Annotated in this window: 124 protein-coding genes, 1 tRNA gene and 20 pseudogenes (1 of these 145 running past the window's edge); 63 read left to right on the top strand and 82 right to left on the bottom strand. The window is 67.3% G+C overall.

All coding sequences use genetic code 11. The features are described from left to right. Window positions 1-255: the 3' portion of a glycerophosphodiester phosphodiesterase family protein gene (locus GNX96_RS15365; RefSeq protein WP_279580431.1), read on the top strand. It extends 765 nt beyond the left edge of the window; 255 of the gene's 1,020 nt are visible here — the last part of the coding sequence; its start codon lies off the left edge, out of view; the stop codon is at window positions 253-255. 2 nt (window positions 256-257) lie between these two features. Here the strand turns inward: GNX96_RS15365 and GNX96_RS15360 are convergent, their stop codons facing one another. The 5 genes and pseudogenes from GNX96_RS15360 to GNX96_RS15340 all read right to left on the bottom strand — a co-directional run bounded on the left by GNX96_RS15360 (window position 258) and on the right by GNX96_RS15340 (window position 4,143). Continuing rightward, the gene (locus GNX96_RS15360; protein ID WP_163568604.1) at window positions 258-1,055 is read right to left on the bottom strand and encodes an FAD-dependent oxidoreductase; all 798 of its coding nucleotides are present in this window, start codon (window positions 1,053-1,055) and stop codon (window positions 258-260) included. Then, the gene (locus GNX96_RS15355) at window positions 1,027-1,197 is read right to left on the bottom strand and encodes an NAD(P)-dependent oxidoreductase (RefSeq protein WP_163568603.1); all 171 of its coding nucleotides are present in this window, start codon (window positions 1,195-1,197) and stop codon (window positions 1,027-1,029) included. Before GNX96_RS15355 ends, GNX96_RS15360 begins: the two co-directional genes overlap by 29 nt. Window positions 1,198-1,916: 719 nt before the next feature. Then, window positions 1,917-2,549, bottom strand: coding sequence for a lipase family alpha/beta hydrolase (locus GNX96_RS15350; protein WP_163568602.1), 633 nt, complete (start codon window positions 2,547-2,549; stop codon window positions 1,917-1,919). Beyond that, window positions 2,482-2,730 (bottom strand): hypothetical protein, encoded by a 249-nt coding sequence (locus GNX96_RS15345; protein WP_163568601.1) that lies wholly within the window; start codon window positions 2,728-2,730, stop codon window positions 2,482-2,484. Before GNX96_RS15345 ends, GNX96_RS15350 begins: the two co-directional genes overlap by 68 nt. A gap of 122 nt (window positions 2,731-2,852) precedes the next feature. Next, window positions 2,853-4,143 (bottom strand): annotated as a pseudogene (locus GNX96_RS15340) (adenylosuccinate synthase). A gap of 101 nt (window positions 4,144-4,244) precedes the next feature. Here GNX96_RS15340 and GNX96_RS63605 point away from each other — a divergent pair. Then, window positions 4,245-4,481: pseudogene (locus tag GNX96_RS63605) on the top strand (diacylglycerol kinase family protein); the annotation flags it as partial. A 121-nt stretch (window positions 4,482-4,602) separates the two neighbouring features. Further along, window positions 4,603-5,118, top strand: a complete 516-nt coding sequence (locus GNX96_RS52055; protein ID WP_279580429.1) for a hypothetical protein — start codon at window positions 4,603-4,605, stop codon at window positions 5,116-5,118. Window positions 5,119-5,258: 140 nt separating this feature from the next. Here GNX96_RS52055 and GNX96_RS15330 read toward each other — a convergent pair whose 3' ends face one another. The 4 genes from GNX96_RS15330 to GNX96_RS52050 form a co-directional block, all read right to left on the bottom strand. After that, the gene (locus GNX96_RS15330; protein WP_163568599.1) at window positions 5,259-5,579 is read right to left on the bottom strand and encodes a hypothetical protein; all 321 of its coding nucleotides are present in this window, start codon (window positions 5,577-5,579) and stop codon (window positions 5,259-5,261) included. A 98-nt stretch (window positions 5,580-5,677) separates the two neighbouring features. After that, the gene (locus GNX96_RS15325; RefSeq protein WP_163568598.1) at window positions 5,678-5,917 is read right to left on the bottom strand and encodes a hypothetical protein; all 240 of its coding nucleotides are present in this window, start codon (window positions 5,915-5,917) and stop codon (window positions 5,678-5,680) included. Window positions 5,918-6,018: 101 nt separating this feature from the next. Then, window positions 6,019-6,555, bottom strand: coding sequence for a hypothetical protein (locus GNX96_RS15320; protein ID WP_163568597.1), 537 nt, complete (start codon window positions 6,553-6,555; stop codon window positions 6,019-6,021). A gap of 16 nt (window positions 6,556-6,571) precedes the next feature. Further along, entirely contained in the window at window positions 6,572-6,763 is a 192-nt protein-coding gene (locus GNX96_RS52050) for a hypothetical protein (RefSeq protein ID WP_279580428.1), read from the bottom strand. On the opposite strand from GNX96_RS52050, the gene GNX96_RS15315 reads away from it, so the two are divergent. Beyond that, window positions 6,762-7,535, top strand: coding sequence for a MinD/ParA family ATP-binding protein (locus GNX96_RS15315; RefSeq protein WP_279580427.1), 774 nt, complete (start codon window positions 6,762-6,764; stop codon window positions 7,533-7,535). The two genes, GNX96_RS52050 and GNX96_RS15315, sit on opposite strands and share 2 nt — an antisense overlap. 407 nt (window positions 7,536-7,942) lie before the next feature. Here GNX96_RS15315 and GNX96_RS15310 read toward each other — a convergent pair whose 3' ends face one another. The 4 genes from GNX96_RS15310 to GNX96_RS52040 are packed head-to-tail and all read right to left on the bottom strand — an operon-like array spanning window position 7,943 to window position 10,334. Then, window positions 7,943-8,260 carry a thiamine-binding protein gene (locus GNX96_RS15310; RefSeq protein ID WP_163568596.1) on the bottom strand — a complete coding sequence of 106 codons (318 nt, stop codon included), beginning with the start codon at window positions 8,258-8,260 and terminating at the stop codon, window positions 7,943-7,945. A 39-nt stretch (window positions 8,261-8,299) separates the two neighbouring features. Next, the gene (locus GNX96_RS15305; RefSeq protein WP_313885676.1) at window positions 8,300-9,820 is read right to left on the bottom strand and encodes a glycerol-3-phosphate dehydrogenase/oxidase; all 1,521 of its coding nucleotides are present in this window, start codon (window positions 9,818-9,820) and stop codon (window positions 8,300-8,302) included. After that, the gene (locus GNX96_RS52045) at window positions 9,817-10,041 is read right to left on the bottom strand and encodes a hypothetical protein (RefSeq protein ID WP_279580426.1); all 225 of its coding nucleotides are present in this window, start codon (window positions 10,039-10,041) and stop codon (window positions 9,817-9,819) included. Before GNX96_RS52045 ends, GNX96_RS15305 begins: the two co-directional genes overlap by 4 nt. 20 nt (window positions 10,042-10,061) lie before the next feature. Continuing rightward, a complete protein-coding gene (locus GNX96_RS52040; RefSeq protein ID WP_279580425.1) occupies window positions 10,062-10,334 on the bottom strand; it encodes a TetR/AcrR family transcriptional regulator in 273 nt (90 codons plus the stop codon). A 71-nt stretch (window positions 10,335-10,405) separates the two neighbouring features. Between GNX96_RS52040 and GNX96_RS15295 the strand changes: the two genes are divergently transcribed. Continuing rightward, the gene (locus tag GNX96_RS15295; RefSeq protein WP_279580424.1) at window positions 10,406-11,959 is read left to right on the top strand and encodes an FAD-binding oxidoreductase; all 1,554 of its coding nucleotides are present in this window, start codon (window positions 10,406-10,408) and stop codon (window positions 11,957-11,959) included. Window positions 11,960-12,126: 167 nt separating this feature from the next. Beyond that, entirely contained in the window at window positions 12,127-12,867 is a 741-nt protein-coding gene (locus tag GNX96_RS15290) for a diacylglycerol/lipid kinase family protein (protein WP_390624015.1), read from the top strand. Here the strand turns inward: GNX96_RS15290 and GNX96_RS52035 are convergent. Both GNX96_RS52035 and GNX96_RS52030 read right to left on the bottom strand, forming a co-directional pair. Beyond that, on the bottom strand, window positions 12,864-13,151 hold the full coding sequence (locus GNX96_RS52035) for a tetratricopeptide repeat protein (protein ID WP_279580423.1): 288 nt from the start codon (window positions 13,149-13,151) through the stop codon (window positions 12,864-12,866). The genes GNX96_RS15290 and GNX96_RS52035 overlap by 4 nt on opposite strands. Beyond that, the gene (locus GNX96_RS52030; protein WP_279580422.1) at window positions 13,148-13,528 is read right to left on the bottom strand and encodes a hypothetical protein; all 381 of its coding nucleotides are present in this window, start codon (window positions 13,526-13,528) and stop codon (window positions 13,148-13,150) included. Before GNX96_RS52030 ends, GNX96_RS52035 begins: the two co-directional genes overlap by 4 nt. 67 nt (window positions 13,529-13,595) lie before the next feature. Between GNX96_RS52030 and GNX96_RS15280 the strand changes: the two genes are divergently transcribed. Beyond that, entirely contained in the window at window positions 13,596-14,096 is a 501-nt protein-coding gene (locus GNX96_RS15280; RefSeq protein WP_163568595.1) for a MarR family winged helix-turn-helix transcriptional regulator, read from the top strand. 38 nt (window positions 14,097-14,134) lie between these two features. On the opposite strand, the gene GNX96_RS15275 is transcribed toward GNX96_RS15280, so the two are convergent. Next, window positions 14,135-14,344, bottom strand: coding sequence for a hypothetical protein (locus GNX96_RS15275; RefSeq protein ID WP_279580421.1), 210 nt, complete (start codon window positions 14,342-14,344; stop codon window positions 14,135-14,137). A 96-nt stretch (window positions 14,345-14,440) separates the two neighbouring features. Continuing rightward, complete coding sequence (locus tag GNX96_RS15270) at window positions 14,441-14,842, bottom strand: nitroreductase/quinone reductase family protein (RefSeq protein ID WP_163568593.1); 402 nt, start codon at window positions 14,840-14,842, stop codon at window positions 14,441-14,443. Between the two features lie 76 nt (window positions 14,843-14,918). Between GNX96_RS15270 and GNX96_RS15265 the strand changes: the two genes are divergently transcribed. Further along, entirely contained in the window at window positions 14,919-15,530 is a 612-nt protein-coding gene (locus GNX96_RS15265) for a TetR/AcrR family transcriptional regulator (RefSeq protein WP_163568592.1), read from the top strand. 29 nt (window positions 15,531-15,559) lie between these two features. Here the strand turns inward: GNX96_RS15265 and GNX96_RS15260 are convergent, their stop codons facing one another. The 4 genes from GNX96_RS15260 to GNX96_RS15250 all read right to left on the bottom strand — a co-directional run bounded on the left by GNX96_RS15260 (window position 15,560) and on the right by GNX96_RS15250 (window position 17,667). Next, window positions 15,560-16,111, bottom strand: coding sequence for a DinB family protein (locus GNX96_RS15260; RefSeq protein WP_279580420.1), 552 nt, complete (start codon window positions 16,109-16,111; stop codon window positions 15,560-15,562). Between the two features lie 110 nt (window positions 16,112-16,221). After that, window positions 16,222-17,067 (bottom strand): NAD-dependent epimerase/dehydratase family protein, encoded by an 846-nt coding sequence (locus GNX96_RS15255; protein WP_163568638.1) that lies wholly within the window; start codon window positions 17,065-17,067, stop codon window positions 16,222-16,224. Window positions 17,068-17,092: 25 nt separating this feature from the next. Continuing rightward, entirely contained in the window at window positions 17,093-17,218 is a 126-nt protein-coding gene (locus tag GNX96_RS52025; protein WP_279580419.1) for a hypothetical protein, read from the bottom strand. A gap of 221 nt (window positions 17,219-17,439) precedes the next feature. Next, window positions 17,440-17,667 (bottom strand): hypothetical protein, encoded by a 228-nt coding sequence (locus GNX96_RS15250; RefSeq protein WP_163568591.1) that lies wholly within the window; start codon window positions 17,665-17,667, stop codon window positions 17,440-17,442. Window positions 17,668-18,071: 404 nt separating this feature from the next. On the opposite strand from GNX96_RS15250, the gene GNX96_RS15245 reads away from it, so the two are divergent. The 4 genes from GNX96_RS15245 to GNX96_RS15230 all read left to right on the top strand — a co-directional run bounded on the left by GNX96_RS15245 (window position 18,072) and on the right by GNX96_RS15230 (window position 20,168). Next, window positions 18,072-18,293, top strand: coding sequence for a hypothetical protein (locus GNX96_RS15245; protein ID WP_163568590.1), 222 nt, complete (start codon window positions 18,072-18,074; stop codon window positions 18,291-18,293). Window positions 18,294-18,540: 247 nt separating this feature from the next. Next, window positions 18,541-19,185, top strand: coding sequence for a hypothetical protein (locus GNX96_RS15240; protein WP_163568589.1), 645 nt, complete (start codon window positions 18,541-18,543; stop codon window positions 19,183-19,185). Beyond that, the gene (locus GNX96_RS15235) at window positions 19,182-19,538 is read left to right on the top strand and encodes a hypothetical protein (protein ID WP_279580418.1); all 357 of its coding nucleotides are present in this window, start codon (window positions 19,182-19,184) and stop codon (window positions 19,536-19,538) included. The genes GNX96_RS15240 and GNX96_RS15235 overlap by 4 nt, the downstream gene beginning before the upstream one ends. 99 nt (window positions 19,539-19,637) lie before the next feature. Then, window positions 19,638-20,168, top strand: a complete 531-nt coding sequence (locus GNX96_RS15230) for an NUDIX hydrolase (RefSeq protein ID WP_163568587.1) — start codon at window positions 19,638-19,640, stop codon at window positions 20,166-20,168. 239 nt (window positions 20,169-20,407) lie between these two features. Here GNX96_RS15230 and GNX96_RS15225 read toward each other — a convergent pair. Together GNX96_RS15225 and GNX96_RS15220 are read right to left on the bottom strand one after the other, a co-directional pair. Continuing rightward, a tRNA-Ser gene (locus GNX96_RS15225) sits at window positions 20,408-20,496 on the bottom strand. 123 nt (window positions 20,497-20,619) lie between these two features. Then, window positions 20,620-21,033 carry a MarR family winged helix-turn-helix transcriptional regulator gene (locus GNX96_RS15220; protein ID WP_279580417.1) on the bottom strand — a complete coding sequence of 138 codons (414 nt, stop codon included), beginning with the start codon at window positions 21,031-21,033 and terminating at the stop codon, window positions 20,620-20,622. Between the two features lie 61 nt (window positions 21,034-21,094). Here GNX96_RS15220 and GNX96_RS15215 point away from each other — a divergent pair, with 61 nt between their 5' ends. Next, complete coding sequence (locus tag GNX96_RS15215; RefSeq protein WP_163568585.1) at window positions 21,095-21,541, top strand: MarR family winged helix-turn-helix transcriptional regulator; 447 nt, start codon at window positions 21,095-21,097, stop codon at window positions 21,539-21,541. A 187-nt stretch (window positions 21,542-21,728) separates the two neighbouring features. Beyond that, a complete protein-coding gene (locus GNX96_RS15210; RefSeq protein ID WP_279580416.1) occupies window positions 21,729-22,040 on the top strand; it encodes a GNAT family N-acetyltransferase in 312 nt (103 codons plus the stop codon). Between the two features lie 371 nt (window positions 22,041-22,411). Here GNX96_RS15210 and GNX96_RS52020 read toward each other — a convergent pair whose 3' ends face one another. After that, complete coding sequence (locus GNX96_RS52020) at window positions 22,412-22,618, bottom strand: hypothetical protein (protein WP_279580415.1); 207 nt, start codon at window positions 22,616-22,618, stop codon at window positions 22,412-22,414. Here GNX96_RS52020 and GNX96_RS52015 point away from each other — a divergent pair. The 9 genes and pseudogenes from GNX96_RS52015 to mgrA all read left to right on the top strand — a co-directional run bounded on the left by GNX96_RS52015 (window position 22,617) and on the right by mgrA (window position 29,307). Further along, window positions 22,617-22,943 (top strand): CoA-transferase, encoded by a 327-nt coding sequence (locus GNX96_RS52015; RefSeq protein ID WP_279580454.1) that lies wholly within the window; start codon window positions 22,617-22,619, stop codon window positions 22,941-22,943. The two genes, GNX96_RS52020 and GNX96_RS52015, sit on opposite strands and share 2 nt — an antisense overlap. Next, window positions 22,940-23,677, top strand: a complete 738-nt coding sequence (locus GNX96_RS15200) for a CoA-transferase subunit beta (RefSeq protein WP_279580414.1) — start codon at window positions 22,940-22,942, stop codon at window positions 23,675-23,677. Before GNX96_RS52015 ends, GNX96_RS15200 begins: the two co-directional genes overlap by 4 nt. A 22-nt stretch (window positions 23,678-23,699) precedes the next feature. Beyond that, complete coding sequence (gene pcaH, locus GNX96_RS15195) at window positions 23,700-24,425, top strand: protocatechuate 3,4-dioxygenase subunit beta (RefSeq protein ID WP_279580413.1); 726 nt, start codon at window positions 23,700-23,702, stop codon at window positions 24,423-24,425. Continuing rightward, entirely contained in the window at window positions 24,418-24,981 is a 564-nt protein-coding gene (gene pcaG, locus GNX96_RS15190; protein WP_163568637.1) for a protocatechuate 3,4-dioxygenase subunit alpha, read from the top strand. Before pcaH ends, pcaG begins: the two co-directional genes overlap by 8 nt. A gap of 38 nt (window positions 24,982-25,019) precedes the next feature. Then, window positions 25,020-26,069: a lyase family protein gene (locus GNX96_RS15185; RefSeq protein WP_279580412.1), complete on the top strand. Its 1,050-nt coding sequence runs from the start codon at window positions 25,020-25,022 to the stop codon at window positions 26,067-26,069. After that, window positions 26,069-26,317, top strand: a complete 249-nt coding sequence (locus tag GNX96_RS52010; RefSeq protein ID WP_279580411.1) for a hypothetical protein — start codon at window positions 26,069-26,071, stop codon at window positions 26,315-26,317. The genes GNX96_RS15185 and GNX96_RS52010 overlap by 1 nt, the downstream gene beginning before the upstream one ends. Beyond that, window positions 26,310-27,443 carry a bifunctional 3-oxoadipate enol-lactonase/4-carboxymuconolactone decarboxylase PcaDC gene (gene pcaDC, locus GNX96_RS15180; RefSeq protein ID WP_163568583.1) on the top strand — a complete coding sequence of 378 codons (1,134 nt, stop codon included), beginning with the start codon at window positions 26,310-26,312 and terminating at the stop codon, window positions 27,441-27,443. The genes GNX96_RS52010 and pcaDC overlap by 8 nt, the downstream gene beginning before the upstream one ends. Next, a complete protein-coding gene (locus GNX96_RS15175) occupies window positions 27,436-28,215 on the top strand; it encodes an IclR family transcriptional regulator domain-containing protein (RefSeq protein ID WP_163568582.1) in 780 nt (259 codons plus the stop codon). Before pcaDC ends, GNX96_RS15175 begins: the two co-directional genes overlap by 8 nt. Window positions 28,216-28,268: 53 nt before the next feature. Further along, window positions 28,269-29,307 (top strand): annotated as a pseudogene (mgrA, locus tag GNX96_RS15170) (L-glyceraldehyde 3-phosphate reductase). A gap of 45 nt (window positions 29,308-29,352) precedes the next feature. Here the strand turns inward: mgrA and GNX96_RS63600 are convergent. The 5 genes and pseudogenes from GNX96_RS63600 to GNX96_RS15145 all read right to left on the bottom strand — a co-directional run bounded on the left by GNX96_RS63600 (window position 29,353) and on the right by GNX96_RS15145 (window position 33,179). After that, window positions 29,353-29,535 carry an amidohydrolase family protein gene (locus GNX96_RS63600; RefSeq protein WP_163568581.1) on the bottom strand — a complete coding sequence of 61 codons (183 nt, stop codon included), beginning with the start codon at window positions 29,533-29,535 and terminating at the stop codon, window positions 29,353-29,355. Between the two features lie 65 nt (window positions 29,536-29,600). Continuing rightward, a pseudogene (locus tag GNX96_RS63595) lies at window positions 29,601-30,848 on the bottom strand (amidohydrolase); the annotation flags it as partial. A 668-nt stretch (window positions 30,849-31,516) separates the two neighbouring features. Then, window positions 31,517-32,389, bottom strand: coding sequence for a sodium:solute symporter family protein (locus GNX96_RS52005; protein WP_279580409.1), 873 nt, complete (start codon window positions 32,387-32,389; stop codon window positions 31,517-31,519). Then, window positions 32,386-32,550 (bottom strand): DUF3311 domain-containing protein, encoded by a 165-nt coding sequence (locus GNX96_RS52000; protein WP_390624017.1) that lies wholly within the window; start codon window positions 32,548-32,550, stop codon window positions 32,386-32,388. The genes GNX96_RS52005 and GNX96_RS52000 overlap by 4 nt, the downstream gene beginning before the upstream one ends. 143 nt (window positions 32,551-32,693) lie before the next feature. Beyond that, window positions 32,694-33,179, bottom strand: a complete 486-nt coding sequence (locus GNX96_RS15145; RefSeq protein WP_163568579.1) for a MarR family winged helix-turn-helix transcriptional regulator — start codon at window positions 33,177-33,179, stop codon at window positions 32,694-32,696. Between the two features lie 199 nt (window positions 33,180-33,378). Here GNX96_RS15145 and GNX96_RS15140 point away from each other — a divergent pair, with 199 nt between their 5' ends. Continuing rightward, window positions 33,379-34,026, top strand: coding sequence for an MBL fold metallo-hydrolase (locus GNX96_RS15140; RefSeq protein ID WP_279580407.1), 648 nt, complete (start codon window positions 33,379-33,381; stop codon window positions 34,024-34,026). A 39-nt stretch (window positions 34,027-34,065) separates the two neighbouring features. On the opposite strand, the gene GNX96_RS15135 is transcribed toward GNX96_RS15140, so the two are convergent. The 5 genes from GNX96_RS15135 to GNX96_RS15115 form a co-directional block, all read right to left on the bottom strand. Then, on the bottom strand, window positions 34,066-35,040 hold the full coding sequence (locus GNX96_RS15135) for an aldo/keto reductase (RefSeq protein ID WP_163568578.1): 975 nt from the start codon (window positions 35,038-35,040) through the stop codon (window positions 34,066-34,068). Window positions 35,041-35,112: 72 nt separating this feature from the next. Continuing rightward, complete coding sequence (locus GNX96_RS15130; RefSeq protein ID WP_163568577.1) at window positions 35,113-35,940, bottom strand: SGNH/GDSL hydrolase family protein; 828 nt, start codon at window positions 35,938-35,940, stop codon at window positions 35,113-35,115. A 71-nt stretch (window positions 35,941-36,011) separates the two neighbouring features. Beyond that, window positions 36,012-36,818 carry a CPBP family intramembrane glutamic endopeptidase gene (locus GNX96_RS15125; RefSeq protein ID WP_163568576.1) on the bottom strand — a complete coding sequence of 269 codons (807 nt, stop codon included), beginning with the start codon at window positions 36,816-36,818 and terminating at the stop codon, window positions 36,012-36,014. Between the two features lie 17 nt (window positions 36,819-36,835). Then, on the bottom strand, window positions 36,836-38,077 hold the full coding sequence (locus GNX96_RS15120) for a putative bifunctional diguanylate cyclase/phosphodiesterase (RefSeq protein WP_163568575.1): 1,242 nt from the start codon (window positions 38,075-38,077) through the stop codon (window positions 36,836-36,838). Next, the gene (locus tag GNX96_RS15115; RefSeq protein ID WP_163568574.1) at window positions 38,037-38,819 is read right to left on the bottom strand and encodes a diguanylate cyclase domain-containing protein; all 783 of its coding nucleotides are present in this window, start codon (window positions 38,817-38,819) and stop codon (window positions 38,037-38,039) included. Before GNX96_RS15115 ends, GNX96_RS15120 begins: the two co-directional genes overlap by 41 nt. Window positions 38,820-40,180: 1,361 nt before the next feature. On the opposite strand from GNX96_RS15115, the pseudogene GNX96_RS63590 reads away from it, so the two are divergent. After that, window positions 40,181-41,160 (top strand): annotated as a pseudogene (locus GNX96_RS63590) (NAD(P)H-quinone oxidoreductase). A gap of 268 nt (window positions 41,161-41,428) precedes the next feature. Further along, the gene (locus GNX96_RS15105; protein ID WP_279580406.1) at window positions 41,429-42,823 is read left to right on the top strand and encodes an MFS transporter; all 1,395 of its coding nucleotides are present in this window, start codon (window positions 41,429-41,431) and stop codon (window positions 42,821-42,823) included. A 59-nt stretch (window positions 42,824-42,882) separates the two neighbouring features. On the opposite strand, the gene GNX96_RS15100 is transcribed toward GNX96_RS15105, so the two are convergent. From GNX96_RS15100 to nadA, 5 genes and pseudogenes are all read right to left on the bottom strand, one after another. Next, window positions 42,883-43,842, bottom strand: coding sequence for a hypothetical protein (locus GNX96_RS15100; RefSeq protein WP_279580405.1), 960 nt, complete (start codon window positions 43,840-43,842; stop codon window positions 42,883-42,885). Further along, window positions 43,823-46,123, bottom strand: coding sequence for an AfsR/SARP family transcriptional regulator (locus GNX96_RS15095; protein ID WP_279580404.1), 2,301 nt, complete (start codon window positions 46,121-46,123; stop codon window positions 43,823-43,825). The genes GNX96_RS15100 and GNX96_RS15095 overlap by 20 nt, the downstream gene beginning before the upstream one ends. 217 nt (window positions 46,124-46,340) lie before the next feature. Then, window positions 46,341-47,207, bottom strand: coding sequence for a carboxylating nicotinate-nucleotide diphosphorylase (gene nadC, locus GNX96_RS15090; protein WP_163568570.1), 867 nt, complete (start codon window positions 47,205-47,207; stop codon window positions 46,341-46,343). After that, entirely contained in the window at window positions 47,204-48,778 is a 1,575-nt protein-coding gene (locus GNX96_RS15085; protein WP_163568569.1) for an L-aspartate oxidase, read from the bottom strand. The genes nadC and GNX96_RS15085 overlap by 4 nt, the downstream gene beginning before the upstream one ends. After that, window positions 48,775-49,804: pseudogene (gene nadA, locus GNX96_RS15080) on the bottom strand (quinolinate synthase NadA). The gene GNX96_RS15085 and the pseudogene nadA overlap by 4 nt, the downstream one beginning before the upstream one ends. 57 nt (window positions 49,805-49,861) lie before the next feature. On the opposite strand from nadA, the gene GNX96_RS15075 reads away from it, so the two are divergent. Beyond that, the gene (locus GNX96_RS15075) at window positions 49,862-50,563 is read left to right on the top strand and encodes an NUDIX hydrolase (RefSeq protein WP_163568635.1); all 702 of its coding nucleotides are present in this window, start codon (window positions 49,862-49,864) and stop codon (window positions 50,561-50,563) included. Here the strand turns inward: GNX96_RS15075 and GNX96_RS51985 are convergent. Beyond that, a complete protein-coding gene (locus GNX96_RS51985; RefSeq protein ID WP_279580402.1) occupies window positions 50,560-50,913 on the bottom strand; it encodes a hypothetical protein in 354 nt (117 codons plus the stop codon). The two genes, GNX96_RS15075 and GNX96_RS51985, sit on opposite strands and share 4 nt — an antisense overlap. Window positions 50,914-50,932: 19 nt before the next feature. Here GNX96_RS51985 and GNX96_RS63585 point away from each other — a divergent pair. From GNX96_RS63585 to GNX96_RS63575, 3 genes and pseudogenes are all read left to right on the top strand, one after another. Next, window positions 50,933-51,633 (top strand): annotated as a pseudogene (locus GNX96_RS63585) (hypothetical protein); the annotation flags it as partial. Between the two features lie 6 nt (window positions 51,634-51,639). Next, a complete protein-coding gene (locus GNX96_RS63580) occupies window positions 51,640-52,059 on the top strand; it encodes a glycoside hydrolase domain-containing protein (RefSeq protein WP_163568567.1) in 420 nt (139 codons plus the stop codon). After that, the gene (locus tag GNX96_RS63575) at window positions 51,959-52,978 is read left to right on the top strand and encodes a glycoside hydrolase domain-containing protein (RefSeq protein WP_163568566.1); all 1,020 of its coding nucleotides are present in this window, start codon (window positions 51,959-51,961) and stop codon (window positions 52,976-52,978) included. The genes GNX96_RS63580 and GNX96_RS63575 overlap by 101 nt, the downstream gene beginning before the upstream one ends. Before the next feature lie 94 nt (window positions 52,979-53,072). On the opposite strand, the gene GNX96_RS51970 is transcribed toward GNX96_RS63575, so the two are convergent. After that, window positions 53,073-53,234, bottom strand: a complete 162-nt coding sequence (locus GNX96_RS51970; RefSeq protein ID WP_279580401.1) for a hypothetical protein — start codon at window positions 53,232-53,234, stop codon at window positions 53,073-53,075. On the opposite strand from GNX96_RS51970, the gene GNX96_RS15050 reads away from it, so the two are divergent. Next, window positions 53,224-54,045, top strand: coding sequence for a hypothetical protein (locus GNX96_RS15050; protein ID WP_279580400.1), 822 nt, complete (start codon window positions 53,224-53,226; stop codon window positions 54,043-54,045). The two genes, GNX96_RS51970 and GNX96_RS15050, sit on opposite strands and share 11 nt — an antisense overlap. 57 nt (window positions 54,046-54,102) lie before the next feature. Here GNX96_RS15050 and GNX96_RS15045 read toward each other — a convergent pair whose 3' ends face one another. Then, complete coding sequence (locus GNX96_RS15045; protein ID WP_163568563.1) at window positions 54,103-54,558, bottom strand: hypothetical protein; 456 nt, start codon at window positions 54,556-54,558, stop codon at window positions 54,103-54,105. 127 nt (window positions 54,559-54,685) lie between these two features. Beyond that, window positions 54,686-54,760, bottom strand: a pseudogene (locus GNX96_RS63570) (hypothetical protein); the annotation flags it as partial. 31 nt (window positions 54,761-54,791) lie between these two features. Here GNX96_RS63570 and GNX96_RS15040 point away from each other — a divergent pair. Continuing rightward, the gene (locus GNX96_RS15040) at window positions 54,792-55,124 is read left to right on the top strand and encodes a hypothetical protein (protein ID WP_163568562.1); all 333 of its coding nucleotides are present in this window, start codon (window positions 54,792-54,794) and stop codon (window positions 55,122-55,124) included. Beyond that, complete coding sequence (locus GNX96_RS15035) at window positions 55,105-55,692, top strand: bacterial proteasome activator family protein (protein WP_163568561.1); 588 nt, start codon at window positions 55,105-55,107, stop codon at window positions 55,690-55,692. Before GNX96_RS15040 ends, GNX96_RS15035 begins: the two co-directional genes overlap by 20 nt. Here the strand turns inward: GNX96_RS15035 and GNX96_RS15030 are convergent. Next, the gene (locus tag GNX96_RS15030) at window positions 55,689-56,288 is read right to left on the bottom strand and encodes an HAD hydrolase family protein (RefSeq protein ID WP_279580398.1); all 600 of its coding nucleotides are present in this window, start codon (window positions 56,286-56,288) and stop codon (window positions 55,689-55,691) included. The genes GNX96_RS15035 and GNX96_RS15030 overlap by 4 nt on opposite strands. Here GNX96_RS15030 and GNX96_RS51960 point away from each other — a divergent pair. The 4 genes and pseudogenes from GNX96_RS51960 (at window position 56,275) to GNX96_RS15015 (ending at window position 58,334) form a co-directional block, all read left to right on the top strand. Next, complete coding sequence (locus GNX96_RS51960) at window positions 56,275-56,538, top strand: hypothetical protein (RefSeq protein ID WP_279580397.1); 264 nt, start codon at window positions 56,275-56,277, stop codon at window positions 56,536-56,538. The two genes, GNX96_RS15030 and GNX96_RS51960, sit on opposite strands and share 14 nt — an antisense overlap. Continuing rightward, window positions 56,535-57,437: an LLM class flavin-dependent oxidoreductase gene (locus tag GNX96_RS15025; protein ID WP_163568560.1), complete on the top strand. Its 903-nt coding sequence runs from the start codon at window positions 56,535-56,537 to the stop codon at window positions 57,435-57,437. The genes GNX96_RS51960 and GNX96_RS15025 overlap by 4 nt, the downstream gene beginning before the upstream one ends. After that, a pseudogene (locus GNX96_RS63565) lies at window positions 57,422-57,865 on the top strand (LLM class flavin-dependent oxidoreductase); the annotation flags it as partial. The gene GNX96_RS15025 and the pseudogene GNX96_RS63565, both read left to right, overlap by 16 nt. Before the next feature lie 25 nt (window positions 57,866-57,890). After that, complete coding sequence (locus GNX96_RS15015) at window positions 57,891-58,334, top strand: LLM class flavin-dependent oxidoreductase (RefSeq protein ID WP_163568559.1); 444 nt, start codon at window positions 57,891-57,893, stop codon at window positions 58,332-58,334. An 88-nt stretch (window positions 58,335-58,422) separates the two neighbouring features. Here GNX96_RS15015 and GNX96_RS15010 read toward each other — a convergent pair. The 9 genes and pseudogenes from GNX96_RS15010 to GNX96_RS14970 all read right to left on the bottom strand — a co-directional run bounded on the left by GNX96_RS15010 (window position 58,423) and on the right by GNX96_RS14970 (window position 67,076). Next, a pseudogene (locus GNX96_RS15010) lies at window positions 58,423-59,918 on the bottom strand (potassium/proton antiporter). Between the two features lie 198 nt (window positions 59,919-60,116). Beyond that, a pseudogene (locus GNX96_RS15005) lies at window positions 60,117-60,943 on the bottom strand (LLM class flavin-dependent oxidoreductase). Between the two features lie 71 nt (window positions 60,944-61,014). Then, complete coding sequence (locus GNX96_RS15000) at window positions 61,015-61,836, bottom strand: LLM class flavin-dependent oxidoreductase (protein ID WP_163568558.1); 822 nt, start codon at window positions 61,834-61,836, stop codon at window positions 61,015-61,017. Between the two features lies 1 nt (window position 61,837). Further along, a complete protein-coding gene (locus tag GNX96_RS14995) occupies window positions 61,838-62,662 on the bottom strand; it encodes an LLM class flavin-dependent oxidoreductase (protein WP_163568557.1) in 825 nt (274 codons plus the stop codon). A gap of 51 nt (window positions 62,663-62,713) precedes the next feature. Next, window positions 62,714-63,055, bottom strand: a complete 342-nt coding sequence (locus tag GNX96_RS14990; protein WP_163568556.1) for an HAD family hydrolase — start codon at window positions 63,053-63,055, stop codon at window positions 62,714-62,716. Window positions 63,056-63,177: 122 nt separating this feature from the next. Then, the gene (locus tag GNX96_RS14985) at window positions 63,178-63,576 is read right to left on the bottom strand and encodes an HAD family hydrolase (RefSeq protein WP_163568555.1); all 399 of its coding nucleotides are present in this window, start codon (window positions 63,574-63,576) and stop codon (window positions 63,178-63,180) included. Further along, a complete protein-coding gene (serS, locus tag GNX96_RS14980; RefSeq protein WP_163568554.1) occupies window positions 63,573-64,841 on the bottom strand; it encodes a serine--tRNA ligase in 1,269 nt (422 codons plus the stop codon). Before serS ends, GNX96_RS14985 begins: the two co-directional genes overlap by 4 nt. A gap of 2 nt (window positions 64,842-64,843) precedes the next feature. Next, complete coding sequence (locus GNX96_RS14975; protein ID WP_279580396.1) at window positions 64,844-65,293, bottom strand: hypothetical protein; 450 nt, start codon at window positions 65,291-65,293, stop codon at window positions 64,844-64,846. Continuing rightward, complete coding sequence (locus tag GNX96_RS14970; protein WP_163568552.1) at window positions 65,241-67,076, bottom strand: FAD-dependent monooxygenase; 1,836 nt, start codon at window positions 67,074-67,076, stop codon at window positions 65,241-65,243. Before GNX96_RS14970 ends, GNX96_RS14975 begins: the two co-directional genes overlap by 53 nt. A gap of 82 nt (window positions 67,077-67,158) precedes the next feature. Between GNX96_RS14970 and GNX96_RS14965 the strand changes: the two genes are divergently transcribed. Next, on the top strand, window positions 67,159-67,875 hold the full coding sequence (locus GNX96_RS14965) for a TetR/AcrR family transcriptional regulator (protein WP_163568551.1): 717 nt from the start codon (window positions 67,159-67,161) through the stop codon (window positions 67,873-67,875). A gap of 294 nt (window positions 67,876-68,169) precedes the next feature. Here the strand turns inward: GNX96_RS14965 and GNX96_RS14960 are convergent. From GNX96_RS14960 to GNX96_RS14935, 7 genes and pseudogenes are all read right to left on the bottom strand, one after another. Next, a pseudogene (locus GNX96_RS14960) lies at window positions 68,170-68,841 on the bottom strand (alpha/beta hydrolase); the annotation flags it as partial. Between the two features lie 47 nt (window positions 68,842-68,888). Then, on the bottom strand, window positions 68,889-69,887 hold the full coding sequence (locus GNX96_RS14955; RefSeq protein WP_163568549.1) for an LLM class F420-dependent oxidoreductase: 999 nt from the start codon (window positions 69,885-69,887) through the stop codon (window positions 68,889-68,891). Next, the gene (locus GNX96_RS14950) at window positions 69,884-70,030 is read right to left on the bottom strand and encodes a cyclohexanecarboxylate-CoA ligase (RefSeq protein WP_163568548.1); all 147 of its coding nucleotides are present in this window, start codon (window positions 70,028-70,030) and stop codon (window positions 69,884-69,886) included. The genes GNX96_RS14955 and GNX96_RS14950 overlap by 4 nt, the downstream gene beginning before the upstream one ends. Further along, entirely contained in the window at window positions 69,984-70,157 is a 174-nt protein-coding gene (locus GNX96_RS63560; protein ID WP_390624016.1) for an AMP-binding enzyme, read from the bottom strand. The genes GNX96_RS14950 and GNX96_RS63560 overlap by 47 nt, the downstream gene beginning before the upstream one ends. Before the next feature lie 225 nt (window positions 70,158-70,382). Continuing rightward, a pseudogene (locus tag GNX96_RS63555) lies at window positions 70,383-70,988 on the bottom strand (AMP-binding protein); the annotation flags it as partial. Next, entirely contained in the window at window positions 70,871-71,563 is a 693-nt protein-coding gene (locus tag GNX96_RS14940) for an AMP-binding protein (protein WP_163568634.1), read from the bottom strand. The pseudogene GNX96_RS63555 and the gene GNX96_RS14940, both read right to left, overlap by 118 nt. Further along, window positions 71,563-73,221, bottom strand: a complete 1,659-nt coding sequence (locus tag GNX96_RS14935) for a TerD family protein (RefSeq protein ID WP_163568546.1) — start codon at window positions 73,219-73,221, stop codon at window positions 71,563-71,565. The genes GNX96_RS14940 and GNX96_RS14935 overlap by 1 nt, the downstream gene beginning before the upstream one ends. Before the next feature lie 284 nt (window positions 73,222-73,505). On the opposite strand from GNX96_RS14935, the gene GNX96_RS14930 reads away from it, so the two are divergent. From GNX96_RS14930 to GNX96_RS14900, 7 genes and pseudogenes are all read left to right on the top strand, one after another. Further along, window positions 73,506-74,942, top strand: a complete 1,437-nt coding sequence (locus GNX96_RS14930) for a GuaB1 family IMP dehydrogenase-related protein (protein ID WP_163568545.1) — start codon at window positions 73,506-73,508, stop codon at window positions 74,940-74,942. Window positions 74,943-75,042: 100 nt separating this feature from the next. Further along, window positions 75,043-75,636, top strand: a complete 594-nt coding sequence (locus tag GNX96_RS14925; protein WP_279580395.1) for a DNA alkylation repair protein — start codon at window positions 75,043-75,045, stop codon at window positions 75,634-75,636. 3 nt (window positions 75,637-75,639) lie between these two features. Beyond that, on the top strand, window positions 75,640-75,990 hold the full coding sequence (locus GNX96_RS14920; protein ID WP_163568544.1) for a metallopeptidase family protein: 351 nt from the start codon (window positions 75,640-75,642) through the stop codon (window positions 75,988-75,990). A 61-nt stretch (window positions 75,991-76,051) separates the two neighbouring features. Continuing rightward, window positions 76,052-76,780 (top strand): AIM24 family protein, encoded by a 729-nt coding sequence (locus GNX96_RS14915; protein WP_163568543.1) that lies wholly within the window; start codon window positions 76,052-76,054, stop codon window positions 76,778-76,780. Between the two features lie 184 nt (window positions 76,781-76,964). After that, window positions 76,965-77,624, top strand: a pseudogene (locus GNX96_RS63550) (serine/threonine-protein kinase); the annotation flags it as partial. Window positions 77,625-78,021: 397 nt separating this feature from the next. Further along, window positions 78,022-79,050, top strand: coding sequence for an outer membrane protein assembly factor BamB family protein (locus GNX96_RS14905; protein ID WP_163568542.1), 1,029 nt, complete (start codon window positions 78,022-78,024; stop codon window positions 79,048-79,050). Beyond that, window positions 79,047-79,445 carry a hypothetical protein gene (locus tag GNX96_RS14900; protein ID WP_279580392.1) on the top strand — a complete coding sequence of 133 codons (399 nt, stop codon included), beginning with the start codon at window positions 79,047-79,049 and terminating at the stop codon, window positions 79,443-79,445. Before GNX96_RS14905 ends, GNX96_RS14900 begins: the two co-directional genes overlap by 4 nt. Here GNX96_RS14900 and GNX96_RS14895 read toward each other — a convergent pair. The 7 genes and pseudogenes from GNX96_RS14895 to GNX96_RS14875 form a co-directional block, all read right to left on the bottom strand. Beyond that, window positions 79,442-80,023, bottom strand: a pseudogene (locus GNX96_RS14895) (histidine phosphatase family protein); the annotation flags it as partial. The gene GNX96_RS14900 and the pseudogene GNX96_RS14895 overlap by 4 nt on opposite strands. 33 nt (window positions 80,024-80,056) lie before the next feature. Further along, entirely contained in the window at window positions 80,057-80,359 is a 303-nt protein-coding gene (locus GNX96_RS51945) for a hypothetical protein (RefSeq protein ID WP_279580391.1), read from the bottom strand. Continuing rightward, complete coding sequence (locus GNX96_RS51940; protein WP_279580390.1) at window positions 80,353-80,475, bottom strand: hypothetical protein; 123 nt, start codon at window positions 80,473-80,475, stop codon at window positions 80,353-80,355. Before GNX96_RS51940 ends, GNX96_RS51945 begins: the two co-directional genes overlap by 7 nt. Continuing rightward, the gene (locus GNX96_RS51935) at window positions 80,472-81,008 is read right to left on the bottom strand and encodes a prephenate dehydratase domain-containing protein (RefSeq protein WP_279580389.1); all 537 of its coding nucleotides are present in this window, start codon (window positions 81,006-81,008) and stop codon (window positions 80,472-80,474) included. Before GNX96_RS51935 ends, GNX96_RS51940 begins: the two co-directional genes overlap by 4 nt. A gap of 134 nt (window positions 81,009-81,142) precedes the next feature. Beyond that, window positions 81,143-81,784 carry a sortase domain-containing protein gene (locus GNX96_RS14885; RefSeq protein ID WP_279580388.1) on the bottom strand — a complete coding sequence of 214 codons (642 nt, stop codon included), beginning with the start codon at window positions 81,782-81,784 and terminating at the stop codon, window positions 81,143-81,145. A 49-nt stretch (window positions 81,785-81,833) separates the two neighbouring features. Next, window positions 81,834-83,168 (bottom strand): hypothetical protein, encoded by a 1,335-nt coding sequence (locus tag GNX96_RS14880; protein WP_163568538.1) that lies wholly within the window; start codon window positions 83,166-83,168, stop codon window positions 81,834-81,836. 824 nt (window positions 83,169-83,992) lie between these two features. After that, window positions 83,993-85,045: a hypothetical protein gene (locus GNX96_RS14875; protein WP_163568537.1), complete on the bottom strand. Its 1,053-nt coding sequence runs from the start codon at window positions 85,043-85,045 to the stop codon at window positions 83,993-83,995. A 363-nt stretch (window positions 85,046-85,408) separates the two neighbouring features. Between GNX96_RS14875 and GNX96_RS14870 the strand changes: the two genes are divergently transcribed. Further along, window positions 85,409-86,638, top strand: coding sequence for an arginine deiminase (locus GNX96_RS14870; RefSeq protein WP_163568536.1), 1,230 nt, complete (start codon window positions 85,409-85,411; stop codon window positions 86,636-86,638). A 27-nt stretch (window positions 86,639-86,665) separates the two neighbouring features. After that, window positions 86,666-87,370, top strand: coding sequence for a histidine phosphatase family protein (locus tag GNX96_RS14865; protein ID WP_163568535.1), 705 nt, complete (start codon window positions 86,666-86,668; stop codon window positions 87,368-87,370). Window positions 87,371-87,515: 145 nt separating this feature from the next. Here GNX96_RS14865 and GNX96_RS14860 read toward each other — a convergent pair whose 3' ends face one another. The 4 genes from GNX96_RS14860 to GNX96_RS14845 all read right to left on the bottom strand — a co-directional run bounded on the left by GNX96_RS14860 (window position 87,516) and on the right by GNX96_RS14845 (window position 91,023). After that, complete coding sequence (locus tag GNX96_RS14860) at window positions 87,516-88,934, bottom strand: PAT1 family protein (RefSeq protein WP_163568520.1); 1,419 nt, start codon at window positions 88,932-88,934, stop codon at window positions 87,516-87,518. Beyond that, window positions 88,885-89,535 (bottom strand): hypothetical protein, encoded by a 651-nt coding sequence (locus GNX96_RS14855; protein WP_163568534.1) that lies wholly within the window; start codon window positions 89,533-89,535, stop codon window positions 88,885-88,887. Before GNX96_RS14855 ends, GNX96_RS14860 begins: the two co-directional genes overlap by 50 nt. An 83-nt stretch (window positions 89,536-89,618) precedes the next feature. Then, window positions 89,619-90,410: a DUF5926 family protein gene (locus tag GNX96_RS14850; RefSeq protein WP_279580449.1), complete on the bottom strand. Its 792-nt coding sequence runs from the start codon at window positions 90,408-90,410 to the stop codon at window positions 89,619-89,621. A gap of 199 nt (window positions 90,411-90,609) precedes the next feature. Further along, window positions 90,610-91,023, bottom strand: coding sequence for an ATP-binding protein (locus tag GNX96_RS14845; RefSeq protein ID WP_163568533.1), 414 nt, complete (start codon window positions 91,021-91,023; stop codon window positions 90,610-90,612). Window positions 91,024-91,089: 66 nt separating this feature from the next. Here GNX96_RS14845 and GNX96_RS14840 point away from each other — a divergent pair, with 66 nt between their 5' ends. The 6 genes from GNX96_RS14840 to GNX96_RS14825 all read left to right on the top strand — a co-directional run bounded on the left by GNX96_RS14840 (window position 91,090) and on the right by GNX96_RS14825 (window position 94,701). Continuing rightward, on the top strand, window positions 91,090-92,103 hold the full coding sequence (locus tag GNX96_RS14840) for an NAD(P)/FAD-dependent oxidoreductase (protein WP_313885675.1): 1,014 nt from the start codon (window positions 91,090-91,092) through the stop codon (window positions 92,101-92,103). A 128-nt stretch (window positions 92,104-92,231) separates the two neighbouring features. Continuing rightward, window positions 92,232-92,897, top strand: coding sequence for a TetR/AcrR family transcriptional regulator (locus GNX96_RS14835; RefSeq protein ID WP_163568531.1), 666 nt, complete (start codon window positions 92,232-92,234; stop codon window positions 92,895-92,897). Continuing rightward, on the top strand, window positions 92,890-93,474 hold the full coding sequence (locus tag GNX96_RS51930) for an ABC transporter ATP-binding protein (protein ID WP_279580387.1): 585 nt from the start codon (window positions 92,890-92,892) through the stop codon (window positions 93,472-93,474). The genes GNX96_RS14835 and GNX96_RS51930 overlap by 8 nt, the downstream gene beginning before the upstream one ends. Then, entirely contained in the window at window positions 93,447-93,569 is a 123-nt protein-coding gene (locus GNX96_RS51925; protein WP_279580386.1) for a hypothetical protein, read from the top strand. The genes GNX96_RS51930 and GNX96_RS51925 overlap by 28 nt, the downstream gene beginning before the upstream one ends. Beyond that, window positions 93,539-93,844, top strand: coding sequence for a hypothetical protein (locus GNX96_RS51920; RefSeq protein WP_279580385.1), 306 nt, complete (start codon window positions 93,539-93,541; stop codon window positions 93,842-93,844). The genes GNX96_RS51925 and GNX96_RS51920 overlap by 31 nt, the downstream gene beginning before the upstream one ends. Window positions 93,845-93,861: 17 nt before the next feature. Continuing rightward, complete coding sequence (locus tag GNX96_RS14825; RefSeq protein WP_163568530.1) at window positions 93,862-94,701, top strand: ABC transporter permease; 840 nt, start codon at window positions 93,862-93,864, stop codon at window positions 94,699-94,701. A 66-nt stretch (window positions 94,702-94,767) separates the two neighbouring features. On the opposite strand, the gene GNX96_RS14820 is transcribed toward GNX96_RS14825, so the two are convergent. Next, a complete protein-coding gene (locus GNX96_RS14820) occupies window positions 94,768-95,109 on the bottom strand; it encodes a rhodanese-like domain-containing protein (protein WP_279580384.1) in 342 nt (113 codons plus the stop codon). A 322-nt stretch (window positions 95,110-95,431) separates the two neighbouring features. Here GNX96_RS14820 and GNX96_RS63545 point away from each other — a divergent pair. Beyond that, window positions 95,432-96,426, top strand: a pseudogene (locus GNX96_RS63545) (ADP-ribosylglycohydrolase family protein). Window positions 96,427-96,462: 36 nt separating this feature from the next. Here the strand turns inward: GNX96_RS63545 and GNX96_RS14810 are convergent. From GNX96_RS14810 to GNX96_RS14780, 7 genes and pseudogenes are all read right to left on the bottom strand, one after another. Next, window positions 96,463-96,858: an HD domain-containing protein gene (locus GNX96_RS14810; protein WP_279580382.1), complete on the bottom strand. Its 396-nt coding sequence runs from the start codon at window positions 96,856-96,858 to the stop codon at window positions 96,463-96,465. 4 nt (window positions 96,859-96,862) lie between these two features. After that, window positions 96,863-97,117, bottom strand: coding sequence for a hypothetical protein (locus GNX96_RS14805; RefSeq protein WP_163568528.1), 255 nt, complete (start codon window positions 97,115-97,117; stop codon window positions 96,863-96,865). A 9-nt stretch (window positions 97,118-97,126) separates the two neighbouring features. Beyond that, window positions 97,127-97,510: a hypothetical protein gene (locus GNX96_RS14800; protein ID WP_163568527.1), complete on the bottom strand. Its 384-nt coding sequence runs from the start codon at window positions 97,508-97,510 to the stop codon at window positions 97,127-97,129. After that, on the bottom strand, window positions 97,507-99,351 hold the full coding sequence (locus tag GNX96_RS14795; protein WP_163568526.1) for a hypothetical protein: 1,845 nt from the start codon (window positions 99,349-99,351) through the stop codon (window positions 97,507-97,509). The genes GNX96_RS14800 and GNX96_RS14795 overlap by 4 nt, the downstream gene beginning before the upstream one ends. An 18-nt stretch (window positions 99,352-99,369) precedes the next feature. Beyond that, entirely contained in the window at window positions 99,370-99,702 is a 333-nt protein-coding gene (locus GNX96_RS14790) for a DUF6507 family protein (RefSeq protein ID WP_163568525.1), read from the bottom strand. 32 nt (window positions 99,703-99,734) lie between these two features. Beyond that, a pseudogene (locus GNX96_RS14785) lies at window positions 99,735-99,935 on the bottom strand (hypothetical protein); the annotation flags it as partial. A gap of 125 nt (window positions 99,936-100,060) precedes the next feature. After that, window positions 100,061-100,399, bottom strand: coding sequence for a WXG100 family type VII secretion target (locus tag GNX96_RS14780; RefSeq protein ID WP_163568524.1), 339 nt, complete (start codon window positions 100,397-100,399; stop codon window positions 100,061-100,063). Between the two features lie 192 nt (window positions 100,400-100,591). Here GNX96_RS14780 and GNX96_RS14775 point away from each other — a divergent pair, with 192 nt between their 5' ends. From GNX96_RS14775 to GNX96_RS14745, 9 genes and pseudogenes are all read left to right on the top strand, one after another. After that, window positions 100,592-100,873: a hypothetical protein gene (locus tag GNX96_RS14775; protein ID WP_163568523.1), complete on the top strand. Its 282-nt coding sequence runs from the start codon at window positions 100,592-100,594 to the stop codon at window positions 100,871-100,873. Window positions 100,874-100,876: 3 nt separating this feature from the next. Then, a pseudogene (locus tag GNX96_RS63540) lies at window positions 100,877-100,972 on the top strand (hypothetical protein); the annotation flags it as partial. Window positions 100,973-101,363: 391 nt separating this feature from the next. Next, entirely contained in the window at window positions 101,364-103,130 is a 1,767-nt protein-coding gene (locus GNX96_RS67230) for a hypothetical protein (protein ID WP_163568521.1), read from the top strand. After that, window positions 103,124-103,909, top strand: a complete 786-nt coding sequence (locus GNX96_RS14760; protein WP_279580381.1) for an AAA family ATPase — start codon at window positions 103,124-103,126, stop codon at window positions 103,907-103,909. Before GNX96_RS67230 ends, GNX96_RS14760 begins: the two co-directional genes overlap by 7 nt. Window positions 103,910-103,934: 25 nt before the next feature. After that, on the top strand, window positions 103,935-105,347 hold the full coding sequence (locus GNX96_RS51905) for a hypothetical protein (protein WP_279580380.1): 1,413 nt from the start codon (window positions 103,935-103,937) through the stop codon (window positions 105,345-105,347). Further along, window positions 105,310-106,665, top strand: coding sequence for an FtsK/SpoIIIE domain-containing protein (locus GNX96_RS51900; protein WP_279580379.1), 1,356 nt, complete (start codon window positions 105,310-105,312; stop codon window positions 106,663-106,665). The genes GNX96_RS51905 and GNX96_RS51900 overlap by 38 nt, the downstream gene beginning before the upstream one ends. Then, window positions 106,548-107,933 carry a type VII secretion protein EccCb gene (eccCb, locus tag GNX96_RS51895; RefSeq protein WP_279580447.1) on the top strand — a complete coding sequence of 462 codons (1,386 nt, stop codon included), beginning with the start codon at window positions 106,548-106,550 and terminating at the stop codon, window positions 107,931-107,933. The genes GNX96_RS51900 and eccCb overlap by 118 nt, the downstream gene beginning before the upstream one ends. Window positions 107,934-108,142: 209 nt before the next feature. Beyond that, window positions 108,143-108,292 carry a hypothetical protein gene (locus tag GNX96_RS14750; protein ID WP_163568519.1) on the top strand — a complete coding sequence of 50 codons (150 nt, stop codon included), beginning with the start codon at window positions 108,143-108,145 and terminating at the stop codon, window positions 108,290-108,292. Further along, on the top strand, window positions 108,289-109,311 hold the full coding sequence (locus GNX96_RS14745) for a DUF6177 family protein (RefSeq protein WP_163568518.1): 1,023 nt from the start codon (window positions 108,289-108,291) through the stop codon (window positions 109,309-109,311). The genes GNX96_RS14750 and GNX96_RS14745 overlap by 4 nt, the downstream gene beginning before the upstream one ends. 11 nt (window positions 109,312-109,322) lie before the next feature. Here the strand turns inward: GNX96_RS14745 and GNX96_RS14740 are convergent, their stop codons facing one another. The 3 genes and pseudogenes from GNX96_RS14740 to GNX96_RS14730 all read right to left on the bottom strand — a co-directional run. Further along, a complete protein-coding gene (locus tag GNX96_RS14740; protein WP_163568517.1) occupies window positions 109,323-109,559 on the bottom strand; it encodes a hypothetical protein in 237 nt (78 codons plus the stop codon). Window positions 109,560-109,683: 124 nt separating this feature from the next. Next, window positions 109,684-109,865 (bottom strand): annotated as a pseudogene (locus GNX96_RS14735) (LCP family glycopolymer transferase); the annotation flags it as partial. A gap of 4 nt (window positions 109,866-109,869) precedes the next feature. Then, window positions 109,870-110,111: pseudogene (locus tag GNX96_RS14730) on the bottom strand (response regulator); the annotation flags it as partial.

Below are 110,111 nucleotides of genomic sequence, written 5' to 3'. Positions count from 1 at the left end.
GGCCTGACCGGCCTGGTGCCGGCCGCCCACGAAGCCGGGCTTTTCGTTCACCCGTACACCTTCCGCGACGAGAACAAATACCTCGCCGAGCCGTATCGACGTGGCACCGACCCATCCGCCCGCGGCGACGGCGCGGCCGAATGCGAGGCATTCCTGCGGGCCGGGGTGGATGGCTTGTTCACCGACTTCGTCGACTCGGCGATGGCGGCCCGAGCGGCCTGGCTGCGGCCCGAGCGGGTGCTCACCTCGGTTTAGTACTACAGGGCCAGCGCGAGTTCGGCGGTTTCCTGGGCACATCCCCACGACTGCAGAACTCCGCTGCCGCCATGCCCGTAATTGTGGACAATCCGGTTCCGGCCGACCGTTTCGGCTTCCAGCCGTACTTTCGGCCGCCCAGGTCGCAGCCCCGCGCGGTGCCCGAGCACCCGGGCGTTGGCGAATTTCGGCTCCAGTTTGACGCAGCGCTCCAGAATGCGGTTGCCGACCTCCATGGACGGCGCCGGATCCCAGCTGCCTTCCAGCGTGACACCGCCAAGCAGGACATGCCGGCCGAAGGTGTGATAGCTGGCATATTCGTGTTCTAACGTGACTGCCATGAAAAACCCGTCCAGGCCGGGATTTTCCACCACCACCTGCTGACCTTTTATCGGCCGTACGGACGGATCGGCGGCCAGCCGACGAGCGCCGACCCCGGCGCAGTTCACCACAATCGGCGCATCCAACGCGAGCGACTCAACGCGACGCTGCTCGATCACGCCGCCATTCGCGGTAAATCGGCCAACCAGATATTCGAGATAGACCGGAATGTCGACCAGCGGAACTCTCATCCACAACCCACTGGTGAACCCGGTCGGCACTTCATCCCCAGTCGCCGGCCGTACCAACGCACTCGCGTCCGCGAACGGCGGCGCCGCCCCCATCGCCGCCGTCGACGCCCCGAGACCGGTCGCCATCCGTACACCCGCGGTTTCGTCGAGAGTTTTCAGCTCCCGCGTGGTGGCGAGCTCCCAACCCACGGTCCGCGGATCAGGCCCGTGGAAAACCGGCCCAGCCATCCCAGTCGCGGCCGCCGAGGTAGTGTCGGCGGTTCAGCTCGGCCGCGAGAATGCGTACATCGGCCCCAGCCTCCAGCAGCCGGATGCCCGTGGTCAGGCCAATCACACCCGCACCGACCACAATAACTTCTGCGTTCTTCATGCTGATGGACGTTAGGCGCGCGCGGCCGTGCGCTCTTGTATTTTTCTGCCTTCTCGAGGGGGTGCGGCGCGAAATTGTCGTACGTGTCTGTTTTTCTTTCCCCCTCCCTTTGAACGGGCGGGGGGTGGGTTGTGAGGTGGACTCTAATTTTTAGTTGAACATTGGTCCTCAAACCCGCCCCCCACCCGTCACTGGGTGGGGGCAAATCTGCCGGAGGGGTACGACAGTTTCGCGCCGCACCCTGTGTAGAGCTGCACAATCGGAATCCGATTGTGCAGCGGGTGTGTGGGTTGGTTGCCCTTCGGGCGAAGCCTCAAGGAAGAACGGGCTTGGCGGGTGGGGTGTGTTTTTGGGTACGGGGAGAACGAACCCGCGTCACGTTTGTGGGGTGGTGACCTGGTACTGGGTGGGGGTATGTCCGATTGTAAGGCTGTTGGCCATTCTGGGGTTCTGGATGGCCAACAACGTTACAAACGGACATGGTGGGTGGCGGTGTTCGCGAGAATTGGTCACTGGCGGTGAAAGTTGATCCCACCAGTCCCAATGAGAACAGCGGAATGTGCCTGACCGGACTAATTCCCATATTTTGAGATTGGCGTCCCGTATGCCGGACCGACGGTTACCCCTGCGACTCAAGTGACTCCTGAACACTCGAGCACCCCGCGAATGTGACGAAACGGTTCGCAAAACGGACTTCGGCGAACCCTTGCCCGGTGGAATCAGCTGTCGAAGGCGGCGGCTTCGCGGAGGTGGTTGCAGTCTGGGGCAGTGGGTTTGATGGGTGGATCGAGGGCGATCGAGCCGAGCACGATGCCGATGACGAGTGGGTCGTTCGGGAGTTGGGTGTGCCGGACGGTGTCGTCGGCGCAGACGGACTGGAGTTCGGTGTTCACAGCACCCCTGAGCTGCCCGGATGAGGCTGGTACGACGGTGTCGTCGACCTTTGTCCACATGGTTGTCCACAACGGTCCGGGCGGGGTTTCGGTGGGGCTGTTGAGAGCGGTGATGAGCCTGGAGTGGTCGGCGAGCTGTTGGCAGGCGGTCGGGCAACTGTCGGCGGCGACCGCGAAGGCGAGGCCGGCGAGTTGGGTGCCGTGGTTGGGCGAACCGATGGTGACGACCCGGCGAGTGACCGCGGCGCCGCCGTAGTCCTTCAGCCACAGACGGGCCGCCACGCCACCGGCGGAGTAGCCAATGACGTCGATGCTGGGCGCCTTGCCGCGCAGCTTGCTGGCGGCAGCGGCCACTAGCTGGGCTTGTACGCGCAGGTCGCCGCGGCCGTTGTCAGGAAGTGAGAGCACCTGGACCGTACGGCCGGTGTCCCGGATCCGGTCCGCGAGCCGGGTCAGCACCGAGACGTCTCCGCCGAAACCGGGCACGATTCAGCACCGGGCCGAGCTGGTCCTGTGGTGCGGCGATGAATTTTGTCTTCATTTCCGGCTGGTCTGGAACCGGCCAGTAAAGATAGCCGGCGACCGCCATCACGACCACGGCGAGCACCGAAACGGGCAGCCACCATCGCAGACGTGCCAACGAAAATCCCCCCTTGGGTCAATGCCGCTGGTGAAAATCAGCCAACCACAAGCGACATTGCTCCTCGGCTCGCTACAGCCTAGGTCGGGACCGTCTAACAGGTGAGCGGAAACGCCAAAGAATCAGTCGAGCAGATCTCGTACGACGACGTTCTCCTCGCGGCCGGGACCGACGCCGATAACGCTGATCGGCGCGCCGGACAACTCCTCCAGCCGCTCCACGTAGACCCGCGCGTTGGTCGGCAGGTCGGCCATCGTACGAGCGCCGGAGATGTCCTCCCACCAGCCATCCAAGTACTCGTACACCGGCTTGGCGTGGTGGAAACCGGTCTGCGTGGTCGGCACCGTGTGACCCGCTCACCGTCCACGTCGTACGCGACGCAGACGGGCACTTTGTCCAAGCCGGACAGAATGTCCAACTTGGTTAGAAAGATGTCTGTGAGCCCATTCACCATCGTCGCGTAGCGGGCGATGACCGCGTCGAACCAGCCACAGCGGCGGTCCCGTCCGGTGTTGACACCGACCTCGCCGCCGACCTTGCGGAGCATCTCGCCGTACTCGTCGAACAGCTCGGTCGGGAAGGGCCCGGAGCCGACCCTGGTCGTGTACGCCTTCAGGATGCCGATGACCCGGGTGATCCGGGTCGGCCCAATGCCGCTGCCCACCGCGGCGCCGCCGCCGGTGGGGTTCGACGAGGTCACGAACGGGTACGTGCCGTGGTCGACGTCGAGCAGGGTGCCCTGCGAGCCCTCCAGCAGCACGTTGTCGCCGCGGTCCAGCGCGTCCCGCAGCAGCACCCGAGTGTCGGTGATCATCGGCTTGATCCGCTCACCGTGCACGAGCAGCTCGTCGACCACCGCGTGCGGGTCCAGCGCCTTGCGGTTGTAGATCTTGGTGAGGATCTGGTTCTTCAGATCCAGCGCCGACTCGACCTTCTGGCGCAGGATGCTCTCGTCGAACAGGTCCTGCGTACGAACCCCCAGCCGGGCGACTTTGTCCTGGTAGGCGGGGCCGATGCCGCGACCGGTGGTACCGATCTTGGCCTTGCCCAGGTAGCGCTCGGCGACCTTATCGATGGCCACGTGGTAGGGCATGATCAGGTGCGCGTCGGCGGAGATCACGATCCGCGACACGTCCACGCCACGGGCGGACAGCCCGTCCATTTCCTCGAGCAGGACACCCGGGTCGATCACCACGCCGTTGCCGATCACGCAGGTGGCGTCCGGGGCAAGGACGCCCGACGGAATCAGTCGCAGCGCGCGTACTTCTCGCCGTCCGGTGTGACCACGGTGTGGCCGGCATTGTTACCACCCTGGTAACGGACCACATACTGAACGCGACCACCGAGCAGGTCGGTCGCCTTGCCCTTTCCCTCATCGCCCCATTGGGCGCCAATCAGGACAACAGCGGGCATAAGAGCTCCTCAACAGGCAACAAGGCCGTGATTGAGGCTAACTGCCACGCGCATCCTTCGTTTAGCTAGGGTCAACGCCCGTGACCAGCGAAACTCCGGTGATGATCGTGGCTCCGGGCGCCGGCAACGGGACCCGGGTGCCGGTGCTGCGCTGCGCCGACGCGCTGCGTCCCGCCGAGGTGACGGTCCGCGAGGTCGACTCCCCGGCGGAGGCCAACCAGGCGCTGGCCGAGGCGGCCGACGGCGGCCATCGGCTGGTGGTGGCCGGTGGCGACGACGAGATCCGGGCGATCCTGCGGCAGCTGGTACGGCGGGTGCTGCCCAAGGGTGGCGACCGGACCGGCCTGCGGGACGACCGAACCATTCCCGACCTGCCGGCGCTGGGCCTGCTCCCACTGGACGCGAGCGCCGACGACGACCTGTGCGCGGTGCTCGGGGCTGCCCCGCCAGCCCGAGGCGGTGGCCGCGGCCGTACGAGCCGGCACCAGCCGGCGGTTGGACCTGCTCCGGCACGACGGCGGCTCGGTGACCATGCACGCGGCGCTGCTGGGCGGCCGCTCCGAGAACGGCTTGCCGGCGCCCTGGACAGCCTCGGTGACGGTCGACGACACGGTGCTGTGCGCGCCGGACGAGCTGCTGCTCGCGGTTGGCGTGACCAACGCGGGCCGGCTGGACGCGCTGCCCGGGCTCGCGCTGACCACCCAGGCGGACCCCACCGACGGAGCTCTCGACGTGGCGGTGGCGGTGCCCGTACGACACGGTCGCTGGCCACGCAAGCCGCGGACCGAGGTGGAAGTACGCCGGTTGCGCGGCCGGGCGGTGGCCATCACGCCGGTACGCCTACCCGGCGCTGAGGCCGAACAAAACGGCTCCGACCTGCGGATTCCGACCATCGACGACGGCGCCGCCAGCACCGTGAACCGCAAACGCACCTGGTGGGTCGAGCCTGGCGCGTGGGCGGTATACACAGGCTGAACCCGCTCTTGATGCACGGGCGTGCGTCGATGGCGCAGAATCAACGTCAGACCGCCACCACGGTAAGCAAGGAACGACTGGGGGACCTCGCTCGTGCAGGACAACACTGACCGCGATCCACACGCACCTGAGCGCGACGGTCAGCTGCCCGAAGCGGCCGACCCGGGAGCGGCGAACACGTCCTCGCCCTGGGCGCCGCGCGGCGGCGCCTGGTCCGACCAGCACTTCGCCGGCTCCCCCAGCACTGAACCGCCGAACACCGAGCCACTGAGCCCCCAACTACCGGGCACCCCACCACCGGGCACCGAGGCAGTGAACGCCGAACCAGCGAGCGGCGAGCCGCCCACCAACGTGGACCCGGCCGGATGGCCCGCGCAGCCCTCGTACGAAGGGCAGCACTCATCGCCGCCGGCCGTCGGCGCTTCGGCGTACGGGACACAGGGCCCGTCACCGTACGCCACATCCGGCCGGGCCGGATCCGCAGCAGCCCAACGGCTGGCCGTCCTGGCCGCAGGCCGGCTGGCCGGAGCAGCCGCAGCAGATCAACCCGGCCGGCGGCTCACCGGCCGATCCCGCCGCTGGTCACGAGGCCATCGACCAGGGCGACTTCCACCCGACCACGCAGTTCCCGATCCTGCCGGAGCCGACTCCCGAGCAACCAGCGGCCGAAGCGACATCGGATGGTTCGAACGACAGCCCGGACGACGGCACCCAGCAGCCGGACCAGCCAGCCGCTGAGCAACCAGCTGCTGACCAGCCGGCCAGCGGGCAGCCAGCCGCGGCGCCGGTGGCGGACCACGGTGGCTGGCCAACGCCCGAGTGGCAGCCAGCCCAGGCCGACTCCCAGCCCGCGTCCCCGGCCGGGCCACCGCCGCAGTGGCAGCCGACCTGGCCACCGGCTCAGCCGGCGCAGGACGAGCTGACGGCCCTGGGAGGCCAGCAGGTCCAGCCCGAAGCCAGCCGGGCATCGACCCGCATCCGGAGATGCCGCCGACGTACGTCCCGACCGAGTTCGCCAGCGGCCACTTCCAGGACGGCCAGTTCTATCCGGGGCACTTCCAGCCTGGCCAGCAGCAGCCGTCTTATGGACAGCCCGCCCAACCCGAGCAAGCCGGGTATGGGCAAGCCGCCCAACAGCAGCCGCCAGCGCAGCCTCAGCAGCCCGCGGAGCAGGTCGGCTGGGGCCAACCGGCCGGACCGCAGAACTGGGGGCAGCCCGGCACCACGTACGGGCAGCCCGCCGAGCCGGTGCAGCCGCCGTACGACCAGCGGGGCCTGGAGCAGTACGGCCAGCAGCCTGCACAACCGCCAGCCCAGGCGGCTCAGTACGACCAATATGGTCAGCCGCAGCAGCCCGACTTCGGCCAGCAGGCGTACGGCCAGCCGGGCTTCCAGCAGCCCACGCCGGAGCAGACGGCCGCGCAGCAACAACAACACACCAGTACCAACTCGGTCAGGCGCAGCAGCCCAACGCGGGTCCGGCCGGCACCCCGACGGCCGCCGACTTCGCGGCCCGCCGCGCGCACCGGCCGGAGGCGCCCAAAGCCAGCCTCGGCCTGCAGGGCCTGGTCCGGCGGGCGTCCTTCGGGCTGGTCAAGCCGCCGCCGGGCCGCCGTGAGGTGGAAAGCCGGAACTCGATCGCCATGGTGCGGCGGAATTTCGGCGGCCTGCGCCAGGTGACGGTCGTCAACCCCAAGGGTGGCGCCGGAAAGACCGTGGCCGTCCTGATGGTCGCGATGACTTTCGGCCAGCAGCGCGGCGGATATGTGCTGTCGTGGGACAACAACGAAACCCAGGGCACCCTCGGCATGCGCGCGCAGCAGGATTTCCACGCACGTACGGTCCGGGACCTGCTCGGCGAGCTCGGCTCCTTTATCGGACCGACCGGTCGGGTCGGGGACCTTTCCAAGTTCGTCCGGTCGCAGGGCGAGGCGATGTTCGACGTGCTGGCCTCCGATGAGTCGGCGACCGCAGGTGAAATGCTGACCGCGCAGGCGTTCGGGCAGATCCGAAATGTGGTCAGCCGCTTTTACAAACTCATCATTGTGGATACCGGGAACAACGTGCGCGCGGCGAACTGGCAGGCCTCGATCGAGGCGACCGACCAGTTGGTCGTACCGATGTCGGCGCGTGGCGACTCAGCCGAGACGGCGTCCCGAATGCTGGATCACCTCGACCAGAACGGCCGGCACGATCTGGTTCGCCGCGCGGTGTCGGTGATCTCCATGCCGGCCAGCACCAAGGGTGTTGATTTGCCTGCGATTCGTGCGCATTTCGCGGCTCGCACCCGTGCGGTGCTGACCGCGCCGTACGAACCGCTGCTGGACTCCGGCGAGCCGATCCGCTACGGCGAGCTCAGCCAGCGCAGCCGGCTGGCGTGGCTGCGGATCGCGGCCGCGATTGCCGAAGGTCTGTAGGCGCCACCGCTCTATGACAGCGCTTGCAGACGTTGTAGATCACCGACAAGGTTGCCTCCCCAACCTTAAACTTTGCTGAATTTGAAAAAAGGTGCCCGAAGGCCCTGCCAAACCGGGGATGGACGTGGCACTCTCATTGCAAGGTCCTCACCGACTTCCCCCGTGGTCGGTGAGGGCCTCCTTGTTTTCCGGGGTATGGCAGCGATCGTCCTACCTCTCGCCACCCCCGCGCCGCTTTCCGGTATGGACCCATTGGCGGGGCCAGACCATTAACAGCGCCGCGCGCTCTCAGCGTTTTTTTGCAGCTGGCTGGCAATAACACCGAGAGCGACCGCGTGCTTTCTACTGTGGACAGTCTGTGGAAATGACCATTCGACTGGACGAGCAGGGCCCAAAGGCCCTATAACCTATGCCTCTTTGTCGGCCAGTCGCGCCAGCTGTTCTTCCACTCGCTGGACTTTCGCCGCGAGCTGCCCGGTGAAGCCCGGCCGAATATCGGCCTTCAGCACCAGACCGACCCGCGGCGACCGGGCCGCGACCACGTCGACAGCGGCCTTGATGACCGGCATGATCTCGTCCCACTCCCCTTCGATGTTGGTGAACATGGCGTTGGTCTCGTTAGGCAGCCCCGAAGCGCGGACGACTTCGATGGCCTCGGCGACGGCTGCGCTGACACTGCCTTCGTCATCACTGGCGGCCGGGCTGATGCTGAATGCGACAATCATGGCTCCAGCCTGCCAATATCCCGGCCAGTTAGCGAGCGCTCAGACAGTGGCCTTCAGCGCCCTTTCGGCGGCCTCCTCGGCGGCGGCCCGGTCGGCCGGGACCAGGCCGATACGAGTACGCCGGTCGAGCAGGTCGCCGGCCGTCATGGCGCCCGTAGCGTAGCGAACGGCGAAAACGAATTCCGCCAGCGTGGTGGACATCCCGTCAGCGACCGGCTCAGCGGCGTCGAGCGCCACCACGGCGGCCGCCTCGGTGCCATAGCGGTCAACCAGCCGGCGGGGCGCCGGCAACGCCTCCAGCCGCCGCCGGGGCGCGGCACCAACCAGCGGCAGCCGGTGCGTACGACACGGCCCGGCCGCCAACGCGGTGGCCCGTAGGACCGCGTCGACGGTGTCCTGCGCCATCCGTCGGTAGGTGGTCAACTTGCCGCCCACGACGGTGATCACCCCGCTGGCGCCGACGATGACCGCGTGCCGCCGCGACAGGTCGGCCGTGCGACCAGTGCCGCTGTCCAGCAACGGCCGGAGCCCCGCGTACGCGCCGAGCACCTGCTCCGGTCGTACGTCCCGGTCCAGCGCCCGGTTGACGGTGGCCAGCAGGAACGCCCGCTCGGCGTCGGTCGGCTCGGGCACGTCCGGGATCGGCCCGTCCACCTGCTCGTCCGTCAGCCCGACGAAGACCCGCCCATCCACCTGCGGCAACGCCAGCACATAGCGGTTGCGCTCGGTCGGCACCGGGACGGTCAGCGCGGCTCGCAGGCCGCCGAAAGCGGTGTCGGGCAGCACCAGGTGGGTGCCCCGACTCGGCCGCAGCCGCACGTCCGGCGCGTTCTGCGCGGCCCAGACGCCGGTGGCGTTGACCACCGCGCGAGCCCGCAACGCGAGGGTGTCGCCGGTGCGGGTGTCCCGCAGCGTCGCGCCGCCGCCAGTGAGGTCCTCGGCGGCGCACCGAGTGAGCACGCGTACGCCCTGGCCAGCGGCCGTACGAGCGATGGCCACCACCAGCCGCGCATCGTCGGTCAGCTGCCCATCCCAGGACAGGATCGCGCTCCGCAGGCCGTCCCGGCGCAGCGCCGGCACCAGCCGGACCGCCTCGGCCGGCGGGATCCGGCGCGACCGGGGCAGCTCGTGGGCCGGCGTACCAGCCGCCATCCGCAACACATCTCCCAGCGCCACTCCGGTCCGTACGATCGCGTGCGCACTCGCCGGAGTGTCGTGAAAAATGGGCACTACCTGCGGCAACGCGTGGGCCAGGTGAGGGGCGAGGCGGCGTAGCAGCAGATCCCGTTCGGCGGCACTCTCGTACGCGACGCCAACCTGGCCACTGGCCAGGTAGCGCAGGCCGCCGTGCACCAGCTTCGAGCTCCACCGACTCGTACCGAACGCCAGGTCGTGCCGCTCGACGAGCGCCACCGACAGGCCGCGCGGCTGGCCGCGTCCAGGGCGACCCCGGCGCCGGTCACCCCGCCCGCCCACCACCAGCACGTCGACCTGCGGATCCGCGGCGAGCGCGGCCCAGTCGGCGGCCCGGCGAGTGGCGTTGAGTGCGGTGCCGGTCATGGTTTGAGGTATCCGTCCAGGAGCAGGCTGAGCTCGTCGACCAGTTGGTCATAGTCGAGCCGGTCGGTGACCAGCCGGTGCGAGAGCACCGCGGACTGGCCGGTCAGCAGCAACATCCGGGCCAGCGCGTCCGGCTTGCCCGACCGGATCGAGCCGTCCGCCTGGCCGTCCGTGACCGCCGTTTCCAGCACCGCGAGGACGGCCAGCTGGCTGGTCCCCATCCGGTAGAAGAGATACGGGATCAGCAGCTCCGGTCGGAGTCCAGGATCTTGACCATCAGCGGGTCGACGATCACCGCGGCGGCCGACTGGACGGCCCGATTGACCAGGCGTTCCCGGCCGTGCCGGCCGTCGACGGCGGCGGTTTCGGCGGCGATCCCGGCCAGCTCGGTGGTGATCAGGTCCGCGAGCAGGGCGCGTACGTCCGGCCAGTGGCTGTAAACGGTCGGACGACTCACGCCGGCCTTGCGAGCCACCTCGGTGAGGGTGGTGCGCTGGGCCCCGTACGCCAGCACACAATCACGGGCCGCGGCCAAAATATCCTCAGGGCTTTTACGTTTTTGCGGCATGTGTAAAACTGTAACTCATGCGCACCGATCCCGACATGCTCTGGTACGGCTGGGGCGACCCGGCCGCCCGCACCGAACTGCCGGAGTCCGCTCAACAGCTGCTCGCCTCGGCGCTGCGGTTGCCCGAGCGGATCCTGCCGCCACCAGCGGAGGAGGACGTCAAGCTGCCGGCCACCGAACTGCCGGTCGACTTCGCCGCGGTGGTCGGCGAGGCGTACGTGCTGACCGACCCGCACTCGCGGCTGCTGCACAGCGCCGGCAAGAGCACGATCGACCTGCTCCGGCTGCGGTCCGGCGAAGTCCGCGAAGCCCCGGACGCGGTGCTGCTGCCGGCCGACCACGACGAGATCCTCACGTTGTTGCGGATCTGCACCGAAAACAACATCACGGTGGTGCCGTTCGGCGGCGGGACCAGTGTGGTTGGTGGCGTACAACCGTCCGGCCAGCGGCCGGTAGTGGCGCTGGACCTGCGGCGCCTCGACAAACTCGTGTCGGTGGACGAGATTTCGCAGACCGCGGTGCTGCAGGCGGGCCTGCGCGCGCCGGCGGCCGAGCGGCTGCTCGGCGAACACGGTTTCACCCTCGGACACCTGCCGCAGAGCTTCGAATACGCGACCATTGGCGGGTTCGCCGCGACCCGGTCGTCCGGCCAGGCGTCGAACCGCTACGGCTCGTTCGCCGACCTGGTGACCGGCCTGCGAGTGGCCACCCCATCCGGTCCGCTGGAACTGGGACGAGCGCCCGGGTCGGCCGCCGGCCCGGATCTTTTGCAGCTGTTGCTGGGATCTGAGGGCGTCTTCGGGGTCATCACCGAGGTGACCGTACGCATCCGCCCGATACCGCCAAAACTGCTCGACGAGACCTGGACTTTCGCTGACTTCGCCAGCGGAGTCGCGGCCGTACGAGCACTCGCCCAAGCGGACGCGGCGCCCGCGGTGGCCCGACTCTCCGACGAGGCCGAGACCGGAATCAACCGCGCGCTCGGCGGCCAGGACCAGACCGGCGGCTGTGTGCTGGTCACCGGTTACGAGGGAACGGCCGCCGAAGTGGCCGCGGATCGTACGCGTGCGGCCGAAATCCTGGCCGCCCATGGCGGTTCCGACCTGGCCGGCGCGAGCGACTGGCGAGCCCACCGGTTCCGCGCGCCCTACCTGCGCGATGCCCTGCTCGGCGTCGGCGCTTTGGCCGAGACACTGGAAACCGCGGCCACCTACTCAGCGCTGCCGGGGCTATACGAGGGCGTACGCACCGCGGTGGCGGCCGCACTCGGCGGACCAGCAGTGGTGATGTGCCATGTGTCGCACCTCTACCCGACCGGTGCCTCGCTCTATTTCACTGTCGTGTGTGGACAGTCCGACGACCCGGTTTCGCAGTGGCAGCGGGCCAAAACCGCGGCCGGGGACGCGATCGTGGCGGCCGGCGGCACCATCACTCACCACCACGCGGTCGGCGCCGACCACCGGCCGTGGATGGCCGCCGAGGTCGGCGACCTTGGCGTCGCCATCCTGCGAGCGGTCAAGGACCGGCTGGACCCGGCCGGGATTCTCAACCCTGGCAAGCTCATCCCGTGACCTTCACCGGCTTGGTCCCTGGCAGGCTGACCTCATGACCTTCGTCAGTGTGGTGGTGAATCCGGCCGCGGCCGCCGGCACCGGCGCCGCCGCGCCGCCGACGCGGCGATCGCCGACTTCGGTCCGGTGGCGGGAAAGTCACCGTCCGGCAGACCGACGGGCCGGACGTGACTGCCGTACTGGCCGCCGCCATCGCCGACCAGCCGGACGTGCTCGTCGTCTGCGGCGGCGATGGGATGGTGCACGCGGCTCTGCAGGTAGTCGCCGAAAAATCGGTGCCGCTGGGTGTCGTACCAGCCGGCACCGGCAACGATTTCGCCCGCTCACTGGGAATTCCGCTGCATGACCCGGCCGCCGCCAGCCGGCTGATCCGGACCGGCACGGCCCGGCCGCTGGACCTCGCCCGGGTCGGCCAGACCTGGTTCGGATCGGTGCTGGCCTGCGGCTTCGACTCGCGAGTCAACGCCCGTACGAACCGCATGCGGTGGCCGCGCGGACGCTCCCGCTACACCCTCGCGACCTTCGCCGAACTGGCCGGTTTCCGCCCGTTGGATTTCGTCGTCGAGGTCGACGGCGTTTCGCACGACCTGACCGGAATGTTCGTCGCCGTCGGCAACACCGCCAGCTACGGCGGCGGAATGCGGATCTGCCCGGACGCGGTCCCAGACGACGGCCACCTCGACCTGACGCTGGTCTCGGCCGTCCCCCGGCTGGAGATGCTGCGGATGTTTTCGGCTGTCTACAAGGGAACCCATGTCCATCATCCGGCGGTCCGCACGCTGCGCGGCCAGACGATCCGGATCAGCTCCACCACCGACATCGTCGCCTACGCCGACGGTGAACCGCTCAACGCACTCCCCTTGACGATCACCCTGCACCCAGCCGCAGCCCAGGTTTTCACTCCTTAGGCCATTTCCTGCTCGGATTCCAGAATCCATCGAAGGATCCCATGAGCGCCGCATTCCTCGGCGACCGAACGTGCTTCTTCGATGTATTTCCTGGCTTCCTCGGGTCGCTCGGCGGCCTGGAAAGCGCAGTCCGCGAGCGCCAACAAACCGGCCGCGACTCCAGGCCGTAGGCCGATCTCGCGGCGCAGTCGTACGGACTCCTCGAAATGCTGACGAGCGTCATCCAGCTGGCCGGCGGCCATTTCGGCGAAACCGAAATGCCGGACCACGTACGACTGCGTCAACCGATCGCCAGCCTCGATGGCCAACCCATGCGCGCGCTCGTAGAACGGCATCGAGGCCAGGTTGTCGCGCGTACGACCTGATGGACGATGCCGACCCAGAACAGCGCCTCGCCTTCGGCTCGCCCATCGCCCAGCTGGTGATAGAGATCCGCGGCCCGCTCGAACAGCTCCAGCTCGCGCGGATCCTCGTTGGTGCGATCCGCCAGGAAGCGTACGTGGATCACCCGGCCACGAGCCAACGCGAGATCGGCTTCCACCCGGTCGAGCTCGATGTCCGAGATCGCCAGCGCTTCGGTGTCATTGTTGAAAATGGCCCGTTCGTACAGCTCCTGGGCCCAGCTCAACCGGTCCGTGTTTTTCCCGATCACGTTCGTCATGCCGGCCACCGTACTTCACTGGAGAATATTTCACCAGCGAAATATCTACTACAGTATCCTTCGCTAGGTGAAAGACAGCGTCGATCGGCATATCGAGTACTGGCGGCACGAGCTGGCCGGCTACGACGCACTCGCGGAGGCGATCGCCGGCCGGATCCAACTGCTGGCCCGACATATGGAGAAGCCGAAGAAGGACTCACTGGCCGAGCACGGAGTCCAGCTGTGGGAATTCCAGACGCTCAAGAACCTGCGTCGGCGCGGGCAGCCGTACGAGGCGACCCCGGGTGAGCTCGCCACCGCACTGGGCATGTCGCCGGCGGCGATGACCAAGCGGCTGGACGCGCTGGAGAGGTCCGGTTATGTGGTACGCGAACACGACACCCAGGACCGCCGCAAGGTGACCGTGCGGCTGACCGTTGCCGGCATGCGTACGTGGGCGCGGACCGTGGACGATCAGGGCCTGGTGGAGCGCCGACTGGTCGGGGCGTTGACGCTGACCGAACAGGACCAGTTGGCGGATCTGCTTCGGAAGATGATGCTGGTCGCCGAGCAAAACGACCGAACCTGAGGCGGACGCCGAGTCGGCGCCCGCCCCCAAGCAGGTGACTACTCTTCGGCGTCCGCGAGGGCGACCAGGGCGGCGGCGCTCTTGGCGTACTTCCAGTTGCCCAGGTCGCGGATGGTCTTGATCTTGAAGCCGGCGAGGATCTCGTCGTGCTTCGGGGTGAGGCCTTCCAGCGCGGACGGCGGGGCGTCCAGGATCTCGGCGAGGCTCTTGGTCTCGAACTCCTTGTCGAGCAGTTTGTTGAGGTTCATGCCCATTTGTTGACCCCCTACAGAAAAGTGGTAAGGCTCTGTACGGGGGAAGCGTGCCCTGGATCACCCCGCTCGGCAAATCCGAACGCCGATCGTTCAGTCGAGATCCACCCGTACAGTCAACAAGTCCGTGCCCAGCATCCGGACCATGGCGCTGTTGTACGCCGGCAGTTTGCGCAGCCGCCGCTTCGGGTCGTCGTGGGGCAGCAAATGTGCCGTACCAGCCCGCCAGCGGCCGCGGATCTGCACGCGTACGCGCGGATTGGCGACGATATTGCGGACGTACTGAGAATGCTCGCCATGGTTGCTGACCAGCCAAAAGCTGCCGTCCGCCAGCCGCCCGCCGACCGGGGTGCGGCGGCGGGGCTGGCCACTGACCCTGCCAACGGTCTCCACCACCGCCTGGCCCGGCATCCAACCGGCCATTGCGCGCGACATCGGGTTCGCGAGGTGCCGGTGAAACCAGGTCACCCGGCGTCGTTTTGCTTCATCTGCCATGTTCGCTCCTTGCCGAGACTAAGCGTCTCGTCAAGACTTGCCGAGACTCATAGTTTCGTCAAGTACGCTGGTGGGCATGGCCCCAGACCCTCGCCGGCCGCACACCGGCCGTCGCCGCAACGAAGCCGCCCGGCAGGCGATCCTGGACGCCACGTCCGAGCTGCTCGGCCAACCGAATGGGGCGGCGCTGACGATCGACATGATCGCCGCGGCGGCCGGGGTCGGGAAGCAGACGATCTATCGCTGGTGGCCGTCCAAGGGGGCCGTCCTGTTGGAGGCGATGACCGACCTCGCGCGTACCAGCGCGCCCACCCCGGACACCGGCGCACTGGCCTCTGACCTGCACACATTCCTCGCGTCAACGTTCCACGCGGCGGGCAGCGAGCCGGCCGCGTCCCGGCTGCGGACGGTGATGGCCGAGGCGCAACGCGACCCACACGCTGGCGAGTTGATGCGCATTTTCGCCGACCGGCGGCGCCAGGAACTACGACAAATCCTCATCCGCGCACAGGATCGCGGTGAGCTGCTGGCGCCCGTCGACCTGGATTTGGTCACGGACCAGGTTTACGGCGTGCTCTGGTATCGGCTGCTCATCGGACATTCGCCGCTGAGTCCAGCGGCCGCGGCTGAGCTGTCGGCGGCTCTGTTGAAACAACTGCTTTGCGTCGAGACGCCGGAAGCGCGGTGACCGTGACCATGGCGATGGCATGGGAACTATTAGTGGCCGACCGCTCCGTCGATGCGCTCCCGCAGCAGGTCGGCGTGGCCGTTATGCCGGGCGTATTCCGCGATCATCTTCACCAGAATCACCCTTAGCGACACCGGCTTGCCCGTCCGAATCTCGGTGCCGGTCTGGTCGAGGTCGGCCTCGGCGACAATGTCCCGGGACAGCTGACATTCCTGTTTCCACCGAGCCAATGCCTCCTCGACATCGCCGGCCAGGTCATCGAAATCCTGCTCGGGATCCTCGTCGGAGTAGTAGATCATCGGCACGTCCTGCCCGGCGAACTGCAGCCGGAACCACCACCGCTCGGCGCCGGTGAGGTGCCGGATCAAGCCGTGCAGACTCATCGTCGAAGGCGGGACGCCGAGGTCCGAGAGCCGCTCCGGCGCGATGCCGGAGCACTTCATTTCAAGCGTTTTCCGCTGCCAGTCCAGGAAAGATGTCAGGACTTCACGCTCGTCACCGACCTTGGGCAGCTCCGGCCGGTCGCCGGCGAACACAGCGGAGTAGTTCTCTTCCGGGATCTTCGTCATGGGCCGGAGCATGCCACCCACCACCGACAGTTTCAGAGGGCACGTACCAGCATTTTTCCGACGTTGTCCCCACGCAACCTGCCCAGAAATGCCTCGACGAAAGTCCTTGGCCGTACCGGAACTTATCCGCGAGCTTTCCAGGCGTCGCTGACTATGCGTTCCAGCGCCGAGAATTCCGGCCGCCACCCGAGCGCCGAACGGGCTTTGGTGATGTCCGCGATCAGACTGTGCGGCTCGGGCTTAGGCGGATTGTGTTGCACCTCGACCGTACGCCCAGTGATCCTTTCGACCGCTTGAATGAGGTCTATAACGCTGACACCCTCGCCCGTACCGATGTTGTAGATGCCTTTCGGGCCTTCCAAGGACCTCACCACCGCCACGGCCACGTCTCGTACGTGCACAAAGTCCCGTACCGCGATGCCGTCACCGTTGACCGCGATCGGCTGTCCATCGGCCGCCGCCGTCAGAATGCGCGGCAGGATCCGGGTCGGATCTGTGTCGTACGGGCCGGCGATGTTGAATATTCTGAGTGTGACCGCGTCATAGCCGTCCACGATCTGCTCAGCAGCCAACTTTGCCGCTGCGTAAGGACTTTCCGGGTGCGTGGACCGATCCTCACTAAGCCGTCCGTCGTGGGCCGAACCGTACACCGCGTTCGTCGAGGCAAAGACGATTCTCGGCTGGCCGCCCGCCGCTGCCAGCAGATTTCGAGTGCCACCAACGATAACGTCGAAGAACGTGAGGGGATCCACGAACGACTCCCGCGCACTCGGCGGCGCCGCCAAATGCGCGATCGCGTCGTACTTTCCCGCTATCGGTCCCATCGCCTCACGCAGGTCCGCCCGTACCGTCCCGGCGCCCTCGACCCCCCCGTCACTTCCCCGAGTCAGAACGTCAACGTCGTACCCACGCGCCAGCAGCTCCCGAGTCACCACCCTGCCCAAAAAGCCACACCCACCGGTGACCAGGGACCCTCACGCCACTCCTTGCCCGTCAACGGCGAGCCTTCCCGAGGTAGAAGACCAGCATCACCAGCGACACTACGGACATCGCAGCTCCGACGCCGAACAGCACAACATGGTGTTGACTCCAAGTGCCCAGGTCGAGGTTCGCGAACATGATGCAAATGCCTGACAGCAGACCACAGACAGAACCAATTATTTGGCGCTTTCCCAACGATGTCATGCCAACGACGATATGGCGACCTCGCCAGGAAAGCGGCGAATCTGCCCTCGCCACCCGGCGACCCGGCCCAGAGAGGCAGCTATTCGACTGCCGGAATCCGGGCGATAGGCGACAGCTCTGACTCGGTCCGGGAACCGATTGCAAACTCGGCCACCTCACTGGACCACATCAGGCCCGGCTAGCCGGAGTCGTCTTTTGTCCAGCTCAAATTCGATATCGATCATGTCGATGATCGATTGGAACGCCAACGTCATGCCCGAGTAGTGGTCGATTCGTCGTCGCTTGTCTCCGTACGTACGAGCGGATTGCAGCATCTGGGCGGCATCTACCGTGGCTTGCGCGACCTGCCGCCGCAGTGACAAGACCTGCTGGAGCCTGCTCACCGTGTGGCCCGATGCGGAGCAGGACGCCTGCGAGGCATCGGCGGGGAATCGTCGTACGCCCGCGGATTCATCCCGGCTGCTACCAGCACTGATTCCGCGACCGCTCGCACGTCACACGGCCACAGGTCGTCACACGCCCGACACGACACACGATCGCGTCGTACTCGCGGCTGATGTGCACTCGACAGGTCTCGCGCCGTCAGTGCCAGTATCGAATCAGCGCGTACCAGAACCACGATGCCTCGATGCCTCCTGGAGCGAAGGAAGGGCTCCAGCTCGGCGGCCGTGAGGGCGATGGGGTCGCAGATCCCACGGATGCCGAGCTGGAGTCCATTGAACGGCCAAACGGGTCCGACCTCCGACTCGGTACGATCCATGATGTTGATCGCAACGAGGGTGGAGCAATGAGCCGCGAGGCACTGGACCTTGTGATCCGGCACAACGGCTGGAAGTTTCAGGAGCGCACTGTCTCGGCTGATCCGAACGATTCTGACGACTTGCGGCAAGTACTGCTGGACGCAATCAAGCGGGACGGTTGGGACGAGCGCCGGATCGACGAGTTCGAGATGGACGTACGGTATGCGAACGACCGCCGACTCGTCACAACCTTCGCCGTGACCAGCTGACTTCTCGTCAACAGCTCAGCAAACCAGTCTGGACATCCGCCCCACGATCGAGCAACTTAGTCTCGACGACAGGCTGCGATGCCACATACCTGCCCGCTGGCCCGGGTAACCTCAGTGATGTGGACACCGACGGGTCCGAAATGCCTGCCCTCGACGAGCGAGAGGCTTGCTTTAACTACGGCTACTACATGCGCTGCGAATGCGGCCGAAACTCGTATATCTCGGCGGACGACTATCAGGCTAACTCGTGCTGGTCTCCGGCAGGCTCTCGCGCTCGATGTCGTCCGTTGACGCCCATATGCCGTGCAACCACTGCGATAAATCTATCCATTTCGGTCCCGGAGCTACAACATTACGAGACCAGAATGATCGCGCGCTCGACAGCGCCCAGATTAGTCAGCTGGCCTGGTATCACACATGCACAGATTCCAACTGGCCGTCGACGACCTATGCAGATAATCGTATGGCCAAGCTACTCGCGGACCCGATCTGGTCCTCTCAAGCGGATAACACTAACGTCGATATCAAGCGCTTGCCTGATAAAGCACTACACGTCGGCACGTACGAGGCCGCGATCGAGAACATGCTGCGACGGATGTCCGACCAGGACGATGGGGCAGCGCAGTTCTACTTACACAGAGTCGCACTTAGCATTGATCCAGACCGAGTTAATGCCCGATATCGCGACGAGAACCACGAGGCAGCCGCACAACTTACGGCCGCGGACCTTCACGATGCCGGCTTTGTCGCCATCCGATACATCAATGTTCGTGAGTCGCTGGCTCGCTCTCGCTCGCTCTCCTTCCCGAAGCGATCAGCTGCGTACAGACGATTCCTCTTCCAGCAGCTGCTGCTGCAGTTACACTCAAAGACCCACTTCTCGCTCTCTTGAAACAAACCCAAGGCCAGCTAGATGACCTTGCCGCAGCTGCACCTGACACCTCACCATTCTCGTCAAATCAACTCGGAATGATGCAGCTCACAGGCGACGAACATGACGGACTGTGGTCCGGAATCATGACAGCGCTGATACAGCATCATCTTGTCAACATTTCGCCTGTCATCCAGGAACAATTCGAAGATGCGATGAACGCTTGGCTTCACGCAAAGGAAGCACCAACCGTTCGGCAGTTTGCTGACTTCTTCGAAGCAAACGCGGCTGCATTGACGCATTCCACTGCGGTGAAAGGCTTGTTCGCAACGCGGAAGCCACGTGTGATCACGAATGGCATGTCGACGCAATAGCGGGTGTTCGGCTGAACACATCCCTCCTCCTGGCCAACATCCAGGTAAGGTCCGAACGTGGCGACTGATGAGCAGACGACGGACGGCAGTCAGTGGATCGTGCACGGCGAGCGGCCGGTATACGAGAGCGAGTGGGTACGGGTCAACCTGACCGATGTGGAGCTGCCGGACGGCGATCGGTTCGAGCATCACGCCCTCTGGTTGCCGCCCGCCGCCATGATCGCGCTGCTCAACGACGCAGGCACGCACGTCCTCCTGATGTGGCGGCACCGCTTCGTGTCCAACGTTTGGAACTGGGAACTGCCGGGCGGTCTCATTGACGACGGCGAAGATCCGGCGACAACAGCAGAGCGGGAAATCCTGGAGGAGACCGGCTACAAGCCGCGGGAGCTGCGTCACCTCGTCACGTTCGAGCCGATGATCGGCATGGTCAAGAATCCTCACCACGTCTACCTCGGACTTGGAGCCGTGCAGGTAGCGGAGCCGACCGAGGTCACCGAGATGCAGCGCTTGGAGTGGGTGCCGCTTACCGAGATTCCGCAGCTCATCGCGGACGGCAAGATCAAAAATTCCGGCACCCTGGTCGCGCTTCTGCATGTACTGGCGATAAGCGGCCCGGCGGCGTGCTGATCAAGATCTGGCTACTCGCCGCCCATTAGCTTCGCGATCCACTTCCACTGCCGAATCGAGGCTGCGCTTCTCGCGACCGACGAAGACAGCGACGACCAAGCGGCGTAGCCGACAACGTCACCGCGCATTCACCGCAAGCACCCGTAGAGAGCCGTATCTAGCCGGACACCATCGGACAACGCATGACAGCCCCTGGTCGGTCATCGTGGCTGGTCAGGGGCTGTTTTGTGTGGTGGGAGCGGAGGGCGTGGGATTCGAACCCACGATGCCGGTCACCCGACATAGCGGTTTTCAAGACCGCCGCACTAGGCCACTATGCGAGCCCTCCTGACAGGGTCAGCCTACCCGTACGGCCTCGGCGCTCGTACGGGCTGTGGCCAAAGTCCGTAGATGATGCGGGCAGTTCGCGCCGAACAAGCCCAAACGGCGCACCGCGGCGAAGGCTGGGGTGTCAGCTGGCAATAGGCTCCAGGTTGTGGGCCATCTGCGCGAGGATGTCGACCGTACGGCCGTAGTCCTCGTCGGAAATGCCGGCGACGATGGTGCGTCGAACTTGGCGCGTACGCTCGCTGACGCTGGCGAATCCAGCGCGGCCGGCGGCGGTCAGGGTGAGTGGCCGCGCGTCTTCGATCCAGCCGCGTACGACCAGGTCATCGACCGCGTGTTGACCGGCCAGCGGTTCGTCGGCGAGGAAAGGGGCGAGCAGCGTGTCGAGCTGCGTACGGCTGACCGAGCCGTTGGCAACGCTGTTCAGCACCTGCCAATGGCGACGGGTCAGGTCGTCGGCCTCCAGGGCTCGGTCAAAGGTGGACTCGATCAGCAGGTGGAGCTGCTTGAGCCAGTAGCCAATCGGACGACGTTCCATCATAATCTCCAAGTAGTTGTCAATAGACATGTAGATGTCAATAAGTATGTAGGCTGAGAGCATGGAGAGCAAGAGTCCGACTGTGGCCGTCGAGCTGGCAATGGTGGCGATTCGACGCCGGCAGAACAGGCGGTCGATCGCCAAGGCGGCCGGGAGCACGGCGGAGAACACCGCGCTTAGCGACGTGATCGATGTGATCGACAGCGCGCAGGGGCGGTGTTCGGTGGCGACCATTGCCGAGCGGCTGTCCGTCGACCAGCCTCGGGCCAGCAAGTTGGTGGCGCGGGCGGTCGCCGACGGTCTCGTACGCCGTGAGTCCGACCAGGCCGACGGCCGGCGGTCGCTGCTGGCGTTGACCGAAGCCGGGCAAGAGGCCGTCGAGGCGATGCATAAGTTCCGCCGTTCCCTTTTTGGGCAGGCGATGGCCGACTGGAGCGCCGGCGAGCGTATGGAGTTCGCGCGGTTACTGAGCGATTTCGTCGCGAGGATGCAAGAGTTGTCCCCGTGAAGATCCGACCCGGCGGGCCCGGATCTCGCCGAAGTGCTCGCCATCGTCGACGACGCGGTCGACTGGCTCGTACTGCGCGGCTCCGGCGCGCAGTGGGGCACCGAACCGTGGTCGGAGCGGCAGAACAACATCGACCGGATCGAGAAGATGGCGGCCGACGGTGGCATGTGGATCGCCGAGATCGACGGTGTCCCCGACCGGGATGTTGCATGTCAGCGAGGCGCCGCCGCAATACGCCCCGCCCGTCCAGGAACGCGAGCTTTACGTGCACTTCCTGGTCGCCTCCCGCGACTACGCCGGCCGTGGCATCGGTCGCCAGCTCCTGGACTTCGCCCGCGAGCAGGCCCGTCAGCGCGGCATCCAACTGGTACGCGTCGACTGCTGGGCCGGCGGCGACGGCGCCTTGGTGCGCTACTACATGAGCGCCGGGTTCGCGCGTACGACCGAATTCACCCTCGGCGAGTGGCAGGGCCAGGTCTTCGAACAACGTCTCCCCTGAGCGGAAGACCACATTGACGCAACGACTGGCATCCTCGTATCGTTCGCATTGAGAACGGTTGTTCGCAGTGCGAACGCAAGGAGGGGACGTGGCGCAGATCCTCAGCTTGTCGGAGGCCGTCTCCGCGGTGGTCCACGACGGCGACACGGTGGCGATGGAGGGCTTCACGCACCTGATTCCAGTGGCGGCCGGCCACGAGGTCATCCGGCAGCGCAAGCGCGACATGACGCTGGTGCGGATGACCCCCGACATCATCTACGACCAGCTGATCGGCGCCGGCTGCGGGCGAAAACTCATCATTTTCCTGGGGTGGCAACCCGGGAGTCGGCTCGTTGCACCGATTCCGGGACGCGGTCCAACACGGCTGGCCGCTACCGCTGGAAATCGAGGAACATTCCCACGCGGGCATGGCGAACCGCTATGTGGCCGGCGCCGCCGGGCTTCCTTTCGGAGTGCTGCGCGGCTATTCCGGCACCGGTCTGGTCGACCAGACCGACACCATCGAGATGATCACTTGTCCTTTTCAGGAGAAAAAAACTCACCGCCGTACGAGCACTCAATCCCGACTCGGCGGTCATTCACGCGCAGCGCGCGGACCGAGCCGGGAACGTCCAGTTGTGGGGCCTGTCAGGAGTCCAGAAAGAGGCCGTGCTGGCCGCGAAACGCTCGCTGGTGACGGTCGAGGAGATCGTTGACGAACTTACTCCGAAGGCTGACCAGGTCATGCTGCCAACGTGGGCGATCACGGCTGTCGCGGAGGTGCCGCACGGCGCGCATCCGTCGTACGCGCTGGGATATTACGACCGCGACAACCGCGCGTACGCGGACTGGGACGCGATCAGCCGGGATCGAGACACGTTCACGAAATGGCTCGACGAAACAGTTTTCGGGGGCCGGAAATGAGCAACTGGACGACCGACGAAATGATGACCATCGCGGCATCCCGGGCGCTCACCGGCGTCACCGCGTGTTTCGTGGGTATTGGACTGCCCAGCCAGGCCGCGAACCTCGCTCGGCGTACGTCCTCGCCTGATCTCGTACTGATTTACGAGTCCGGCGCGATCGGCGCCAAACCCACCCGGCTGCCACTGTCCATCGGCGATGGCATTCTGGCCGAGACCGCGGACGCGGTGGTCAGCGTACCGGAGATTTTCAACTACTGGCTGCAACCCAGGCGGATCGATGTCGGTTTCCTCGGAGCTGCCCAGCTGGACAAATACGCGAACATCAACACCACGGTGATCGGCACCGACTACCACCACGCGAAAGTGCGGTTGCCGGGCGCTGGCGGAGCTCCGGAAATCGCGGCGTCCTGCGGAGAAGTTATTGTGATCGTACGACAAAGCCGGCGGACTTTTGTGGAGAAGGTTGACTTCATTACGTCCGTCGGGCACGGCGAGGGTGGGGATTCTCGGGAAAAGCTGGGATTGCGCGGCAAAGGACCAACCAGGGTCATCACCGACCTGGCTGTGTTGGAACCCGATCCCACCACCCGCGAGCTGACGGTGACCCAGTTGCACCCGGTGTCACACCGGAGCAAGTGCGTGAAGCGACCGGTTGGGAGATCGCCTTCGCCGCCGACGTCAGCCGTACGCCCGAACCGACCACTGACGAAATCAGTACGCTTCGCGCGCTGATCGCCGCGTGATGGAGGCGAAAATGACCCACTTGATCCTGCCGCGGTACGTACGCGATGACGGGGTCCATCCACCGCTGAACAGCCCCGACTATCGAAGTTCAGCCTTGCGTTACCCGAAAAAGCCGCTGCAACTGCTCCCCCATGGGCTCACTGAAATCACCGGTCCGGCGCTCGGTCACCAACAAGTCGGTGAGCTGGACAACGACCTCACTCGCCAACACGAAGCCGAGCCGATTGGCCAGCGGATCATCGTGCAGGGGCGGGTGTTGGACAGCGACGGCCGATCCGTGCCGGACACGCTTATCGAGCTGTGGCAAGCAAACGCGGGCGGCCGCTATCGACACGTACGGGACACGTGGCCAGCACCGCTGGATCCGAACTTCACCGGCGTCGGCCGTACGGTGACGGACTCCGAGGGCCGTTTTCGTTTCGTCACCATCAAACCTGGTGCGTATCCGTGGAAGAACCACCACAACGCCTGGCGACCCGCGCACATTCATTTCTCGCTTTTCGGACGGGCATTCACCCAGCGGCTGGTCACTCAGATGTATTTCCCGGAAGACCCGCTGTTTGGCCAGGACCCGATCTTCAAATCCGTACCGGATCCCAAAGGGCGGCAACGGATGATCTGCCAGTTCGACCTGGACTCCACCGAACCGGAGTGGGCACTGACCTACACCTGGGACATTGTCTTGCGTGGCACCCAAGCCACCCCGTTCGAGGGTGATGACAATAATGATGACTGATCCCGGCACCACGCCGTCGCAGACGGTCGGCCCGTTCCTGTCGATCGGGATGGAATGGCTCCATGATCCTTATGTCGTGCCAAAAGGCACGCCAGGCGCGTTCTGGATCCGTGGACTGCTGGTCGACGGCGCCGGGACTCCCGTACCAGATGGAATAGTCGAGACCTGGCAGGCCGATCCGCAGGGCCGGTTCGACCATCCGGACGATCCGCGCGGTGCGGTGGCTCGTACGGACGGGTTCCGCGGGTTCGCGCGCAGCATGACCAACGCGGCTGGCGAGTGGGGGGTTTTCACCGTACGACCGGGATCTCTGCCGGCTCTGGACGGCGGCACCGAGGCGCCGCATCTCGACGTGACCGTGATGGCCCGCGGCATGCTGCAACGAGTAGTCACCCGGATCTACTTCGCCGGCGACGACCGCAACGCGGCCGACCCGGCACTGTCTACTGTGGACCCCAGCCGCCGAGCCACCTTGATCGCGCAACCGGCCGACGACGGCTACCGATTCGACATCTACCTGCAGGGCGACAGTGAAACCGCATTCTTCGCAGTCTGAAACCGGTCTTTTCGACGGGGTGCTGGCCGCCGGCGGCGTTGCGGCTGCGGTCAGCGACGCCAGCTGGCTGCAGGCGCGATGCTCGACGCCGAGGCGGCGCTGGCCGGCGCGCTGGCCGACGTGGGCCTGATCAGTGCGGCCGGCGCGGCGGCGATTTTTCGGCTTGTTGCAAGGCAGATCTCTTTGACATCGGGGAGCTTGGCCGAGCGGCCACCGGCAGCGGGAATCCGGTCGTACCGCTGGTCAAGGCGCTGACCAACGCCGTGCCGGAGCCGGCGAACCGGCACGTTCACCGAGGCGCCACCAGCCAGGACATCCTGGACACCGCCTCCATGTTGGTCGCCTCGCGGGCCCTCCTTCCGTTGCTTGACGATCTGTCCGCCGCCGCCAGCATGTGCGCGGATCTTGCCCAAAAGCACCAGCACACCACGATGGCGGGTCGTACGCTTCTGCAGCAAGCGCTGCCGACCACCTTTGGCCTGCTGGCGGCCACCTGGCTGCACGGCCTGGACACCGCTGTCGACGGGTTGGTACGACTGCGAAAAACCCGGCTTGCCATCCAGTTCGGTGGGGCGGCGGGCACCTTGGCGTCACTCGGAGAGGACGGCGTACGGGTGGCAGCGGCGATGGCTCGGCGGCTGGAGCTGGCCGAGCCGGTGCTGCCGTGGCACACCGAGCGGACCCGGATCGCCGACCTCGCGAGCGCGACCGCCACCGCGGCAGGTGCAGGTGCCGTGGGCACCATCGCGAAAGACATCACGTTGCTGGCCCAGACCGAGGTTGGTGAGGTGTCGGAAGCGGCCGGCGGCGGTTCTTCGACCTTGCCGCACAAGCAAAATCCGATCGCCGCAATCGCCGCGTTGGCTGGCGCCGCGCAGGCACCTGGACTGGCGAGCACACTGTTGGCGACGATGCCCCAGGAATACGAGCGAGCCGCCGGCAACTGGCATGCCCAGTGGCGCCCGCTCACCGACCTGCTCCGGGTGACCGGCTCGGCCGCATTCTGGCTGCGTACCAGCCTCTCCGGCCTCAACGTCCACTCGGAACGAATGAGGTCCAATGTGGACATCACCGGCGGGCTCTGCTGATGGCCGAGCGGGTCACGTCGGCGTTGACCGAGGAACTTGGCCGACAGGTTGCACATCAGCTCGTCACAGCCGCCTGCCAGCGGACTCTCCATAGTGGACAGTCGCTGGCCGCGGAGCTGACTGCCGACGACAAGATTCCCTTAACGGGGGAACAAGTCGACAAATTGCTGCGCCCAGAGGATTACCTCGGCTCCACTCAGACCTTTATAGATCGATCCCTCGCCGCCCATCGGAGAGCTGATGACTGACCAACTGACCACTGTGGACGGTCCAGCCGACGCGCCGGTGCTGGTGCTGTCGAATTCCCTGGGCACCACCAGACATCTGTGGCACCGGCAACTCCCGGAGCTGAGCAGGCATTTCCGGGTGATCCGCTATGACCTGCCTGGGCACGACGGATCCGCCGCGGCGGCCGGACCGTACACAGTGGACGATCTGGGCCGGAACCTGTTGGCGTTGTTGGACAAGCTCGGCATCGAACGTGCGCACCTGGCTGGTGTCTCGCTCGGCGGCATGCTGTCGATGTGGGTCGCGAGCCACGCGCCCGAACGGGTCGACCGGCTCGCCCTGATCTGTACGTCCGCATATTTGCCGCCAGCGCAGGGCTGGCACGACCGAGCCGCCGCCGTACGAGCGAACGGCACCGGCCCGCTGGTCGAGGCCAGCCTGGGCCGCTGGTTCACGCCCGCATTCCACCAGCGCGATCCTGAACTGATGAAGCGCATCGGCATCGAACTGTCCAATGTGGACAGTGCCGGCTACGCGGGCTGCTGCGAGGCGATCGCGGCAATGGACCAGCGAGACTCGCTCCCGCTGATCACCGCGCCCACGTTGGTGATCGCCGGCGCCGACGATCCGGCGGCACCACCCGAACACGGGCAGGACATCGCCGCCCGGATTCCCGGCGCGAACCTCTGGGTGCTGGACCAAGCCTCCCATCTCGCCGTGCTGGAGCAGGCCGAGACGATCACCCGGCTGCTGATCGAGCACCTAGCGGGCCCGACCCATCCGCACCTTCGAGGCATGATCACCCGGCGCGCTGTCCTGGGCGACGCGCACGTCGACCGTACGGTGGCCGCCACCACCGACTTTACCGCTGATTTCCAGGATTTCCTGACCCGATACGCGTGGGGCGAGGTGTGGAACAGGCCCGGGCTCGACCGGAAAACCCGTAGCTGTGTCACGCTCGCGGTCCTCACCGCACTGCACTGCGACAACGAGATCGCGATGCACGTCCGCGGTGCGATCCACAATGGACTGACAAAGGCCGAGATCGCCGAAGTCCTGCACCACACCGCGATTTATGCGGGGCTGCCGGCCGCGAACGCCGCCTTCGCGATTGCGAAGAAGACCTTGGAAGAAATGGATGACTGACACCCGCGGCGCACATTTCGTCCAGTCGCTGGAACGCGGGCTGGCGGTGATCCGCGCCTTCGACGCCGACCACGTCCAACTGACGTTGTCCGATGTGGCCAGGGCCACCGAGCTGACCCGAGCCGCGGCCCGGCGTTTCCTGCTGACGCTGGTCGACCTCGGATACGTACGGTTCGATGGCCGGCTTTTTTCTTTGACACCAAGGGTGTTGGAACTCGGCTATTCGTACCTGTCCGCGCTCACCCTGCCCGAAGTGGCGGCCCCACACCTGGAAAGGCTGGCCGCCGAGGTCCGCGAGTCGTCGTCGGTTTCGGTCCTGGACGGTGACGAAGTCGTTTACGTGGCACGCATTCCGACCTCGCGGATCATGACGGTCGCGATCAGCGTCGGCACCCGCTTCCCGGCGTACGCGACCTCCATGGGCCGCGTTTTGTTGGCCGGCAAACCAGATACCGACGATTGGGCCGACCGACTGCGACCGTTGACTGGCCGTACGATCACCAGCCCGGCAGCCTTACAGGCCGAACTCATTCGGGTCCGAACGCAGGGCTGGGCGTTGGTCGACCAGGAGCTGGAAGAGGGCCTGCGGTCGATCGCCGCACCCATCCACGATCGGGCCGGCAAGGTCATCGCCGCGGTCAACGTCTCCGCGCATGCCAGCCGCGTCCCACTGGACGACATGCTCACGCGGCTGCTGCCCGCCCTGCTGGCCACCGCCGCCCGCATCGAGTCGGACCTGCGGGCCGGCCAGCCCACCGCCCAGGCCCGCTGACGAAGTCCGGCCGCAGAAGAGCAGATCGACGGTCGGTGTACGAAGATGGGCTCATGACAAATGGCTATCTCGCTGACGACGGCCGGTACGACGGCCGGATGCCCTATCGCCCGAGCGGTGCCAGCGGGCTGGTGCTGCCGGCTGTTTCGCTGGGTTTCTGGTACAACTTCGGCGGAGTCGACCCATTCGAGCGGCAGCGCGCGGTCACCCGGCGCGCCTTCGATCTGGGCGTCACGCATTTCGACCTGGCCAACAACTATGGGCCACCGCCGGGTTCCGCTGAACAGAACATGGGCCGCCTGCTCGCCACCGATTTCAAGCCGTACCGGGACGAGCTGGTGATTTCGTCCAAGGCCGGCTACGAGATGTGGCCCGGCCCGTACGGTGACGGCGGCTCGCGGAAATACCTGCTGGCCAGCCTGGACCAGTCGCTGAAACGGCTCGGGCTGGATTACGTGGACATTTTCTATTCACACCGAATGAGTCCTGAAACGCCGCTGGAGGAGACCGTCGGCGCGCTGGTTTCCGCTGTTCAGCAGGGAAAGGCGCTCTACGTCGGCATCTCGTCCTATACCGGCCAGCGGTCCCGGGAGGCGGCCCAGCTGTTGCGGGAGGCGGGCGTGCCACTGCTGATCCACCAGCCGTCGTACTCGATTCTCAACCGCTGGGTGGAAACCGACCTGCTCGACTCGTTGGATGAGCTCGGGGTCGGCTGCATCGCGTTCTCGCCGCTGTCGCAGGGCCTGCTCACGTCGAAATACCTGGACGGCGTGCCGGCCGGCACCCGGGCCTCGGACGCGGAAAAGGACGCGCTGTCAGCGGCCGCGCTGACCGAGCCGGGTGGCGGGCCTGCGCGGGCTGAACGACCTGGCGGCCGAACGTGACCAGACGCTCGCGCAAATGGCGTTGGCGTGGATTCTGCGCGACCCGCGTGTCACGTCCGCTCTCATCGGCGCACGTACGGTCGAGCAGCTCGAAGACAGCGTCGCCGCGGTGCGGAAACTCACCTTCACCGACTCGGAGCTGGCCACCATCGACGACTGCACCAAAGCCACCGGCCTCGACCTCTTCGCGCACACACCGCAAGGCTGACCCTCCATCGGGCCTGACGTTTTCGCTGTCTGGAGCGAAAAAACGTCAGGCTTCGAATACCGGTGAGCCGCCGACGTAGGTGGCCAGAACCGCAATGGCCGCTATCTCGTCCGCCGCGGTGGCCAGTGGATCCGAGGCGAGGACCACGAAATCGGCCAACGAGCCAGGAGTGAGGCGGCCAGTCGGATCGGTGTCGCCGACCGTGGCGGCCGCGTTCGTGGTGTACACATCGCGAGCGCCTCGGTGGCCGCCGAAATTCGTTGCGACGGGCCGATTTCGACGCCGTCGTAGCCGCGCCGGGTCACCATCGACTGAATGCCGAGCAGCGGCTCGTACGGGCCGCAGGGATAGTCGGACGACCCGGCGACCGTCACCCCCGCATCCAGGAAAGAGCGGTGGGCGAACATCGACGAGACCCGCTCAGGGCCGTACCATTCGAGCAGTTTTCCACCGTGGTAGTGGACGTAACTGCCGAAGGGCAGTGCCATCGCTCCGAGCGCCCGCATCCGGGCCAAAATATCGGCGTCGACGACGCTGCAATGCTCGATCCGATGCCGTAGCCCCGGTTTCGGGTCCGCTGCCTGCGCTTGTTCGTACGCGTCGAGCACGATGCGAATAGCCTTGTCACCATTGGCGTGGACGCCGATCCGATTGCCGTCACCGTGCACCGTACGAACGATTTCGGTCAGATCCTTGGTGGAAGTCGCCTGGATGCCGTGGATGTGCTCGCCCGGATCGTCGAGCAGCAGGCAGGTACGACCGCCTATCGCGCCATCCAGGAACGCTTTGATGCCAACGAAACGCAACCGTTCGTCTCCGAAGCCGGTCCTCAAGCCGAGGCGGTGGACCAGGTCGTAGTGCTCGGCTCCCAGCATGAAGCCTGTACGCATGGTGAGCAGCCCGCTTTCGCGGGCAGCGCCGAAAAGCGCGACCTCGTCCGGCCCGCACAGGGCGTCACAGATCGACGTGAGACCGGCCGCGTGCCAGCGGTCCAACGCCCGGCGCAGGCCCAGCAGCTTGTCCGCCTGGGTGCTCGCCGGCACCACCGTGGTTCCGGTCCGGCTCGAGGCCGCGTACGCCACATCGAAAAGCGCTCGCTCGTAAAGGATCCCGTTAACCCGCCCGGTGCCATCCCGGCCGAAATCCCCGCCGGCCGGCGGTTCGCTGTCGTCGACAATGCCCGCCAAGGCAAGCCCGACCGAATTCAGCACTCCCCAGTGGCCGGCCACTTGCACCACCAACACCGGATGATCCGGTGCCACCTCATCCAGGTCCCACCGGTCCAACACCCGACCTTCCGGCATTTTCGCGTCGTCATAGCGACTTCCGCGCACCCAGTCGCCCGGCGGTGTTTTCGCCGCCTCGGTGCCAATCGTGGCCACCAACGCACTCAGACTCGGGGTGGCATCCGGCGAAAGGTCCAGATGCAGCATGTCGTCGGCCGCCATCCCGAGGTGGATGTGGGCGTCATGAAAGCCGGGAACGACGACCGCGCCGGGAAAATCCAGCACCTGGGCGGCCGGATAGCGACTTCGCAACATGTCCAGCTGGCCAGTCCCGACGACCCGGCCGTCGGCGATCGCCAGCGCCTGCACGTACGCACCAGGCTCGGTCATCACCGTCGAAGCGGTGACCAGCGTCGGCGTCAGCTCGTTCACGCCTTCGCTCCCGTCAGCGCCGGCCGCCGGTCCGCCAGCGACACGGCCACATTGACGGCCAGGTTGATCACCAGCCCGACAATCCCCGCGTTGATCCCCGAAAACCGGGTCGTTGCCGGTGCCGACCAGGGCCACCACAACCACCGTCCCGCTGAACAAACCGGCGACCGCACCGAGGGCGGTCATGTCCCGCCACCACAGGCCCAGGATCACCAGCGGCGCGAGCTGGGCCATTCCTTCGTACGACAGCACCGAAAGCCGTACCAACGCCTCAGGCACCAGCAGACTGCCGGCCAGCGCGATTACCCCGGCGATCAGGGTGACGAGCTGCGAACGCCGTTTCTTGGTGGCGTCAGGGGTTTCCGTACGCGTCAGCACGCTCTTTCCCCACATCGAACCAATAGTCAGCATATAGACGCTCATCGGCACGATCGCCGACAGAGCGCCGGCCACCCCGACAATGCCCAGCAGCCAACCAGGCATCGCCCTGGATGCCAGCGTGAACAGCGCGAGGTCACCGTTCTTCAAGCCAGGCACGGCGAAAAGCGCTGTCAGACCGATCGCCATCGGGACGAACAGCAGGATCGAATACCACGCAGCAGCATCGCCGACCGGCGCAGGTTGTTCGCACTCTTCGCACCGAGATAGCCGGAGACGGCGTTCGGGAAAATGGCGAAGGTGACACCGTTGAGCACAACCGTACTGACGAACCAGCCGACACCCAGGCCTGGCGACTGGTGACCGGGCAGCGTGAGCCACTCCGGTTTCTCAGTCACCAGCCGGCTCAGCAGTTCTCCATAGCCACCCAGGAAGTGCACTGGAAGGTAGATCGCCATGAAGACCACAACGGCGATCACCAGGGCGTCCTTCAGGACACTTACCCAGGCCGAGCCGCGAAGACCGGACACGAGCACGAAACCCTCGGCGACCAGGAACGCGACCACATAAGCGATCTGCAGACTGACATCGCCACCAGAGATGGTGGACACCACCACGCCCAAACCCTGGATTTGCAGCTGGATATAAGGCAACAGGAAGACAGTCGCCGCCACGGCGACGATGACTCCGACCGTACGACTGGAAAACCGGTGCTCAGCGATGTCCGCGATCGAGATCAGACCGTGTTTTCGTCCGTACGTCCACAACAATGGTCCGACAAGATAGGCGACGGTATAGCCGACACCGAGATAGGCGACGAGGTAGAAGATCGGTGCGCCGTACTTGTACGACCAGCCCGCCGCGCCCAGAAAGGAATAGCTGGTGTACGACTCGCCAGCGAGCAGCAACCAGACGAAAACGGTGCCGAGGCCGCGACTGGACACCGACCACTCGTCGAGGCCCTTTCCTCGGCCGCGGGCGCTATAGAGCCCGAGCGCGATGGTGGCGATCATCGCCACCGCGAAAATAGCGACGGCGGCGTTCACTTCTGCGCCTCGTCAGCCTTGCGGCGACCGAAAAGCAACGCCGGTTCCTCGGAGTCTTCCCGGTAGCGATGGTCGCCGCGGGCGGCCAACCAGATCGCCACTGGCGTCACGATGACCGACAACAGCGTCCAGAACAACAGGAACGGCAGCCCGGCGACCAGCGGCGTGATCCCGGTTGGCGAACGGAATCGCGACCGCGAACATCACCACGGGCACCAGCAACCACAACAGCGAGCGTCGGCGCATCAGGCCTCCCAGTCCAGCGACGGCCCGCGGCCGCCGGCAGCGGGCCCGCGGGCGGGCGTCAGGGTCTGCGGGACCGGTCGGGATCATCCTCGATCAACAACTCCAGAATCGGCAACGCGGCGCCGAGACTGAGGACCTGGTCCGAGGTGAGGCGGCGCAGCCGCGCGGCCAGCATCGCGGTGTGTGCGGACCGTACGGCCGCGAGCGCCTGGGTGCCCTGCACGGTCAGCGCCACCAACACCGACCGGGCGTCGCCCGGATCGTGCCGTCGGATCACCAGCTTGCGCTCCTCCAACGCCGCCAACACCCGACTGATGGTGGGCGCCGTCACACCCTCACGCTGCGCCAACTCGCCCAGCCGGAGGGGACCATAGAGCTCGATCGTGGCCAGCGCGGCGTGCTGCAACGGCGGCAGCCCCGGCTCGGTATCCAGCCGGATCCGACGGGCCAGCCGGCCAATCGCGAGCCGCAGCCGGGCGGCCACCTCGGCATCCAGCTCGGCGCTGTGGTCGGGCACAGCGGGAGCGGGCAGACGCGTGTCCATCGGCACATGGTGACCGATATTGGCCGGCCACGACACCAGAACGGAGTTTGTGGCGCGAAGAACTCGCGCAATAGACACTGTGACATTCCTCCTTATGCATGTGAGATGGTGCGCTCCCCGCCGGCCGGACTCGGGCGTGAAGACTAGGGTTGAGCGCACTCCGGAAGGCCTGTACGGTTTTTTCGGAATCGGTCAAGGTATGGAGGTTCCGGTGCGCGTACGCAAGTTCGGCCACTCTTGTCTGTTGGTGGAAGAGGCCGACGCGAAGATTCTCGTGGACCCGGGAGTGTTCTCGCCAGGCTGGGAGGAACTCGAGGGCCTCGACGGCGTACTGGTCACCCATCAGCATCCTGACCACCTCGATTTGGAGCGGCTGCCGGCGGCGCTGCTGAAGGCGAACCCGGACGCGGCGCTCTATCTGGACGCGGGTAGCGCGCCGCAGGTCAGCGGGCATGGCTTCAACGTGGTGGTGGTCACCGATGGCGATAAATTCGACATCAATGGGCTGTCGGTCGAGGTGATCGGGCGCAACCACGCGGTGATTCACCCGGATATTGCGCAGGTGCCCAACGTCGGCTACCTGATCGGCGAACGGCTTTTCCACCCGGGCGACGCATTGACGGTGCCGGACCGGGAAATCGAGGTTCTTGCCTGCCCTTGCACGGCGCCGTGGGGAAAGATCGCCGATTTCGTCGACTACCTGCGAAAGGTCGCGCCGCGGGTGGCCATCCCGATCCACGAGGCGGTCTACGCCCGACCGCAGATGGCTTACCAGATGTTGGAAAAACTCAAGCCCGAGACGACCACCCTGAAAATCATCGACGACGGCACGCCGTACCAGTTCTAGAGCGAAAAGGCCTCCGCGAACGGAGGCCTTTTCGTTGCTCTAGCGAGAGAACGGGATATTCACTCCGGGCGGCGCGATCTTGTCCAGCTCGGCGAGGTCTTCCAGCGTCGGCTCCCAGTCCGCGGCGGCCGCGTTCTGCCGGACCTGCTCCGGGCTGGTGGCGCCGGCGATCACCGAGCCCACCGCCGGCTGTGCCGCGAGCCCGCCAACAGCCACCTCCAGCAACGAAAGATCACGCGCTTTCGCGTACGCGCCGAGGCCGTCGACCAGGTCGAACGCCTCGTCGGTGAGCCAACCGGCGAAATTGCCCTCCAGCCTGGATCCCTTCGGCGCCTTGCGGTCTCGCCCGACCTTGCCCGTCAGCACCCCGCTGGCGAGCGGGAAATACGGCAGGATGTCGACGCCGAAACGCTCCGCCGCCGGCACCACTTCGCGCTCGATTTCGCGGCGGGCCAGCGAATACTCCGACTGCTCGGAAATGAACGAGGTGAGACCGGAGGTTTCCGCCGTCCAAGCCGCGTCGGCGACCTGCCAGCCGCTGAAGTTCGACGAGCCGATGTAACGAATTTTGCCTTCCTGCACCAATTCATGCAGTGCGGCCAGGGTTTCCGCGATCGGCGTGATGTTGTCCGGTCGGTGATACTGGTAAAGGTCGATGTAGTCGGTTTGCAGCCGCTGCAGCGATCCTTCGACCGCCCGTCGAATATATCGGCGAGAGCCGCGGGCGCCGAAGTCGTTGCCGTTGAGGCCGCTCATGTTGCTGCCGAATTTGGTCGCCAGCACGAAATCGTCGCGGCGGCCCTTCAGCACCTCGCCGACAATGCGCTCGGACGCACCCGGACCAGCGCTGAAGCCGTAGCTGTCAGCGGTGTCCAGCAGCGTGATGCCCACCTCGGCAGCGGTGTCCAACACCGCCCTGGTCTGCTCGCGATCGATGCGGTAGCCGACATTGTTGAGGCCAAGCCCGACAGCCGAAACCATCAGCCCGGAATCCCCAAGGGTTTGATAGCGCATACGGTCAACCCTATGCCGATCCGGCTCGTACGCGTCAGCCCGAGGCCGGCTCCGGCAGCGGTTCCGGCTCGGTCAACAAAAAATCGGTTCTGTGAGCAGCATCGGCAGGGACGGCCACGTCGGCGCCGCCGGCATCGGCACGGGCGCGAGCTCAGGACGTTTGGCCGTCACGTCGTCACCGGACGACCGCCCAGCCAGCCGCCGGCCCATCCAGGGCGCGAGGTGCCGGCGCGCCCAGGCGAGGTCGGAGCGACGGGCCGCCAGCCAGCCGGGCCAGTCGGCGGCTGGCAGCGGCTTGAGCCATTGCGGGTCGTACGACAGGCCCAACGCGGCCAGCGCCTGACCGGCCACCCGCTGGTGCCCAGCCGCCGACAAGTGCAGCCGGTCGACGCTGAAATAGTGCTGGTTGCCCTGCTCTTCGCCATCCCACGGATCGACCAGAATGCAGCCGTACTCGTGTGCCACCGCCCGGATGACCTCATTCATGCCATCCGACCGGCTGGCCACCAGCTTGGCCAGCGGAAGCCGCTGCGCGAACGTCGTTCCAGTGCAGACCAGCACGGTCGCGCCGGCGTCGATCAGGGTTTTGACGCCACCAGCCAGCTTCGCGTGCAGCTCGGAAAAGGTCACCCGCGCCCGCAGTACGTCGTTGCCGCCGCCGACGAAGGCCACCAGGTCAGGTTTCATGGTGGCCGCCACCGGGACCTGCTCGGTGACGATGTCGTCCAGCCGCTTGCCGCGAATGGCGAGATTGGCGTAGCGGAAATCGGTCGTCAGGATCGCGAGCTGTTCGGCCAGTCGATCAGCCCACCCTGCGTAACCGCCGTCGCGCGGATCGTCGAGCCCCTCGGTGAAACTGTCCCCCAGCGCAACGAAACTGCGCCACTGCCGGGTCTGCACGCACGTACCTCCACCGCTCTTACTGGATCGGGCCTGTTTTACCAGCCCGCCTGAAGGCCAGAAACAGCACCTCACGGAGTTGTCTGCAGGTCCCGGGCTGACCACTGTGCGTCAGGATAACACGACAGATACGGCTTAAGCGCCGCATAGCCGACAAATGCCACCGTGTCGAGGATCGTGTGTGCGACCACCAGCGGCGCGACTCGGCGAATACGCAGGAAAACAAGGGCAAACACCAGTCCCATCACCAGGTTCCCGGCGAATCCGCCGAAGCCCTGATAAAGGTGATACGTGCCGCGCAATATCGCGCTCGCGGCGAGCATCAGCGGCAACGAAACCCGCATTCGCTCCAGCCGTACGAGCAAATAGCCCACCACCACTACCTCTTCGAGCACCGCATTCTGCCCTGCTGAGAGAAGCAGGACCGGGACCGTCCACCAGTGCTGCCCCAGCGCCGCCGGCACCACCGTCGTATTGACGCCGATCGCCCGTGCGACCAGGTAGAGACCGAGACCGGGAATGCCGATAAGCGCGGCCAACCCGGCGCCCTGGCCCAGATCCCAGCCCGCCCGACCGCGGGTAAGACCGATCGTCTTTAGTGCCGGCGCGTCCGTACGGTCCAACAGGTAGATCGCCAGCAGCGCCGGCACCACGCCGAGGCCGATAGAGACCAGCTGATACGCGAGATCCAGCCAGGGGCGGTCCGGCGTGATCGACTGGTTCAGGGTCGCCTGCTGCTGCGACAGGGCCTTGACCGCGGTCAGCCGGGAAATGATGTCCAGGATCGAGTTGATCGCCGAGGCGCCCAACGAAACACCCAACACCAACAGGACTTCGGTGCCCAACAGCCGCCGGCTGAGCGGCTGGTCATCGATCATGGGATCCGAGCGTAGGCCTACCGTCTGCGACGGACCGAAGCCAGGCGTACGACATCGGCGGCCTGCCGGCGCTGGGCAGCCTTGTTGGCCTCGGCGAGCAGCACGCCGGCCGCGTCCGCGTCCACCGGGCCGGAGTAGAAGTGACCCTGCACCGCGTCACAGCCGAGCTCCCGGAGCGAGCGGTCCAGGGTCGCGTTGCCGACCCCTACGCCGACCGTACGCAGCCGCAACGAATGCGCCAGGTCGACGGTCGCTCGTACGATCGCCTCCGAGGTGGCGCTGCGGTTCATCTCGGTGATGAAGGACCGGTCGATCTTGACCTCGTCCACCGGCAGCCGGGCCAGCATCGTCAGCGGCGCACCGCCGGTGCCGAAGTCGTCGAGCGAGATCTGTACGCCCAGGTTGTGCAATGCCGTAAGGACCGTCGCGACCGCGTCGAGGTCGGTGGTCGCGACGGTCTCCGGCAGCTCCAGCACCAGCCGGTCCGCGGTGGTTCGGTGATGGCGCAGGTGGCGGGCGATCTGGTCGGGCAACGTACGGTCCAGGACACTGCGCGGCGCCAGGTTGACCGCCACTCGTACGTCCACGCCGTACTTGTCGAGCCAGTGGTTTCGGGCCTGCAGCGCGCGCTCCAGGACAGTCATCGTCAGACGTGTGTCGAGGCCGGCGCGGGCCACCGCGGGGATGACGACGTCCGCATTGAGGACGCCGTAAACCGGGTGACGCCAGCGTACGAGCGCTTCCGCCCCAGTCGGGGCGCCGGTGGTCGCGTCCAGCTGGGGCTGGAACTCGACCACGATCTGCTCGGGATCTTCGAGGGCGGTGCGCAGCTCCGGCTCCAGCAGCAACCGCTGCAGGCTCGTCGGGTCGCTGTTCGGGTCGTAGTGGTCAATGCCGCCGCCGGCGCCCTTGGCCCTGTACATGGCCACGTCCGCGCGCCGCAGCAGCTCGGTCGCGTCGACCTTCTCGCCAGGCCCGGTGAGCATGGAGGCGGCCGGCGCGGCCACCGCCTTGGCGACGCCGATGCTGCCGAAAACCGTGACTGCCACGGGCGACGCCATGCCGATGTCGAGGCGTACGGGCACGGCCAGCCGCTGAACCATCCGGTCCGCGATGCTCACCAGCTGGCGAGGCGTCACACCTGGTACGAGGATGGCGAACTCGTCACCGCCCAGTCGGTAGACCTGCCCGTCGGCTGCCACCGCCAACGTCAGGCGCTCACTGACCTCCTGCAGGAGGGTCGCCGGCCGCGTGGCCAAGGGTGTCGTTGACGTCCTTGAACCGGTCGAGGTCGACCAGCAGGAGGGAGACCGTGTCGGGGTGCTCGGCGAGGGCCAGATTGATGGCGACCATGAGGGCACGTCGGTTCGGCAGATTGGTCAGCGGATCGAGGATCGCGTCTTGGCGCGTCTGCTCGTGCTGGCGCGCGTTCGCTATCGATACCCCCGCGATCGCGGCCAATGTCGAGAAGGTGCGCTGTTCAGCGTCCGTCAGCGTGACCTGCGACGCGAACCTCAGCCTGATCTCGCCGAGATGCTCTCCCGCTGCCTGCAACGGCCGATGGACGATTACGGGCAGCGCATCCGCTGCGGCTAGTTGCTCGTTGCCGCGACCAGTTCCAGAGACCACGGTGCCGTTCCCCAGCACCACTTCGACCGCCTCGGCACGAAACAGTCGAGCGGAGCCAGCGACTAACTCCTCCAGAACGGCAGCTTCGTCAAGCTGGTTCAGCGCATTGGTCACTTCTTCCAGCCGCTTAAAAGCATCTTCGTGTTGTTGAAGCCGAACACTCGACGAATAGACGTATCTCAAGGCCCCGATGGCCAGGGGAACCAGAAACGCTGTCCACACTGCCCAAGAGGTCAGGGACGCCATGAAGACACCGACCGCCAGGTTGGCCACGAGCACCACTTGGTCACGACCGCGCGACCCGGCGAGCACTTGCCAGACGGTCTGGCCCTGGGCGAACACCAACGCTGCGGTAGTCAGTGCCTCGTTCACTACCTGAAGGGCTAGGCCGGCGAGGAGAAGACCCAGTAGGTCCGGAATGGACCCCACCTGCAGCGGGCCTCCGACCAACGTATGGAAGACAATCCATCCGACAAAGCCTGAGATCGCCGCTTGCCCAGCTTGAAAGACAATTTTGATCGGCTCTCGACTCACGACTCACGGTCGCCCGAGCCAGAAGTGCACCTAGAGTGATCGCAGTCACAAGTAGTGGGCCAGAGTCGACGGCAATCGCCGTCATGATGGCGACGTCGCTCCAGAGGTACACAAGCTCGTGGCTACGGATCCGCACCGGAACCCACCAACGCCAGACGCAGAAGGCCACTAAGACGACAAGGCCAAATCGCCACAGTGCGCCGAACTCCATCGACGGTCGAGCAAGTGCGATCACCGCGACGTTGACCGCAAGCCCGAGTACGACGGTAAGCCCCACCACAAGGTGGAGTCCTGTCAGTTGGGAGCCCGCGGTCCTGTTAGACCGATTCACGATCACCCAATGCCACTTCACCCATGCCCCTAGCGTAGCTGCTCCACTGCCCTAAGTGAGCCGGAGTTAGCAGGACCATTCCGCTAGCGGGAAGAGCAACGTCGCTGACGTTGCGAATCTGTTCAGTTCCAGGTCGTCGTGAACGACATTGCACGCCTCCTTCGTCAACCCCGCTCGAAGACACCAAGCAAGCCGCTTCAGTTCCAGGTCGTCGTGAATGACATCCCGCACCCCCCCTATCCCGGCCGCTTGATCCAAACCGACCATTCAGAAAACCTCAAAGCTCCACGCATCCGAAATTGAATGGCGGCACATCATCTAGAATAGACGAGACAGAATTGAACGATCCTGCTTCAATCTCCCAGGATCGCAATTCGCCATCGACAACCGATCGCGACAATGGGAACCCTACGTTCTCATAAGTCAGTGACACCAATCGCCGGACAATCGAGGCGGCCGTCGGCCGGATATCGGCCTAATAGAACGACTTTCGGCCGTAGCGGCCGGATCGTCACGCTCTCGCGCTGGCGCGATGAAGACTCATCGAGCGCTGAGATTTCGGGCCGCTATTCACATCGTTGTGGTCCAGAATGGCACCGATGGTCAACAGCATCACCGAAAGCTCCCGCCATTGTCGCGCGTTTTGGCTCGTCAGGTAATGCGCGGAGAGTATTCTTTAGGCGACTGTGATCGCCACTTGTCACACTGCGATTGGCGCCCAGTCACCCAGAGTCCACAATGGATAGTCCCCCAAGCGCCCCAGGGGTCCTCGTCCAATCGGCCAGCTGACCGCCTACCCGACCGGACGGGGTGCGAGCGTTTCGGCGGCAGATCGGGGCGCGTACAACGGATCCCGTAGGCTCGGCATATGTATGCGATCGAGATTCGCGAACCCGGCGGTCCGGAGACGTTGCGATGGTCTGAAGTGGACGACCCGCAGCCCGGCGCCGGCGAGGTCATCGTCGATGTGGTCGCGTCCGCTGTTAACCGTGCCGATATCCAGCAGCGGCTCGGCTTCTATCCCCCGCCGGCCGGCGCGCCGCGCCGTACCCAGGGCTGGAGTGCTCCGGGCGGATCGCCGCGCTTGGCGACGGAGTCACCGACTGGAAGGTCGGCGACGAGGTCTGCGCGCTGCTGGCCGGCGGCGGGTACGCCGAGAAGGTACGGTGCCAGCCGGCCAACTGTTGCCGATCCCGGCCGGCGTGAGCCTCGAAGAAGCTGCCGCATTGCCCGAAGTTGCCTGCACCGTATGGGCAAACCTGTTCATGACCGCACATCTGAGCCCCGGCGAGATTTTGCTCGTACACGGCGGCGGATCGGGCATCGGCACTTTCGCGCTGCAGCTGGCGAGCGCGTACGGCGTCCGCGTCTTCTGCACGGCGAGCGCGAAGAAAAACGAGAAGTGCCTGCTTTACGGTGCGGAGCGCGCGATTGATTACAACGATGAAGACTTCGTACAAGTCGTCAAACAAGACACCGAAGGTCACGGCGCCGACGTCGTACTCGACACCATCGGCGCGAAGTACCTTGCCGGCAATGTCGACGTGCTGGCCACCGGCGGCCGGATCGTCACCATCGGACTGCTCGGCGGCGCCAAGGCCGAGCTCAATCTCGGCCTGCTTTTGGTCAAGCGAGCAAGTATTACCGGTACGACGTTGCGCGCTCGGCCGATCGACGAGAAGGCGATCATCGTCGAGGACGTACGCGAACACGTCTGGCCGCTGATCGAGGCTGGCTGGCCGGGTTCGGCCAGTGATCGACCGGGCGATCGCGATGCAGGACGCCGCCGAAGCACACCGAGTTGTCGAGGCCAGCGACCATATTGGCAAGGTGCTGCTCGTCCGCTAGTGGCCATACCGTCGCGCCCACTATGTGGGCAATAGTTACCGCGAGATGTCAGCCGGGTTGCCAATAATTGCCAGCCGTCTAATGTCAGCGTCCGGGCATCGGTAACCACCAGACTGGCGCACACTGAGTGTGACCAGTGCAACTCGCGGCGCAACAGGTGCAGGGGAGGCCGGATATGGCTGAATTTGTACAAGGCGGGAAGATCACTACCAATCGAACACTCGTTCCCGTTCGCTTGGACAACATGCCCTGGGCGAAATTCCACTGGATGGTGCTGATAACACTCGGCGTCAGCTGGATCCTCGACGGACTCGAGATTCAGTTCGCCGGTGCCATCGCCACCACCCTCGAACTTCCCACCACGCTGCATCTGCATCCCGGCCAATTCGGCATCACCACGTCGATCTACCTGGCCGGCGAGGTCGTCGGCGCCCTCGTCTTCGGCCGGCTCGCCGACAGCCTGGGCCGCCGAAGACTGTTCCTCATCACCCTCGGCCTCTACCTGGTGTTCAACGGTCTCGCCGGGTTCTCGTTCGACTTCTGGTCCCTGGCCGTTCTCCGGTTCATCGCCGGCATGGGCATCGGCGGTGAATACGCGGCGATCAACTCGGCCATCGACGAGCTGATACCCGCCAGATTCCGCGGCAGAGTGGACATCGCCGTCAACGGCACCTACTGGGCCGGCGCCGCCATCGCCTCGGCGGCCAGCCTCGCGCTGCTGGACGAGAAGATCATCCCAGTCAACGTCGGTTGGCGGATCGGGCTGTTCATCGGACCGCTCATCGGTGTCGTCGTCTGGATGCTGCGGCGGCGGATCCCGGAGAGCCCGCGCTGGCTGATCTCGCACGGACGCGCTGAGGAAGCGGCCAAGATCGTCGACGACATCGAGCAGGGCGTACGGGCAGCTGGCAAGGAAATCCCGAAAGTCGACGAGAGCAAGGCCATCGAAGTCCGCAACTACCCACCGGTGACCTATCTCGAGATCACCAAGATCATGCTGGGAAAATACCGAAAGCGATCTGTACTGGGTTTCACTCTCATGACGACCCAGTCGTTTCTCTACAACGCGATCTTCTTCACCCAGGGCCAGGTCCTCGGTAAATTCTTCGGTGTTGCTCCTGACGCACTCGGTTTCTTCTTCTTTCCCTTCGCAGTAGGCAATTTACTTGGCCCCCTCCTGCTCGGGCCGTTCTTCGACACCATAGGCCGTCGAAAACTCATCAGCAGCACGTACATAGTCTCCGGCGTGCTGCTCGTCGCCAGCGGTTACCTGTTCTGGATTGGCGCGCTGAACGCCACCACGCAGGCCATCTTCTGGTCGGTGATCTTCTTCATCGCCTCGGCCGGCGCCTCTAGCGGCTACCTGACCGTCAGCGAAATCTTCCCGCTCGAGCTGCGGGGCCAGGCGATCTCGTACTTCTTCGCAATCTCACAGCTCTGCGGCGGTGTTGTCGCGCCCGTTCTCTTCGGCTACCTCATCGAGCTGGGGACTAAGGACGTTCACCATCTCGACCGAACACCGTTATTCTGGGGCTTCATGATCGGAGCCATTCTGATGATCATCGGCGGAGTCGTCGAGGCCTTCATCGGAGTGGATGCCGAGGGCAAGTCCCTGGAGGAACTCGCCACCCCGCTGTCCGCGGTCACAGCTGCTAGCACTTAAGCGCGGCTATTGCTCGACCGTACGGCCGGTTCCGACACTTTCGGGACCGGCCGTACGAGTTACGGCATTCGTGAGTCAAGCAGGCGATCTATGCCAGATTCTCCACTAGTCGGCGCGGGCAGCCAGTCAATCTCCTTCAGCAGAATGGCTGCCTGTCGATCGCAGTTGGCCGCCGTGGACTCCCTACCAGCGCGCCGATGGAGCTCGGCAAGCGTGGACAGGACGGACACCTGGCCAGGTCGATGGTCCGTCGGCGCGTACAAGGTCTCGGCCGTCTCGGCCGCCGCGACTGCTTCAGCGAACTGGCCATCACCCAGGTAGAGCGCCGCAAGAAGTCCGTACGCCTTTCCTTCAATGACCCGGTAGCCACGGCCCGCAAGAAGCTCAAGGACCTCACTCACCACCGCTGGCTCTCGCAGAACGGCTGCCACCCCAAGCATCGCCGATGTATAGACCGAGAAATCGACGACATCGTCGCCGTGCTGCAGGATGGTCTGATAGGCATCCATCGCCTTACTTTCGTCCCCTAGCAGATGGTGCGCTCGTCCTAATGCGAGTGACACGTAGTCTTCCAGCCCCCGGTCCTTGATCTCCCGAGCCAGCTGACGCGCCGCCTGTGCAGTAGCTCGTGCCGACTCGGCACGACCGCTGTCGGAGTAGACGAGTGAGAGGGTGGCAAGGCTGCGCGTTTCATGATAGCGACTCGCCACCGACCTACTCGCCTCGATACTGGCAACCAGGTCCTCGAGCGCGCGATCAAAGAATCCAAGGTTGCGGTAGGCGTCACCCCTGGTCTCCAGAAGAAGCTCGAGCGGACTAATTGCTGACCCGTGACATTGATCAATAGTCCGCGTCAATTGGCTGACCGCCTGCCGCAGTCGGCCCTGGTCGATATATGCGAATGCCAAATTGTTCCGAGCGATGACCTCTGTCGTCCATCGCGGCCCTGTCCGCACAACGCGCAATGCTTGAGTCAGTTTGGCAACGCAGGCACCAAGATCACCTCTGATCTGGTCCACCAAAGCCTGGCTGAGCAGCGCGACCGCCGCACCGGCTCGCCAATCGGAAAGTTGCGCATTCTCGGCCGCACGGCGAAAACCGTTCGCAGCCCCAGTGATGTCGTGTGCGGCATAGAGCGCCAGCCCACCCTGGCTGAGGTACATCGCTGCCCGGCCGGCAGGGTCGGCCGCGCGCTCGGCCGCAGCGAAAACCGGCTTGTACGGCTACATCCCACTCCGGCACCAGACGGTGGTAGACGAAATGCCCTCGCAATACGTCGGCGAGCAGCCAACTGTTGGGAAGGTCACGAACATTTGCCTCCTGTGCGAGCGAAACAATGTTCGCGAATTCCTTTTGCAGCCAACTCGACGCCACCTCGGGCTCGTCGAATGCGGGTATCTCCACGGGTTCAACCCCGGACGGCAGCCTGGTCATCGCATAAATCAGGTCGGAGGCACTACCCGCACGGCCGAGATACCAGTTGAACAGCCGTACCACCGCGGCCTGCTGTTCTTCGGGTATTTCCGCTCTATTCAGATAGCCACGGGCATGGGCCGTGAGCAGGTCGTGCATCGAAAATCGGTCGGGCCTGTGTTCGCTCACCAAATAGGCAGCGGTGAGCGTGCGCAGCAGGCTGCGAACCTCCGCCAGAGGTCTGGCAATCAGTGCCCCGACCGCCGGAGCGGAGATATCCGCGCCAGGAACGAGAGCGAGGAGACGATAGCAGCGTTGGGCCTCCAGCGAAACTCGTGAATACGACAGGTCGAAAGCGGTCGCGACCGTCGCCTGTTCGTCACCGTCGACGATCAGGGCATTCAGCGGGCCGAGATAGGCCATCTCCTGAAGGTAGCCTCCGACCGTCATATTCGGGCTACGGCACAGGTGTGCGGCGGCAACCCTGAGGGCCAACGGGAGATATCCACAAGTACGGGCCAACACCTGCACTTCTTCATGCTGTCCGGCAATCTGGGTGGTGCCGATCGAATTTTCGAGGAGGACGTGGGCTTCCTCAGGGGACAGCACCTCAAGATCCAGGCGCAGAGCCCCATCCCGCGCGGTCAGTCCGTCCAGGCGCTCACGGCTGGTGATGACAACGGTGCAACCACCAGCACCCGGAAGGAGCTGACGGACCTGGTCGGCGGACTGGGCGTTGTCCAAAACGATAAGAATCCGGCGGCCCGCAAGCATCGAACGATAGAGCGCGGACGCCTCGTCGCGATCCGCCGGAATCTCGTCCGGCGGACATCCGAGCGCTCGTACGAACCGGTGCAACGCCTCCACCACCGTAACCGGCGTTTCCCTGGAATATCCTCGTAGGTCAACGAAGAGCTGACCGTCCGGATAGTCTTTCACCACCTGATAAGCCCAATGCACCGCAAGGCTGGTTTTGCCCACTCCTCCTGGGCCGGACATCACCAGGACCGGAGAAAATGTCGGAAGAGCCTGGGACGGCAACGCGTAGAGAGTTTTCAGTTGTTTCGCGCGGCCGGTAAAGGCAATGACGTCCGCTGGCAACTGCGCCGGTACGGCAGTAGCCAGCCGCAGCTGCCTCGCCGCGGCTGGAACTGCACCCCGCAGAATCTTCACCAGGCACTCGGTGAGAACCGAACCGGGATCGACTCCGAGCTCCGTCCGCAAATGTTTGCGGACGCGCTCGTAGGCCTCCAGTGCGTCAGCCTGACGTCCGCTGGCCGCAAGAGCCTGCATCCAGGCGGCTTGCAGTGGCTCGTCGAGGAAATATTCGTCTATCAGCGGATCGAGAACCCTGACCGCATGATCGGCTTCTCGGGAGCGGATCAATGCCTGAGCACAGGCGTTCGCCGCATCGAGGCGCTGCCGCACCAAACGTGCGACCACAATTGGATCCTGGCTGTCCGGCGGCACATCCGCCAAGGCCCGCCCGCGCCACAAACCCAGCGCCTCCAAAAGCTGGTCCGCCTGATCATGCGGATAGTCGGCAGTCAGCTCCCAAAAACGGGCAACGTCAATCACGCCGGTCACTTCAAGGACATAGGTCGAGCTGGAGCGCTCCAGTCGTACGGTGTCGCCGACGGAATCGCGGAGCCATTGGCGGATGCGGTGGATGGTGACCGTGACGGTTGAGCGCTCGGCGGTGGCCGCGCGGGAACCCCAGACCGTGGTGAAGAGTTCAGAAGACGAAAGGCCAGCGGGACCCGCCAGCGCCAACGCGGCTAAAACAGCACGAAACACACCAGATGGCGGCGAAAGAAATTCGCCGCCGCGCTGAAGGCCGACCGGGCCGAGGACGAGAACATCCACGCCCGGGTCAGGTTGTCCCACCGTCATACCTGGCCCCGTCTGTAGCCGCCCTGCGGCCCCAGTTTGTCCCACTATTTCACACTCGGCAACAAGATGTAGCCGAAATGTAGCTGACCTCAGGCCACCATAGGCACGGCACGTTTGCAATGGGAAACGGGGGCAAACGTGCCAGAGACCCCGGGGCCGGCGTTCGGGTAGCAGACACCACCACCTGCCAAGACCTGAACGCCGGCTCCGGCTATCCCACCGGGCGCAGGTCCAGACCGAGGTCGATAGCGGGTGCGGAATGCGTCAGCGCGCCGACCGACACGTAGTCCACGCCGGTTTCCGCGTACGAACGGACCACATCGAGGGTCAGACCACCGGAAGCTTCCAATCGAGTCGACGAGCCGCTGTCGTTGCGGCGGCGAACGGCGGTCGCGCATTCGGAAGCGGTGAAGTTATCCAACAAAACCAATTCGGCGTCAGCGGCCAACGCCTCGTCGAGCTGCTCCAATGAGTCGACTTCCACTTCGCAGGAAAGCCGCGGGGCATGTGCCCGTACGGCTTCCAGCGCGGCCGTCACCGAGCCGGCGGCCACAATGTGGTTGTCCTTGATGAGAATCGCATCGCCGAGGCCGAACCGGAGATTCAGACCGCCACCGCACCGCACCGCATATTTTTGCAGAATGCGCAGCCCCGGAACAGTCTTGCGGGTGTCTCGGACGGCACAGCCGGTGCCCGCCACGGCGGCGACCCAAGCGGCTGTCAGGGAAGCGACGCCGGAGAGCTGGCAGACCAGGTTCAGCATTGTTCGCTCAGCGATCAGCAGTGCACGAATTTCGGCCTCAACGACCAGGACGGGTTTACCAGGTTCCAACTGGCTGCCGTCGGTCTCCGCGGAGAGTACGGAGAATCCGCCGCCAGCGACCTCGGAAAGCACCGCCAGCGCGACCGGAATACCGGCCAGCACACCGGGCACCCGCGGGGTTAGTTCGGCGATTCCCTTGACACCTGCCGGCACGGTCGCCTCGGTGGTCGCATCGCCACCGTACGCCAAATCCTCCGCCAACGCGGTCCGTACGACCCGATCCACCTCAGCCAGGTCCACCCCAGACGCGGTCATCCCACTCCCTCCAAAAGCCGATTTTCGGCCGGTACGACAAACCCAGCCGGGTCCATTACGAATTCCAGGCTGTGCCGCCAACTTTCGCTGCTGCCCGGATAGTCGGTACGCAGGTGGCAGCCGCGACTTTCGGTACGGGCAAGGGCCGCGGTGACAATGGCGCGGGCCGTCAGTGTCATGCCGGCATCTCCGTCCACTGTGGACTGGCCCAACGCATCCACGGCGGTTGCCAGCCCAGTGGCGTCGCGCCCAATGCCGACGTAGCGGCTCATGGTCGTACGCAACTTGTCAACGGCCACACCGAAAACGTCACGATCGTCGGCTACATATGAACGTAACGACAAAGCAGGAAGATCGGCATGCACTGCGCGCGCTACCCGCTCGCCGACCACCAGTCCTTCCAACAAACTGTTGGAAGCCAACCGGTTCGCGCCATGCAGTCCCGTACGCGCGACTTCGCCGGCCGCATAAAGACCGACCACGTCCGTACGACCGTCCACTGTGGTCACCACGCCACCGCAGCTGAAATGCGCGGCCGGCGCGACCGGAATGGGCTCGATCACCGGATCGATGCCAGCGGCTCGACAGGACGCATAGACAGTGGGAAACCGCCGGACGAAATGGTCGCGGTCCAAATGTGTGGCGTCCAGAAGCACGTGCTCCGCCGAAAGTTCGGCGAGCCGACGAACAATCCGACCGGACACCACGTCTCGCGGCGCGAGATCGCCCAACGGGTGAACGCCGGCCATCACCAGTTCACCAGCAGTATCAACCAAAACAGCGCCCTCACCGCGCATCGCCTCGGTGATCAGCGGAGCCCGACCGGTCGCGCCAGTGTGCAGCGCGGTCGGATGGAACTGGACGAATTCCAGGTCCGCCACCCGGGCTCCAGCCCGCAGCGCGAGCCCGATGCCGTCGCCGGTGGCCTGCTCCGGATTCGAGGTGACGCTGTAGAGCTGCCCCAATCCGCCGGTGGCAAGCAAAACAGCAGGAGCCGACACGACACCCGGCCGACCGGAGCCGTCCGACACCGCGAGGCCGGCAACGCGGCCAACAGCGTCGGTCAGTACGGACGTGACCAGGTGCCGTTCCAACACCGGCACCGAAGCCTTCCCAGCGGCCTCTACGAGCGCGCGCTCCACCTCGGCACCGGTCGCATCGCCGCCCGCGTGGACGACCCGGAAGGCCCGGTGACCGCCCTCGCGCGTACGCGCCCAGGTGCCGTCGGAGGCGAGGTCGAAGCGGGCGCCGGAAGCGAACAGACCGCGTACGGCCGCCGGCCCGTCGGCGAGGATCGCCGCGGTGGCGGCCTGCTCGGCCAGGCCGGCGGCCGCGGTCATGGTGTCCGCGACGTGCGCGGCGACCGAGTCCTCGGGCGTACGCGCGCCGAGATCGTCCGGCAACACGACCGCGACGCCGCCCTGGGCCCACCCGGTGCTGCCGTCGGCAATGCCCGCCTTGGTGACCACCAGCACTCTTACGCCCAGCTCCTGCGCGGCGATAGCGGCTGTCAAGCCGGCCACCCCGCTGCCGACGACCACCAGGTCGGCGGACGCCTCCCAGCCGGTCATTCGGCACCACCGGGCTGGCCGATTTCGATCATCCGCTGGACGGCCGTACGTGCCGCCGCCGCTGTCTCCGGATCCACGAGCACCTCGTCACGGCGTTCGCGCAGGCAGCGAAGCAGTTTCTCGGGCGTGATCATCTTCATGTACCGGCAGCTGGCCTGCGCGTTCACCGGCTGGAAGTCGACGCTCGGGGACGCCTGCCGGAGCTGGTGCAGCATGCCGATCTCGGTGGCCACCAACACCGTGCCACCGGTCGTACGCCGAGCCGCGTCGAGCATTCCGCCGGTGGACAGGATCTTGACCCGCTCAGCCGGCACCAGGCCCTCGCCGGCCAGGTAGAGCGCGGAGGTCGCGCAGCCGCATTCGGGGTGGACGAACAGCTCGGCGTCCGGGTTGGCGGCCGCGCGCGCGCGCGGCCAGCTCGTCGCCGTTGATGCCGGCATGTACGTGGCATTCGCCCATCCAGATGTGCAGATTCTTCCGACCGGTGACCCGTCGTACGTGCGCGCCGAGGAACTGGTCCGGCAGGAACAGCACCTCGCGGTCAGCCGGGATCGACTCGACGACCTCGACCGCGTTCGAAGACGTACAACAGATGTCCGTGAGCGCCTTCACCGCAGCGGTGGTGTTCACGTACGACACGACGACCGCGTCCGGATGCTCGGACTTCCAGTCCCGCAGCTGGTCAGCGGTGATCGAGTCGGCCAGCGAGCAACCGGCGTTCGCGTCCGGGATCAGCACGGTACGTTCCGGAGCCAGGATCTTCGCGGTCTCGGCCATGAAATGGACGCCGCAGAACACGATCACGTCGGCGTCGCTGGCGGCCGCGATCCGGCTGAGCGCGAGCGAGTCGCCGGTATGGTGCGCGATGTCCTGAATCTCCGGCACCTGGTAGTTGTGCGCCAGGATCACCGCGTTCGCCTGTCTTGCTAGCTCCCGTACTTCATCACCCCAGGTCGTCGGAATTCGACTGAGAGTCGATAACTGTGCCGACACGTGCGCCTCCTCGAAGATGCCCGGCGAGGCCATTGCGCGTTAACGTCCGCCGGGGTTTTCGACTACTAAGCGAAAACTGTGAGCGATAGTATCACCGCCGTGGAACATGAGGTACTGGCCGCGGTGCTCCAGGTCCGTACCCACGTGCTGCAGGTGCTGCTCTGGCAGCGGGCCCGAAAACCGGACGCCGGCCGGTGGTCGTCGCGCCCCGGTGGGCGGCTCGGTCCGGACGAGGACGTGGAGCACTCGATTCGCCGTCAACTGGCCGAAAAAGTGGACGTACGACAGCTCAGCCACGTCGAGCAGCTGTCCGTTTTCAGCGCCCCGGATCGCCGCCCGGACACCCGGATGGTGGCCACCGCGTTCCTCGGTCTGGTGCCTTCGCACGTCGACCCGGCTGTGCCCGAAGACACATCCTGGCACCCCGTCGACCGGCTGCCGGAGACCGCTTTCGACCATCGCGCGATCGTCGAGCGAGCCCGCGGCCGGCTGCGCGCGAAGCTCTCGTACACGAACATCGGCTTCGCCATCGCGCCGCCGGAGTTCACGATTTCCGAGCTGCGTACGCACTATTCGGCCGCGCTGGGCTACACCGTGTCGGCCACCAACCTGCAGCGCGTACTAGCCCGTCGTGGCGTGCTGGAGCCGACCGGCGAGACGGCCCCGCCGGGACGGGCCGGCGGACGGCCGGCCGCACTGTTCCGGTTCGCCGCCGGCGGCCTCGAGGTGACAGACCAGTTCGCCGTTCTGCGACCGCCGGCCGGACCGTACGCGCGCAGCAGCGTTCGCTAGCAAAAGCCCTGATGATCACTCGGTAAATCGTTATATCGGCCGATGTAGGTCAGAGTGCTTTTGAAACCTTGATTGGCATTGCGTAGCTGCCTAGGCTCTCGTCGGTTAAGCCGCGAAGAAGCGGGAATTTTCCGGGTTGTCGTCACCACTTCTGACAACGTTGTCATATCGGGAAAAGGATCACCGATGTCGAGACGTAGCAGTTTGGCAAGACTCTCCATGGCCGCGGCGGTGGTGCTGGCCACCGCCACGCTGGCCCCGACCGCCGCGAGCGCGGCCGCCCCCCCCAAGCCCGTCACCGACCCCGCCTCGCTGGTCAACCCGCTGATCGGCACCTCAGGGGCGGTCAACACCTTCCCCGGCGCCGACATGCCGGTCGGGATGCTGCAGTGGAGTCCGGACACCTCGCCGCACCGCACCCAGGGCGGCGGGTACGAGTACAACGACAGCCAGACCCGCGGCTTCAGCCTCACGCACATCTCCGGCCCCGGCTGCGACGCGTACGGCGACCTGCCCATTTTGCCGACTATTGGCGCGATTGGCGACAATCCGGGCGCCGCGACCGCGAGTTTCTCGCACATCAGCGAGACCGCGCAGGCCGGCTACTACGCAGTGAGCCTCGGTTCGGGCGTACGCACCGAACTGACCGCGGCCACCCGGTCCGGCATCGGCAAGTTCACCTTCCCGCGTACGTCCCAGGCGAACCTGCTGCTGAAGGCGCGGGACAGCGCGAGCACGGTGGACGGCGCGCGCAGATCCAGGCGGTCAGCGACCACGAGGTCACCGGCTCGGTCACGTCCGGTCATTTCTGCGGCCAGGGCACCGACATGGAAACCGACTACACCCTGCATTTCGACATTGTTTTCGATCACCCCTTCAAGAGCGCCGCGACTTGGGACCAGGCCGCCACCGCCGCCTCCACCGACGCGGCTCCGGTGCCCGCGGGCGCTGCCACCAAGCCCTTCCACAGCGGCGCGGCCACCCCTCGTACGTCCATCCCGGCCACGCCCGCGCCGCGCGCACACAACGTCAAGGCAGCCCCGAAAGCGGCCGCGGCCGGCCCCGGCGGGCTGGCGTTGTCCTGGGACGCGACCAAGACCCCGACGATCACCGCCCGGGTCGGGATCTCCTTCACCAGCGACAAAAATGCTTCCGCGAACCTCGCGTCGGAAATCCCGAAGTTTACTTTCGACGCGGTACGCAAGGCCAACCACGCGGCCTGGAACAAATACCTGAACAAGATCCAGATCAGCGGTGGAACAGTCGCTCAGCAGGAGCAGTTCTACACCGCGCTTTACCACGCTTTGCTGCATCCCAACGTGTTCAGCGATGTCAACGGCGAATATCTGGGCTTTGACGGCAAAGTCCACAAAGCCGCCAAGGGCCACGCGCAGTATGCCAACTATTCCGGTTGGGACATCTACCGCTCGCAGGTCCAGCTCGCGGCCGTGGTCGCACCACAGGAAGCCAGCGACTGGGACCTCAGCGCTGAATGACTACGACCAGTCCGGCCGGCTGCCCAAGTGGTCACTGGCCAACGGCGAGTCGTACGTGATGGTCGGCGACCCGGCGGACGGCATCATCGCCGGCGCGTACGCCTTCGGGGCCCGCGACTTCGACAAGAAGCACGCGCTCGACGCGATGGTGGCCGAAGCCACCCAGCCGAACCAGATCCGGCCCGCACAGTCCACTTTGGACAGCAAGGGCTACATCCCGTACGACGGCCAATACGCCTGCTGCAACTTCTACGGCCCGGTTTCCACCCAGCAGGAGTACGACATCGCGGACTACGCGATCGCGTCGTACGCGAAATCGCTCGGCGACACCGCGACGTACCAGAAACTCGCCACCCGCTCGCAGAACTGGCAGAACGTTTTCAACGTCGGCTCCGGATATCTGCAGGCCCGCTACGGTGACGGCCAGCTTGTCCCGGGCTTCTCGCCGGGCACCGGCAGCGGTTTCGTGGAAGGCACCTCGGCGGCGCAGTACACGCCGATGGTCAACCACAACCTGAAGGCGCTTATCGAGGCACACGGCGGAAACGACTCGTACAACAAGTATCTCGACAGCCTGCTCACGAATCTGAGCAACCCGAGCGCGACCTCCGCGGACCTCAGCAACGAGCCGAGCATCGAGATTCCGTGGGAATACGCGTACACCGGCGCGCCCTGGAAGACGCAGGCGGCCGTACGCGCGGCGCAGCAGGAACTCTATTTCGACGCTCCGGTGGGATCTTTCGGCAACGACGACCTGGGCGCGATGAGTTCCTGGTACGTGTGGTCCGAGCTCGGTTTCTACCCGGAGACCCCGGGCACCTCGACCCTGGTGCTGGGCAGCCCGGTCTTCCAGAAGGCCGTGATCACCCTCGCCAACAACAAAAAAAGTCACCATCACCGCGCCGAACGCGGCGGTTGACGCGCCGTACGTGAACGGTGTGACGGTGAACGGCAAGAAGTCGGACAAGCCGTGGCTGGACTTCTCGTCCCCTCACCGGTGGCGCCACCATCAACTACGACCTTTCCACCATCCCCAACAAAGTCTGGGGCTCGGCGCCGGCGGACGCGCCGCCATCGGACGGCACCGGACAGCGCGGCCTGTTCACCGCCGCGTCGCCGGCCGGGAACCTGATCGTCCAACCGGGTGCCACCGGCACCGCGAACGTGCGGGCCACCAACATCACCGACAAGGCGATCACGGTGAACTGGACCGGATCGGCGGCTTCCGGGCTGACGGTCACCCCGGCCAGCGGCACGTTGACGGTCGCCGCACACTCGTCCGCCAAACAGGATGTGACGGTCACCGCCGGCGCATCCGAGGGACGATTCCCGGTCAGCTTCGCGATGACCTCCAGTGACAACCAGCCGGTGCTGCCGTCCAGCGTGGCGGTCGCGGTCGCCAAACCCGGCTCGATTTGGCCCTACTTCAGCAACTCCGGTCGTACGAACGACGGCCAGAAGGTCGGCGGCAGCTACGACTCCAGCGGCTGGGCGTATTCGGCGACGGCCCTGGCGGCGGCCGGCGTGACCGGCGGCGCGACCGTGACCGCCGGCGGGGTCAGCTTCCTGTTCCCGGACCAGCCGGTCGGGCAGCCGGACAACATCGAGGCGGCCGGCCAGACCATCGCGGTCAACGCCCCGGCCGGCGCGAAGTCGATCGGGCTGATCGGGTCGGCGACCAACGCTGGCAGCGCCGGCGCGACCGGCACGATGACCGTCACCTTCACCGACGGCAGCACGCAGCAAGTCGCGGTCGGGTTCAGCGACTGGACACTGGGCGCCAACAGCTACCCGCCGCTGGCGGGGAACCTGACGATCGCGAAGACGCCGTACCGGAACGGCACGGACGGTGGCCGGCAGAACATCAACACGTACCTGTTCGCCGTCACCAACCCGCTGACCGCCGGCAAGACCGTCGCCAGCGTCACGCTGCCGATGGCCACCGGCGGCAACATGCACGTCTTCTCCATCGGCTTCGGCCAGTAACAGAGCCCAAAGAGAGGGACCCGTTGGGGCGGTCAGCCGCCCCAACGGGTCCCTTTTCTAACGCTTGCCGGCGAGGAGAACTTTGGCGACATGGGTGACGGCCGCGACGCCTCCGTCGTACGTACCGGAAGGGGTCAGGCGATACATGATCGCGACCTGCCACCGCTCGTCCTTGCCGGCAAACCCGACGCTGTTGATGACCCAGTGCAGGGTCCCGGCGTCGTGTTCCTGCGACCAGCCGTCCTTGTTGCCGGGGCTGGCCGCCTGGTCAGCGCCACCCCAGACACCCCACTGCTGGTTCTCGCCGACCGACCTGAGCTTGCCGACCAAGTACGCGCGGATGTCCGGCGAGGTCTTGTCCAGCACGTACGCCATCAGGTGGTCGAGGTCGTTCGGCGCGCACTTCATGTAGCCCCAGTAGCGGTCGAAACCGTCCACGAAGGTGGCGCCGGTCATCCCGTACTTCTCCCGCCACGTCGGCAGCTGCGCCGCCCCGCCCGCGCGCGCTTCCACACAGCACGTCGGCCGCGTGGTCGTCGGACACCCGCAGCATCGACGACATCAGGGACTTGTCGCTGCTGGACAGGGTGATCTTGCCGGCGGCCTGCTCCTCCAGCAGGTACGTGGCGATGGCGAGCTTGACGGTGGAAGCCGTCCACAGCTTGTACGCGGCGTTGACGCTGTGGAAGACCGCGCCGGTCTGCCGGTCGCGCACCACGAAGCCGATCACGCCCGGCTGAGCTTTGATGTACGTCTCCGCGGCCGCGAACCGGTTGCGGTCATCGCAGGAGAAACCCTCTCCTGGGCCCGCACAACTCGGCGACGGGGTCGGCGAGGCGGACGGGGACGGCGGCGTCGTCGGTGCGACCGAACTGGCCTTGGCCGACGGCGTCGGCGACGCCTGCGCGGCGGAGTGGCCACACCCCGTACAAGCGGCGGCGACCGTGACCAGCGCAACGGGGACTGCAAGCGCCATCAGCGCACGTCGTATCACCCAGAAGGGAACGGTACGCCGCCCCGTACTCGCCCCTCGCGCGCTGGTGCGTGAGGATGGACGTCATGAGCGAAGAGCAGGGTGAGACCCGCGAGCCACACCAGGTCGTGGTGATTGGACCGAACGGCCAGCCGGTCGCGGTGGCGACCACCGGCGACGGTGACAGCGAGGAGCTGGACCCGACCCAGCTGATCGAGCAGCCGGCCAAGGTCATGCGGATCGGCACCATGATCAAGCAGCTGCTGGAGGAAGTTCGGGCGGCCCCGCTGGACGAGGCGAGCAGGTCCCGGCTGAAGGAAATCCACAGCCGCTCGATCAAGGAGTTGGAGGACGGCCTCGCGCCAGAGCTCAAGGAAGAGCTGGAACGGCTGTCCCTGCCACTGGCCGAAGGCACCCCGAGCGAGTCCGAGCTGCGGATCGCGCAGGCCCAGCTGGTCGGCTGGCTGGAGGGCCTCTTCCACGGCATTCAGGCGGCGCTGGTCGCGCAGCAGATGGCGGCGAGGATGCAGCTGGATCAGATGCGTGGCGGCGGCGGTGGCCGGCCCGCGCTGCCACCGGGCATCGGCCTGATGGGCGGCCCCGGCGGCCCGGGCATGCCGGGTCCGGAGCGCGGCGATTCCGGACACTCCCCTGGTACGGGGCAGTATCTCTAGCTGAGAAGTCGCTCCAGGACGACAGCCACGCCGTCGTCATCGTTGCTCTTCGTGACTTCGGTGGCGGCGGCTTTGGCGTCCGGGTGGGCATCGGCGACCGCCACTGAGTGGCCGGCCCAGCGCAGCATCGAGATGTCGTTGGGCATGTCGCCGAATGCGACGACATCCTCGGCTCGTACGCCATGGCGCGCGGCCAGCCAGTCCAGCGCAGCCGCCTTGGTGACCCCGTCGGCGGAGATCTCGATCAGCCCGGCGGCGAGGCTGGAATGGGTCGGGGTCGCCACCCCGGCCAGCAGTTCCGTACAGCGGGCCAGCAGCTCGTCGCCGTCCGCCTCATAGACCCGGGCGAGCAGTTTGAGCGCCGGCTCGGTGACCAGCTCGGCGAGCTCCAGCTCGCGGGGCTGCGCGAGATCGGCCCGTACCCGATAGCCAGCCTCCTTGACCATCCCGGTGTGCCGCTCGACCGCGAAGTGGACGGTGCCGAGCTCATCGCGCAGCCGCCGGGTCGCCTCGGCCAGGTTCGCGGGACTGATCGGCCAGGTGATCAGGTCGGTGCCGTCCACGTCCAGGACGCGGGCGCCGTTGCTGCAGATCACCTCGGCGTACCGGCCGATCCGGTCCAGCACCACCGCCAGCCACCGCACCGGCCGGCCGGCCGGTCACCACCACGAAGGGCACGCCGGCCGTACGGGCCGCGGCGAGGGCGGCGATCGTCCGCTCGGAGATGGTCAGGTCGCGCTGCGGAGCAGGGTGCCGTCCAGGTCGCAGGCGATCATGCCGGGCAGGGTCATCCTCCTATCCTCGCCCGGCACTGTCGGGGTGCGCAGGTACGGTCGGGGATTGTGAGAATTGGAGTGCTGTGCCTGCCCACCGATGACTGGCCGACGTGGCTCGCTCGGGCCCGCCACCTGGACAGTCTCGGCTATGCGCATCTCTGGACCTTCGACCACCTGTCGTGGCGGGAGTATGCCGGGCGGCCGTGGATGTCGGCGCTCCCGCTACTGACCGCCACCGCCGCCACGACCAACCGCATCCGCCTCGGCACCATGGTCGCCTCGCCGAACTTCCGGCACCCGGTGCCCTTCGCGCATGAGCTGATGACCCTCGACCAAATCTCCGCCGGCCGCTTCATCCTCGGCATCGGCGCTGGTGGCACCGGCTGGGACGCCACCGCGTTGGGCCTGCCGGCCTGGTCCACACCCGAACGCGTCAGCCGGTTCGGCGAATTTCTGTCCACATTGGACACTCTGCTGACCCAGCCGGAAACGACGCTTTCCGGCACGTACTACAGCGCCTCCCAGGTCAGGATTGTGCCTGGTTGCGCGCAAAAACCACGGTTGCCGTTCGGCATAGCCGCGGTCGGACGTAAAGCGCTGGCGCTGACCGCCCGCTATGGCGACGCCTGGGTGACGACCGGCGCGAGCCCGACCAGGCCGGTCGAGGAATGGCGGCTCAGCATCGCCGAACAGTGGCGAACCATCGAGGAGGAGTGCGCGAAAATCGATCGCGATCCAGGCTCGATCGACAAGATTTTCGTCGCTGGCGGCACTCCGGAGCGCTTCACCTCCACTGTGGACACCTTCGCCAATCTCGTCGACGAACTCGGCAAGGCCGACTTCACCGACCTGGTCTTCCAGCATCCGCGCGAAGACGACGAACGGTGGAACGACCCGATCGAGGTTGTCGAGCAGATCGCCCAACGTTTTCTTCACGGATCAGCGGAAAATTCATGCGTATCGGAGTGATGCAGCTCCCAACCGACGACTGGCCGACCTGGATCGCCCGGGCCCGCCGACTGGAAAGCCTCGGGTTCCACCATCTCTGGATGCCCGATCATCTGTCGTGGCGCGAATACGCCGGCCGACCGTGGCTTTCCGCCCTCCCGCTGCTGACGGCGACGGCCGCGGCCACCAGCAGGATCCGGCTGGGCACCATGGTCGCTTCTCCCAGCTTCCGGCACCCGGTCCCTTTCGCGCATGAGCTGATGACCCTCGACCAGATCTCCGCCGGCCGCTTCATCCTCGGCATCGGCGCCGGCGCGATGGGTGGCTGGGACGAGTCCGCACTAGGCCGCCCGGCGTGGCCCGCAGCCGAACGCGTCGGCCGGTTCGGCGAATTCCTGTCCACATTGGACACTCTGCTGACCCAGCCGGAAACGACATTTTCCGGCACGTACTACAGCGCCTCCCAGGTCAGAATTGTCCCCGGCTGCGTACAAAAACCCCCGCATCCCCTTCGCCATCGCCGCAACCGGCCGGAAGGCCCTCGCGCTGGCCGCCCGGCACGCCGACGCCTGGGTCACCACCGGAGGCGGCAAGGACTTCGCGCAATGGCGCCTCAACATCGCCTCGCAATGGCGGATCATCGAGGACGAATGCGGGAAAATCAACCGGGATCCCAGCACCATCGACAAAATCTTCACCGCCGGCTTCATCCCGGAACACGTGACGGCCTCACTGACCGCTTTCACCGACTTCACCGGCGAATTGACCGAAGCCGGTTTCACCGACACGATCTTCCATTACCCACGCCCCGACGACGACCGCTGGAACGACCCCGTCGAGGTCGTCGACCAGATCGCCGCCCACTTCCACCTCGCCCCAGATTCCGGCGAACCACCATCCAGGCACCCGCGAATGTAACGGAACGGCTCAGTTTTTGTGAAGGGGGAAAGAAAAAAACAGACACGTACGACACTTTCGCGCCGTCAAGCGCCCTTGACACCAAACCCTAGCGGCCGGATTCGCCGAACCAGCGGGCGAGTGGGCCGGCTCGGCCGACGGCGCGGAGGCGGCGTTCGGCTTCTTCGCGTACGCCGTCGGCGGCGACGACGAGCAGGGTGTCGCCGACGGCGAGTCGGGTGTGCAGGCTGGGCACCGAGGTGTCGTCGCCGCGGGTTACCAAGGAGACCACCGCGCCTTCGGGGAGCCGCAGGTCCAGCACGTACGAGCCGTGCAGGCGTGAATGCGGTGGCACGGTGACGCTGAGCAGGTCGGCGTTGATCTGGTCCAGCGGCGCGACTTCCACGTCGACGTCGCGCACCTCGGTGTCGGCGACCACCCCGAGCCGCCGCGCCACCCACGGCAGAGTGGGCGCCTGAATCAACGTGAAAACGAAGACCAGCACGAAAACGATGTCGAAGATGAGCTCGCCGTTGACACTGTGGGTGGCCAGCGGGATGGTCGCGAGCACGATCGGTACGGCTCCGCGCAGGCCCGCCCACGACAGGAATGCCTGATCCCGTAACGGAATCCGGAACGGCAACGACGAGGCGAGCACCGACAACGGCCGGGCGAGCAGAAGCAATCCGGTGCCGATCACCAAAGCCGGGACGATCGCGGCCGGCAGCCGCAGCGGGCTCGCGAGCAGGCCGAGCAACACGAACATGCCAATCTGCGCCAGCCACGCAAGCGCCTCGACGAAACCGATGCTGGCGTGTCGGTGCGGCAGGTGGGAATTGCCGAGCCACAGACCAGTCAGATAGATGGCGAGGAAGCCGGAGGCGTGCAGCAGGGTCGTCCCGGTGTACGACAACATCGCGAAAGCCATTATCGCGAGCGGATAGAGCCCGGCGACCGGCAGCGACACCCGGCTGAGCACCTGCTGCCCGATCCATCCGGCGAGCAGCCCGATCGCGATGCCGACGGCCAACTCGTAGCCCATGGTGCCGAGCGCACCCCACAGTCCCGACTGCGACCAGGCATTGGACACCACAAGTGTGACCAGCAGGACGACTGGCGCGTCGTTGAAACCGGACTCGGCCTCCAGGATCGCCGCCAGCCGCCCGCGCAGCGGCAGTCGGCGCAGTACGGAGAAGACCGCGGCCGCGTCGGTGCCACTCACCACCCGCACCCCAGCAGCAACGCCGTACGCCAGTCCGTCGCCAGCACCCAGTGCGCGATCACCGCGGTCACCACGACGCTGACCAGCACCCCAACGGTGGCCAGCAGCGCGGCCGGGCCGAGCGCCGGCCGAATAGTGTCCCAACGGGCGGTCAGCCCGCCTTCGGCGAGGATCACCGCCAACGCGATCAGCCCGAGACTCTGGGTGAGCTCGGCGTCGGAGAACCGGATCCCCAGGCCCGCGTCGCCGATGGCCAGCCCGATGCCCAGATAGATCAGCAGGCTGGGCAGCCCTGTTCGTACGGCCGCACGCACCGCGACCACGGCCAGCAGCAGGATGACGCTGCCAGCCAGCAGCACGAGAGTGAGGTGTTCGCTGATCACAGCGGCCCGGAAAGTACGGCCATCGGCGTACCCCTTCCGCCGCACGACGCCTTCGGTAAAGCCAAGTTTACTTGATGGGGCGGTGCCCACCAAAACGCACAATACGCGCAGTCCACTGAGGACAGTCCGGCGAAACCCTGGGCGGGACAAAGAAAATCCCCCTGTACGCGCGAACGTACAGGGGGATTTGGGGAGAGACTATTTTCCGGTGAGCTGCGCCACTACCGGCGCGAGGTCGTCCATGAAGACCGAGTTGACGGTGACGTACGAAGTCCCGAAAGCGTCCCGCCGGCGCTGCAGTTCGTCGACCATCTGCTGGGGGCTGCCGGGCAACAGTGCCAGCGAGTCACGCTCGACCAGGGTGGCCCGGTCCGCGCCGACGAAACCCTTCACCCACTCCGGCATGTCCGCATCACCAACCACGAAGAGGTTCATCGAGAACTCGATGTCGTCAGCCCGCGAGCCGGCCGCGGCCCGCACCTCGGCGACCCGCTCAGCAGTCTCGTCACGAGTGACGAAGGCGCCGCCGGCGAGCGCCGCGATGTCCGCCTTCTGCCCGGCCAGCTCGCGCGCTTTCGGTCCGCCGGCGGCGATCATGACGGGCGTGTGCGCATCACCGTCGAGCTTGCGTACGTGATCGATGGTGTCGGAGATCTGCCGCAGCCGCCGCCGGCCGACTCGTACGACAGGCCGAGCTCGGCGGCCTGGTCTTTCATGACCGGCAGCCCGGTGCCCAGACCCAGCTCGAACCGACCTTCGGTCATGCTGCTCAGACTGTGCGCGTCCCAGGCCGCGGCCCGGGGCGTACGCAGCGGGCTGGCCAGCACGAACGTGCCCACCCGCAGGCTGGTGGTGACGCTCGCGGCGATCGCCAGCGACACGGTTGGCGCCGCGAAATGCAGGTTGTCCGGGGTCAGCAGGGTGGAAAAGCCCTGCTCTTCGGCTCGTACGGCCAGATCCCGCCACTGTTTCGCGCCGCCCTGCGGCGCCGCCACCACCCCGAACCGGAAAGCCCTGCCAGCCATCACGCCACCTTCTCAATTGAGTGCACTACGAAATGATTCTACAGTGGAATCATTCTGAGAGCTAAGCACTCTCAGTGACCGCTCAGCTTCTCCAGCACCGGCGCGAACTGCTCCTTCGAGTCGCCGTTGAGGACGAAGTACGAGACGCCGAGGGCCTTACGCCGGCGTTCCAGCTCGTCGGCCATCTCCTGAGTGCTGCCCCACAGGCCGGCCGCCGACTGGGTGTCCCGGATCGTCTTCGCGTCCGTACCGATGAAGCTCTCGCTACGCGGCGACAGGTCGCCGTTCACCGTCCAGATGTTCATCGCGATCTCGATCCGGTCGGCCCGGTCGCCGGCCGCTTCCCGGATTCGCCCGGTGATGGCCGCGATCTCGTCGTCCGGCGTGAGCGCGCCTATCGCGAGATGCACGATGTCGGCCTCGGCGGCGGCGAGCGCGGTGCCCTTCGGTCCGCCACCAATCGCGATCATGATGGGCGTACGAGCCTCGCCATCCAGCTCCCGCACGTGCTTGATCGTCTCGGCAACCTGTTCCAGTCGCCGCGCCGCGGAGCCGTAGGGCATGCCCAAGATGGCGGACTCGTCCTTCATCGACGGCCGCCCAGAGCCCAGCCCTAGATCGAACCGGCCGTTCGTCAAGACCGTCAACGTGTGTGCGTCCCAGGCCGCTGACCTGGGCGTACGCAGCGGACTCGCGAGCACGAACGAGCCCACCCGCAGAGTGCTGGTCGCGGTCGCCGCGACCGCGAGACTGGGCACCGTCGACAGCAGGAAAACGCCGTCCGGCATCAGCAGGGTCGAATAGCCGAGTTCCTCGACCCGCACCGCGGCGGCTCGCCACTGCTCGCCGTCACCGATCGGGACCTGCGTCACCCCGAACCTGAATGCGGGCATCTCAGCGACCCGCCAGTTTTTCCAGCACCGGCGCGAAATCTTCGTAGCAATGCACAGTGAAGTACGAGAGTCCAGTTGCCTCCCGGCGCCGTTCCAGCTCGTCCGCCATCTCCGAAACGTCACCGCGCAAATACGACACCGAGTTGTGCTCGATCAGGGCTTTCGTGGTCGTACCGAGGAAGTTCTCCATCTCCGGCGGCGGCAGCTCGGAATTCACCGCGAAAATGTTAGCGCCGATTTCAATCTGATCGGCACGGTCGCCGGCCGCCTCCCGAATGCCGGCGACGACCTCGGCCAGCTCGGCCTCGGGCAGCACCGGGTTGACCGCCAACTGGATGCTGTCGGCCTCAGCGGCCGCGAGCGCCCTGGCCTTGGGCGCGCCACTGATCGCCATCATGACCGGGGTACGCGCGTCGCCATCCAGTTCGCGTACGTGCCGGATGGCCTGCGCGACCTGCTCCAACCGTTCGCCGCCGGTCCCGTACGGCATCCCGAGAACCGCCGACTCCTCTTTCATCGACGGCCGGCCGACGCCGATACCGAAGTCGAAGCGGCCATCGGTAACAACCGTCATCGTGTGCGCGTCCCAGGCCGCTGACCTGGGCGTCCGCAGTGAGGCCGCGAGCACGAACGTACCCACCCGCAGCGTCGTGGTCGCGCCGGCGGCGACCGCGAGACTGGGGATCGGGGAAAGCCAGTGCACCCCGTCCGGCATCAGCAGGGTCGAATAGCCGAGCTGCTCAACCTGCTGCCCGGTGGCCCGCCACTGCGCGCCGTCCCCTCGCGGTGAACGGACGGCGGCAAAACGGAAAGGCCTGGTCGTCATGTCGGTTCCTCCTGCGGATCAATTCATGTCGTGAACGATCCTAAGTCGGAACTATCCGAACCAGCGCTCCAATTCCACCGCTACGCCGTCCTCGTCGACAGTCGCGGTCACCACATCGGCGACCGCCTTGACCTTGTCCGGGGCCTGGCCCATCGCGACCGACCTGCCGGCCCACCGCAACATCGGCATGTCGTTGCTGCCGTCGCCGATGGCCAGCACGTCGGCCACGTCCACGCCCAGATCCGCGGCCAGCATCGCGGCGCCGGTCGCCTTGTTCACATTCGGACCGGACACGTCGATCCAGCCGGTGTAGCCGGTTTCCCAGCTGTTCTTCGCCGGGTCGAGGACCGAAGCGACCAGTTCCTCGGCCCACCGCGCGCGCGGCCGCGCCATGCCACTCCTCACCACGAGTGTCACCGTCCGACGGACGAGCCACCAGCCGGGTGGTCGGCTGGGACAACAGCTCGGGCAGGTCGGCGACGCCGAAGAACTTCGACGGAAAGTCGAGGTGGAAGTCAGCGGTGTGCAGGAAGCCGGACAGCCCGCGCTCCACCGCGAAAGCGAGGTGTACGTCCGCGGACAGCAGCGCCTGCGCGGCCGGGGGTCGGGTCGAAGGTGACCTCGTGCCGAACCTGCCTAGCGTCCGCGTCAAAGACCACCGCGCCGTTGCTGCAAACCAGCTGGATGCCGTGTAGGCCCAGGTCAGCGGCGGTAGGCAGGGCACTCCACACGGCCCGGCCAGTGGCGATGGTGACCGGTACGCCAGCCGCCAGCGTCGCCGCGACGGCGTCCCTTACCCGCTGGTTGGGCAGCGCCCGCTCCTGGTAATACGGCACCACCGTGCCGTCGAGGTCCAGGACAACCAGCTTCGGCCGCCAGCCCTGGTCCGGATTCGCGCCCGCCCGCTGGCTCATCCAGCCACCGGGGTGAGGACCTCGCGACCACCCAGATACGACTGCAACGCCTTCGGTACGCGTACCGACCCGTCCGGCTGCTGGTGGTTCTCCAGGATCGCGACGATCCACCGGGTGGTGGCGAGCGTGCCGTTCAGGGTCGCCGCGGTCTGCGGTTTGCCGTTCTCGTCGCGATAGCGGATGTTCAGCCGGCGGGCCTGGAAGGTCGTGCAGTTCGACGTGGAGGTGAGCTCCAGCCAGCGGTTCTGCGACGGCAGCCAGGCCTCGCAGTCGTACTTGCGCGCCGCCGACGAGCCGAGGTCACCGGCCGCCGTGTCGATCACCCGGTAGGGCAGCTCGACCTTGCTGAGCATCTCCTCTTCCCAGGCCACCAGCCGGTCGTGCTCGGCGGCTGCCTCCTCGGGTCGTGCGTACGAGAACATCTCCAGCTTGTCGAACTGGTGCACCCGGATGATGATGCCGCGGGTGTCCTTGCCGTACGAGCCGGCCTCCCGGCGATAGCACGACGACCAGCCGGCATACCGGACTGGACCCTTCGACAGGTCGATGATCTCGTCGCTGTGATAGCCGGCGAGCGCCACCTCGGACGTCCCGACCAGGTAGAGGTCGTCGGCTTCCAGCTTGTAGACCTCAGGCGCGTGCGAGCCCAGGAACCCGGTGCCGGCCATGATCTCCGGGCGTACGACCGATGGCGTGGTCATCAGTGTGAAGCCGTGGTCGATCGCCTGGTCGGCGGCCATCGTCAGCAGCGCCAGCTGCAGCTGCGCGCCGATCCCGGTGAGGAAGTAGAACCGGGCGCCAGAGACCTTGGCGCCGCGTTCCATATCGATGGCCCGCAGGCCCTCGCCGAGCTCCAGGTGGTCGCGCACCTTCTCCAGCTCCGGCTTCTCGCCGACTTCGCGCAGCACCACGTAGTCGTCCTCGCCGCCCGGCGGCACGTCCGGCTGGACCACGTTCGGGATGGCCAGCTGGGCCTGCTGCAGGGTGGTCTCGGCTTCGGCCACCGCGCTCTCGGCCCGTTTGACCTCGGCGGCCAACTCCTTCGTACGCGCCATCAACTGCTCGCGCTCGGGGCCGGTCGCTTTCGGAATTCGCTTGCCCAGCGACTTCTGCTCGGACCGCAGCTGCTCGAAGCGCAGCACCACCGAACGCCTGGACTCGTCGGCGGCCCGCAACGTGTCCACCGCTTCGGCGGACTCGCCGCGGGCTCGCTGGCTTGCTCTGACGGTGTCCGGGTCTTCACGGATAAGGCGCAGGTCAATCACACCTACGAGGGTACCGACACCGCCCTGGACGCCCGAACGCTTATCCGCCCGACCGGCGCCGGCAGGAACGTGATCGCGACGAACAGCACAATCGTCAGCCCGTCCACCGCCATCCGCATCCAGTCGATGCTCAGCCAGCCGCCCACCTGCTGCTGGACCAGCTCGGCCGACTTCTGACTGCCTTGCCAGCGCAGCACGGCCGGCGCGAAGTACAGGTAAGTCGCGACCCGCTCCAGGTAGTAGAGGACGGCAGCAACGATCGCGATTTTGCGCCGTACCGGCGACCGCCAGTTGAAGAACAGCGCCAACGGCACCAGGATCCATTCGGTCAGCGGATTGAAAGTCGCGTAGAAACCCACTGTTCCGTTGCCGGCGGTCTGGATCATGCTCAGATACGCGTCAGGGTTGGGAAACATCATCAGTTCCAGCAGGATTCCCGGCGTCAGCAACATGGTCGCGCACAGCGCCACCGCGATCGCCGACGCGTTCGAGGCATTGCGCGGATTCTCCCTGAAACGCTCCAGCAGACGGCTGACTCCGTACGCGATCGCGGTCCAGACCAAGCCGAGCGATACGCCCAGCCCGAGTTCGACAAAGATCGGCCCATTGAATATCCGTGCTTCGAGAAACCCCAGCGTCGAGGCGAAAAGTGCGATGAGAACGTACGTCATCGGGCCAGCACCGTCCGCATTGCGCCTCCAGATCCGCCGCCGTACCAGCGCCGACGGACCGCCAGGCGATGAACCGGTCTGGGCGTACGAGCGTGGCACCTTCCGCCCCGATGCCGTATTTCTCGCGCCAACCCGGAGCGTCCAGCAGGACAGGCTTGACCGTCACGCCCAGCCGCTCACCAACCTCACCCGCCGCCTGCACCCAGGCCTGCGATTCGGTCAGCAGTACGAAACTCCGGCCGAACAGATCGATTGTCGACGACTTGTCCGGCAGCCACACGTGCGGCGCATGTGACCCCGGCCGACCGGTCGGATGGGCCGGATCCTCGACGCCTGCACCGTCCTCGTCCGGCTCTGGTACGACCGCGCCGCCCGGATAGCGATAGCCGAGCAACGCCTGTTCCGGCGGAATAATCGGGTCTTCCTTACCGTCGGCCAACTGCGGTGCGGAGCGGAAGATCATGTTCGAATACTGCTGCCCAGCGACCAAATCCCCGTACGGCCGGCGCTCGATGTCGTCGTAACTGTCCAGCAGCTGTTGACCGGCTTGGCCGTTGACCACCGCGGCCAGTTTCCAGGCCAGGTAAAAGCCGTCCATCACCGCCGTGTTGCCACCCTGACCGCCGTGCGGCGGCATGGTGTGGGCAGCGTCTCCGACCAGGAACACGCGCCCCTGGCTGAACCGGTCGGCGATTCGGTGCGCGATCCCGGTCGCCGCGCGATCGACGATTTTCACTTCCAGATCAGCGATTCCAACCGCGATGCGCACCTTTTCCACCAGCTCCGCTTCGGAATAGCTGTCCCAGCCGCGGATTTCCGGGTCGTACGCGAAAACCACCACCCACCGGCCGGGCGTGTCCGTGCTGACGAAGCTGCCGGTCCCCTCGACCTCACTCAGCTCTCGGTTCTGCAGGTAGAACAAAGCAAACTCTCGGCCCTTGACGACCTCGTCGAGATCGGCGTCAAAGAGAATGACCATCGCGTGGCCGAGATCGCCGCGACCGTGCCAGCCGATGCCCAGACGGGCCCGGATCTCGCCGCGCCAGCCGTCGGCAGCGACCAGATAATCCGCGGTGACAGAGGAGATCTCGCCGGTCTTCAGGTCTTTCAGTTCGGCGGTAACGCCGTTCGCGTCCTGACTGAAGGACTCCAGTCGCGTACCAAACCTCAGCTCGGCGCCCAGCTCGCGGGCCCGGTCGGCCAGAATCGGCTCGGCCCGCTCCTGGCTGGCCATCGCCATGGTCGCCGGCGAGAGATGCGACCAGTCCGGCCACTCCTCGCCGAGGATCTCGTGGATCGGCGGGCCGGTCACCGTCTGGGCGATCACGATCGGCATGCCGAGGCTGATGTCATAGCCGGCAGCTGTCATCTTCTCCGCTACTCCGGCGTACGACAGCGCCTCCATCGTGTGCCAGGACTGGCCTCGCGCCTTGGGCTGGTTGGACGTGCTCGGATGCCTCTCCACCAGCAGAGATGGCACTCCGTGCAGGCCCAGGAACAGCGCCGTCGAAGTGCCGGCGAGACCGGCGCCGACGATCAGGACGGGCACATGGTTATTGGTCATGATTCCTCGTTTCGAACGGTGTTCGTCTGACGAACACCGTTTCTATCAACGAACACTGTTCGAGTCAAGTACACTGTTCGGCATGGCCACTGATCTGCCTGAACCACCGTGGCGCCGAACGACGTCCCGACCAGTCAAACGACAGCTCTCCACCGAGCTGATCGTGAGCACGGCACTGGACGTGATGGCCAAGGACGGCCTCGACGCGGTCAGCATGCGGCGGGTGGCGCAGCAGCTCGACACCGGTGCGGCGTCGCTTTATGCGCACGTACGCAACAAAAGCGAGCTGCATGAGCTGATGTACGACCAGATCATGAGCACCATCGAGGTGCCCGAGATCGACCCGGCGCGGTGGCAGGAGCAGCTCAAGGAGCTGGCCCGCACGCTGACCAAGGTGATGCTGGACAACCCGGGGGTGGCCCGGATCGCGATGCACACACTGATCCCGACCAGCCCGCAGATGCTGATGGGGATGGACCGGATCCTCGGGTTGCTGGCCGCCGGTGGGCTGCCAGCCAAGGTCGCTTCCTACGTCGCCGACGCGGTCGCGCTCTATACGACGGCGATCGCGTACGAGGCCAGTCTGTGGTCAGACGCCGAGGGTGGCGTGGAAGAGGCTCAGCGGCGGATGGGGCAGATCGACGACTATCTGAGCGCACTGCCGCCCGACCAGCTCGTCCACCTGCGCGCAATGGCGCCGGTGATGGCGGCCGACGACGCGGCCGAGCGCTTCGAGTTCGCGCTCGACCTGCTTATCGGCGGCCTGGATCGCTATGCGCAGAAGCCAGCCACTGATTGACCGCACTGAACAACAGTGGCGCGTTGCGGTGCAGATCCGCCGAATGACCGGCACCCGGCAACACAAAAGTGGTGATGGGCACCGAAAATACAGCTGCTCGCGGGACTTGACCGTTCTCGCGTCCGTGCAAGGGGTCAGCGGTCCGCAGAAAATCGAGTCGTCGTATTGGCCGGTGCCGAGGAAAACCGGAATGCGAATCGGCAGCGTGACGGTCGGCAGAATGGTCGGCACGATGGTGACCTCCTCGGTGGGCGTGCCGTACGTCTTCACCGACTCGTCGTACGCGATCATCGCCGGATCGGCGTCCGCGGTCGAAAAGAAGACCGCCCGGTGCCCGCCCTGGAGCGCGGTCAGGTAACCCAGCGGCGCGCTTGCCAACCGTGGATCCAAAATCGCCGGCACGGACGTGACCACGACACCGGGCGTACCCACCCACAGGGGATAGTGCAGCCAGTCGGTCAGCACCAGCGAGTCGGCGTCGTTGTAGATGCCGGACTCCGACTGCGCGATCGCGGCGCCCATCGAATGGCCGACCAGCACCACCTTCCTGGCCGCACTGCCGGTGATCTTTCCTTTGCGCAGGCCAGAAATCAGTTGATGCACGGTCCACACGTGGGTGGGCACGCTGACCGAGGTGACCAACGGTTTGGTGGACAGGCCGCTCCCGAGCCGGTCGAAGGACACCGTCACGTAGCCGGCCCGAGTGGCCGAGCGGACCCACGAAGAGCGATCCGGGTCAATCGCCGGATCCCAGTAATGGTGGTCGTACGTGTAGCCGGCCACCAACAGTTGCACAGGCTTTCCCACCACTGGGCCGATCGCACAGACCCATGCGGCGATCGTCTGGTTGACGGCCGCGCCAGGCGCCAGTGACACCGGTACGGTTTCCCGCTGGCACGTCGGAACCGCGGAGGTGACGGCTGGTCTGGGGTCAGCCAACACCCGCGCCGTGGAGAAAACGCCCATGAAGAGCAGCACGGCGATCCCCGCCACGAACAGCTTGCGCATCGACTTCACCCCGATGTAGCAACGGAAAACTGGTCACTGATCTCGCTCATCGCGGCGAGCGTACGCGCGCCACCCTCATCGTCCACTGTGGACGACGGCACCACCACCAACTCGTCGTCGATCCCGGCCGCCTGGTAGTCGGCGGCCTTGGCGGCGAGCGTGGCCCGGTCCCCGACCAGGCCCACCGCGGCCGGCACGTTGGTGCCGACTTTTCCCAGTATTTCGCGGGGATGGGCACCGGAACGAGCCAGCGCGACCAGCTCGCCAAAGCCCTCGCGCTCGAACATCTCGGCATAGCCGGGTGCGGCCAGATAGCCGACCAGGCCAGCCCGCAACTGGGCCCACGCGGCCTCCCCCGGGTCGAGGGCGGCGGGTGCCCAGAGCGCCACTCGTGGCCGCGGCCGACCCGCCACAGCGGCCTCTTTTTCCACCAAAGCAACGAGATCAGCGGCGGTAGCTGGGCCAACCAAGTTGAGGACCATCCGCTCGGCATGCCGAGCCGCGACCCGTACGGACGCGGGCCCGAAAGCCGCGATGGTCAAGTCGCCACCGGGTGCGGGCGTACGCAACCGGAAACCACTGGTGCTGACGACCTCGCCGTCCAGGTGCGGTTTTTCGCCGGCCAGCAACGCTTTCACCGCTGTCGCGGACTCTTGGAGGGCCTTCGCCGCCCGGGCCCGGGACCGGCCGTGCCAGCGCTCGACGACCAGCGGGCTGGACGTACCGAGCGCGACCGAGGCCAGCCGACCGGTCAGCGAGGCCACGCTCGCCACACCCATCGCGATCATCATCGGGTCGCGGACGGTGACCGGCAGCGGACCGAGCACCAGCGGGATCCGCTGAGTGGCAGCGGCGACCGCGGTGGCCAGCGCGAACACGTCGTAGGTAGCCATCTCGCCGATCCACAGCTCAGCGAAGGAGCCGGCGTCGGCCAGTCGAGCCGTCTGGACCACCTCGGTGGGCGGCCGGTCCTGCCACAACCCGAGCGAGACGGAAATCCTCAAGCCCGCACCGGCTCTGGCTGGATCTGCGCCCTGACCGCCCATTTCAACATCTTGCCGGCCGGGGTGCGGGGCAGACTCTCCACGATCGCCAGCCGCTCAGGCAGCTTGTACGACGAGATTTTCTTGCGCCGCAGGAATTCCACCAGGTCCATCCAGCGTCGGGGTGGTGCCGGCGGTCGGGACGACGACCGCGCACGTACGCTCCCCCATCACCTCGTCCGGCACGCCGACCACCGCCACGTCGGCCACGCTTGGATGTGCCGCCAGCATGTTCTCGATCTCGGCCGGCGCGATGTTGATGCCACCGCGGATGATGATGTCCTTGACCCGGTCAACATAGCGCAGAAAATCGCTGTTTTCGCCGGCTATCTCGAAAAGATCGCCGGTGCGAAAGAAGCCCTCGGCGTCGAAGAAGGTCGCCGAGGTGCCGACCTGGTAACCGGCGAACAGCGTCGGACCTTTCAACCGCAGCTCACCGCGCCGCCCGCTCTCGGTGATGACCTCGCCGGTGTCGGTGTCCACCAGCCTGAGCTCCATCGCCTCGGCGATGACACCCCGCGCGACTCCGTTGCGCGGGAAATACCGCGAGCGGTCATGTGCGTCCGGGATTTGTTTCGGGGTGGACACCAGGCAGGTGCCTTCGTTGGAGCCGAAGAAGTTGATGACCTCGACCTTGGTCGCCGTCTCCCACGCCGCCACCACGTCACCCGCCAGCGGCGCCGCGCCGGAGCCGATCAGCCGCAACGACGTGAGGTCGAACGACTCGCGCAGCTGCTCCTCGTTCATCATCCTGGCCAGCAGGGCCGGCGCGACGATCGTGTAGGTGGCGCGCTCGTCGTCCTGGATCTGCCGCAAGTAGACGTCGGCTTCGAACGGCTGGTGCTGGACCAGCACGCAACCGGACATCAGCCACGGCAGCATCAGCCCGCCAAAGCCGGCCATGTTCACCATCGGGAACGGGTTGAGCATCACGTCCGCACTGGTCAGCTCGGCCGCGTCGTGGCAGACCCGGGCGATCGCCAGCCAGTCGTAATGACACCTCGGCACACCTTTGGGCGGCGCCTCCGTGCCCGAGGTCCAGCAGATCGAGACGCTGTCATTGGGGTCGACGGTGAGGTCGGCGAGATAGTTCCGCAAATGCGCCCGGGGGCCGGTGCGGACGGGCCAGCCGGCCCGTCGCCGCGTAGCACCAGCACCCGGCGCAGCGACGGCACCTGGGCGCTGATCGAGGACGCGACCTCCGCCAGCTTGCGGTCGCGCACCATCTCGCAGGTGATGAAGACATTCGCCTGAGTCGCCTGGCACATATGCACGAGCTCTCGCTCGCGATACTGCACCGGAAACGGCGTCAACACGGCCCCGATGCGTACCGTCGCGAGCACCGTCTGCACCAGATCCACCGAGTTGGGCAACTGCGCCGCGACCACGTCACCCTTGCCAATCCCCCGCCCGACCAACGCCGCCGCCAACCGGTCCACCGCGGCGTCCAGTTGCCGCCAGGTCCACCGCTGCGGCTTGCCGCCGGTCAGCTCGGCCTTGTTGGGAGGGTCGACCACCGCGATCCGGTCCGGCTGGGCCGCCACCTGCCGGCGGAACAGCTCGTCGATGGTGGTGTCGCCCCATGCGCCGCTCTCGCGATATCTCGCCACCAGCGCGGGTGGATGAAGGCCGGCCATCACCGGACCCCGCGGTCCGACGGTCTCTCCGGGTCCTCGGCCATCCCTGATCCGAGAACCGTCGACGGGCCGAAACCAGTCGACTCCTCGGCGGGCTGCGACACGACTGATTCCTCCCTGGAGTCCTCGACCAATGTCACCGGGCGCGTAGTTCCGCTCACCCTACGCGGCGAACTTCGATCGAGCGAGAGGCGGTCTCGGTTGGTTTCTACCCGATTGGCCGTGCTTCTGGCCGTGCTTCTGGCCGTGCTTCTGGCCGTGCTTCTGGCCGCAGTACCTGCGGCGGCGCATCCGGTCCGCGTCGCCGGGGCGCCCAAAAAACCGGGCACCCCACCGCCACGAACCTGGGCGGCCTCCGGCCGCCGCGCGGGCGGGGTTGGGATGGGTGGGGGGTCGGCATGGCTGAGTTGATGGCCGCAGTTCCTGCGGCGGCGCATCCGGTCCGCGTCGCCGGGGCGCCCAAAAACCGGGCACCCCACCGCCACGAACCTGGGCGGCCTCCGGTCGCCGCGCGGGCGGGGTTGGGTTGGGATGGGTTGGGATGGGTGTGGTCGGCATGGCGTCGAAGTATCTGCTACGGCGCGAAAATGTCGTACCCACACTGTTTTCTGGCCCCCACCCAGATCGGGTGGGGGGTGGGTTTGAGGACGCGCGCGCGAGAAAAATTTGGAGCCGGCTCCAGCTTTGCCGCTCCAGACTTGCCGGTTAGGGGCGGCCTGGTGGGTAGGACTGTGGGGGTGGTGGCTGGCGGTGGGGCGCCGGGTGTCCGGGCGGTGGGGTTGCCGGGCGTACGCCGGGAGGTGGCTGCGGGTAGCGCCCGGGCGGTGGGTACGCGGCAGGCGGTGGCGGATATCCGGGCGGCGGACCGCCGAAGCGGCCCGGTTGCCGGCCGCCCGGCGGCGAGGGGTGCGGCGGGCTGCCCTGCGGTTGACGTTGCGGCTGACCCACCGGCGGCCGCTGTGGTTGGCCGTGCGGTTGACCAGACGGCGGACCACTCGGAGGCTGGCCCGCACCCGGAGGCTGCGGGCCGGCTGGTGCGGGGACGGGACTGGGCGCTGGCTGCGGCTGGAGCGAGGTCGAGTCGGCGCCGGTTTCGACCGGGGCAACCGCGGCTCGGGCGGCGGCGGGCCGTCCTCGCGCGGAGTCAGGCCGAAGTCGTTGGCCAGCCCGGCGAGGCCGCTCCGGTAGCCCTGGCCCACCGCCCGGAACCGCCAGCCGGCGTCTCGCCGATAGAGCTCGCCGAGCACGAAGACCCGCTCGCGGCCGGCGTCCCGGGTGTCGTCGAACCGGGCCAGTTCGGCGCCACCGGCGGCATTCACGATCTGGATGTAGAGATTCGACAACTGCCCGAAATAGCCGGCGATCGCCGTACCGACCAGCGCGATCCGCTGCACCGGCGGATCCATCCCGGCGAGTGCGATCAGCAGGTTGCCGGTAGCGATCCCGTCGATGGTGGTGCTGCCGGCGTACCGGACAGTGCCCGACCGGTGCATCTTGGTCTCGGGGGTCACGAAGTCGTCGTCCGAGCGGACCTTGTTCGGGCACAGCAGCAACGCCGAGACGTGCACGTCAGGTGCGAACTCGGTGTCCTTCCAGCCGACGATCACCCGGATCGCGGCGGCCTCGACCGGCACGTTCTGACCCTTCGCGATCAGCACCAAGACACACCTCCGTCGACCGATATGTACGACCGTGGATCATCCAACACCACTCGTTCCAGGCAGCACCAAACTGTCGCCCCCACCCGGAAGTCTCGAGTTCGGGGGCGCCAAAATCCTGTGACAGGAGTGGCGGGTGAGGCGGCGGCAGATGAGCTGCCCCCGAAATCGAGCCTTCCGCACCGCGCCGACACTTTCGCGCCCCATCACCGGCAGCTGCACTAGTACCGCGGCGGTGGGTGTACGCCGGAACACCACGGATAAAAACGCACTAGGCTCGCGACGTGCGCTTTCTGAATGACGTGGTTCCGCCGTACGACCTGACCTACAACGACGTGTTCATGGTCCCGTCGCGGTCCGCGATCACGTCCCGGTTGGACGTCGACCTGCGGACCGCCGACCGGATGGGGACGACCATCCCGCTGGTGGTCGCGAACATGACCGCGATCGCCGGCCGCCGGATGGCCGAGACGGTGGCTCGCCGCGGCGGGCTCGCGGTGCTGCCACAGGACATCCCGCTGGATATCGTCAGCGAGGTCATCGCCTGGGTGAAGACTCGCCACCCGGTGTACGACACGGCTCTGACGCTGGCGCCGACGGACACCGTGGCGGCCGCGGACGGGTTGATCACCAAGCGCGCGCATGGCGCGGTGATCGTCGTCGAGGGCGACTCGCCGGTCGGCATCGTGACCGCCAGCGACCTGCGGTCGGTGGACCGCTTCACCCAGCTGGGCGCGGTGATGAGCACCGATGTGTTGACGATCGCCGCCGGTGCACCACTGGACAAGGCGTATCAGGTCCTGCACGAAGGCCGCCGCAAGGTGGCGCCGGTGGTCGACGAGCACGGCCGGCTGGTCGGAGTGCTCACCCGCCTCGGCGCGCTCCGCTCGACGATCTACCAACCGGCTGTGGACGAGAACGGCCGGCTCCGGGTGGGCGCCGCGATCGGCATCAACGGCAACGTGCCGGCCAAGGCCGCCGCGCTGTTGCAGGCCGGCGCGGACGTGATCGTGGTGGACACCGCGCACGGCCACCAGGACAAGATGATCGCCGCGCTGAAGGCGGTCCGCGCTCTCGACCCGATCGTGCCGATCGTGGCCGGCAACGTGGTCTCGGCCGAGGGCGTCAGAGACCTCGTCGAGGCCGGCGCCGACGTGGTCAAAGTGGGGGTCGGACCAGGCGCCATGTGTACGACCCGGATGATGACCGGGGTCGGCCGGCCGCAGTTCTCCGCGGTCGCCGAGTGCGCCGCGCAGGCCCGTGAGCTGGGCAGCCACGTGTGGGCCGACGGCGGCGTGCGGCATCCTCGGGACGTGGCGCTCGCGCTGGCCGCCGGCGCGTCCAACGTGATGGTCGGCTCGTGGCTGGCCGGCACGTACGAGTCGGCCGGCGATTTGCAGACCGACTCCGACGGCCGGCTTTTCAAGGTCTCGTACGGAATGGCGTCCGCGCGGGCGGTGCAGGCCAGGAACCGCGCCGAAAACGCCTTCGAACGCTCCCGCAAGGAGCTGTTCAGCGAGGGCATCAGCTCCTCGAAAATGTACCTGGACAACCAACATCCGGGCGCCGAAGACGTCATCGACGCGATCGTCGCCGGACTGCGTTCGGCTTGTACGTACGCGGGCGCCGGCAGTTTGGAGGAGTTCACCGGGCGGGCGGTGATCGGCGTGCAGTCCTCCGCCGGGTACGAAGAGGGCCGCCCGATTCCGACGAACTGGTGATGGCCGCACACCGGGGGCCTGATCAAGGCCGTCCGCGACGGCCTTGCCGCGGTCGCCGACCCGGAGAAAGCGCCCGGCATGCAGGCGTACATGAACGGTGATGCCCTATTACGGCGTCCAGTCGACACCGTTGAGACAGGTGTGCAAAGAGGTTTTCACCGAATACCCGCTCGCCGACCGTCCACAGTGGACGGAGACAGCACTTTCGCTGTGGCGCAAGGCGAAATTCCGCGAAGAAAGATATGCCGCCAGAGAACTGACCGGGTGGCGGCTTTATGCCAGCTGGCAGGACGTGCATGCGCTGCCGATGTACTTGGAAATGGTCAGCACCGGCGCGTGGTGGGACCACGTGGACGAGGTGGCGATCCGCCGGATCGGCCCGATCCACCGGGCCTACCGGGAAACGGTGACCCCGATGGTGCGGCGCTGGTCGACCGACGACGACATGTGGATCCGGCGTACGTCCATCATTTGCCAGATCGGCGCGAAAGCGAGCACCGACTACGACCTGCTCGCCGAGGTTATCGAGCCCAGCGTGGAAAGTCGGGAGTTCTTCCTGCCCAAGGCGATTGGCTGGGCGTTGCGCGACCTGGCCTGGCACGACCCGGACTGGGTGGTGTCCTATGTGGACTCGATGGGCGACCGGCTGTCCGGGCTGTCCCGCCGCGAGGCGCTGAAGAACGTGGACCGCTGAGCGATGCCCGTACGAATGAGCAGAGAGCGGTTCGAGGAACTGGTCAGCGACGCCCTCGACCAGGTGCCGGCCGAGCTGATGGACCGGCTGGAGAACGTGGTGGTGCTGGTCGAGGACGACTCGCCGGAAGGCGCCACGCTGCTCGGCCTCTACGAGGGCATCGACCTGACCCGGCGCGGCTGGGACTATGGCGCGGTGCTGCCGGACCGGATCCTGATCTTCCGCAACCCGATCCTGGCGATCAGCGACACCGAGGCGGACGTCATCAAAGAAGTCGCGATTACCGTCGTACACGAAATAGCCCATCATTTCGGCATCGACGACGCCCTGTTGCACGAGCTCGGGTGGGGCTGACTCGGTACGCCGGCGGCGCCGGTTAACGTATGGGCCAGCGAACGCCCACGGAGGAAGAACTATGCGCGGTGACATCTTCGGCAGCGACTACATGGCCCAGCCCGCCCAAGAGGCCGGGATGAGTGTCCAGAACCCGCGGTGCATCAAGTACGCCCTCAACGGTGAGTTGCTCGCCAAGCAGGGCGCAATGGTCGCCTACCGCGGCAACATCCAGATCGAGACCAAGACGCAGGGCTTCGGCAACCTGCTCAAGCGGACCCTGACCGGCGAGGGCCTGGCGTTGATGCGGTGCCACGGACAGGGCGAGATGTGGTTCGCCGACCTGGCGTACAACGTCTTCATCCTGGAGCTGGACCCGAACGACGCGCTCAGCATCAACGGCCGCAACATCCTGGTCTTCGACCCGAGCCTGCAGTACGAGATCAAGCTGATCAAGAACGCCGGCATGTTCGGCGGCGGCCTGTTCAACAGCGTCTTCACCGGCCAGGGCAAGGTCGCGGTGACCTGCCAGGGCCCGCCGGTGGTCATCCCGGTGGCGCCGAACTTCCCGGTCTTCGTGGACACCGACGCGATCATCGGCTGGTCGGCGAACCTGCAGACCAACCTGCACCGCTCGGAAAGCCTCAAGTCCTTCTTCACCGGCGGTTCGGGGGAGGCGTTCCAGTTGGTCTTCAACGGCCAGGGGTACGTGATCGTGCAGCCCTCCGAAGCACCGGACCTGCGCTCCTCGTCCGGCACCGGCAGCGGTGGCGGCGGTGCCCGCGGGATCCTGGGCAGCCTCGGCGGTTAGCCGCCGCTGTCCGGCGGGACAAGTCATCCGTCCGTACGACTGCCCAAAAGCGCGGGACTGCGCGAGAGATCTTCGACGCCGGCCGGCCAGCGGTTAAAGTGCCGAAGTGAGCGGTACACCGTTGGACATCGGGGCGTTAATCGGTGGCCGTTATCGGCTGGTCTCCCGGATCGGGGCTGGCGGGATGGGCACCGTCTGGCGTGCCCACGATGACGTACTCGACCGCGAGGTCGCCCTCAAAGAGGTGCACCTGCCGCCCGGGCTGTCCGAGTCCGAGCGGCAGGACAGCTTTCGCCGGCTGCTTCGGGAGGCCCGGCTCGGCGCCCGGCTGCACCATGCTGGGATTGTTCCGGTGCACGACGTACTCACCGCCGACGACCGGCCGTGGATCGTCATGGACCTGCTGTCCGGCCGGTCGCTGGAAGGCGTCATCAAGGAAGACGGTCCGCTGCCGCCGGATCTGGTGGCCCGGATCGGGCTGGCGCTGCTGGCCGCCCTCGAAGTGGCGCACGAAGCGGGCATCCTGCACCGTGACGTGAAACCCGCCAACGTCATCGTGGACAGCCGCGGCAACCCGACGCTGACCGACTTCGGCATCGCGTTCGAGATGAACAAGTCGTCCACCACCGCGACCGGCCATGTCATCGGCTCGCCGGCCTACATCGCGCCGGAGCGGGTACGCGGCGAGACCGCCGGCCCGCCGAGCGACCTCTACTCACTCGGCGCCACTCTCTACACCGCTGTCGAGGGCCGCCCGCCCTACACCCGGGACGGCCAGCTTGTCACGATGGCGGCCGCGGTCACCGAGGACCCGGACCCGATGCGGCTGGCCGGCTGGCTGACCCCGATCCTGCTCGGGCTGCTCGACAAGGACCCGCGGCGGCGCTGGAACGCCGATCGCTGCCGGCGCGCTTTTGAGTCGCACGGCCAGGACGGCGTCGATGGCGGCTCAGTCGGCGGCGCCATGCCCACCACTATGTCCCCGTACCCAACCCTGCCGGACGGCCGTACGCCCGGCGCCCCTCGCCCTTCGGACGCCGCGCCGGCCGGTTGGGCGCCGACCGGCCCCGCCGCCGCCTACTCCGTACCCCAGCGGCCAATACCCGAGCGGACAGTACGGGAGCGGCCAATATCCGAGCGATCAGTACGGGGCCGCGCCACTGTCTCCGGCACCGCAGTCCTCAGTTCCGCAGTCTCCTGGCCCCTACCCGTCGGGCCCGTATCCGGCGCCGTACCAGGCGGTGCCGCCGTACCGGCCGCCGGCGCCTCGGCGAAGGCGCCGCTGGATCGGCCGGACCATCGGCCTCACCATCGTGGCGGTGCTGGTCGCCGCGGACATCGGCGTCGGCTCGCACGTACCAGGATGGGTCCAGAGCCTGGGCAACATCGCCAGCGGCACCGGCCTGCAGTCGTTCTTCGTCGAATCCCCACCGGTCCCGGTGGCGGACCCGAAGTCGACCGACGTGTTCGCGATCGGCTACAGCAGTGGGGTCTCTGGTCAGACCATGTCAGTTCGCCGACTGAACCCCACCGATGGTTCGACGGTCTGGACCGGCGACAGCCTCGGCGAGATCGACCCTTATGCGGTGGTGGTGGCCGCGAACCCGGTCTCGGTCGCAGTCAGCAAGACAACGGTCCAGGCATTCAACCCGGCGACCGGCAAGGTGCTGTGGACGCAGACCCTCTCGGCCGACCTGGCTGGGTACGGTCAGAACGTCTGCGCGGCCATCGTCGGCAACCACGTCGTCGTACTCAGCAAGGATGGCAACGTCCAGGCCTTCGACCTGACCAGCGGCACCCCGACCTGGCACAAGCAGCTGTCGTCGACCCCCACCTACCTGCACGTGGCCAACGGCACGGTCGCGGTGGACGACACGGTCACCGGCGACAGCTACGGGCAGACGCTGCTGTTCTTCAACCCGGCCACCGGTGCGGCGACCCGGCTGGAACCCAAGTGTCAGCACTTCCCCGGCCAAGTCCGGCCGCAGGATGACGACTGGTTCTTCAGCGCGGACGGCAACTCGGTGATGGTGATGTTCGGGGTCAACGCCGACTGCGTCCAGGGCTACAACACCCATTCCCTTCGCAAGATCTGGGAGCACCAACCCCAACCGGTGATCGAGGCGGCCGGCCCGGACGACGTGATCGGCCGGCTCGGCGGCGTTCAGTGGGACGCCGCCGACCAGTTGTTCACCGCCGACCCCACCAGCGGCAACATCCAGTCGCTGGTCAGTCGCAAGAACGTGAAGTTCCTGCCCGTGGCATCGTGAACGGGGTCGCGATGATCGAGGTCGCGCCGACGTACGACAGCAGCAAACCCACGCTCCTGGCCGTGGACGCCAAGACCAAAAAGGTGCTGTGGGAACAGCCGAGCCGCAACCACAAGACCGAGGACGCCCAGTTGGCCGGCTTCAGCGCCGGCAACGTGCTGGTCGTCTCGTGCTCGGGGTCCGAAAGCGGCGGCGGTCCGTGCAAGTACGACCTGCTTAACCCGAGGACAGGCGCGACCATCACGTCGTCCACCGGGACCGCCGGCAGCTCCAGCCCGCGGCTGGCCAGCATCACCGGAAACGGTCAGTTCACGTACATCCTGGACAAGGATGGACACCTGGTGACCCTGGACGCCAAGACGGCGGCGGTGAAGAGCTCAATCGGGGGACGCTAGACGGGTTTGACACCGTCCCACGTACGGCAGAACCAGTCGCCGGCGGTCACCTCGACCTCGACCAGCCCAGTGTTGGGCAGGTGGTGGCGTAGTAGCGCGCGCAACGGCGAGATGCCCGGGCAGCGTTGCGGCACCGTCAGCCGGAGCGCGGCCGCATGGGACACCACGACAGCGGTCTGGCCGTCAGCCAGGCCAGCGACCACCTCGTCCAAGGCGCCGCCGAGCCGGTCCACGATCTCCCGGCCGGATTCCCCGCCGGGCCGTCGGAAATCCAGGTCGCCGTCCAGGAACCAGGTCACCGACATCTCGTCGAAGAGTTCGTGCGCTTCGTCGTCCCTACGGTCGTGCAGGTCTCCGACGAAGCCTTCCCTCAGGTCCGGGTGGACAGTGACGGAGAGGCCGTGGGACCGCGCGATCGGTTCGGCGGTCTGCTGGGCGCGGGTCATCCCGGACGCCCAGACCGCTGCGATGTCCGTACCGGCGAGCCGGTCCGCCAGCGCGGCGGCCTGCTCGCGGCCGTTGCTGGTGAGCGGCGGGCCGGGCACCGTGCAATGCAGGCTGCCGGTCACGTTGGCCTCGCTCTGCGCGTGCCCGGAAGAGCAGCAGCTGCTTCACCCGCGATCCGTAGCGCCGTCTCGGATCTGCCGCAGCCAGCCGGCCGCGTCGGCGAAGTCGGCGTCTGAGGTGCCGGGGCGGCGCGTGTACGGCGGCGACGGCTCGGCCGCCGGATAGGAGCCGAGGAAGCGTACGTCCGCGCAGATTCGCCGCAGGCCCATCACGGCCTCGCCGACCCGGTCGTCGGCGATGTGGCCGGAGCAGTCCAGCAGGAAGCAGTAACGGCCGAGCCGCTCCTTGGTCGGCCGCGACTCGATCCGGGTCAGGTTGAGGCCGCGAACGGCGAACTCGGTCAGCACCTCCAGCAACGCGCCGGCCCCCGGTCGTGCGCGATAAACGCCACCAGCGAAGTCAGGTCGTCGCCGGTCCGCTCGGCCGGCCGGCCCGGCCGAGTGACCAGCACGAAACGGGTCACCGCGGTGGAGGAGTCGCCAATGTCGTCGGCCAGCAGCTCCAGCCGCTGCCGCTCACCACCAGCACCCCCGCACAGGCCGCCGCGTCGAAGTCGCCGCGGGCCACCGCCACCGCGGCATCGGAGGTGGATGAGGTGGACCGCTGCTCGGCGTCGGGCAGATGCTTGCGCATCCAGGCGCGGACCTGGGCGAGACCATGCGGGTGGCTGGCCACCGTACGCACCGACTCCAGCTTGGTACCCGGTCGGCCGAACAGCCCGAACCGGACCTGCAACAGCAGTTCCCGGGTGATCAACAGCGGCGCCCCGTACGCGAGCTCATCCAGTGTCACGCCGACCGCGCCCTCGACCGAGTTCTCCAACGGCACCAGCGCCGCCCCCACCGCACCGGAACGAACCGCGTCCAGCGCCTCCGGCACCGTCGCGGACGGCTCGCGCACGCCGTTGCGGGCGGCTGGCAGGGTCAGCAACGCCTGCTCGGCGAACGTCCCCTCTGGACCGAGATACGTGAATCGCTGCGGCGGGACTCCAGGCACCGGATGAGCCTATCTGTTTTTCGCTCGCTCGTACGCCTGGATGCCCAGGCCGCGGTGAGCGCGCCAGCGCCACCGAAATGTCGGCGCCCCCGAGAAGGATCGACTCGGGGGCGCCACTTTCCGGTGCGAGCGGGTCAGCCGGTCCCTGTCATGTGGGCGTAGACGACCACGTTGCTGGCGGTCGACGCGTCATGCAGCGAGCCGCCGCAGGTGATGATCCGCAGTGTCGGAGCCGCGGTGGCGGCAAAGACCTTGTCGGTCGGCATCTGGTTGAGCGGATATTCGGTGATGCTGTCGACGGTGAAGACGACGGTCTTCGCGTCCGTACGGGTGACCCGGATCTCGCCGCCGGGCCGCAGCTCGGCCATCTTGGCGAACACGCCGGGTTTCTTCGCACCGGACGAGATGTAGCCGATGATGACCGTCGGGCCGGCCTGTCCGGGAGTCTTGGAGTTGCTGAACCACGCGGCTTGGGCCACTTTGGCCGGCAGCTGCAGGGTGTTCCGGGCGCTGTCGACGCCGACCGCCTGCTGCAACGCGCCGTCCACTCCGATGGCCGCGATGGTCAGGTGCGTGGGGGGCGAGTACGACAGGGTCGTGACGGCAGCGGCGGTCGAGCCGCCGGCCGGCGTACCAGCATCGCTGGCCGCCGACCGGGAGCCTGATGTCCCCGCGAACAGGGACACCAGGCCATAGCCGAACGCCGCCACGACGGCGAAGACCACGAGGGCCGCCACCACCATGGCGAAGCGTCGCCTGCGATCTAAACCGCTCATGCCCGCCGGGTACGCCGGCGAAGCACCTCGGCCGCCGCGGCAGCCCCGATCAGCAGACCACCAGCGAGCAGTGCGCCCTCCATGCCACCGTTGGTGGCGTCACCGGCGAGCGCGGTCGAGCCGCCGCCGGTCTCCGGCGCACCGGTCGGCACCTGGCTGACCTGCGAGCCGGTCCCGTTGACCGGACCGGACTGCGGGACGGTCGTCGGGCTGGAAGGGGTGAAGACGCCGGAGACGCCGCCGACCATGGTGCCGGTGCCGTTCGTGCCGCCCTGGGTGGGCAGACTCGGCAGACCGGTGACCGGAGCGGTGTGCGCGCCGCCGACGCCGTGGCACATGGTGCCCAGGTCCTCGGTGCCGCCGCCGACCGACCGACGCCGCCGACCGTGCTGCCGAGGCCCGGCAGCGAGGTCTGGGTCTCGCCGCCGAGCAACGAGTTGGTCGTCTTGTCGAGCGTCTGGCCGAGGGTGTTCACGGTGTGGCCGAGGCCGGTCACCGTGTCACCCAACGTGCCAGCGACCTCCTGTACGGGATTCGCGTGCGACTGCTTGACCTGCGCCGGGGCGACCAGATGCGTGGTCGTCTCGGTCAAGGTGCCGGTCAGACCGCCCAGTAGGGACTTGACGCTGCCCAGGATGGGCAGGTCCTCCGCGCCGTGCAGGTCCGGGTGCATGGTGTTGCCACCCAGCAGGTCACCCACCACCGGAACACCGCCGAGCAGGTCACCCAGGCCGCCAAGGCTCGGCAGGCTGGGAGCTGTCGGGGCGTTCGGCAGGAAGCCCGCGGTGGGCAGCTCCGGGAGCGACGGCAGCGTGGGCAGCGCACCCAGGCTGGGCAGCTCGGACACCACACCGCCTACCACCGTGCCCGGGTCCGGCAACGCCGGCAGGCCGGTCGCCGGCAGGTCACCGAGGCTCGGAAGCGAACCAAGACTTGGCAGATCACCCAGACTCGGCAGGCCACCCAGGCTCGGCAGGCCACCGAGGCTGGGCAGCCCCGGCAGGCTCGGCGTGCTGGGCAATACACCGGTGCCGGGCAGGCTTGGCAGCGAACCCAGCGTCGGCAGGTCGCCCAGGCTCGGCAGCGACGGAGCGGACGGCAACGAGCCGAGCTCCGGCAGACCGGGCAGCGACGGTACGGCCGGCAGCGAACCAAGCTCCGGCAGACCGGCCGCCGGCAACGCTGGCAGGCCGGGCAGCGCGCCAAGGTCCGGCTGGCTGAGCGACGGCAGGCTCGGCAGTGCCGGCAGGCCGTTCAGGCTCGGCAGGCCGTCCAGACTCGGCAACCCCGGCAGGGGCGACGAGGCGGGGGCGCTCTGCAGGGTCGGCGCACTCGGCAGCACACCCGTACCCGGCAGGCTGGGCAGGCTGGGCAGCTCCCCCAAAGTGGGCAGCGTCGGAGCCGACGGCAACGAACCCAAACTCGGCAGACTCGGCAGGGTCGGCGCGCTCGGGAGAGCACCCGTGCCCGGCAGGCTCGGCAGCGTGGGAGCGGCCGGCAGCGCACCGAGGTTCGGCAGCAGCTCGGGAGGGACCCGAGATCCGGCGTGCCCGGCAGGCTGGGCAGGCCGCCCAGGTCCGGTACGCCCGGGAGCGCCGGCTGCTGCAGTGCCGGCAGGCCTGGTGCTACCAGGTCACCGCCACCGACCGCGGGGCCGGCCTGGCCGTGCACGCCGTAGTGGCCGGCATCGGTGGTGATGTGCAGGGTCGGCTGCTGCAGGGCGGCGGCCGCCTGAGCGGAGTGCCTCGCCTGGTACGCGGCGGCGGCAGCCTTCTTGGCGGCGGCCTTGGCCGCGTCGACCGCGGACTGGTTGTGCGCGATCTGCAGTGCTTGCCCGGGGGTGGCCTTGCCACCCTGCTGGGTGAGCACGTGCACCGTACGACTGGCGGTCTGGGTCACCTGCTGGGTCGAGGAGCTGACCAGCGAGGTGACGTTGGTGGTGCTGGGAAGCTGAATCGGCGCGGCGTGAGCCACGTCCGTCAGCGTGCCGGCAGCGTCCGTGGGGGCGGTGGCATCGGCGGCGTGTGCCGCGCCAGCCCCCACTGCCACGAACCCGGCGGTCAGGATCGCTGTCTCCAGCGATCGGCGAACCCATTTGTTCACAGTTCCAAGGCCCTTCTTGTCACTTGGCATGTGGTCAAGCGCAGAGAGTCGACAACCGGTGCGCTGGCCATCGTGGACAGGCATCTCGACTCAAGGGGAAGCAACTCAGTCCGGAGAGACTGACGGCTTGGCGGTGGTATGCAAGATGAAAAGATCATCTGAACCAACCGGCCCAGCAGCTTCGAACCCCAGCCCTGACGAGCGAAGTGGATCGAGCCAGGCGCTCGAGTCCGAGCCGGAGTGGCCGGAGACGGACGCCACCATGAACGCCGGCTGCACCGGGGCGGGCCCCGGTCCGGACGGCGATCCGGACGCGCTGAGAAGCTGCGCCACGACCGGCGCTATGGCGGCGGTACGTGGCACCTGCACCGCGGCCCGGGAGGCCCGTGGCGCAGTGGGGAAAGCCAGAACTGGGGTGCCGACCGGGATCGGGTGGCCGCCGGAGTGGCCGCCGCCGATCGGCTGACCGGCCGGCGGGGCCGGGTGCCACGGCGCTGGCCACGGCAGGTCCGGGAGGCAGCACGGCAGGTGCCCGGGGTAGCCGTTCAGGATCGGCATCGGCGAGTCGCCTGGGTCGTCGACGATCGGCAGCGAGGGCGATAACGCCGCTGGCCGTACGACCGCGGCCACGATCGACCGGAGCCTATGGCCAGGCCGGCTGACCAGATCGGTCACCGAGCCGGTCAGCCCCGAGGTGAGGCCGCCCACTGAGCCAACCGCCGACGAACCGCCTCCCGAGCCACCAACAAGGCCACCGAGCAGGCCGCTGGACGGGGACGGCGTGGAGCCGGTCGTGTCCACCGCAGGCTTGTCGCCGGTGACCTTGCTGTCGGCGACCGGACTGTCAGCCGGCGCCGAACCGGCGGCCGTCGTGCTGCCGGTGACCTGGCCGACGGTTGACGAGACCGGGCCCAGAGCCGGCAGCGACGGCTGGTCCGTGGGAGCGCTCACCGCGGCGACCACGTCCGTCACCGATGTCGTCGGCTGAGTCGACACGGTGTCGGCGTACGCGACGCCGCTGTGCGAAAGGGAGGCGGCGAGCCAGAATCCGGCCGCGAGTCCGGCGACCGCGAGCGCCGCCCGTGCTGTCCGGCTGCCGCGCGCACGACACAGCGCGGTGCTGACACCGCACCGTGTCGGGCCGAGCAGATCCAGCACGTGACTCCTTTGGCACTGTTCCTTGGCGCCGCAGATTACCGGCCTGGCACTCGCAACAACAACCAAGGGCGCGTAAATCTCGTTATTTCTGCTGAGAACCGACGGTAAGTTGCGTTCTCCACACAAGACGACACTGTGCTTTTCGTGTGTCGTACGCCATCTCGTTACACATCGGCGCAGGTCAGCGGACTTTTCTAGCGAATAGTACTAATAGCGATATACCGTACAATTCGGATTCAGAGTTACATTTGCCGAAGTTATGCGTCCCGCGCCTAACTTTATGCGTACCGAACAAGGTGACCATGCCCGGAAGGGAAGCCGACAGACCATGCTCCTGAATAACCAGAACCGCCGCCAAAGCCTATGGTTCTGGCTGTGACCGCTGCACCTGCCCCTTATGCCGACAGCGAGGTCGGCCGGCTGCGCACCGTGATGCTGCACCGGCCCGGCGCGGAGCTGAAACGGCTGACCCCTCGCAACAACGACGACCTGCTGTTCGACGGGATCCCGTGGGTCGGGCGCGCGCAGGAGGAACACGATGCGTTCGCTGACGCGTTGCGCGGCCACGGCGTCGAGGTCGTCTACGTGACGGACCTGATCCGCGAGACGCTCACCGTCGCGGACGCTCGGACCGAGGTCACCGAGGCGGTGCTCGCCGATCCGCGGCTGGGCATCGGGCTCCGCCGGGCGGTCGGCGCCCTGCTGGACACCCTCGACCCGGACGCGCTGGCCGAGGTGCTGATCGCCGGGCTCGCGCACCACGAACTACGGACCGGCCGGGACACCCTCACCTACACGTTGATGGACGACCACGACTTCATCATCAACCCACTGCCGAACGTGCTGTTCACCCGCGACTCCAGCGTCTGGATCGCTGGCCAGGTCGCGGTGACCAGCTTCGCGATGCCGGCCCGGTCCAGGGAAACGACCCTGACCAGGGCGATTTACACGTACCACCCACGGTTCGCCGGCACCGAACTGGTGTACGAGCCGGAGTTCGAACACGTCGAAGGTGGGGACGTGCTGCTGCTGGCCCCTGGCGTGATCGCCGTCGGGGTCGGCGAGCGGACCACGTCGGCCGGCGCCGAGCGGCTCGCCCAGCGGGTCTTCGAGCGTGGCCTGGCGCACACCCTGCTGGTGCTGCCGATCGCCCAGGAGCGGGCCACCATGCACCTGGACACGGTTTGCACGATGGTCGACGTGGACGCGGTGGTGATGTATCCGAACATCGCCGACAGCCTCTGTGCCTACACCATGACCGCCGGTCCCGAGCCGGGCTCGGTCAGCCAGCTGAGCGGCCCGGAGCCGTTCCTGACGGCGGCCGCGAAGGCGATGCGGATCGACACCCTGCGGGTGATCGACACCGGGCTGGACCCGGTGACCGCCGAGCGCGAGCAGTGGGACGACGGCAACAACACACTCTGTATCGCGCCGCGCCTCGCGGTGGCGTACGAGCGGAACATCGAGACCAACGCGCGGCTGGAAGAGGCCGGCGTCGAAGTGGTCCGGATCGCCGGCTCGGAACTGGGCAGCGGCCGGGGCGGGCCGCGCTGTATGTCCTGCCCCATCACCCGCGACCCGCTGCCGCGGTAGCCGGCCGGACACGACCGGGGGCCGGGGATGATCACAGCGGACGCCGACGGGCGCGAGATCATCGCCGTACGACATGGGCAGAGCGAGGCCAACGCGGCCTTCGGCCTGGCCGACCGGACCGGCGTCGAGCCGGTCGGGATGCCGGACCGGGACGCCGACGTCCTGCTCACCGAGACGGGTCGGGGGCAGTCGGCCGCGCTCGGCCGCTGGCTCGGCACCCTGCCACCGTCCCGGCAGCCCCAGCTGGTCTATTGCTCGGTCTTTCGACGCGCCCAGCAGACCGCCGAGCTGGCCCTCGCGGCCCTCGCCGAGTCCGGCGGCCCGGCCGTACCAACAGTGCCCGACGAGCGGCTCCGAGACCGTGACATGGGCCAGTTCGAGCTGCTCACCGCGGCCGCGATCCGGCGCCGCTTCCCGGCCGAGTCGGCCCGCCGGGACCGGCTGGGCGACCTCTACTACCGGCCGCCAGGCGGCGAGTCGCTGGCCGATGTCGCCTTCCGCATGCGGGCCGTGCTCACGGACATCCGCCGGCGTCCGGAGCGTTGCGTCCTGCTGGTCGGCCATGACGCGGTCGTCCTGATGCTGCGTTACGTGCTGGAGGGCCTCGACGAGCGGGAGCTGCGTACGGTGATCCGCGACAACCCGGTGCGCAACACGTCGGTCACTCGCTGGCGGGACAAGGGCGACGAATGCCGGTTGGTCGACTACAACCTCTGCGACCACCTGCGCTAACGCTTAGTGACCCGGTCGCGGGCCGCGGCGCGGCTGGTCGGGGGGCGGGCTCTGGGTTCGGGGTGGGGGGGGCTGCTGGCCGGTGCCACCGCGTCGCTGCACACCCCGGCCCTGTTCGCGGGCCTTGCGAGCACGGTCGAGCAGGTCACGGGCTCGCTGGGGGCGTCGGCCGGCGGCAGCGGCGCCAGCTCGCCGGCCGGCGGTGCGGCAGCTGGCCGGGCGGCGAGCGGCGGTATCCGCGGATCGTCGGCCGGCGGCGTACCGCTGAACCTGCCTGGACGGACCGGCTGGGCCGCTTCAACGGGCTGGGCTGGGTTGATGGCCTGGGCTGAGTTGACGGGCTGGGCTGGGTTAACGGGTTGAGCTGGGCGTACGTCCGGCGGCTCGGCCTGACCCCCGGCTCCCGACGCGGCCGGCGGAGGTCCGCCAGCGGCCGGTCCAGGAGCGGCGGTGGGTGGCGACGCACTCGGCGCTGGCCCGGGGCCGACGCCAGCGGGCGGTGGTCCAGCGGGCGGTGGTCCTGAGCCGGCGGACGGGCCGCCGGCCACTGGTGGCTCCTGGCGGGCCGGCGAGCGCAGGTCGATGAGCGGACCCTCGACGATCTCGACCGGTGCCAGGTCCTCCAACGGAGTCGCTGGACGGGGTGCGACCGCCTCGGCGGGGGTGGGCTGGCCAGCCGGCGGGGGGGGGGGCTGGGCTGCTTGGCCTGCGCTGCCTCGGCCGGATCCACCGACGCGGCCGCGTTGCCACGGAACCCCGCCTTCACCGGTGGTTCGGGCTTCTCCGCCTGGCTGGCACCGGTTGGTACGGCCGCACCTGGCGCCGCGGAGTCGGTCGGCTTGGCGCGACTCCACAACCTGGCCAGCAAGGACTGCTCTTCAGCGACCTCAGCGCCTTCGACCAACCCAGCGGCACCAGCCACACCAGCACCAGCTGCCCCGGCCGCTCCAGCTCCGGCGGCACCCGCTGCCCCGGCAGCGCCCGCGCCGGTCACCCCAGCGGCGCCCGCACCCGCAACGCCGGCCACGCCAGCACCGGCCACCCCAGCACCAGCGGCTCCGGAAGCGCCAGCCGCCACGCCCGCAGAGGCCGCCGCACCTCCAGCGACAGCGGCAGCTGTTGGACCAGCCGCGACGGCTCCCCCGGCCACTGCGGCGGCACCGGCGCCCGCCGGACTCGAATAGACGATCGACTTGGCGTACGGCTGAAGCAGTGGCGCGACCTGCTGGCGATAGATCGACCCGCTGGCGACCCCCTGCGTCGCCACGCCGACGGCCGGCGCGACCGCGCCGACCCGTCGGGCGGACGAGATGGCCTCGCCGGCCTGGAAGCCGTATTGGGTGAAGAGCGCCTGCCGGGTCACGTCGGCGAAAGACTTGGCCACCGGTCGCGCGGCCGATCCACCGCCTCCGCCGCCGCCGCCAATCCGCCACAGCAACGACATGTCCGCCGCGGCCGCGCCGGTGGTCTCCAGCGAGTCGAAAACGCCCGAGAGGTAGTCGCCGACCGCTCGGCTACCCAGCCCGAGCTTGTCGATCAGCCGGCCGTCCGGGGTGCTCTCCACCCGGGGTCGCCGGCTGACCTTCCTGCCACAGCTTGCTGGACACAACAGTCGCGAAATGCTTGTTCGACAGGCGGTTGCCCTCACCCGCCGGCGCTTGCGGGTCGGCGGCCACGTACTGGCCGGTGCCCGGGTCGATGAGGTCGCCCTCCCAGAACATCCGGGCGGCACCGGTCTGGCCGGGATCGAGATTGAAGTACGCCTCACCGCGATCGACCGCGTCGATCCCCCGGGCGATCCAGCCGAGCACATCCTGCGGGCCGCTGATGGGCCGCCCGTCCGCTCGTACGCCCCGAGCCTGCAACTCGGCGATGACCTGCGCAAACGCGGCCTGCACACCTTCCGGCGTGGACAGCCGGAGACGCTCGGCGCGGGCCACCGAACGGACCGCGTCGACGATGTCGTCGAACTGGTCCGTGTGCAGCAGGTTGAGCGCGGCCCGCAGTGCTTCGACCGCCTCGGCGTCGCCCTCGGACAGGTCGAGCCCGTCGTCAGGCTCCTCGACGCCGTCGAGCGGCGCCGCAAGGGCGTCCAGCAGCTCCAGCGGCTCGGGGGCAGCCGGTTGCCGCGGGGGCTCAGGAGGTTCCGCCGCGCTCTCGGTCACCCCTCGTACGGTAGTCGTGCGAGCGCTCCGGCACGACCATCCACAAGCGGCCGATCGGCGCCATCCGCGCGGCGCATAGCCTCTTAGCGGAGGGTCATTTGGCGCAGTCGCAGGCCGTCCCGGGCGCGCCGCTCGGGAGCGGTCAGCGGCTCGTCGTTGGCCTCGGCCGTGGTCAGCGCCTCGGCGACCCTGCCCACCACTGGCTCCCAGTCGGCCGCGGTCGGCTCGCCAGGCAGGTCCCAGACGGGGATCAGCAGGCCATGCGCCCGGTACGCGCCGATGTAGCGCGAGTCGGTGCCGAGCGTGAGCTGGTCCTGCGCGTACACCCGGGACAAGGCCTGCAGCGCAGCGTCCTCCTGCCACGGCAGCACCCAGCGCAGCTGCGCCTTGCCGCCGGTCTGGCACCAGTACGCCGAGAGGTCCGGCTGCACTCGTACGGTCGGCTCCATCACCGAGTTGGCCCGCTTCATCCCACCGGTGACCTCCTCGTCCGCCGGCTCGACCGTGTTCAGCCAGAAGTCGAAGTTCGGGTGGCTCCGCACCTTCAGCGGCTCGGCCTCGATCAGGTCCTGCAGCCGGCGGCCACGGCCGGGCAGGCCGGAAAGCACCACCCGATGGTTCGGCGGCGCGGTGAGCGCCAGCTCCAGCGCCTGCGCGAGGTCACGGCTGAGGTCACCGGACCGGGCCGGGGACTGCATCGCGAGCATCCGCCGGCCGTCCGGGGTGACCAGGCCGGGCCAGGTCAGCGGCAGCACGGTGGCGAGGGTGACCTCGACGCCGGCGAGCTGCTCGCCCACCGAGTCGGTGAGGCGTACGGTCGCGGTCGCCGCGGGCACCACCTCGCGCATCGCGACCCATTCGGTCTCGGACTGCAGGCCTTCGAACGGCCGGCCAACGAAAGCGTCCTGCTCACGTTTGTCCTGAGCGCGTACGTTTCGGGCCCGGCGCTCTCGCGATGCGGTCTCTGCTCACGGCGTCGGCTCCTTTGTCGCGGCGGGGGAACCAAGCGAGCGTAGATGGACCAGAGTGGAGAGATGAAACAGGGTCAGCGACTCAGCGTGGCCGACCCGCTACCTAAGCCACCTCGAGAGGAGTGCTCTTGCGCCGCAACACGGCCCACACCGACTGGCCGGGGGCCTCGGTGTCCACTCCCCAGTCCGAGGCCAGAGTGGCCACGATGCGCAGCCCACGGCCGGTCTCGGAATCCAGCGGAGCATCCATCTGGTGCGGGAAACCGGCGGCGTCGATCGCGCCGCCGTCAGTCACGCGGAGGGTCACCTCGTGGCCCTCGTCGTTGCGGGCCAGCTCCCAAGCGATCCGGAGCACGCCGCCGGGCAGCGGGTTCGCATATCGCACGGCGTTGCCGACCAGCTCCGAGACCAGGATCTCGACATCGTCGGTGAGGTCCGCGGACACTCTGCGGGCGCCGAGCTCACGGCTCAGTTCCCGACGCACCGCGGCCGCGCTTCGCGGGTCGTGCGGCGGCATCACGGACGGATCGCAGCGTCACCGATGTCACCCTCCGTCCCGATAATCTGTAACAAATCTTCGTAGATGGTGCACACCATGTCCAGGGTTAACGGCCACATTCCCACCGAGACTGCAGCCAGCGACGACTCCACCACTCATCTAGTCATCGGCGGAGGGGTCGCTGGCGTTTCGTGTGCACGTCGATTGATTTCCGGCAATCTGTCGGTTGAGCTCCGGGAAGTACGGAAAACGCCCGGTGGTCGGATGTTTGCACCCCACCTGCACGGCCGTCCGGTCGATCTGGGTGCGTCATATTTCACCGCTCGCTATCGTGACTTTTCAGACATAGTGGCCTACTGGGTCAAGCGTGGTGTCGCCCGCCCATGGACTGACACCTTCGACGCGTACGCGCCGGGCCGGCCAGCCGAAGTAAGCGCAGGTCCGATGCGGTATGCCGCGCCAGCCGGACTACAGGCGCTCGTACAGGACCTAGCCGAAGGCCTGCCGATCGCGCTCGGCGCTCCGGTGACCCATGTCGGCCCCGGACCGACCGCGGACGGCCGCCGTTACCGGGCTGTCGTCCTCGCGATGCCGGACGCGGCGGCCGCCGAAATCCTCGACGAGTCCCTCACGGCCGAGCGCGCAGCAGTGACCGACATCACGTGGGATCCAGTGGTGGCGGTCGCCGTCGGCTACCGGGAACGCTGCTGGCCGTTCGCCAACGGCACCTTCGTCAACGACCACCCGATCCTCAGCTTCGTCGCCGACGACGGCGCCCGCCGCGGCGACTCAGCGCCAGTCCTGGTCGCGCACTCCACGGTGTCGTACGCCCGATCCGCCGCGGCCGACCCGAGCACCGACCCGGCCGGCCCGATGCTGGCGGCCCTCGCCGACCTGGGCGTCACCGGCACCCCGGACTGGATTCACACTCACCTCTGGCCGCACGCCCGGCCGGCAGGTGGACGCGGCAACGACCCCACCTATCACCTCGGCGACGCCATGATCGGCCTCTGCGGCGACTCCTGGGGCTCCCCCCGCATCGAAACCGCCTGGTCATCAGGCGCCGCCCTAGCCACCGCCCTGCTAGACCGCGGCTAACCCGCCCATCAGATCGAGACATCCACGAGTGCTTGAGCACTCACCCATTCGCGCCCCCAGCTCAATGTGAGTGAGAACTCACTCATTCGGTCTTGAAATGAGTGAGCGCTCACTCGTACTCTGTGGGCATGGACATCGAGCAGGGTCGACGCCGGGCGCCGGCGATGAGTGTTGAGGATCGCCGTGCGGCGATCGTCAAGGCGACCATGCCGCTGGTGCTGGAACACGGCGCCAACGTGACGACCAAGCAGATCGCGCAGGCCGCGGGGATCGCGGAGGGCACGGTCTTCCGGGCGTTCGACGACAAGGAAGAACTGATCCGTACGTGCGTCGCCGAGGTCTTCAAGATGGACGACGCGGTGAGCTGGATGCGGGCGATTGGCACCGAGACGCCGTTGCCGGAGCGGCTGCGCGGCGCCGGCATGGTCATGCAGGAGCAAATGGCCCGGATCGGCACCCTGATGCAGGCGCTGGCGGCCTCCGGCCATGACGTACGCAAGCACCACGACCATAAGGAGCCCAAGGAAAACGGTCCGCAGAACTTCATGCGGAACGTCACCGAGGCCGTCGCCGAGTTGCTGGAACCCGACCGGGATCAGCTGACGGTGCCACCGGACCAGCTCGCGCAGCTGTTCCTCAGCCTCGTCTTCGGCGCCCGGATGCGCTATGGCGACCAGGGGCCCACCCAAGAGCAGATCGACGCCTATCTCAACCAGACAGTCGACGTTCTTTTGTACGGCGCCTATCGCCCGAACTCTGACAAAACAGACCTCCGAGGGGGAAACAATGAATAAACCACTAATAGAAGCCATCAATGTCAGCAAGACGTTCGGCAAGGTCACCGCGCTGGACAAAGTCAGCATCGAGGTGGCGCAAGGCAGCGTGATGGGCCTTCTCGGTCACAACGGAGCCGGCAAGACCACGCTCGTCGTCAATGTCCTCACCACGATGCTGCCGCCGACCAGCGGCACCGCCCGGGTCGCCGGGTTCGACGTGACCAAGGACGGTCACCAGATCCGCTCCCGGATTGGCCTCACCGGCCAGTTCGCAGCGGTCGACGAGGAGCTGTCCGGCCGCGACAACCTGGTACTGATCGCCCGACTGCTGGGCGCCACCAAGGCGCAGGCGCGAACTCGCGCCGACGAGCTGCTGGCGATTTTCGACCTCACCGAGGCGGCGAAGCGGCTGGCGAAGACTTATTCCGGCGGCATGCGGCGGCGGCTCGACCTGTCCGCCAGTCTGGTCGGCCATCCGGACGTGATCTTCCTGGACGAGCCGACCACCGGCCTCGACCCGGCCAGCCGGGTCGGCATGTGGCAGATCGTCGAGTCGTCGAGTCGCTGGTGCAGGACGGTACGACCGTACTGCTGACCACGCAGTATCTGGACGAGGCGGACCGGCTGGCCGACTCGATCACCGTGCTGGCTGGCGGCAGGTGGTCGCGGCCGGTACGGCGGCGCAGCTGAAGTCGCAGGTCGGGCAACGGTCGGTGACCGCCACCCTGGTCGACAACAGCGAGTCCGGCCGGGCCGTCGACGTGCTCCGCCAGGCCGGTCTGGAGCCGGCCTACGACCCGAGTCGCAAGACGATCACCAGCCCGGTGACCGCCTCCGCGCAGCTGACCACCGTCGTACGAGCGCTGGACGACGCTTCGATCGAGGTCGCCGAGCTGGCGCTGGGCGAACCGACCCTGGACGACGTTTACCTCGCCCTCGCGCACTCCACCGCCACCGCGGCCTGACCATAAAGGACTTTCCTATGACAACGACACTCACCAAACCCATAGAACCGCCGGCCGCTCCCGTTCGGGAGCGCGACTGGCACGGCGCCGGCGTCGGCACCCAGATCGCGGTGTTGACCGCCCGGTCGCTGCGCAAGTTCCTCACCAACCCGCGGCTGATCATTTTCAGCCTGCTGCAGCCGCTGATCATGTTGCTGCTGTTCAGTCAGGTGTTCGGGAAGGCACTGATGGGCTCCGGGCTCACCCAGGGCGGCAGCTACATCAACTACCTGATGCCGGCGATCCTGGTGACCACCGGCATTGGCGCCTCCTTGCAGTCCGGCGTCGGGCTGGTCACCGAGATGAAGAACGGAGTGCTCGCCAGGTTCCGGTCGCTGCCGATCCGGCTTGGCACCGTGCTGGTCGCCCGCAGCATCAGCGATCTCGTACGCTCGGCCATCCAGCTGGTCATCCTGCTGATCTTCGCGGCGATCCTGTTCGGCTTCAACCCGGCCGGCGGCATCCTCGGAGTGACCGGTTCGCTGCTCTTGGCGTTGGCCGTCAGCTGGGCGCTGACCTGGGTGTTCCTCGCGATCGCGTCCTGGCTGCGGAACGAGGAGGCGATGCAGACCGTCGGCTTCCTGGCGATGTTCCCGCTGATGTTCGCCTCCAGCGCCTTCGTCCCGCTGGCCGCGCTGCCGATCTGGCTGAAGGTGGTCGCCACGATCAACCCGCTCACGTACGCGGTGGACGCGTCCCGTCACCTGTCGCTCGCGACACCGGTCGGCACCGGAGTGATCTCCGCGCTCGGCGCCAGCGCGGTGCTGGCAGTCGTCGGCATCTTGTTCGCCGTCAAGGGTTTCCGCCGCCCGGCGTAACCCTTACCTATAGATACGAGGGTGGCCCGGCGTGTTCGCAGCGCCGGGCCACCCTCTTGCGTACGACTAGATGACCTGCGGCTGGCCGGAGTCGGCGGTCATGTCACGGCCGGCGGCGGACCAGGCCTTCATCCCGCCGTCCAGGTTGACAGCGTCGTTGATGCCCTGGGACTGCAGCCACGCGACCACTCGCGACGACCGGCCGCCACCGCGGCAGGTCACCACTATCGGCTTGTCGTCGGGCAGCTCGTCCAGCCGGGCCGGCACATCGGCCATCGGGACGTGCACCGCGTTCGGGGCGTGTCCGGCCGCCCACTCGTCGTCCTCCCGGACGTCGAGCAAGTAGGCGTCCGCGGGCACCTGGTCGACCGTGATACTGGGAACCGAGTTCGCCGCGTTCGGCTGCACCGGGTCACCACCTCCATCGTGAATCTCCGTCGCACCGGGTCTCAGTGTGACGTCCCTGCGGTCCAGCATGACTGATACGCCATGAGCAGCAACAACAACCCTGGCATGAGCTATCGCACAGTGGCGCCATGGCCGAGTCAGCGGTGCGCGTACCGACCCGGCTGAGCGGCCGCTGGCCGGCACTGGAGCGGCAAGTCGCGGACTCCGGGCACGTTTGTCCGTCGATCGAGTACACATTCGTTCCAAAATCAGGGAAATCAGGCGATCGGACCATGCAGTACGGTGAAGGGCACATCACCATTGCCGTGGGAGGACCGAAAGCATGCTGCCGGAGCGGATGGCCGGCTGTCTGCTCGCCGGCGCGGTAGGTGACGCGCTCGGCGCCCCCATCGAATTCCTGTCTATTCAAGGCATTCGGCAGCGGTACGGGCCGGCCGGGTTGACCAGTTACGCGCCGGCGTACGGGCGGACCGGTGGGGCGATCACCGACGACACCCAGATGACCTTGTTTACCCTCGAGGGCCTGTTGTTGGCCGGTCCGGAAGGCGACCAGGTCGAGGCGGTCCGACAGGCCTACCTGCGCTGGCTGGAAACCCAGGGCGGCCCGCCGGCCGAGCCGGCCGGCCGGTTGCTGGGGATCGCCGACCTGCATTCGTTGCGGGCGCCCGGAAACACCTGTCTGTCAGCGCTGCGGGCGACCGTGGCCGGCGGGCCGACCGGCACGGTGGCGGACCCGATCAACGACTCCAAAGGCTGCGGCGGCGTGATGCGGGCCGCGCCGGCCGGGTTCGTCAGCGGCGATTTGCGGCGCGCTTTCGCGCTTTGCAGCGAGATCGCCGCACTGACTCACGGCCACCCGTCCGGTTACCTGCCCGCCGGCGTACTCGCAGCGGTGGTGAGCCAGGTCCTGTACGCGCGGACGCTTCGCTGCCGGATGCGCTGGAAGCCGCCGCGGCCGAGCTGAGCCGCTGGCCGAAGCACGAGGAGACGACCGCCGCCCTGGCGGCTGGCATCGCGCTGGCCACCGCCGGCCGGCCGACGCCAGAGCTGCTGGAGAGCCTCGGCGGCGGCTGGACCGGCGAGGAGGCGCTGGCGATCGCGGTCTGTGCCGCGCTAGCCGGTGACGACCTGCGGGACGCGCTGCTGCTGGCGGTGAACCACTCCGGCGACGCCGACTCCACCGGCGCACTCTGCGGCAACCTGCTGGGCGCCGTGGCCGGTACGGCCGCGATTCCGGCGCAGTGGCTAGCGGACCTGGAGATGCGGGACGTGATGCAAGACCTGGCGGCGGACGCGGCTCGTACGTTCAGCTGGTGAGGCCGAGCAGCTCGCGCATCCGTGCGTACTTCCTGGTTAACCGCTGCCGGGTTGGTTCGTCCAACACCGAAAGTCGGGCCGGGTCGGCGTTGTGGGCGAGTCGCTCTCCTTGACCAGCCGGGCACCTGGCTCGGCCAGGATCCGGGCGGCATAGTCGGCCGCCGGCTCGCCGCGCCGCTTCGTCATCGCCAGCACCATCCGCCGGGTGGTTTCCGGCACGTCCAGGCTGGCCAGCTCCGCCTCGGTCAGCACCCCGTCCTCGACCGCGTCATGCAGCCAGCCAGCGGCGATCTGGTCCGGGCTGCCACCCCGCTCGGCAATCCCGCCGGCCACCGCGGCCAGGTGTTCGGCGTAGGGCCGGCCCGCCTTGTCAACCTGCGCGGCATGCCGTTCCCGAGCGAACCGCTCCACCCATTCCAGATCGACCGGCACTCGCTCAGCCTTCGCCGGACAACTTCGCACTGATGCGTTTGACAAAGGCGTCAGCCTCGGCCTCGGTGATCTCCACGTGGTCGACGTCGTCGTGACCGAGTCGATAGAGCCGTAGGTAATCAGTCGGCTCCCAGCGCAGGTTGCGGGTGAAAGCCTCGTCGACGTCCTGACCGTCTATCACTCTGTGACGGACCACGCCGATCGGATTGCTCGGCGAGGTGCGCTCGTTGTATTTCGCGTAATAAGTAATGGTTTCCATCAAGCCCTCCTACTTCACGATAGTCGGCGGAGGGATCTCACCGGCACCCGGCGGGATCGGTACGTGGCTGAAGATCTGCCCCTGCTCGGCCTGCAGGCGGGCGATCTCCTCGGCCGAGACCCCGGGCAGCCGCTGCGCCTCGTATAGCTCGTGAGTGACCATCTTGGCGTCGAAGCTCTGCGGAGTGTGGAACTGCACTTCGAAGACCTGGCCAGTGCTCGGGTCCTTCCAGAACGAGTTGATGCCTTTGTAGTCACCTGGTGCGTTGGTCCAGCTCGGCTTCCACTTCACCGCCTGGTAGCCCTGGTGCTGGAGTTCCTGGACCGCGTGCTCAACCCCGGCCGAATACTGGCCGCCAGGCACGTCGATGGTGTAGCGAACCGCGTCCTTCACGTCGGCGAGACCACGGCGACGGAAGCTCCCGGATTCTCCAGGAGGTAGGTGGCGAGCTTGCGCTTGAGCGAGTCCGCGCCTTTCAGCCGGTACTCGAAACCCTCCAGCTTCCCGCCCTCGATGTGGTGAGTCAGCGAATCAACGCTGCCGCTGATCTTGGGCTCGTGGCCAGCCACCTGGTCGATGAAGTGATCAGCCGCGGCACTGTCGGCCGGGTTCAGATGTAGGCCGTTCTCGCCCTTCCACGATCCGTCCGGCTGATGGCCCAGGTGCGGATCCGCCGGGCTGCCATCATGCCCGTGACTGCCCTGAGCGTCATGCCCACTCGGGTCATGCGAGTTGGCCGGGTCATGCGAGTTCGCGGGGTCATGCGTACCCGCGGGATCGTGCGGGTTTGCGGGATCGTGCGGATTCGCAGGATCGTGCGGATTCGCGGGGTCGTGCGGGTTCGCAGGATCGTGCGGATTCGCGGGGTCGTGCGGCGCGTTCGTTCGGGTCGTGCGTGTCGGTCGGCGTGTGGTCGTGTGGTCGGGGTGGGTGTTCACGTCGGTGTCGTGGACGTGCGGGTTGGTCGGACCGTCGGGCAGTTCGGCGTGTGGCGGGTGTACGTCCGGGGTGTGCGGCAAGTTCACGTCCGGAGTGTCCACATGCGGGATCTTCAGGTCCGGCGTCTTGGACCACGGGAGTTTCAGGTCGGCGAGCTTCGGGATCTTGATGTCGACCAGATCGGTGAGCTTGGGCAGCTTCACGTCCGGGATCTTGGACGCGACGGTGGCGGTGAAGTCGGCGATCTTGGGGAACCTGGCCGCCAGGGTGCCGGCCACGTCGGCGGCCTTGCCGGCGAGGCTGGTGCCCTTGAGGCCGGCGCCGGCGCCCTTGGTGCCGAAAACGACCGAGGCGATGTTGAAGACCACCGCGCCACTGGCCCGTGCCGGATCCGGATCCTTGCCCCACTCGTCGTACGCGATCAGGCTCTTGCCCATGTTCAGGTAGTCGTTGCTCAGACCACCCTTGGGCATGCCGGGAATGCCGGTGGTCTGATCGATGGTCAGCGCCAGCGGCAAGGCCCCTGGCGTCACCAACAAAGCCAGCTCGCCAATGCCCTTCCAGGAGGCGACGAAGCCGTCCCAGCCACCGAAACCGACCAGATTTCCGAGGCCCTTGATCGTGCCCCACAGGCCGTCCACGATGAAGCCCTTGCCGAACGAGACAACGCCGTCCCAGGCGTCCTCATACCAGGGCTTGTCCCGCTCTTCAGGCTTGCCCCACGGCAGGCCCTTGTCGGAGTTCAGCGCCTGGTTGAGCTGGTCCTGCGAATACCCGAACTCGTTGGGATCGGTCTTGTCGTCGCCGTTGTCCTGGACGTACGGCGTGCCACCCCAGAGCGCGATGATCTTGTTCGCGCAGGTCCGCTGGGCCGCCATCCACGCCGCGACGGCGCCGTTGACGTCGGTCTCCATCTGGTTGTGCTCGTTGACCTTGTCGCCGTCTTTGCGCCAGTCGTCGTCGTTCTTCACGTCGGCGACGAACTTCGTCGCGCGCGTCTTCAGACTCGCCAACTGGGCCTGGAGCGGGGTGATTTCGGCCGCGTACGCCACCAAAGCCGACCCGACAGTGCCGATGTCCGTGCCGGCCGAGGCCGCCTTCGTACGCACCGGATTCGTCGCCGCGAACAGCTGCGCGGCCTCCGGGGCGGTGTAGCACGAGCTCAGGCCCTGCCACGCCGAGTCGACATCGCCACCAGTGGTGGAGATGTTCGACCCGGCGGTCTGCAGGGCTTTCCCGTTGGTCGAGATCGCCTCGACATCACCGATCTGCGGGATTCCGTCTGGGTTGATCATCTCGGCGGAGCCAGTCCTTTACTTCTTCTCCCAGGCCGGCGGCACAGTCGCCGACGAGGCGGCTTTCTGTGCGTTGGCAGCCATCTCCAGGTCACCCTTGACGTACGCGTTGACCGCGTTCACCGCGCCGGTCATCGCATCGCCGGTGCGCTTGACCACGAACTCCAGTGGCTTGATCTTGTCGGCGAAGGTCGACATCGCGGTCGCGATGATCTGCGACTGGGTCGCCTGCGTGCCGTTCTGCATGGAGGTCTGCAGGCTGGTCATTTCGGCTTCGAAGCCCTTGGCGACACCTTGGGTCTTGGTCAGCACACCCTGGATGGCGGGAACGTGAAGATCCCAAGCGCCCACGACGGTGTCCTCCCCTCAGCTGTGTCGGCCGGTCAGCCGATGTTGGAAACCGCGGTCCCGGCCTGGCTCAGCGCGGTGGTGGCGGTGTCGTCGTTGTTCAGCAGCGTGGTCTTGACCAGCGCGATGATCGAGCGGACCTCGCTCGCGGCGGTGTTCCAACGCTTCTCCACGCCGGCGTACTGCTCGGACACGCCGTCGGCCTGGAAGTCGGCCATCGCGGCGTTCACCGCGCCCTGCCGCTCGCCCGATCAGTGACTCCAGCCGGGACACGATCCCAGCGAGGTCGCCCTGCACGGTCTGCGAGGGCCCCGTGTCGTTAACTACGCCGATCTGCGTTCACCATTTCTGTTCCCCCCGCCTAGCGTGAAGACCCGAAGCGGGCCGCGTCGAAGTTCGCCGTGCTCATCGCGTGGTGCGAGTGGTCGGCCATCTGCTGGTCACCGGTGGTGAAAGCGGAGTTCATGCCACCCTGACCGCCGAGGATCTTGGACAGCGCGCCATTGAGGTCGGCGGTCACCTGATCCGACTGCGCCTTGAACGTGTCGAACGCGGACCGGCCGGCCCCGTTGAACTTGCCTTCCAACGGCGTCACGGCCGCCACCAGCTGTTTGATCAAAGAACCGAGGTCACCACTGGACCCCTGGGTCTGCTTCGCCAGCGTCGACAGAGTCGCCGCGCCCATGTCGAACTTGACCATGCGTTCACCTCCGTACGCCTGGATGCGGGCCCACGGCCCCATCGTCTTTCCCAAGTCTGCCCCAACGGGTGTTAGGTCAGCGTGAAGAGAACTGCCCATCGCCGCTGGTCGGCCTGCCCCCGACAGGTCGGACAAGCGCGACCTTGCCAGAATGTACGCAGCAAACTGATCCCACCCGAGGTTTGGACGAAGATGGCCCGCGACTATGACACGCAACTGCTGGAGTCCGTCGCGGTACGCCGCCGCCGGCTCCGGGACGCGCTGATCTGGGGGCGGCTGCGAACCCGCCGGACGATCTCTGACAACGTGGTGCGGTTCCTGATCGGACTTGTCCTCGCAGGCCTGGGATGCGCCGCCTGCGTGGGCTGGTCGTATCTTCAGAAAGCGCTCGCTGACCAGGCCAAACAAGCCAAGTCAGCAACCGCGGTCGTACGGCTGGTCGAGCACCGGCCGACCCAGTGGGAGGTGAGGTAGACAGTGGCCTCAGCGGCCGGTGGCTACACCCGGGTGACGCTCGCCGGCAGCCGGCGGCGGGTGGACATCGTGGTGCCCTCCGACGAACCGGTCGGCCGGCTGCTGCCGGAGGCGCTCCGGCTGACCGGCGAACCGCCGGGCCGGCCAGCCGCCGACGCTGCGGCACCTGGTCACCGCCGACGGCACCCTGCTGGACGCGGACGCCACCCTCGGCGAGGCTGGCGTACCGGACGGCGCGGTGCTGCGGGTGGTCGGGCTCGCCGACGCGCGCCGCCAGCCGCGGTGATCCACGACGTGACCGAAGAGGTCGCCGACGACCTGGACCGCCGGGCCTGGCGGTGGGGCCCGGTGCCGCGCCGGTGGGTCGGCACGGTGGCCATCGTGGCCGGCACGGTGCTGGCCACCGACCTGACCATCGGCCAGTTCCCGGCGGCGGCGGCGGCTCGGCGCCGACCTGGTCTGGACCCTCGCCCTGCTGCTCTGCGGGATCGTGCTGGCCACCTACGCGACCCAGCCGATCGGCACCGCGCTGATCCTGGCCGGCGGGGCCACCGGCGTACTGGCCGGCTGGATCGGCACCGGGAACCTGTTCGGCGGCGGCCCGGTAGCAGCTGGTGTCGCCGCGGCGAGCCTCGCCGCCACCGCGGTCGCCCTCGGCCTGAGTACGGGGATCGGTTCCGGCGGCGTGATCGGCGGGCTCGGCGGGTTGGTACTGATCGCCGCCTGGTGGTTGCCGCTCGCGCTCGGCGTGCCACCGCTGGAGGTGGCCGCGGTGCTCGCGGTGCTCTCCGTCGTGCTGCTCGGCGTACTGCCCCGGCTCGCGCTCGGATTGTCCGGGATGACCGGGCTGGACGACCGAAGGTCCCGGAACGAGCAGGTCACCCGGCCGGCGGTGGAGAGCGCACTGCGGGCCGCGCACCGCAGCCTGTCGCTGGCCACCCTCGCGCTGGCGGCCTCGGCCGCCGTCGCCGGCTGGCTGCTGACCTCGACGATCAGCCCGTGGACACTGCCGCTGACCGCGCTGATGGCCGCCTCGCTGCTGTCCCGAGCCCGGGTCTTTCCACTGGTGCCGCAGGTCGCCGGCCTGATCGGGGCGGCCTGGCTGGCCGTCCTGGGCCTGCTGCTGGCCTGGTTGCGGGCGGACGGCACCATGCGATGGGCGGTGATCGTCGGGGCTGGTCCTGCTGGTGGTGATCGCCAGCGCGGTGTTGGTCGTCGAGCCGCCAGATCACGTACGGGCCCGGCTTCGTCGGCTCACCGACCGGCTGGAGGCGGTTACCGTGATAGCGATGGTGCCGGTCGCGCTCGGCGTCTTCGGCGTGTACGAGCGGCTGTTGCACACGTTCTGATGCCCGGGTTGGGTACGGGCAATCGACTGGAAGCTGGGGGTTGGGGAGGTGGTGCAGACATGACGGACCGCGACTGGGGTTCGGACGTGCTCCGCGACCTCGACAACCAGGCCGTGCAGGCCAATGTGCAGGCCGACGTGCAGGCCAATGAGGCCTCGGCACCGTCCGCTCCCGGTGAGCGAGCGACCGATTCAGCCGGTGGACCGTTGGGTGGGGCAGGTGGTGGGGCACCGCGGCCGCCACAGGCTGGCTCCGCACGTGGGGTGGCCCGCATCCCGCAGCCGCCGATCAGCGGTCCCTCGCTGCCGTCCGCGCACCCGCAGGATCCGTATCAGCCGGCCCCGCAGCCCGGCCCGGCGTACGAGGCTCCCTCCCCGTACGAGCACGGGTCGCCCTACCAGGCTCAGTCGCCATACCAGCAGCAGTCGCCATACCAGCAGCAGCCATCCCAGCCGGGGCCGTACGAGGCAGCGCCGTACCGGCCTGCGACGCCGTACCAGGCCGCTCCGCAGGCCCAGCCGACTGAGCCATCACAACAACGGCCGCCACAACAACAGCAGCAGTCGGCCGTGCCGTTCACCACCCCCACCCGGCTTCCCGGCAGGCCGGCCCCCGGCTATCCGGCCCAACCACCAAACCAGCCAGCACCGAGCCACGGTGGCCAGCAGCCGTGGGAACCAAACCCACAGGTACCTTTCACCTCCAGTGAACAAAGTGTCCAGCCTGGACCACCTGTCCACAACACCGATTTCGCCCCCAGAGTTCCCGCACCGCAGGGCCAGCCGGCTGGCTCGTACGACCCCCCAACAGCGTGGTCGGGCGAGTCCGCAGCGGCGAACCCCCGCTGCGCAAGGCGACCCGGTCGGTCCGCCGGCTGTTCGGCGGAGCCGACGACGTACAGGTGCTGACCGAAGCGGCGGCCGGCGTGCAGCGACCGGTGACGACCGGGCGGCGGATCGCGATCGCCGGGGTGCGGGGTGGCTGCGGGAAGTCGACGCTGGCGGCGCTGGTCGGGAGTGTGTACGCGGCCCGGCGGACCGACCGGGTGCTGGCCATTGACGCCGACCCGAACGCCGGCTCGCTGGCCTGGCGGCTGGGCGTGACCGGTGCCCCGGCGCTCAGCCAGGTCGGCCCGCAACTGCTGTCGGGTCGCGGTCTGGACGCGGCCAGCGTGGACCAGATCATCGCCCGTACGCCCAGCGGCCTGTCGGTGCTGCCCGGCGCGCCCGACGGCGACGCGGTGGTGCCGCCAACCGGTGCCCGGGACGTAGCCAGGATCCTGTCCCGGTTCTTCGCGGTCACCGTGCTGGACTGCCCCGCCGGCCTGAACAGCGACGCGACCCTGGCCGTGCTCGCCGACTCGCATGCGATCGTGCTGGTCACCTCCGCGAGTGCGGACGGGATCCGGAGCCTGCGCGGGCCGCTGGACCGGGTGGCGAGCGCGTCGCCCGACACCCTTCGGCACACCCTGGTCGCGCTGGTGTCGCACAATCCCACGTCCGAGGGCATCGACCTGGCGAAGGCGGACCGGGCGCTCGCCGGCTACGGCATACCGATCCGGCACCTGCCGTACGACCGGCACCTCGCCGCCGGCGCGGCGATCTCGCTGGACCAGCTGGCCGAGCCCACCGTCACCGCCGGCACGGTCATCGCCGCGGACGCCATCGCGCGCGCCACCGCCCTGTGAGGCATCGCAGCACTGTGAGGATTCCGTGACCACACGCCTGGTGCACCGGCCGGCCCGGCTGAGCAAGCCGCGACCAGTGGTCGACCCCCGCCCGGTGGAGGCGCCGCCGGTGTTGCCGGAGAGCAAGGGCCTCGGTGGCATGCATGCCCTGCTGCCGATGATGGGCATGGGCGGCTCGATGTCGATGATGCTGGTCTTTCGCGGTTCCGGGCTGGCCGGCATTGGTGCGTTGGTGATGGTGCTGGTGGTGGTCGCGACCGGCGCGATGTTCTTCACCCAGCGTGGCCAGGCCACCCGGACCCGCCGGCAGCAGCGCGAACGCTACCTGGATTACCTCGAGGAACTCCGCGAAGAGCTGTCCGACCACGAGAAACAGACGCTCACCCAGGCCCGCGAGCTGGACCCGCCGCCGGCCGCACTGCTGGACGTCGTACGCGACCCGAGCCGGCTCTGGGAACGCCGCCGCCGGGACCTGGACTTCCTGGCCCTGCGGGCCGGCACCGGTCCGCTCCCGGCGCAGCCGCTGGACCTGCAGGACAAGGGCAGTCCGCTGCAGCCCACCGACCCGTTCATGATGGCCGAGGCGCAGGCGCTGGTACGCCGTTATGGCACCGTCGTCGGGCTGCCGCTGCGGGTGCCGCTGGACCTCGCCGGCGACGTGAGCATCGTCGGCGACCGGGCCAGCGTGCTCACCGTGGTACGTGCGTTGCTCACCCAGGCGGCCGCGCTGCACGCCCCCGAAGATGTCGGCATGGCCGTCGCGTACCCGCCGAACCGGGAGACCGACTGGGACTGGGTGCGGTGGCTGCCACACCTCGCTGACCAGGAACAACACGACGCCGGCGGACCGGTGCGGCGGGTCGCCGCGGATCCGACCGCGCTGGCCCACCTGATGGGCACCGAGCTGAACGCGCGGGCCAACCAGGCCGCCGAAGCCCGCCGCAACCTGTCCGGCAACGCCCTCGCGCCCACCCTGCAACGGCTGCTGGTCGTCCACGACACGTACGGCGAGACGGCCGTCGGGCTGCCCATTCCGGACCGCGCCGCCACCCCCCGGCGCGCTCGGCATCACCGTCCTGCACCTGGTTTCGGACCGATTGTCCGAGCCGAGCGAGGTGTCGCTGCGGATCACCGTCGAGGGCGGCCGGCTGCGGGTCGAGGACCGTCGCCGGGACTACACGTACGAAGGCGACCTGGACGACGTGCCGGTCGGGCTGGCCGACGGCCTCGCCCGGCTGCTCGCGCCGCTGCGGCTCTCCCCAGAGTCGTACGACGACGGCACCGGCTCGGCGCCGGCGGACTTTCCCGCGCTGCTGGGCATCGAGGACCCGCAGTCGCTGCACCTCGGCAGCCTGTGGAAGCCGCGTGGCGACCGGGACTTCCTGCGCGTACCGCTGGGCGTGGACGACACCGGCCGGCCCGTCCTGCTGGACCTTAAGGAGTCCGCGCAGCTCGGCATGGGCCCGCACGGGCTGTGCGTGGGCGCGACCGGCTCCGGCAAGAGCGAGATGCTCCGAACGCTGGTGTTGTCGCTGCTCACCACCCATTCGCCCGAACTGCTCAGCATGATTTTGGTGGACTACAAGGGGGGCGCCACCTTCGCGCCCTTCGACGGGCTGCCGCACGTGGCCGGCGTCATTACCAACCTCTCCGACGACGTCGGCATGGTCGAGCGGGTCCACACCAGCCTGGCCGGCGAGGTACAGCGCCGCCAGCAGGTGCTCAAGGACGCCGGCAACATCGCGAACATCACCGACTATCAGCTCGTACGCGCGCAACGCCCGGACCTGCCGGCGCTGCCACACCTGCTGGTGATCATCGACGAGTTCGGCGAGCTGCTGACCGCCAAGCCCGACTTCATCGAGCTGTTCCTGTCCATCGGCCGGATCGGCCGCTCGATCGGGGTTCACCTGCTGCTGTCCAGCCAGCGCATCGAGGGCGGCAAGCTGCGCGGCCTCGACACGTACCTGTCCTACCGGTTGGGCCTGCGCACCTTCTCCGAAGCGGAGAGCCGGACCGTCCTGGAGACCCCGGACGCGTTCCACCTTCCACCGCTGCCCGGCTTCGGGTACTTGAAGGTGGACACCACGATCTATCAGAAGTTCAAGTCGGCGTACATCTCCGGGCCGTACCGCGGACCGGAAGGCGAAGTGGTCCTGCTGCCGGGCGCACCCCGGGTGGTCGAGGTGCCTCGGTACGGCACCGCCGAGCTGCCGGACCAGGCACCAGAACCGACCGGCGACGAGCTGCTGCCGGCTCGCAGCACCGGTCCGACCCTACTGTCGACGGTGGTCGACCAGCTGGTCGGGGCGGCCGAGCCGGTGCCGCAGATCTGGCTGCCGCCGATGCCGGCGGCGATCTCACTGGACCGCATCGGCGGCTCTGTCGGTGGCATTGAGATGGCCGCCGACGGATTGCGGATGCGCGGTGAGACGGGCCGGCTGCGGGTGCCGATCGGGCTGCTGGACGACCCGGCCAACCAGTGGCAGGGCAGCTGGCGACTCGACCTGCGGCGAGCCGGCGGGCATGTCGGGATCATCGGCGGCCCGCAGTCCGGCAAGAGCACTTTGCTGCGCACGCTCGTCCTGTCCCTGTCGCTCACGCACAGCACAGCCCGACCGAGGTGGCGATCTACGGCATCGACCTGCTCGGCGCCGGCCTGCAGGCGCTCGGCGACCTGCCGCACGTCGGCGGGGTGGCCAGCCGAAACGACCCGGAGCGGGTCCGCCGGACACTGGAAGAAGTACGGGCGATGATCGACCACCGGGAGCGGGTGTTCCGGGAACGCCGGATCGACACCCTGGACGCACTGCGTTCCGCGCATGCGGACGGTGCCGTGCCGGAGCTCGCGGCCGCCGACGTGGTGGTCGTGCTGGACGGCTACGGCCAGATCAACGGCGACTTCGAGGACCTGGAACCGCTGGTGCACGCGATCCTGGGCCGCGGCGGCGCGTACGGCGTGCACGTGGTCTCGACGATGACCCGCTGGAACGAGGTGCGGATCGCCCAGCAGGCGGCCTTCGGCAATCGGATCGAGCTGCGGCTGAACGACCCGAGCGACTCCGGCATCGAGCGCCGGCTGTCCGAGACCATCCGGCCCGACCAGCCCGGCCGGGCGCTGACCGACCGCAAGCTGCTCGCGCACGTGGCGCTGCCGCGGATCGACTCGCTGCCGGACGCGGCCAGCATCGGCGCCGGGCTGGCCCAGGCCGTACGAGCGATCCGGGCTTCCTGGGTGGGACCGCAGGCGCCCGCGGTCCGGGTGCTGCCCGGGTTGCTACCGGCCAGCAGCCTGCCGGACCACGTCCAGCTGCCCGCCGGCGTACCGCTGGGCGTGAACGAGTCCGACCTGTCTCCCGCGGTGCTCGACCTCTTTGGCGCCGACCAGCACCTGTTCGTGATGGGCGACCGGGCCTGCGGCAAGACCAACCTGCTCCGGCTGGTCGCCGAGCAGCTGATCAGCCGTTATGGCGACGAGGAGTTGGTGTTCGCGATCTTCGACCCGCGGCGCGGGCTGCGGGACGTGGTCGACGACAAGTACGTCGGCGGGTACGCGCCGAGCGCGCCGCGGGCCGCTCAGCTGACCGCCGCGGTGTCCGCCGAGCTGGCCAAGCGGATGCCCGAAGACCCGGCCGCTTTGGACTCCGGCGAACACACCTTCAGCGGGCCACGGATCGTTCTGCTGGCGGACGACTACGACGTATTGGCCGCCGCCGGCACCGCCCCGCTGGCCGGCTTCATCCCGTTCCTGGCCTCGGCCCGCGACCTCGGCCTGCATGTAGTGATGACCCGCCGGGTCACCGGCGCGGCCCGCGGCCTCTACGAGCCGTTCACGCTGGCCCTGCGCGAGTCCGGGGTGACCGCGCTGGTGATGTCCGGCGACCGCACCGAGGGGCAGCTGTTTTCCGGCGTACGCGCGTCGGTGCTGCCGCCGGGCCGTGGCTTGTTGGTACGCGAGGGCGAACGGCCGCTGACCATCCAGACTGCCTGGACGGGACCACTGGAGCTGACTCATGACCGTTGATTTCGTCGCGCTGTGCCGGTCGATGCCGGACGTGGAGTCGACCCTGACCGCGCTGCTGGCGGCCGGTCCCGAGCTGCGGCTGAGCTCGTACGTACCAGGACGGCGCGATCTTCGAGATCCGGGACGAGGCCGGCCGGCCGCTGGTCGCGGTCGAGGGACCGCTGCTGATCCAGGTACCGGGCGAGCTCAGCCGGCTGCTCGGCCCGGAGGTGGAACCGGTCGGCGTGCCGGTCTGGTGGGTGGAGGCGCGCGCCGCGTCCGCCCGCGAAGGCGCCGCCGACATCGCCCGCCGGGTGACGAACACGCTGGCCGGACGGCTCAATGGAGTCGTCTGGCCGTTGGAGGAGGAGTCGTCGTGAAGGAGCATCCGGCGGTCGACGTGGCCACCGACCGGGCCGCGGTGCTGCTGCAGCAGCGGCCGGTGATCGGGCTGAGCCGGTGGATCAACGACGTCGTGCACGTGTGCGTACGCGACTCCAAGCTGGTGCAGATCGTCACCCCGGAAACCAGCCGGCTGACCACCCCGCTGGAAACCGTGATGCTCGCCGTCGGTGGCCGCTGGGTCGTACGTACGCCCGACAACCGCTACTACGACGGCCTGCGCGGCGACGCGTTGCGGTGGGACGGGCAGTGCTTCCGCGGCACCGACGACCCGATCCCGGCGGAGTTCGTCGACACCTCGACCAAGGCCGGTGGGCTGCTGCGGGTGGATGTTTCGGTGCTGCACCGGGCCTCGGAAACCACCGAGGTGGGCGGCCTCGCCGAGGACTGTTTCGTTGGCCTCACGGGGAAAGCGCCGGCCGGCTGGGGCGTCGGTGAGCCGGCGTCGCAGCGTTGGGACACCGGCGAGTTCACTCGGTTCTGCCGGGAGCGAGCACCACGCTCGACGACCCTGGTGGTGGTCGGGCAACCGGAGTCACCGTCGGTCGCGCTGGTCGAGATCGGACGTACCCAGGCGGGCGTACGGGAACGGGTCCGGATCGCCGTCGGCAGCACCGGCCAGCCCGACCTCGCCGCGTTGGACCGGCTGGCCAGCCATTTGACCGACCTCTACCTGGTCCGCAGCATGATCGCCGGCCTGGAGCCGGGCCGGGCCGACTGCACGGTGGACCCGCGGTTCACCGGCTTCCCGGTGCCGTACGGACTGCTGATCGGCCCCGAAGGGGTGGCCGACGTGGGCGCCGACCGGGCCGCCGACTCGCCGGCCGCCGTCGTCCAAACTGGTCGGGCCGGACACCGCCGGCAGGCCTGCTGGAACCGGCTGGTCGCGGCCGGTGAGGAACGCGATCCACAGATCGTGCTGGAAGCGGTCCTGCGGCATTTCGGCCTGGACGGCCGGATCGCCGGCTCCAGCCGGATCACCTCGCCGGAGCAGTAGCCCGTCGTCGGTCAGGCGCCGTGGTTGGCGTTGTTGGGCGGGTGTTTCTTCAGATAGCCGGCCATGTCGTCGCGCGCGTAGACCGTGGCTGAGGTCGCTGATGCCTTGCGACGACGGGATCTCGTAGTCGACGCCGTCATCTGCTCGGACCTCGCCATCGGCAGCGTGGAGAAACTGACCGCGCTGGCACTGAGCCCGCGCAACGCGAAAGCCAGATCGCGCACCGGGAACGTCTTGTCGACCGTCACGGCCGCCGTGACCGCGGACAGCAGCAGCGTCCAGCTTCACCGGGTTGGTCAACACGCCCGTACTCGTCGCCTTGGCCATCAACGCGTGCAGGAACTGCTGCTGCCGCTTGATTCGGTCGTAGTCCGAGCCCGGCAGGTTGTAGCGCTGCCGGACGTAGATCTCGGCGAGCTGCCGTCCAGGTGGTTGACGCCCTGCTTGAAGACGTAGTGGGTGCGCTCGTCCTTGACCGTCTTGTCGACCGTCACATCCACCCCACCGACCGCGTCCGTGACCGTGTGCAAGGCGAGAAGTTCCCGTACACTCATGCCCGGCATCTTTCGCGGTCAGGAACAGCACGGAATCCGGGAGTGTCGGCGCGCATCCGGCGCAGCACCTCCAGGCCGTCGATGTCCGGCAGCATCACGTCGAGTACGACGACGTCCGGCCGGAACTCGCGGGCCACCCGGATGGCCGCGCCACCGTCGCCGGCACTGCGTACTTCCCAGTCCTCGTACCTCAACGCCATCGAGATCAGCTCAGCCAGCGTCTGCTCGTCGTCGACCACGAGAACC

The organism is Fodinicola feengrottensis (assembly GCF_010993775.1).
GTDB classification, from domain to species: Bacteria; Actinomycetota; Actinomycetes; order Mycobacteriales; family HKI-0501; genus Fodinicola; species Fodinicola feengrottensis.
Note: the sequence above shows the minus strand (reverse complement) of the source record. Positions and strands in the feature narration are given on the sequence as shown.

What these genes read in the sequence shown, in the direction of transcription:
- GNX96_RS15360 (WP_163568604.1), bottom strand. Translation starts at nt 1,055, where the DNA reads ATGGCTGGGCCGGTTTTCCACGGGCCTGATCCGCGGACCGTGGGTTGG.
- GNX96_RS15355 (WP_163568603.1), bottom strand. Translation starts at nt 1,197, where the DNA reads ATGAAGAACGCAGAAGTTATTGTGGTCGGTGCGGGTGTGATTGGCCTG.
- GNX96_RS15315 (WP_279580427.1), top strand. Translation starts at nt 6,762, where the DNA reads ATGGTGCGGCGGAATTTCGGCGGCCTGCGCCAGGTGACGGTCGTCAAC.
- GNX96_RS52050 (WP_279580428.1), bottom strand. Translation starts at nt 6,763, where the DNA reads ATGGCGATCGAGTTCCGGCTTTCCACCTCACGGCGGCCCGGCGGCGGC.
- GNX96_RS15310 (WP_163568596.1), bottom strand. Translation starts at nt 8,260, where the DNA reads ATGATTGTCGCATTCAGCATCAGCCCGGCCGCCAGTGATGACGAAGGC.
- GNX96_RS15305 (WP_313885676.1), bottom strand. Translation starts at nt 9,820, where the DNA reads ATGACCGGCACCGCACTCAACGCCACTCGCCGGGCCGCCGACTGGGCC.
- GNX96_RS52045 (WP_279580426.1), bottom strand. Translation starts at nt 10,041, where the DNA reads ATGGGGACCAGCCAGCTGGCCGTCCTCGCGGTGCTGGAAACGGCGGTC.
- GNX96_RS15295 (WP_279580424.1), top strand. Translation starts at nt 10,406, where the DNA reads ATGCGCACCGATCCCGACATGCTCTGGTACGGCTGGGGCGACCCGGCC.
- GNX96_RS52030 (WP_279580422.1), bottom strand. Translation starts at nt 13,528, where the DNA reads ATGACGAACGTGATCGGGAAAAACACGGACCGGTTGAGCTGGGCCCAG.
- GNX96_RS15275 (WP_279580421.1), bottom strand. Translation starts at nt 14,344, where the DNA reads ATGAACCTCAACAAACTGCTCGACAAGGAGTTCGAGACCAAGAGCCTC.
- GNX96_RS15270 (WP_163568593.1), bottom strand. Translation starts at nt 14,842, where the DNA reads ATGGCAGATGAAGCAAAACGACGCCGGGTGACCTGGTTTCACCGGCAC.
- GNX96_RS15265 (WP_163568592.1), top strand. Translation starts at nt 14,919, where the DNA reads ATGGCCCCAGACCCTCGCCGGCCGCACACCGGCCGTCGCCGCAACGAA.
- GNX96_RS15260 (WP_279580420.1), bottom strand. Translation starts at nt 16,111, where the DNA reads ATGCTCCGGCCCATGACGAAGATCCCGGAAGAGAACTACTCCGCTGTG.
- GNX96_RS52025 (WP_279580419.1), bottom strand. Translation starts at nt 17,218, where the DNA reads ATGTTCGCGAACCTCGACCTGGGCACTTGGAGTCAACACCATGTTGTG.
- GNX96_RS15245 (WP_163568590.1), top strand. Translation starts at nt 18,072, where the DNA reads ATGAGCCGCGAGGCACTGGACCTTGTGATCCGGCACAACGGCTGGAAG.
- GNX96_RS15220 (WP_279580417.1), bottom strand. Translation starts at nt 21,033, where the DNA reads ATGGAACGTCGTCCGATTGGCTACTGGCTCAAGCAGCTCCACCTGCTG.
- GNX96_RS15215 (WP_163568585.1), top strand. Translation starts at nt 21,095, where the DNA reads ATGGAGAGCAAGAGTCCGACTGTGGCCGTCGAGCTGGCAATGGTGGCG.
- GNX96_RS52020 (WP_279580415.1), bottom strand. Translation starts at nt 22,618, where the DNA reads ATGACCGCCGAGTCGGGATTGAGTGCTCGTACGGCGGTGAGTTTTTTT.
- GNX96_RS15200 (WP_279580414.1), top strand. Translation starts at nt 22,940, where the DNA reads ATGAGCAACTGGACGACCGACGAAATGATGACCATCGCGGCATCCCGG.
- pcaH (WP_279580413.1), top strand. Translation starts at nt 23,700, where the DNA reads ATGACCCACTTGATCCTGCCGCGGTACGTACGCGATGACGGGGTCCAT.
- pcaG (WP_163568637.1), top strand. Translation starts at nt 24,418, where the DNA reads ATGACTGATCCCGGCACCACGCCGTCGCAGACGGTCGGCCCGTTCCTG.
- GNX96_RS52010 (WP_279580411.1), top strand. Translation starts at nt 26,069, where the DNA reads ATGGCCGAGCGGGTCACGTCGGCGTTGACCGAGGAACTTGGCCGACAG.
- pcaDC (WP_163568583.1), top strand. Translation starts at nt 26,310, where the DNA reads ATGACTGACCAACTGACCACTGTGGACGGTCCAGCCGACGCGCCGGTG.
- GNX96_RS15175 (WP_163568582.1), top strand. Translation starts at nt 27,436, where the DNA reads ATGACTGACACCCGCGGCGCACATTTCGTCCAGTCGCTGGAACGCGGG.
- GNX96_RS15145 (WP_163568579.1), bottom strand. Translation starts at nt 33,179, where the DNA reads ATGGACACGCGTCTGCCCGCTCCCGCTGTGCCCGACCACAGCGCCGAG.
- GNX96_RS15140 (WP_279580407.1), top strand. Translation starts at nt 33,379, where the DNA reads ATGGAGGTTCCGGTGCGCGTACGCAAGTTCGGCCACTCTTGTCTGTTG.
- GNX96_RS15135 (WP_163568578.1), bottom strand. Translation starts at nt 35,040, where the DNA reads ATGCGCTATCAAACCCTTGGGGATTCCGGGCTGATGGTTTCGGCTGTC.
- GNX96_RS15125 (WP_163568576.1), bottom strand. Translation starts at nt 36,818, where the DNA reads ATGATCGATGACCAGCCGCTCAGCCGGCGGCTGTTGGGCACCGAAGTC.
- GNX96_RS15105 (WP_279580406.1), top strand. Translation starts at nt 41,429, where the DNA reads ATGGTGCTGATAACACTCGGCGTCAGCTGGATCCTCGACGGACTCGAG.
- nadC (WP_163568570.1), bottom strand. Translation starts at nt 47,207, where the DNA reads ATGACCGCGTCTGGGGTGGACCTGGCTGAGGTGGATCGGGTCGTACGG.
- GNX96_RS15085 (WP_163568569.1), bottom strand. Translation starts at nt 48,778, where the DNA reads ATGACCGGCTGGGAGGCGTCCGCCGACCTGGTGGTCGTCGGCAGCGGG.
- GNX96_RS63575 (WP_163568566.1), top strand. Translation starts at nt 51,959, where the DNA reads ATGCCAACTATTCCGGTTGGGACATCTACCGCTCGCAGGTCCAGCTCG.
- GNX96_RS15040 (WP_163568562.1), top strand. Translation starts at nt 54,792, where the DNA reads ATGTACGTCTCCGCGGCCGCGAACCGGTTGCGGTCATCGCAGGAGAAA.
- GNX96_RS15035 (WP_163568561.1), top strand. Translation starts at nt 55,105, where the DNA reads ATGAGCGAAGAGCAGGGTGAGACCCGCGAGCCACACCAGGTCGTGGTG.
- GNX96_RS15000 (WP_163568558.1), bottom strand. Translation starts at nt 61,836, where the DNA reads ATGCCCGCATTCAGGTTCGGGGTGACGCAGGTCCCGATCGGTGACGGC.
- GNX96_RS14995 (WP_163568557.1), bottom strand. Translation starts at nt 62,662, where the DNA reads ATGACGACCAGGCCTTTCCGTTTTGCCGCCGTCCGTTCACCGCGAGGG.
- GNX96_RS14990 (WP_163568556.1), bottom strand. Translation starts at nt 63,055, where the DNA reads ATGGCGCGGCCGCGCGCGCGGTGGGCCGAGGAACTGGTCGCTTCGGTC.
- GNX96_RS14985 (WP_163568555.1), bottom strand. Translation starts at nt 63,576, where the DNA reads ATGAGCCAGCGGGCGGGCGCGAATCCGGACCAGGGCTGGCGGCCGAAG.
- GNX96_RS14975 (WP_279580396.1), bottom strand. Translation starts at nt 65,293, where the DNA reads ATGTTGCTGACGCCGGGAATCCTGCTGGAACTGATGATGTTTCCCAAC.
- GNX96_RS14970 (WP_163568552.1), bottom strand. Translation starts at nt 67,076, where the DNA reads ATGACCAATAACCATGTGCCCGTCCTGATCGTCGGCGCCGGTCTCGCC.
- GNX96_RS14965 (WP_163568551.1), top strand. Translation starts at nt 67,159, where the DNA reads ATGGCCACTGATCTGCCTGAACCACCGTGGCGCCGAACGACGTCCCGA.
- GNX96_RS63560 (WP_390624016.1), bottom strand. Translation starts at nt 70,157, where the DNA reads ATGCTGGCGGCACATCCAAGCGTGGCCGACGTGGCGGTGGTCGGCGTG.
- GNX96_RS14940 (WP_163568634.1), bottom strand. Translation starts at nt 71,563, where the DNA reads ATGGCCGGCCTTCATCCACCCGCGCTGGTGGCGAGATATCGCGAGAGC.
- GNX96_RS14925 (WP_279580395.1), top strand. Translation starts at nt 75,043, where the DNA reads ATGCCCTATTACGGCGTCCAGTCGACACCGTTGAGACAGGTGTGCAAA.
- GNX96_RS14920 (WP_163568544.1), top strand. Translation starts at nt 75,640, where the DNA reads ATGCCCGTACGAATGAGCAGAGAGCGGTTCGAGGAACTGGTCAGCGAC.
- GNX96_RS14915 (WP_163568543.1), top strand. Translation starts at nt 76,052, where the DNA reads ATGCGCGGTGACATCTTCGGCAGCGACTACATGGCCCAGCCCGCCCAA.
- GNX96_RS14885 (WP_279580388.1), bottom strand. Translation starts at nt 81,784, where the DNA reads ATGAGCGGTTTAGATCGCAGGCGACGCTTCGCCATGGTGGTGGCGGCC.
- GNX96_RS14870 (WP_163568536.1), top strand. Translation starts at nt 85,409, where the DNA reads ATGGTTCTGGCTGTGACCGCTGCACCTGCCCCTTATGCCGACAGCGAG.
- GNX96_RS14865 (WP_163568535.1), top strand. Translation starts at nt 86,666, where the DNA reads ATGATCACAGCGGACGCCGACGGGCGCGAGATCATCGCCGTACGACAT.
- GNX96_RS14845 (WP_163568533.1), bottom strand. Translation starts at nt 91,023, where the DNA reads ATGCCGCCGCACGACCCGCGAAGCGCGGCCGCGGTGCGTCGGGAACTG.
- GNX96_RS14840 (WP_313885675.1), top strand. Translation starts at nt 91,090, where the DNA reads ATGGTGCACACCATGTCCAGGGTTAACGGCCACATTCCCACCGAGACT.
- GNX96_RS14835 (WP_163568531.1), top strand. Translation starts at nt 92,232, where the DNA reads ATGGACATCGAGCAGGGTCGACGCCGGGCGCCGGCGATGAGTGTTGAG.
- GNX96_RS51930 (WP_279580387.1), top strand. Translation starts at nt 92,890, where the DNA reads ATGAATAAACCACTAATAGAAGCCATCAATGTCAGCAAGACGTTCGGC.
- GNX96_RS14825 (WP_163568530.1), top strand. Translation starts at nt 93,862, where the DNA reads ATGACAACGACACTCACCAAACCCATAGAACCGCCGGCCGCTCCCGTT.
- GNX96_RS14805 (WP_163568528.1), bottom strand. Translation starts at nt 97,117, where the DNA reads ATGGAAACCATTACTTATTACGCGAAATACAACGAGCGCACCTCGCCG.
- GNX96_RS14795 (WP_163568526.1), bottom strand. Translation starts at nt 99,351, where the DNA reads ATGATCAACCCAGACGGAATCCCGCAGATCGGTGATGTCGAGGCGATC.
- GNX96_RS14780 (WP_163568524.1), bottom strand. Translation starts at nt 100,399, where the DNA reads ATGGTCAAGTTCGACATGGGCGCGGCGACTCTGTCGACGCTGGCGAAG.
- GNX96_RS14775 (WP_163568523.1), top strand. Translation starts at nt 100,592, where the DNA reads ATGGCCCGCGACTATGACACGCAACTGCTGGAGTCCGTCGCGGTACGC.